This window comes from Mycobacterium sp. IDUB_21 (assembly GCF_055419425.1).
The window spans coordinates 1-113,995 of the sequence record NZ_JBVAXQ010000015.1 but is presented as its reverse complement, the minus strand read 5'-3'; the positions used below and the strand labels follow the sequence as shown (position 1 = coordinate 113,995).

107 protein-coding genes and 1 pseudogene (1 of these 108 cut by a window edge) are annotated in these 113,995 nt (G+C 67.9%); 67 read left to right on the top strand and 41 right to left on the bottom strand.

Features of this window, described 5'->3' with window-relative positions; genetic code table 11:
* The 5 genes from metH to ACZYY4_RS19900 all read left to right on the top strand — a co-directional run.
* Nucleotides 1-2,041 carry the 3' portion of a methionine synthase gene (gene metH / locus ACZYY4_RS19920; protein WP_463811791.1) on the top strand. Its footprint begins 1,637 nt before the window's first position, so 2,041 of the gene's 3,678 nt are visible here — the last part of the coding sequence; its start codon lies off the left edge, out of view; its stop codon occupies nt 2,039-2,041.
* Nucleotides 2,042-2,044: 3 nt separating this feature from the next.
* Nucleotides 2,045-2,740: an HAD family hydrolase gene (locus ACZYY4_RS19915; RefSeq protein ID WP_463811769.1), complete on the top strand. Its 696-nt coding sequence runs from the start codon at nt 2,045-2,047 to the stop codon at nt 2,738-2,740.
* On the top strand, nt 2,737-3,018 hold the full coding sequence (locus ACZYY4_RS19910) for a phosphoribosyl-ATP diphosphatase (RefSeq protein WP_085130150.1): 282 nt from the start codon (nt 2,737-2,739) through the stop codon (nt 3,016-3,018). Before ACZYY4_RS19915 ends, ACZYY4_RS19910 begins: the two co-directional genes overlap by 4 nt.
* A 2-nt stretch (nt 3,019-3,020) precedes the next feature.
* On the top strand, nt 3,021-3,881 hold the full coding sequence (gene hisG, locus ACZYY4_RS19905; RefSeq protein ID WP_463811768.1) for an ATP phosphoribosyltransferase: 861 nt from the start codon (nt 3,021-3,023) through the stop codon (nt 3,879-3,881).
* Between the two features lie 66 nt (nt 3,882-3,947).
* Nucleotides 3,948-4,427: a glycine zipper 2TM domain-containing protein gene (locus ACZYY4_RS19900; protein WP_463811767.1), complete on the top strand. Its 480-nt coding sequence runs from the start codon at nt 3,948-3,950 to the stop codon at nt 4,425-4,427.
* An 8-nt stretch (nt 4,428-4,435) separates the two neighbouring features.
* Here the strand turns inward: ACZYY4_RS19900 and ACZYY4_RS19895 are convergent, their stop codons facing one another.
* Nucleotides 4,436-5,212 carry a thioesterase family protein gene (locus ACZYY4_RS19895; RefSeq protein ID WP_463811766.1) on the bottom strand — a complete coding sequence of 259 codons (777 nt, stop codon included), beginning with the start codon at nt 5,210-5,212 and terminating at the stop codon, nt 4,436-4,438.
* Entirely contained in the window at nt 5,209-6,021 is an 813-nt protein-coding gene (locus tag ACZYY4_RS19890; RefSeq protein ID WP_463811765.1) for a RecB family exonuclease, read from the bottom strand. The genes ACZYY4_RS19895 and ACZYY4_RS19890 overlap by 4 nt, the downstream gene beginning before the upstream one ends.
* Before the next feature lie 64 nt (nt 6,022-6,085).
* Between ACZYY4_RS19890 and ACZYY4_RS19885 the strand changes: the two genes are divergently transcribed.
* Both ACZYY4_RS19885 and ACZYY4_RS19880 read left to right on the top strand, forming a co-directional pair.
* On the top strand, nt 6,086-6,919 hold the full coding sequence (locus ACZYY4_RS19885; protein WP_463811764.1) for a tRNA (adenine-N1)-methyltransferase: 834 nt from the start codon (nt 6,086-6,088) through the stop codon (nt 6,917-6,919).
* Between the two features lie 27 nt (nt 6,920-6,946).
* Nucleotides 6,947-7,279 carry a hypothetical protein gene (locus ACZYY4_RS19880; protein ID WP_463811763.1) on the top strand — a complete coding sequence of 111 codons (333 nt, stop codon included), beginning with the start codon at nt 6,947-6,949 and terminating at the stop codon, nt 7,277-7,279.
* Nucleotides 7,280-7,282: 3 nt separating this feature from the next.
* Here ACZYY4_RS19880 and ACZYY4_RS19875 read toward each other — a convergent pair whose 3' ends face one another.
* Nucleotides 7,283-7,720 carry a hypothetical protein gene (locus tag ACZYY4_RS19875; RefSeq protein WP_463811762.1) on the bottom strand — a complete coding sequence of 146 codons (438 nt, stop codon included), beginning with the start codon at nt 7,718-7,720 and terminating at the stop codon, nt 7,283-7,285.
* 75 nt (nt 7,721-7,795) lie between these two features.
* On the opposite strand from ACZYY4_RS19875, the gene ACZYY4_RS19870 reads away from it, so the two are divergent.
* A complete protein-coding gene (locus ACZYY4_RS19870) occupies nt 7,796-8,125 on the top strand; it encodes a WXG100 family type VII secretion target (RefSeq protein ID WP_463811761.1) in 330 nt (109 codons plus the stop codon).
* A 2-nt stretch (nt 8,126-8,127) separates the two neighbouring features.
* A complete protein-coding gene (locus ACZYY4_RS19865; RefSeq protein WP_463811760.1) occupies nt 8,128-8,418 on the top strand; it encodes a WXG100 family type VII secretion target in 291 nt (96 codons plus the stop codon).
* Here the strand turns inward: ACZYY4_RS19865 and ACZYY4_RS19860 are convergent, their stop codons facing one another.
* On the bottom strand, nt 8,419-9,570 hold the full coding sequence (locus ACZYY4_RS19860) for a hypothetical protein (RefSeq protein WP_463811759.1): 1,152 nt from the start codon (nt 9,568-9,570) through the stop codon (nt 8,419-8,421).
* A gap of 97 nt (nt 9,571-9,667) precedes the next feature.
* Here ACZYY4_RS19860 and ACZYY4_RS19855 point away from each other — a divergent pair, with 97 nt between their 5' ends.
* A complete protein-coding gene (locus tag ACZYY4_RS19855) occupies nt 9,668-10,981 on the top strand; it encodes a putative toxin (RefSeq protein WP_463811758.1) in 1,314 nt (437 codons plus the stop codon).
* Nucleotides 10,978-11,637, top strand: coding sequence for a HEAT repeat domain-containing protein (locus ACZYY4_RS19850; RefSeq protein ID WP_463811757.1), 660 nt, complete (start codon nt 10,978-10,980; stop codon nt 11,635-11,637). Before ACZYY4_RS19855 ends, ACZYY4_RS19850 begins: the two co-directional genes overlap by 4 nt.
* Before the next feature lie 19 nt (nt 11,638-11,656).
* Here the strand turns inward: ACZYY4_RS19850 and ACZYY4_RS19845 are convergent, their stop codons facing one another.
* From ACZYY4_RS19845 to ACZYY4_RS19835, 3 genes are read right to left on the bottom strand one after another with little or no spacing between them, the layout of a single operon-like run.
* Nucleotides 11,657-11,950, bottom strand: a complete 294-nt coding sequence (locus ACZYY4_RS19845) for a DUF503 domain-containing protein (protein ID WP_463811790.1) — start codon at nt 11,948-11,950, stop codon at nt 11,657-11,659.
* A 2-nt stretch (nt 11,951-11,952) separates the two neighbouring features.
* Complete coding sequence (lppK, locus tag ACZYY4_RS19840) at nt 11,953-12,474, bottom strand: lipoprotein LppK (protein WP_463811756.1); 522 nt, start codon at nt 12,472-12,474, stop codon at nt 11,953-11,955.
* A gap of 10 nt (nt 12,475-12,484) precedes the next feature.
* Entirely contained in the window at nt 12,485-12,973 is a 489-nt protein-coding gene (locus ACZYY4_RS19835) for an MTB12 family secreted protein (RefSeq protein WP_463811755.1), read from the bottom strand.
* A gap of 155 nt (nt 12,974-13,128) precedes the next feature.
* On the opposite strand from ACZYY4_RS19835, the gene arc reads away from it, so the two are divergent.
* Nucleotides 13,129-14,955, top strand: a complete 1,827-nt coding sequence (gene arc, locus ACZYY4_RS19830) for a proteasome ATPase (protein WP_463811789.1) — start codon at nt 13,129-13,131, stop codon at nt 14,953-14,955.
* Nucleotides 14,956-14,963: 8 nt separating this feature from the next.
* Here arc and ACZYY4_RS19825 read toward each other — a convergent pair whose 3' ends face one another.
* Nucleotides 14,964-15,377: a hypothetical protein gene (locus ACZYY4_RS19825; protein WP_463811754.1), complete on the bottom strand. Its 414-nt coding sequence runs from the start codon at nt 15,375-15,377 to the stop codon at nt 14,964-14,966.
* A gap of 144 nt (nt 15,378-15,521) precedes the next feature.
* Between ACZYY4_RS19825 and ACZYY4_RS19820 the strand changes: the two genes are divergently transcribed.
* The 7 genes from ACZYY4_RS19820 to ACZYY4_RS19790 all read left to right on the top strand — a co-directional run bounded on the left by ACZYY4_RS19820 (nt 15,522) and on the right by ACZYY4_RS19790 (nt 21,072).
* Nucleotides 15,522-16,163 carry a TetR/AcrR family transcriptional regulator gene (locus tag ACZYY4_RS19820; RefSeq protein WP_463811753.1) on the top strand — a complete coding sequence of 214 codons (642 nt, stop codon included), beginning with the start codon at nt 15,522-15,524 and terminating at the stop codon, nt 16,161-16,163.
* Nucleotides 16,164-16,186: 23 nt separating this feature from the next.
* The gene (gene dop / locus ACZYY4_RS19815) at nt 16,187-17,695 is read left to right on the top strand and encodes a depupylase/deamidase Dop (protein ID WP_463811752.1); all 1,509 of its coding nucleotides are present in this window, start codon (nt 16,187-16,189) and stop codon (nt 17,693-17,695) included.
* 100 nt (nt 17,696-17,795) lie between these two features.
* Entirely contained in the window at nt 17,796-17,990 is a 195-nt protein-coding gene (locus tag ACZYY4_RS19810; protein ID WP_013828730.1) for a ubiquitin-like protein Pup, read from the top strand.
* Nucleotides 17,987-18,871, top strand: coding sequence for a proteasome subunit beta (gene prcB, locus ACZYY4_RS19805; protein WP_463811751.1), 885 nt, complete (start codon nt 17,987-17,989; stop codon nt 18,869-18,871). Before ACZYY4_RS19810 ends, prcB begins: the two co-directional genes overlap by 4 nt.
* Complete coding sequence (gene prcA, locus ACZYY4_RS19800; protein WP_463811750.1) at nt 18,868-19,590, top strand: proteasome subunit alpha; 723 nt, start codon at nt 18,868-18,870, stop codon at nt 19,588-19,590. The genes prcB and prcA overlap by 4 nt, the downstream gene beginning before the upstream one ends.
* Before the next feature lie 7 nt (nt 19,591-19,597).
* The gene (locus ACZYY4_RS19795; RefSeq protein ID WP_463811749.1) at nt 19,598-20,269 is read left to right on the top strand and encodes a GntR family transcriptional regulator; all 672 of its coding nucleotides are present in this window, start codon (nt 19,598-19,600) and stop codon (nt 20,267-20,269) included.
* 134 nt (nt 20,270-20,403) lie between these two features.
* Nucleotides 20,404-21,072 (top strand): GntR family transcriptional regulator, encoded by a 669-nt coding sequence (locus ACZYY4_RS19790; protein WP_463811748.1) that lies wholly within the window; start codon nt 20,404-20,406, stop codon nt 21,070-21,072.
* 111 nt (nt 21,073-21,183) lie between these two features.
* Here the strand turns inward: ACZYY4_RS19790 and ACZYY4_RS19785 are convergent, their stop codons facing one another.
* Together ACZYY4_RS19785 and gjpA are read right to left on the bottom strand one after the other, a co-directional pair.
* Nucleotides 21,184-23,400 (bottom strand): PGRS repeat-containing protein, encoded by a 2,217-nt coding sequence (locus ACZYY4_RS19785; RefSeq protein WP_463811747.1) that lies wholly within the window; start codon nt 23,398-23,400, stop codon nt 21,184-21,186.
* A 45-nt stretch (nt 23,401-23,445) separates the two neighbouring features.
* Nucleotides 23,446-24,540, bottom strand: coding sequence for an outer membrane porin GjpA (gene gjpA, locus ACZYY4_RS19780; protein ID WP_463811746.1), 1,095 nt, complete (start codon nt 24,538-24,540; stop codon nt 23,446-23,448).
* Nucleotides 24,541-25,017: 477 nt separating this feature from the next.
* Between gjpA and ACZYY4_RS19775 the strand changes: the two genes are divergently transcribed.
* Nucleotides 25,018-27,366: a PEP/pyruvate-binding domain-containing protein gene (locus tag ACZYY4_RS19775; RefSeq protein WP_463811745.1), complete on the top strand. Its 2,349-nt coding sequence runs from the start codon at nt 25,018-25,020 to the stop codon at nt 27,364-27,366.
* On the opposite strand, the gene ACZYY4_RS19770 is transcribed toward ACZYY4_RS19775, so the two are convergent.
* From ACZYY4_RS19770 to ACZYY4_RS19760, 3 genes are all read right to left on the bottom strand, one after another.
* Nucleotides 27,341-27,577, bottom strand: a complete 237-nt coding sequence (locus tag ACZYY4_RS19770) for a DUF167 domain-containing protein (protein ID WP_463811744.1) — start codon at nt 27,575-27,577, stop codon at nt 27,341-27,343. The genes ACZYY4_RS19775 and ACZYY4_RS19770 overlap by 26 nt on opposite strands.
* Nucleotides 27,578-27,687: 110 nt before the next feature.
* Complete coding sequence (locus tag ACZYY4_RS19765) at nt 27,688-28,890, bottom strand: lipid-transfer protein (RefSeq protein WP_463811743.1); 1,203 nt, start codon at nt 28,888-28,890, stop codon at nt 27,688-27,690.
* Nucleotides 28,887-29,330 carry a Zn-ribbon domain-containing OB-fold protein gene (locus ACZYY4_RS19760; protein ID WP_463811742.1) on the bottom strand — a complete coding sequence of 148 codons (444 nt, stop codon included), beginning with the start codon at nt 29,328-29,330 and terminating at the stop codon, nt 28,887-28,889. Before ACZYY4_RS19760 ends, ACZYY4_RS19765 begins: the two co-directional genes overlap by 4 nt.
* Nucleotides 29,331-29,447: 117 nt before the next feature.
* Here ACZYY4_RS19760 and ACZYY4_RS19755 point away from each other — a divergent pair, with 117 nt between their 5' ends.
* Both ACZYY4_RS19755 and polA read left to right on the top strand, forming a co-directional pair.
* Nucleotides 29,448-29,630, top strand: a complete 183-nt coding sequence (locus ACZYY4_RS19755; protein ID WP_463811741.1) for a hypothetical protein — start codon at nt 29,448-29,450, stop codon at nt 29,628-29,630.
* Complete coding sequence (polA, locus tag ACZYY4_RS19750) at nt 29,630-32,398, top strand: DNA polymerase I (RefSeq protein ID WP_463811740.1); 2,769 nt, start codon at nt 29,630-29,632, stop codon at nt 32,396-32,398. Before ACZYY4_RS19755 ends, polA begins: the two co-directional genes overlap by 1 nt.
* Nucleotides 32,399-32,495: 97 nt before the next feature.
* Here polA and ACZYY4_RS19745 read toward each other — a convergent pair whose 3' ends face one another.
* A complete protein-coding gene (locus ACZYY4_RS19745) occupies nt 32,496-33,623 on the bottom strand; it encodes a PrsW family intramembrane metalloprotease (protein ID WP_463811788.1) in 1,128 nt (375 codons plus the stop codon).
* A 175-nt stretch (nt 33,624-33,798) separates the two neighbouring features.
* On the opposite strand from ACZYY4_RS19745, the gene rpsA reads away from it, so the two are divergent.
* Both rpsA and coaE read left to right on the top strand, forming a co-directional pair.
* Nucleotides 33,799-35,241 (top strand): 30S ribosomal protein S1, encoded by a 1,443-nt coding sequence (gene rpsA, locus ACZYY4_RS19740; protein WP_463811739.1) that lies wholly within the window; start codon nt 33,799-33,801, stop codon nt 35,239-35,241.
* A 24-nt stretch (nt 35,242-35,265) separates the two neighbouring features.
* Nucleotides 35,266-36,246, top strand: a pseudogene (coaE, locus tag ACZYY4_RS19735) (dephospho-CoA kinase); the annotation flags it as partial.
* A 35-nt stretch (nt 36,247-36,281) separates the two neighbouring features.
* On the opposite strand, the gene ACZYY4_RS19730 reads toward coaE, so the two are convergent.
* Nucleotides 36,282-36,707 carry a hypothetical protein gene (locus ACZYY4_RS19730; RefSeq protein ID WP_463811738.1) on the bottom strand — a complete coding sequence of 142 codons (426 nt, stop codon included), beginning with the start codon at nt 36,705-36,707 and terminating at the stop codon, nt 36,282-36,284.
* A 14-nt stretch (nt 36,708-36,721) separates the two neighbouring features.
* A complete protein-coding gene (locus ACZYY4_RS19725) occupies nt 36,722-37,258 on the bottom strand; it encodes a ribonuclease FAU-1 family protein (protein WP_463811737.1) in 537 nt (178 codons plus the stop codon).
* A 102-nt stretch (nt 37,259-37,360) separates the two neighbouring features.
* On the opposite strand from ACZYY4_RS19725, the gene uvrB reads away from it, so the two are divergent.
* Both uvrB and ACZYY4_RS19715 read left to right on the top strand, forming a co-directional pair.
* Nucleotides 37,361-39,532 (top strand): excinuclease ABC subunit UvrB, encoded by a 2,172-nt coding sequence (uvrB, locus tag ACZYY4_RS19720; protein ID WP_463811736.1) that lies wholly within the window; start codon nt 37,361-37,363, stop codon nt 39,530-39,532.
* 79 nt (nt 39,533-39,611) lie between these two features.
* On the top strand, nt 39,612-41,027 hold the full coding sequence (locus tag ACZYY4_RS19715; protein WP_463811735.1) for an MFS transporter: 1,416 nt from the start codon (nt 39,612-39,614) through the stop codon (nt 41,025-41,027).
* A 16-nt stretch (nt 41,028-41,043) separates the two neighbouring features.
* Here the strand turns inward: ACZYY4_RS19715 and ACZYY4_RS19710 are convergent, their stop codons facing one another.
* Nucleotides 41,044-42,600 (bottom strand): glycosyltransferase family 39 protein, encoded by a 1,557-nt coding sequence (locus ACZYY4_RS19710; RefSeq protein WP_463811734.1) that lies wholly within the window; start codon nt 42,598-42,600, stop codon nt 41,044-41,046.
* Between the two features lie 245 nt (nt 42,601-42,845).
* Between ACZYY4_RS19710 and ACZYY4_RS19705 the strand changes: the two genes are divergently transcribed.
* The 3 genes from ACZYY4_RS19705 to ACZYY4_RS19695 all read left to right on the top strand — a co-directional run bounded on the left by ACZYY4_RS19705 (nt 42,846) and on the right by ACZYY4_RS19695 (nt 44,495).
* Entirely contained in the window at nt 42,846-43,292 is a 447-nt protein-coding gene (locus ACZYY4_RS19705; protein WP_463811733.1) for a universal stress protein, read from the top strand.
* 151 nt (nt 43,293-43,443) lie between these two features.
* Nucleotides 43,444-43,839, top strand: a complete 396-nt coding sequence (locus tag ACZYY4_RS19700) for an XRE family transcriptional regulator (protein ID WP_463811732.1) — start codon at nt 43,444-43,446, stop codon at nt 43,837-43,839.
* Nucleotides 43,836-44,495: an RES family NAD+ phosphorylase gene (locus ACZYY4_RS19695; protein WP_463811731.1), complete on the top strand. Its 660-nt coding sequence runs from the start codon at nt 43,836-43,838 to the stop codon at nt 44,493-44,495. Before ACZYY4_RS19700 ends, ACZYY4_RS19695 begins: the two co-directional genes overlap by 4 nt.
* A 234-nt stretch (nt 44,496-44,729) precedes the next feature.
* Here the strand turns inward: ACZYY4_RS19695 and ACZYY4_RS19690 are convergent, their stop codons facing one another.
* Together ACZYY4_RS19690 and ACZYY4_RS19685 are read right to left on the bottom strand one after the other, a co-directional pair.
* On the bottom strand, nt 44,730-45,326 hold the full coding sequence (locus ACZYY4_RS19690) for a hypothetical protein (protein WP_463811730.1): 597 nt from the start codon (nt 45,324-45,326) through the stop codon (nt 44,730-44,732).
* 156 nt (nt 45,327-45,482) lie between these two features.
* Nucleotides 45,483-46,169, bottom strand: a complete 687-nt coding sequence (locus ACZYY4_RS19685; protein WP_463811729.1) for an MBL fold metallo-hydrolase — start codon at nt 46,167-46,169, stop codon at nt 45,483-45,485.
* Nucleotides 46,170-46,226: 57 nt separating this feature from the next.
* Here ACZYY4_RS19685 and uvrA point away from each other — a divergent pair, with 57 nt between their 5' ends.
* Nucleotides 46,227-49,133, top strand: coding sequence for an excinuclease ABC subunit UvrA (gene uvrA, locus ACZYY4_RS19680; RefSeq protein WP_463811728.1), 2,907 nt, complete (start codon nt 46,227-46,229; stop codon nt 49,131-49,133).
* A 16-nt stretch (nt 49,134-49,149) separates the two neighbouring features.
* On the opposite strand, the gene ACZYY4_RS19675 is transcribed toward uvrA, so the two are convergent.
* Nucleotides 49,150-49,791, bottom strand: coding sequence for a TetR/AcrR family transcriptional regulator (locus ACZYY4_RS19675; protein WP_463811727.1), 642 nt, complete (start codon nt 49,789-49,791; stop codon nt 49,150-49,152).
* Between the two features lie 131 nt (nt 49,792-49,922).
* Here ACZYY4_RS19675 and ACZYY4_RS19670 point away from each other — a divergent pair, with 131 nt between their 5' ends.
* Nucleotides 49,923-50,687: a hypothetical protein gene (locus tag ACZYY4_RS19670; RefSeq protein ID WP_463811726.1), complete on the top strand. Its 765-nt coding sequence runs from the start codon at nt 49,923-49,925 to the stop codon at nt 50,685-50,687.
* 4 nt (nt 50,688-50,691) lie between these two features.
* On the opposite strand, the gene ACZYY4_RS19665 is transcribed toward ACZYY4_RS19670, so the two are convergent.
* From ACZYY4_RS19665 to lysX, 5 genes are all read right to left on the bottom strand, one after another.
* The gene (locus ACZYY4_RS19665) at nt 50,692-51,867 is read right to left on the bottom strand and encodes a winged helix DNA-binding domain-containing protein (protein ID WP_463811725.1); all 1,176 of its coding nucleotides are present in this window, start codon (nt 51,865-51,867) and stop codon (nt 50,692-50,694) included.
* 3 nt (nt 51,868-51,870) lie between these two features.
* Nucleotides 51,871-52,110: a hypothetical protein gene (locus ACZYY4_RS19660; protein WP_463811724.1), complete on the bottom strand. Its 240-nt coding sequence runs from the start codon at nt 52,108-52,110 to the stop codon at nt 51,871-51,873.
* Nucleotides 52,111-52,120: 10 nt separating this feature from the next.
* A complete protein-coding gene (locus ACZYY4_RS19655) occupies nt 52,121-52,564 on the bottom strand; it encodes a DUF6653 family protein (protein ID WP_463811723.1) in 444 nt (147 codons plus the stop codon).
* Between the two features lie 68 nt (nt 52,565-52,632).
* Nucleotides 52,633-53,916 carry an alpha/beta hydrolase gene (locus ACZYY4_RS19650; protein WP_463811787.1) on the bottom strand — a complete coding sequence of 428 codons (1,284 nt, stop codon included), beginning with the start codon at nt 53,914-53,916 and terminating at the stop codon, nt 52,633-52,635.
* 59 nt (nt 53,917-53,975) lie between these two features.
* Nucleotides 53,976-57,305 carry a bifunctional lysylphosphatidylglycerol synthetase/lysine--tRNA ligase LysX gene (lysX, locus tag ACZYY4_RS19645; protein WP_463811722.1) on the bottom strand — a complete coding sequence of 1,110 codons (3,330 nt, stop codon included), beginning with the start codon at nt 57,303-57,305 and terminating at the stop codon, nt 53,976-53,978.
* Between the two features lie 376 nt (nt 57,306-57,681).
* On the opposite strand from lysX, the gene infC reads away from it, so the two are divergent.
* From infC to ACZYY4_RS19625, 4 genes are read left to right on the top strand one after another with little or no spacing between them, the layout of a single operon-like run.
* The gene (infC, locus tag ACZYY4_RS19640; protein WP_463811786.1) at nt 57,682-58,299 is read left to right on the top strand and encodes a translation initiation factor IF-3; all 618 of its coding nucleotides are present in this window, start codon (nt 57,682-57,684) and stop codon (nt 58,297-58,299) included.
* A 23-nt stretch (nt 58,300-58,322) separates the two neighbouring features.
* On the top strand, nt 58,323-58,517 hold the full coding sequence (rpmI, locus tag ACZYY4_RS19635; RefSeq protein ID WP_463811721.1) for a 50S ribosomal protein L35: 195 nt from the start codon (nt 58,323-58,325) through the stop codon (nt 58,515-58,517).
* A gap of 56 nt (nt 58,518-58,573) precedes the next feature.
* Entirely contained in the window at nt 58,574-58,963 is a 390-nt protein-coding gene (rplT, locus tag ACZYY4_RS19630) for a 50S ribosomal protein L20 (RefSeq protein WP_085262318.1), read from the top strand.
* Between the two features lie 11 nt (nt 58,964-58,974).
* Entirely contained in the window at nt 58,975-59,757 is a 783-nt protein-coding gene (locus tag ACZYY4_RS19625) for a TrmH family RNA methyltransferase (protein WP_463811720.1), read from the top strand.
* Here the strand turns inward: ACZYY4_RS19625 and ACZYY4_RS19620 are convergent.
* The gene (locus ACZYY4_RS19620; protein ID WP_463811719.1) at nt 59,754-60,863 is read right to left on the bottom strand and encodes an oxygenase MpaB family protein; all 1,110 of its coding nucleotides are present in this window, start codon (nt 60,861-60,863) and stop codon (nt 59,754-59,756) included. The genes ACZYY4_RS19625 and ACZYY4_RS19620 overlap by 4 nt on opposite strands.
* Before the next feature lie 157 nt (nt 60,864-61,020).
* Here ACZYY4_RS19620 and ACZYY4_RS19615 point away from each other — a divergent pair, with 157 nt between their 5' ends.
* The 13 genes from ACZYY4_RS19615 to ACZYY4_RS19555 all read left to right on the top strand — a co-directional run bounded on the left by ACZYY4_RS19615 (nt 61,021) and on the right by ACZYY4_RS19555 (nt 75,148).
* Nucleotides 61,021-61,926 (top strand): adenylate/guanylate cyclase domain-containing protein, encoded by a 906-nt coding sequence (locus ACZYY4_RS19615; RefSeq protein WP_463811718.1) that lies wholly within the window; start codon nt 61,021-61,023, stop codon nt 61,924-61,926.
* A 142-nt stretch (nt 61,927-62,068) separates the two neighbouring features.
* Nucleotides 62,069-66,094, top strand: coding sequence for a PE family protein (locus ACZYY4_RS19610; protein ID WP_463811717.1), 4,026 nt, complete (start codon nt 62,069-62,071; stop codon nt 66,092-66,094).
* A gap of 242 nt (nt 66,095-66,336) precedes the next feature.
* A complete protein-coding gene (locus ACZYY4_RS19605) occupies nt 66,337-66,672 on the top strand; it encodes a hydrogenase maturation nickel metallochaperone HypA (protein ID WP_463811716.1) in 336 nt (111 codons plus the stop codon).
* Between the two features lie 22 nt (nt 66,673-66,694).
* Complete coding sequence (gene hypB / locus ACZYY4_RS19600; RefSeq protein WP_463811715.1) at nt 66,695-67,465, top strand: hydrogenase nickel incorporation protein HypB; 771 nt, start codon at nt 66,695-66,697, stop codon at nt 67,463-67,465.
* Nucleotides 67,466-67,798: 333 nt separating this feature from the next.
* Nucleotides 67,799-68,857, top strand: coding sequence for an NADH-quinone oxidoreductase subunit B family protein (locus ACZYY4_RS19595; protein WP_463811714.1), 1,059 nt, complete (start codon nt 67,799-67,801; stop codon nt 68,855-68,857).
* A gap of 44 nt (nt 68,858-68,901) precedes the next feature.
* Complete coding sequence (locus ACZYY4_RS19590) at nt 68,902-70,698, top strand: nickel-dependent hydrogenase large subunit (RefSeq protein ID WP_463811713.1); 1,797 nt, start codon at nt 68,902-68,904, stop codon at nt 70,696-70,698.
* A 4-nt stretch (nt 70,699-70,702) separates the two neighbouring features.
* Nucleotides 70,703-71,638: a NifU family protein gene (locus ACZYY4_RS19585; RefSeq protein ID WP_463811712.1), complete on the top strand. Its 936-nt coding sequence runs from the start codon at nt 70,703-70,705 to the stop codon at nt 71,636-71,638.
* The gene (locus tag ACZYY4_RS19580; RefSeq protein ID WP_463811711.1) at nt 71,635-72,261 is read left to right on the top strand and encodes a DUF5947 family protein; all 627 of its coding nucleotides are present in this window, start codon (nt 71,635-71,637) and stop codon (nt 72,259-72,261) included. The genes ACZYY4_RS19585 and ACZYY4_RS19580 overlap by 4 nt, the downstream gene beginning before the upstream one ends.
* A complete protein-coding gene (locus ACZYY4_RS19575) occupies nt 72,258-72,920 on the top strand; it encodes a DUF6084 family protein (protein ID WP_463811710.1) in 663 nt (220 codons plus the stop codon). Before ACZYY4_RS19580 ends, ACZYY4_RS19575 begins: the two co-directional genes overlap by 4 nt.
* Nucleotides 72,917-74,254 carry a hypothetical protein gene (locus tag ACZYY4_RS19570; protein WP_463811709.1) on the top strand — a complete coding sequence of 446 codons (1,338 nt, stop codon included), beginning with the start codon at nt 72,917-72,919 and terminating at the stop codon, nt 74,252-74,254. The genes ACZYY4_RS19575 and ACZYY4_RS19570 overlap by 4 nt, the downstream gene beginning before the upstream one ends.
* Nucleotides 74,254-74,382, top strand: coding sequence for a DUF6893 family small protein (locus ACZYY4_RS19565; RefSeq protein WP_463811707.1), 129 nt, complete (start codon nt 74,254-74,256; stop codon nt 74,380-74,382). The genes ACZYY4_RS19570 and ACZYY4_RS19565 overlap by 1 nt, the downstream gene beginning before the upstream one ends.
* Before the next feature lie 16 nt (nt 74,383-74,398).
* Nucleotides 74,399-74,887 (top strand): hydrogenase maturation protease, encoded by a 489-nt coding sequence (locus ACZYY4_RS19560; RefSeq protein WP_463811706.1) that lies wholly within the window; start codon nt 74,399-74,401, stop codon nt 74,885-74,887.
* Nucleotides 74,888-74,890: 3 nt separating this feature from the next.
* Nucleotides 74,891-75,148, top strand: a complete 258-nt coding sequence (locus ACZYY4_RS19555; RefSeq protein WP_463811704.1) for a HypC/HybG/HupF family hydrogenase formation chaperone — start codon at nt 74,891-74,893, stop codon at nt 75,146-75,148.
* Between the two features lie 16 nt (nt 75,149-75,164).
* Here ACZYY4_RS19555 and ACZYY4_RS19550 read toward each other — a convergent pair whose 3' ends face one another.
* Nucleotides 75,165-75,647, bottom strand: coding sequence for a Fur family transcriptional regulator (locus tag ACZYY4_RS19550; RefSeq protein WP_463811702.1), 483 nt, complete (start codon nt 75,645-75,647; stop codon nt 75,165-75,167).
* A 155-nt stretch (nt 75,648-75,802) separates the two neighbouring features.
* On the opposite strand from ACZYY4_RS19550, the gene nicT reads away from it, so the two are divergent.
* The gene (gene nicT, locus ACZYY4_RS19545; protein WP_463811700.1) at nt 75,803-76,972 is read left to right on the top strand and encodes a Nickel transporter NicT; all 1,170 of its coding nucleotides are present in this window, start codon (nt 75,803-75,805) and stop codon (nt 76,970-76,972) included.
* 65 nt (nt 76,973-77,037) lie between these two features.
* A complete protein-coding gene (locus ACZYY4_RS19540; protein ID WP_463811698.1) occupies nt 77,038-78,315 on the top strand; it encodes an ATP-binding protein in 1,278 nt (425 codons plus the stop codon).
* A 17-nt stretch (nt 78,316-78,332) separates the two neighbouring features.
* Here ACZYY4_RS19540 and ACZYY4_RS19535 read toward each other — a convergent pair whose 3' ends face one another.
* The 7 genes from ACZYY4_RS19535 to hypF are packed head-to-tail and all read right to left on the bottom strand — an operon-like array spanning nt 78,333 to nt 85,498.
* Nucleotides 78,333-79,073, bottom strand: a complete 741-nt coding sequence (locus ACZYY4_RS19535) for a DUF6390 family protein (RefSeq protein WP_463811696.1) — start codon at nt 79,071-79,073, stop codon at nt 78,333-78,335.
* Nucleotides 79,074-79,091: 18 nt separating this feature from the next.
* On the bottom strand, nt 79,092-80,237 hold the full coding sequence (hypD, locus tag ACZYY4_RS19530; protein ID WP_463811695.1) for a hydrogenase formation protein HypD: 1,146 nt from the start codon (nt 80,235-80,237) through the stop codon (nt 79,092-79,094).
* Between the two features lie 35 nt (nt 80,238-80,272).
* Nucleotides 80,273-80,542 (bottom strand): HypC/HybG/HupF family hydrogenase formation chaperone, encoded by a 270-nt coding sequence (locus ACZYY4_RS19525; protein WP_463811693.1) that lies wholly within the window; start codon nt 80,540-80,542, stop codon nt 80,273-80,275.
* A gap of 50 nt (nt 80,543-80,592) precedes the next feature.
* Nucleotides 80,593-81,705: a hydrogenase expression/formation protein HypE gene (gene hypE, locus ACZYY4_RS19520; protein WP_463811692.1), complete on the bottom strand. Its 1,113-nt coding sequence runs from the start codon at nt 81,703-81,705 to the stop codon at nt 80,593-80,595.
* Nucleotides 81,702-82,397, bottom strand: coding sequence for a D-sedoheptulose-7-phosphate isomerase (locus ACZYY4_RS19515; RefSeq protein ID WP_463811690.1), 696 nt, complete (start codon nt 82,395-82,397; stop codon nt 81,702-81,704). The genes hypE and ACZYY4_RS19515 overlap by 4 nt, the downstream gene beginning before the upstream one ends.
* Nucleotides 82,394-83,116 (bottom strand): HypC/HybG/HupF family hydrogenase formation chaperone, encoded by a 723-nt coding sequence (locus ACZYY4_RS19510; RefSeq protein ID WP_463811689.1) that lies wholly within the window; start codon nt 83,114-83,116, stop codon nt 82,394-82,396. The genes ACZYY4_RS19515 and ACZYY4_RS19510 overlap by 4 nt, the downstream gene beginning before the upstream one ends.
* Nucleotides 83,117-85,498: a carbamoyltransferase HypF gene (hypF, locus tag ACZYY4_RS19505; RefSeq protein ID WP_463811688.1), complete on the bottom strand. Its 2,382-nt coding sequence runs from the start codon at nt 85,496-85,498 to the stop codon at nt 83,117-83,119.
* Nucleotides 85,499-85,837: 339 nt separating this feature from the next.
* On the opposite strand from hypF, the gene ACZYY4_RS19500 reads away from it, so the two are divergent.
* From ACZYY4_RS19500 to pheT, 3 genes are all read left to right on the top strand, one after another.
* On the top strand, nt 85,838-87,493 hold the full coding sequence (locus tag ACZYY4_RS19500) for a PPE domain-containing protein (RefSeq protein ID WP_463811686.1): 1,656 nt from the start codon (nt 85,838-85,840) through the stop codon (nt 87,491-87,493).
* Nucleotides 87,494-87,608: 115 nt separating this feature from the next.
* Entirely contained in the window at nt 87,609-88,661 is a 1,053-nt protein-coding gene (gene pheS, locus ACZYY4_RS19495; protein ID WP_463811685.1) for a phenylalanine--tRNA ligase subunit alpha, read from the top strand.
* On the top strand, nt 88,661-91,144 hold the full coding sequence (pheT, locus tag ACZYY4_RS19490; protein WP_463811683.1) for a phenylalanine--tRNA ligase subunit beta: 2,484 nt from the start codon (nt 88,661-88,663) through the stop codon (nt 91,142-91,144). Before pheS ends, pheT begins: the two co-directional genes overlap by 1 nt.
* A 23-nt stretch (nt 91,145-91,167) precedes the next feature.
* Here pheT and ACZYY4_RS19485 read toward each other — a convergent pair whose 3' ends face one another.
* Complete coding sequence (locus tag ACZYY4_RS19485; protein WP_463811682.1) at nt 91,168-91,485, bottom strand: type II toxin-antitoxin system PemK/MazF family toxin; 318 nt, start codon at nt 91,483-91,485, stop codon at nt 91,168-91,170.
* A complete protein-coding gene (locus ACZYY4_RS19480) occupies nt 91,475-91,705 on the bottom strand; it encodes a hypothetical protein (protein ID WP_463811681.1) in 231 nt (76 codons plus the stop codon). Before ACZYY4_RS19480 ends, ACZYY4_RS19485 begins: the two co-directional genes overlap by 11 nt.
* A gap of 183 nt (nt 91,706-91,888) precedes the next feature.
* Here ACZYY4_RS19480 and ACZYY4_RS19475 point away from each other — a divergent pair, with 183 nt between their 5' ends.
* The 10 genes from ACZYY4_RS19475 to ACZYY4_RS19430 all read left to right on the top strand — a co-directional run bounded on the left by ACZYY4_RS19475 (nt 91,889) and on the right by ACZYY4_RS19430 (nt 102,646).
* On the top strand, nt 91,889-93,346 hold the full coding sequence (locus ACZYY4_RS19475; RefSeq protein ID WP_463811679.1) for a dihydrolipoyl dehydrogenase family protein: 1,458 nt from the start codon (nt 91,889-91,891) through the stop codon (nt 93,344-93,346).
* A gap of 126 nt (nt 93,347-93,472) precedes the next feature.
* Complete coding sequence (gene argC, locus ACZYY4_RS19470) at nt 93,473-94,531, top strand: N-acetyl-gamma-glutamyl-phosphate reductase (RefSeq protein ID WP_463811677.1); 1,059 nt, start codon at nt 93,473-93,475, stop codon at nt 94,529-94,531.
* A complete protein-coding gene (argJ, locus tag ACZYY4_RS19465; RefSeq protein WP_463811676.1) occupies nt 94,528-95,724 on the top strand; it encodes a bifunctional glutamate N-acetyltransferase/amino-acid acetyltransferase ArgJ in 1,197 nt (398 codons plus the stop codon). Before argC ends, argJ begins: the two co-directional genes overlap by 4 nt.
* Nucleotides 95,721-96,596: an acetylglutamate kinase gene (argB, locus tag ACZYY4_RS19460; RefSeq protein WP_463811675.1), complete on the top strand. Its 876-nt coding sequence runs from the start codon at nt 95,721-95,723 to the stop codon at nt 96,594-96,596. The genes argJ and argB overlap by 4 nt, the downstream gene beginning before the upstream one ends.
* Nucleotides 96,593-97,774, top strand: coding sequence for an acetylornithine transaminase (locus ACZYY4_RS19455; protein ID WP_463811673.1), 1,182 nt, complete (start codon nt 96,593-96,595; stop codon nt 97,772-97,774). Before argB ends, ACZYY4_RS19455 begins: the two co-directional genes overlap by 4 nt.
* Nucleotides 97,767-98,693, top strand: a complete 927-nt coding sequence (gene argF, locus ACZYY4_RS19450) for an ornithine carbamoyltransferase (protein WP_463811671.1) — start codon at nt 97,767-97,769, stop codon at nt 98,691-98,693. The genes ACZYY4_RS19455 and argF overlap by 8 nt, the downstream gene beginning before the upstream one ends.
* A complete protein-coding gene (locus tag ACZYY4_RS19445) occupies nt 98,690-99,178 on the top strand; it encodes an arginine repressor (protein WP_463811670.1) in 489 nt (162 codons plus the stop codon). Before argF ends, ACZYY4_RS19445 begins: the two co-directional genes overlap by 4 nt.
* A gap of 39 nt (nt 99,179-99,217) precedes the next feature.
* The gene (locus ACZYY4_RS19440; RefSeq protein WP_463811668.1) at nt 99,218-100,417 is read left to right on the top strand and encodes an argininosuccinate synthase; all 1,200 of its coding nucleotides are present in this window, start codon (nt 99,218-99,220) and stop codon (nt 100,415-100,417) included.
* A gap of 88 nt (nt 100,418-100,505) precedes the next feature.
* Complete coding sequence (gene argH / locus ACZYY4_RS19435; RefSeq protein WP_463811666.1) at nt 100,506-101,918, top strand: argininosuccinate lyase; 1,413 nt, start codon at nt 100,506-100,508, stop codon at nt 101,916-101,918.
* Nucleotides 101,903-102,646: a M15 family metallopeptidase gene (locus tag ACZYY4_RS19430; RefSeq protein WP_463811665.1), complete on the top strand. Its 744-nt coding sequence runs from the start codon at nt 101,903-101,905 to the stop codon at nt 102,644-102,646. Before argH ends, ACZYY4_RS19430 begins: the two co-directional genes overlap by 16 nt.
* A gap of 168 nt (nt 102,647-102,814) precedes the next feature.
* Here the strand turns inward: ACZYY4_RS19430 and ACZYY4_RS19425 are convergent, their stop codons facing one another.
* Nucleotides 102,815-104,398: a hypothetical protein gene (locus ACZYY4_RS19425; RefSeq protein ID WP_463811663.1), complete on the bottom strand. Its 1,584-nt coding sequence runs from the start codon at nt 104,396-104,398 to the stop codon at nt 102,815-102,817.
* Nucleotides 104,399-104,489: 91 nt separating this feature from the next.
* Nucleotides 104,490-106,268 carry an ABC-F family ATP-binding cassette domain-containing protein gene (locus ACZYY4_RS19420; protein ID WP_463811661.1) on the bottom strand — a complete coding sequence of 593 codons (1,779 nt, stop codon included), beginning with the start codon at nt 106,266-106,268 and terminating at the stop codon, nt 104,490-104,492.
* 113 nt (nt 106,269-106,381) lie between these two features.
* Between ACZYY4_RS19420 and ACZYY4_RS19415 the strand changes: the two genes are divergently transcribed.
* Nucleotides 106,382-109,366, top strand: coding sequence for an acyl-CoA synthetase (locus tag ACZYY4_RS19415; RefSeq protein ID WP_463811660.1), 2,985 nt, complete (start codon nt 106,382-106,384; stop codon nt 109,364-109,366).
* Between the two features lie 8 nt (nt 109,367-109,374).
* On the top strand, nt 109,375-109,608 hold the full coding sequence (locus tag ACZYY4_RS19410; RefSeq protein ID WP_463811785.1) for a Trm112 family protein: 234 nt from the start codon (nt 109,375-109,377) through the stop codon (nt 109,606-109,608).
* Here the strand turns inward: ACZYY4_RS19410 and ACZYY4_RS19405 are convergent.
* Genes ACZYY4_RS19405 through ACZYY4_RS19395 form a run of 3 tightly spaced genes read right to left on the bottom strand, consistent with a single transcriptional unit; the run spans nt 109,574 to nt 111,722 of the window.
* The gene (locus tag ACZYY4_RS19405; protein WP_463811784.1) at nt 109,574-110,197 is read right to left on the bottom strand and encodes a TetR/AcrR family transcriptional regulator; all 624 of its coding nucleotides are present in this window, start codon (nt 110,195-110,197) and stop codon (nt 109,574-109,576) included. The genes ACZYY4_RS19410 and ACZYY4_RS19405 overlap by 35 nt on opposite strands.
* A complete protein-coding gene (locus tag ACZYY4_RS19400) occupies nt 110,194-111,024 on the bottom strand; it encodes an ABC transporter permease (protein WP_463811658.1) in 831 nt (276 codons plus the stop codon). Before ACZYY4_RS19400 ends, ACZYY4_RS19405 begins: the two co-directional genes overlap by 4 nt.
* The gene (locus ACZYY4_RS19395) at nt 110,958-111,722 is read right to left on the bottom strand and encodes an ABC transporter ATP-binding protein (protein WP_463811657.1); all 765 of its coding nucleotides are present in this window, start codon (nt 111,720-111,722) and stop codon (nt 110,958-110,960) included. Before ACZYY4_RS19395 ends, ACZYY4_RS19400 begins: the two co-directional genes overlap by 67 nt.
* A 67-nt stretch (nt 111,723-111,789) precedes the next feature.
* Here ACZYY4_RS19395 and ACZYY4_RS19390 point away from each other — a divergent pair, with 67 nt between their 5' ends.
* On the top strand, nt 111,790-112,401 hold the full coding sequence (locus tag ACZYY4_RS19390) for a DNA-3-methyladenine glycosylase (protein WP_463811656.1): 612 nt from the start codon (nt 111,790-111,792) through the stop codon (nt 112,399-112,401).
* Between the two features lie 17 nt (nt 112,402-112,418).
* Nucleotides 112,419-113,690 (top strand): tyrosine--tRNA ligase, encoded by a 1,272-nt coding sequence (gene tyrS, locus ACZYY4_RS19385; RefSeq protein ID WP_463811655.1) that lies wholly within the window; start codon nt 112,419-112,421, stop codon nt 113,688-113,690.
* Nucleotides 113,691-113,995: the final 305 nt, after the last annotated feature.

Sequence of the window (113,995 nt, the reverse complement as noted above, 5' to 3'; positions counted from 1 at the left end):
CGGCGGTATCTCGAACGTGTCGTTCTCGTTCCGGGGCAACAACCCGGTCCGCGAGGCGATCCACGCGGTGTTCCTGTTCCACGCCATCAAGGCGGGTCTGGACATGGGCATCGTCAACGCCGGTGCGTTGGTGCCCTACGACTCGATCGACCCCGAACTGCGGGACCGCATCGAGGACGTCGTGCTGAACCGTCGCGAGGATGCGGCCGAACGGCTCCTGGAGATCGCGGAACGGTTCAGCAGCACGGGCGGGGCCTCCGGAGATGCAGCCCCGGCGACGGCCGAGTGGCGCAACCTTCCGGTCCGGGAACGGATCACCCATGCCCTGGTCAAGGGTATCGACGCCTACGCCGAGCCCGACACCGAAGAGCTGCGGGCCGAGATCGCCGCTGCGGGCGGGCGGCCGATCGAGGTGATCGAGGGCCCGCTGATGGACGGCATGAACGTCGTCGGCGATCTCTTCGGTGCGGGAAAGATGTTCCTGCCCCAGGTGGTCAAGTCGGCCCGGGTGATGAAGAAGGCCGTGGCCTACCTGCTGCCGTATATCGAGGAGGAGAAGCAGCCCGGCGAGGGCGATCACACCAACGGCACGATCGTGATGGCGACCGTGAAGGGCGACGTCCACGACATCGGCAAGAACATCGTCGGGGTCGTGCTGCAGTGCAACAACTACACCGTGATCGACCTCGGTGTGATGGTGCCCGCCGACAAGATCTTGGCCGCGGTCAACGAGTACGACGCCGACATGGTCGGCCTCTCCGGCCTGATCACCCCGTCGCTGGAGGAGATGGCCGGCTTCGCCGCCGAGATGGAACGCGAAGGTCTGGAGATCCCGCTGCTGATCGGCGGCGCGACCACCTCGAGCGCCCACACGGCAGTGAAGATCGCGCCGCGGCGCAGCGGTCCGGTGATCTGGGTCAAAGATGCCTCGCGTTCCGTTCCTGTCGCTGCCGCGCTGCTCGACGACAAGCAGCGGCCGGCGCTGCTGGAGCAGACCGCAGCCGACTACGCGTCGCTTCGGGAACGGCACGCTCAGAAGAACGAGCGGCCGATGGTGCCGCTGGAGAAGGCTCGCGCGAACCGGACGCCCATCGAGTGGGACGACTACACGCCGACGGCGCCTGTCCAGGGACTCGGGGTCCGAGAATTCCTTGACTACGACCTCGCTGAGTTGCGCGAGTACATCGACTGGCAGCCGTTCTTCAACGCCTGGGAGATGAAGGGCCGTTTTCCCGACATCCTCAACAACCCGGCTTCGGGCGAGGCCGCCCGCAAGCTGTACGAGGACGCTCAGGAGATGCTCGACAACGCGATCAGCCAGAAGTGGCTGACGGCCAACGCGGTGATCGGGTTCTTCCCGGCGAACGCGGTCGGTGACGACGTCGAGGTCTACACCGACGAGTCCCGTACCGAGGTGCTGACCATGTTCCACAACCTGCGCCAGCAGGGCGCACACCGGGCCGGCATCCCCAACCGGTCGCTGGGTGACTTCATCGCCCCCAAAGAAACCGGTCTGGCCGACTACATCGGCGCCTTCGCCGTCACCGCGGGGCTCGGCAGCGGCGAGAAGATTGCGGAGTTCAAGGAAGACCTCGACGACTACAGCGCGATCCTGCTGGAGTCGGTCGCCGACCGGCTGGCGGAGGCCTTCGCCGAACGGATGCACCAGCGGGTTCGCAAGGAGTTCTGGGGATTCCAGGCGGACGAGACCCTGGACAATGAGGCGCTCATCGCCGAGAAATACCAGGGAATCCGCCCCGCCCCGGGCTACCCGGCCTGCCCGGAGCACACCGAGAAGGCGACGATCTGGAAGTTGATGGACGTCCAAGAGCGGACCCGCATCGAGTTGACCGACTCGATGGCGATGTGGCCCGGCGCCGCCGTCAGCGGCCTGTACTTCTCGCACCCGCAGTCGCAGTATTTCGTGATCGGCCGGTTGGCCCAGGACCAGGTCGCCGACTACGCGAAGCGCAAGGGTTGGACCCTGCCCGAAGCCGAGCGGTGGCTCGGCGCCAACCTCGGCTACAACCCGGAGGACTGAGCCTTGCGCGCGGTGCTGTGCGACATGGACGGCACCCTGGTCGACTCCGAGAAGCTGTGGGATGTCGCGATGGACGCGCTCTATGACCGGCTCGGCGGGGTGCTGAGGCCGGAAGTGCGGGCGGCCACCGTCGGTGGCTGCGCCGAGAACACCATGCGGATCGTCTACGACGACCTGGGCCTGGAACTCGACCCGGCAGCGATGGCGGACTCGGCGAAGTGGTTGCACGCCTACACCGGCGAGCTCTTCGACGCGGGCCTGCCCTGGTGCGACGGCGCCCGGGGGATGCTCGACGAATTGGCCGCCGCCGCGACGCCGATCGCCCTGGTGACCAACACCCCGCGGATGCTGGCCGAGCGGGCGCTGGGCAGCATCGGCCGGCACTACTTCTCGGCGGTGGTCTGCGGTGACGAGGTGGGCAGGGGCAAGCCGGCACCGGATCCCTACCTGCGTGCCGCCGAACTGCTGGAGGTGGATCCGCGCTGGTGTTTGGCCGTGGAGGACTCGCCGACCGGCGCCGCCGCGGCCGAGGCGGCCGGCTGCGCGGTGCTGGTGGTGCCGAACGCGATACCGGTGCCGGCCGGGCCGCGGCGTCGTCAGGTGGCGTCTCTGGCCGGTCTCGGGGTGGCCGACCTGCACGAGATACACCGGCAGGTGACTCGGAGCGAAACTGCCGTGACTGCTCGTGATGGCGCATGAAACAATCCCTGCTCGTGAAGACCTTCGAGGAGCTGTTCGCCGAACTCGGTGAGCGCGCCGCCACCCGACCGGCCGGCAGCGCCACCGTTGCAGCACTGGACGCCGGGGTGCACACCGTCGGCAAGAAGATTCTGGAGGAGGCCGGCGAGGTGTGGCTGGCCGCTGAGCACGAGTCCGACGACGCGCTGGCCGGTGAGATCAGTCAGCTGCTGTATTGGACGCAGGTGCTGATGATCTCGCGCGGACTGACGCTGTCCGACGTGTACCGGAAGCTGTGAACATGTTGCGTGTCGCGGTCCCCAACAAGGGGGCGCTCAGTGAGTCCGCCGCGGCGATGCTGTCGGAGGCCGGTTACCGCAGCCGCGCCGACGCCAAGGACCTGACGGTCCTCGATCCGACCAACAAGGTCGAGTTCTTCTTCCTGCGGCCCAAGGACATCGCCATCTACGTCGGGTCGGGCCAACTCGACTTGGGCATCACCGGCCGGGACCTGGCGGCCGAATCCGGGGCCCCGGTGGCCGAGCGGCTGGCGCTGGGCTTCGGGTGGTCGAAGTTCCGTTACGCCGCCCCGGTCGGCCGGGACTGGGCCGTCGCGGATCTGGCCGGCAAGCGGATCGCCACCGCCTACCCCAATCTGGTTCGGAAGGATTTGGCCACCAAGGGAATTGAGGCCACTGTCATCCGTCTCGACGGGGCGGTGGAGATCTCGATCCAACTCGGGGTGGCCGACGCGATCGCCGACGTGGTGGGGTCCGGGCGCACGCTGCGCCAGCACGACCTGGTGGCTTTCGGTGAGTCGCTGTGCGATTCAGAGGCGGTGTTGATCGAGGGCGTGCGGTCGAACGGCCGCAGTACGGAGACCTCCGCTGCCCGTGGCCAGCTGGCCGCCCGGGTGCAGGGCGTGGTGTTCGGCCAGCAGTATCTGATGCTGGACTACGACTGTCCGCGCTCGGTGCTCGACGCGGCCGCCGCGATCACCCCGGGCCTGGAGTCACCGACCATCGCTCCACTGGCCGACCCGGACTGGGTGGCGGTGCGTGCGCTCGTACCGCGGCGCGAAGTCAACACGATCATGGACGAGTTGGCCGCCATCGGGGCGAAGGCCATCCTGGCCTCGGACATCAGGTTCTGCCGATTCTGAAAGTGCAGGTAGTCGCGGTATCGCCGTGTTAATGTCTGCCGGGGTTCATTGTCGAGGAGGATCGCCGTGACGCATGTTTATGTCCTGGTGCTAGCTCTGTTGATCGGTATCGTCGCCGGATTGCGGTCCCTGACAGCTCCCGCGGTTGTGGCGTGGGCCGCCGTCCTGCACTGGATCAATCTGAATGGCACCTGGGCCGCCTGGGTGGGTCATCCGGTTACGGTGACCATCCTCACCGTCCTGGCGGTCGGCGAACTGGTCAACGACAAACTCCCCAAGACACCGAGCCGCACGGCACCGCCGTTGTTCGTCGCCCGAATTGTCATGGGCGCGTTTGCGGGGGCAGTCATCGGCACGGCGTGGGGCTACACCTGGTCGGCGCTCGGGGCGGGTGCCATCGGTGCGGTACTGGGCACCCTGGGCGGCTACCAGGCGCGTACCCGGCTGGCCTCATCCCAGGGTCGCGACTTGCCGATCGCGCTACTGGAGGACAGTGTCGCGGTGCTGGGTGGCATCGCGATCGCCGCTTTCACCGCAGTTCTGTGAGCTGACGCTCAGCGTCGCTGCACCAGCAGTGTCTGCGCTGAGCTGCCGATGAACCCGGTCCGGTCGAACAGTTCCGCGGTGGTCACGCCGACCCCGTCCGGCCCGATCGAGGCCCGGGCCCGCAGGCCGAAATCGTCTCCGGCCGGCAGGCGGTGAAGATGTACGACGGTGTCGGTGTTCATGAACAGGTATTCATCCACGTCCAACGCGGCGCCGACTCCGTTCGCCGAGTCGACCACCATCGCCAACCGCTGCAGCGCGGTGGTCTGCTCGGTGTCGACCAGATGCACGCGCGGACTCAACCAGGACACCGCTGCGCCGTCGGATGAGTCCTGCTGCATGCGCCAGACCACCGATCTGGCATATCCGCTGGCCCGGGCGAACCACACCGGCGGCGGCACCGTCGGGCCGATCGTCATGGGCGGGTACCGATCGGCGGCCACGGCAGCGGTGTCACCGGTGGCCAAGGCCCATGCGCTCAGCCGTGCCACCGGACGATCGTCGTCGCCGGTGAACATCTCGGCCTCCAGCAGGCAGATCCGCCGGCCCGGCCGCTGCACCCGGGCTGCAACCCTTACCGGCGCCACCGGTATCGCGCCCAGGATGTCGAGCCCCAGCCGGGCGATCCGCTGACCCGATCCGGCGATCAGACGCTCGATTTCCCTGGTGAGCAGCGCCAGCGGGGGCGAACCGTGCTGCAGCGGGCCCCAGTTACTGCGGGTCAGATCGCTGGAGTCGTAGACGTCCTCGGAGCCGGCGGCCCGACGGTAGTAGCTGCCGTTCACGCAGCTCCGTCCGCCGGCCAGCCGGGATAGGACGGCGGGGTCCCGCCGAACGTCGGACACACCGCGCGGTGCGCGCACCAATCGCACAACCGTGACCGGTTTGGCCGGAAATCACCTGTGGCACCGGCAGTTTGAATGGCCTGCCAGATCGCGATCAAGGTCTTCTCGAAGCGCAGCAGCTCGGCGTGGTCGGGGGAGTAGTCCAGCAGTTGACCGTCGGCCAGGTAGATCAGCCGCAGCTGCGCGGGCAGCACGTCGCGTGATCGCAGCAGTGCCAACGCATAGAACTTCATCTGGAACAGCGCCTTGGATTCGGCAGCTTCGGACCGCCGTCCAGTCGCTGATGGAGCTCTGCCGGTCTTGTAGTCGACCACCCGCAGCCTTCCGGAGGCTGCGACGTCGATGCGGTCGACGAAGCCCCGCAGCAGCGTCCCGTCGGCCAGTTCGACCTCGACGCGTTGTTCGCAGCTCTGCGGGTTGAACCGTCGCGGATCCTCCAGCCGGTAGTAGCCCGTCAGCAGCTTGCGGGCCTCTGCCAGCAGCCTTTCGGTGTCCAGCCCGTCGGCCAGGCCGGGCTCGGTGCTGATCAGGTGCTCCCAGGACGGGGTGACCAGATTCCGGGCCGCCTCCGGGCCACGCTGCGCCGCCGGCAGCGCGTAGAGCCGCTCCAGTGCGGCGTGCACCACCGAGCCGCGCAACTGCGCCGCCGACGGCGCCTCGGGCAGCCGGTCGATCGCCCGGAACCGGTACAACAGCGGGCACTGTTTGAAGTCAGCCGCCCGCGACGGGGACAAGGCCGGCCTACCCATAGCCGGAACCCTACGGGCACGCTCCGACAACCCGCATCAACCACGCTGCGTAGGGTGAACGGCTGTGTCCGAATCCGGGAACTTCCAAGCGGGCGACCGGGCCCAGTTCACCGACGCCAAGGGTCGCCGCTACACCACCGTGCTGGTCCCCGGCGGTGACTTCCACACCCATCGCGGCGCCATCCCGCACGACGAGGTGATCGGCCTGCCGGACGGCAGCGTGGTCAAGTCCGCCAACGGCGACCCGTTCCTGGTGCTGAGGCCACTGCTGGTCGACTACGTGATGTCGATGCCACGCGGAGCGCAGGTGATCTACCCCAAGGATTCCGCGCAGATCATCCACGAGGGCGACATCTTCCCCGGTGCGCGGGTGCTGGAGGCCGGCGCCGGGTCGGGGGCCCTGACCCTGTCACTGCTGCGGGCTGTCGGGCCCGGGGGACGGGTGATCTCCTACGAACTGCGCGACGACCACGCCGAGCACGCCCGCCGCAACGTCGAGACCTTCCTCGGACACCTGCCCGACAACTGGGAACTGGTGATGGGCGACGTCGCCGACTGCGACATGCCGGCCGGATCGATCGACCGGGCAGTGCTGGACATGCTGGCGCCGTGGGACGTGCTCGAAACCGTGTCGCGGGTGCTGATTCCCGGTGGGGTGCTGGTGATCTACGTCGCCACCGTCACCCAGCTCTCCCAGGTGGTCGAGGCGCTGCGCGAGCAGCAGTGCTGGACCGAGCCGCGGGCGTGGGAGACGTTGCAGCGCGGCTGGCATGTGGTCGGGCTCGCGGTACGACCTGAGCAGGCGATGCGTGGCCACACCGCGTTTTTGGTCTCGGCGCGTCGGCTGGCGCCGGGCACGGTCACCCCGACGCGGCTGGGCCGCAAACGCCCGGTGTGAGCGGCCGTGCCGGGTTAGGTTCCTACTGTGCTGCCCGATCCCGAGGTCGCCCGCGTAGTCCAGCAGTTGCGCGCCGTGCGGTTCCTGCTGGAGCGCGCCAACGAGCAGTCGGGCAGGTACCTGTTCGTCGCCACCGACACCGCGGGCACGGTTGAGGCGAGCGTCAATGCGCAGCGCCGCCTCGTCGACCTGCGTTTCCTCGATGACCGGATCATGAACCTCGGCGCCCATGACGCGGCCGATCGGATCAACGAGGCGATGTGGGCGGCAAGTGATTTCGCGGCCGCCTCGGTGCAGGAGGATATCGACGCGCTCGAACAGCAGATCGCCGCGGCCCTGACCGAACCGGATGGGTGCTGAGGGTCAGGGCCCCCAGAGGCGCGGATTCATCGCATGTGCCGACGGTGACTCCAGTTCCACGGCGCCGTCGGCGCCGATCGCATACGGGAAGATCAGTCCTATCGCCGCGCCTTCGCGGTGTTCGACGCTGATCTCGATCCCGTCGCGGCGACGCTCGGTCAACGTCACGTTCAAGGCGACGGCGGCGGCCCGCAGGCTGTCCTTGACTGCGGTCACGGCTCGCCAGTGCGCTGCCAGTTGTTGGACGACCGTCAAGTCGGCCGACGTCGGGTAGTTGGGTGCGATCACCGCGCGCTCGCCCTCGACAGACACCGCCAGTGCGAAGGGCAGGAATTCGCCGCCGGCCTTGATGCGCTCCAGGGCGAATTCGACCGCGGCGTCGGTGAGTCCGTCAAGGTCGGCCTGCGCCTGTTCGGTCACGGTGTCGCGCCAGCTCGCCATGCGCTGATCACCTCCTCGTCAGATCGGTCTCAACGGTAGCCTGTCACCACGCATCGTCAACGGCAGCGGGTAGACATGGCAGACATCATCCGGGTACAGGTCGAAGCGCTGGCTGCTCAGTCCGAGAACGCCACCGACGCTGCCGAGGAGATCGGTCAGCGGCTGGCCGGCTTGCGCAGTCGAATGGACAACGTGGCCAGTAGCTGGACCGGCGGCACGGCCGCACCGGCGTATCTGGACGTCTGGGACGAGATCAGCAATGAGTGCCTCGACATGATCGAGGATCTGAGCTGGATCGGAAAGTCGCTGTCCGCGGCCGCTTCTGCCTACACCCGCATGGAACAGACCGCGATACAGGCGTTTCATGAGGTGAACCGTTCGTCACCCGGCAGCGGCGGGCTCTGATCGTGGTGCGGCGCACGGTCAGTGAAGAGGAGCTCGTCGACACGGCCCACGCGATGCGCCAGTTCTGCGGGGTCATGAAGCACCGGCTCGACGGGGTGGCCGACGGGTTGAAGGGTTTGCAGCGGGACTGGGACGGCATCGCCTTCCAGGCATTCCTGGACCGGGTGCACGGTTGGCAGCGCTGGGCTGACGAGATGAACGAGTTGCTGAGCACCATGGAACGCAACGCCCATATCGCACACCGCAACTACACCGACAACGCGCAGATCAACACCGCCATGTGGGGTGGCTGACTACCGCTGTGGGGGCGGACGGATCGCGGCCGGGCTGTTCGTGGGCGCATTAAGAGGGCCGTACGGGGAGGGGACGGCGGTCACGCGCAGTTCCGCGGGGATCGGGTCGGGCACACCGGCGAGTTGACCGCGGTCGCTGGGTTCATCGGTGGGGGCGTAGAGGGCGCCCTCGGGGTAGTACGTGGTGTTCTCGGGCGGCAGGTACCCGCCGACCAGGGGCAGGTAGTCGTTGCCCAGCCAGGTCAGCCAGATCGGGTTCGCCGGCAGTCCCAGAATCCCGGAGGCGGTCCCCAGCAGGCCGTTGCGGTCGCTGGTCTCCACGGGAGTCACATACTTTCGGCCCACATATTTGTGGTTGCGCAACACTTCGCCGACTGCGAGCACGCTGCCGCGCCGGCGGGCGTATTCGACGAAGAACCGCCGGACGGTGTTGCGCCACCGGGGATCGTCCAGCGGTGCCGCCAGCACGCTGAAGTGGTCGGGAACGAGGCCTCCCCGCGGTTCGGAAAAGAGGCCGCCCCGGAGGCAGGGCGGGCTGGCAACGAAACTCGGTGATTCGTAGCGCCCCCGGATGTAGCCGTATTCGGCGATGAACGGTCCTTCGCCGTCGCGATCCAGCCGGTAGGGGAACGGTTCGTACCCGCCGTAGCGTCGCGGCAGTGCCTCGGGCAGAAGCCGCTTTGCCAGTTCCAGCCACACGGTGGGCGCTGGCGGCGCCGACGCGGGCGACCACCAGTCGATGTCGAGGACGCGAACCAATTCCGTGGTGGGCTGGGTGATCCGGCGAGGCTTTCTCGCGCCGAGGATGTCGTCGGTCTGTTCGTCGACCGCCACCCCGCAGGTCGCTTGGGCCAGGGCTTTGGCGAAGCGGCGTGCCGGCGCGATTTCGGTGGGGCTGCTGCCCTCGACGCTGACCTGCCAGCTGTTGGTGGGGTCCAGTACGTGCGGAACGACGTCCTCGGGGAGGTCTTCGGGTTCGATGCGGTAGGGCCCGAACACGCTGAACGAGTAGTTCTTGCGTTTGCCGCGCAGCACGGTGAGCTGATCTTCGCCGCCGTCACCGACCGACAGACCTGGGATCGAGTCGACCAGGGCGGCCAACCTGTCGTCGTCGATGCCTTCGGGCGCGTACACGGTCAGGTCATAGGACATCGGGTGCGGCCCCTCCCGTCGACGCCCACGCGATCGCGGTTCCGGTTGCTAGGCTGCCATGTCATCGAGGTGACGGAAAGTCGGGCGGGGGTGTGGCGTGAGCACCGATGTCGATCCGGAGCTGTTCTACGACACCGCGGTGGTCTACAAGCAGAACAGCGACACCGCCGCGGCGGCGCTGGGAAAGCTCACCGGTGTCGACACCGCCAATGCCGCCGGCGCCAACGGGGTCGGTCCGCAGTGGGCGGCCAGCTACGATTCCGCGGCCGACGACGTTGTCCAGGTGGCCTACCGGCTCGTCAACGTGTTTCACAACCTGGGCAACTTGTTGCGCCAGAACGGCATCAATCACGATCAGACCGAAGCGGCATCGACACTCAACCGGCACAACGAGTTCGGCGAGCCGGTCAGCCCGGCCGGTGAGACCGCGGGCACGTTCTTGAGTGCGGCCGCGGATGCGGGCTCGGTCGCCGGCGGGGACGACCCCGAGCCGCCGCATTGGGATCTGGTGCGAGGCCGGATCACCGACGGCTGGCCCAACGGCCACCCGAGCCGGCTGTGGTCGGCGTCGTCGGGGTGGACGACGTTCGGCCATGATCTGGTCGCGGTCGACGATCAGGCCAGCCCGCAGGAACAGGCGCTGATCACCGGGGTTGCGGCCGCCGAGAGCGGCGCTGTGACCGCCCGGATGAACGAGGCCCGAATCCTCAACACCGACGTGGCGGGGGCGTGCGGAGATCTGGCGCGGGCCGCCCAGGGCTACGGCGACAAGATGGAGACCACCAAGTTCGGGATGAAGCTGCTGGTGGCAGAACTCAATGCGCTCAAGCAGACGCTCGACGAGCCGTATCTGTGGCCGTTTCGCAGTTGGGTCATGAAGACCGCCACCAACATGGCGGTCAACACCATCAACAACCTCAACACCGCGCTGCGGACCACGGCCGGCACCACGATGCTGGATCTGGGCGCGGCGTCGCTGTCGATGGGGACGGCGTTGCCTGCCGCCAAGACACTGCTCGATCTGGTGCCGCGCCGAGTGAACCCGACACCGACGGAACGGATCAACGACAACCGCCGTAAGGGTTCCCGGGCCGAGCAGCGGGCCGGGATCGACCCGACGGTGAGTAAGCAGCGAATTCCGGTCAAGAACCCGAAACCGGGGCGGCCGAAATACCGGATTCCTGACGAACTCGACCGCGAGACCAAGACGTTGCGGGAGGTCAAGAACGTCAAGACCCTCACGGCCACCCAGCAACTCCGGGATATGGCCGAATGGGCCCGCGACAACGGCTACCAGATGGTGATCGTGGTGGACAAGGGCCGAACCGATATCGGCGCGGTCGAACAGACCCTGGAGCAGCAGTATCAAGGCCTGGATGTGGTGATCGACCAAGGCATCAACCTGTCATGAAGTACGGCCCCGACCCCGAAACCTGGCCGGAGTACCGCCGCGCCATGAAGCACGATCTCGACGCCGCCGGCATCCCCGGGGACACCGTGTGGGAGTTGGTGAATTCGCGGTTCGACTATCCGCAGGTGGTGCCGATCATGGTCGATTGGCTGCGGCATCTCGACGAGCGTGTTCCACCGGGCGAACCGCGGGAGGTGATGCGTGAGGGCCTGATGCGCAATCTGATCACCAAGCACGCCAAAGGCAACCGCGACGCCGTCGAAATACTGTTTCATCAGTTCGACGTCGCGCCTCCGTTGGATGACACCGAATTTCACGTCGCGATCTGGGCGCTGACCCCGCTGTTGGAGCGGCAGGACTTCCCCCGGGTTGCACAGTTGCTCCGACACCGCCCGGCGGGTACCGACGCTCGCGATCCCGGCTGGTGGCCGCCGGGGGAATTGGTGCGCTGGCTGGGCAAGATCAAGAACGACGAGGCCAAGCAGTTGGCGGTGGAGCAGCTTGGCAACGAGCGCAACAGGATTGAGGCGATGCGAGCCCTGGCTCAGCAGCGCGCCACCGGGGTGCGTGATGCGGTGGCGCGGTATCTCGACGACGAACACGAGGTGTTCCGCAAGGAAGCCGCCAAGACCCTGGCCAAACTCCCCGACGAGTGAAACCGGTTGCGCGGCATCCTCAGTCGTCGCTGCGGTTCAGCCCGCGCCGCACCGACAGCAGCTCGATCTCGGGGCGGGCGGCCACCAGCCGCTCGGCCGCATCGAGCACCTCGATCAGGTGGCTGCGCTCGCCGGAGACTGCGGATATGCCGATACCGCTGCGCCGGTGCAGATCCGTCGAATCCGTCTCGGCTGCTGACACATTGAACTTGCGCCGCAACTCCGCGACGATCGGGCGCACCACCGAACGCTTCTGCTTCAGTGAATGCACATCACCGAGCAGCAGGTCGAAATCCAGCCAGCCGATCCACATGCTCACGGGGTCGGGGCAGCACTGGTATGCGCCTTGCCGAACGCCAGCAGCGTCTTGGCGGTCTCCTGCGACAGCTGCCAGCCCCCGTCGTGCGGCTTGAACTCCATCGGGAACGAGAACGCGCCGGTATCGGGGTTGGCGGTGTTGACGGTGACATCGGCGGTCACGTTGCCCGGGTGGCGGTCCGACCAGGTCACGCCGGTGGCCTCGAGGTTCAGCGGCAACTGGCCGCCGTCGTTGAGTGCGGTGGCGAACTTGTCGATGGTCTCAGCGTCGGTGGGCTTGGCCCCCTCGATGAGGTTCACCTTCTCGGTAGCGGGCACCGCCGGGTCGGACAACCGGTACAGCACGTCGGTCAACGCCTCGGGCGCCGGCAACGGAGACGACGGAGGCTCCACAGACACCGTCGTCGTCAACGGCAGCGGCACTTCGGAGGCCGGCTCGGCCTGTTCATGGCCGCCGCATCCCGACAGCGCCAGCACCGCCGCCAGGACGGTGCTCAAGGTGATGCGCTGCCGGGACATCCAGCCGGGATCAGTTCGACGACGTCATCTGCGACAGCGTCATCAGCGAGGACCTGGACAGCTTCCAGCCGCCCTGGTCGACGAACGTCAGGTTGACCGTGCGCGGGTCCATCGCCGGACCGGAGGCGGTGACGTCCGCGGTGGCAGCGCCGGGGGCGGCCGGAGCGATGTTGGCCACGCTGATCGACAGCGGGAACTTGCCGTTCTGCACGCCCTTGGCCATCTTGCGGTCCATGACGCTGGTCTCGACCGGGCCGAGGCCGCCTTCGACGAGGAAAGACTTGCCGGCGGCGGGGATACCCGGGTCGGCCAGGGTGTTCAGCACGTCGGCCAACTGCTCCGGCGCCGGCAGGGCGGCCGCCGGGTCCAGCGGCAGGGGTGCGCCGAACACCGTCAGCTGCACCTGGGGGACGACGGTTGCAACCGAGGTCACTCCGGCTGCGGCTGCCCCAACGAGTGCGGCGGCTGCGATGCCGGTGGCTAGGTATTTCACGGTCACAAAGATCCTTTCGACGGCTTGAATCGCCACCAAGGCTAACAGCGTTTCTCGGTGTGTCGGATTGCCACTGCGCACGCGAATGCACAATGGCCGGTAGCGTTGAGGCATCCGTCGCTTCAACTTCCAGTTCGGGAAAGGAGCGCAACATGGACAACATGGGAGACTCACGGCGTTCTGAGGCCTTCGACGCGTCCGCGGCACCGGGCACGCCCGACGACGACGTGGCCGAGCTGGAGGAGCTGCGCCGAGAGGCCGCGGTGCTGCGCGAACAACTCGACAACACACCTCAGGACACCGCCCGCGTCGGTCGCGACGTGCGGCAACTCGAAGCGCACATCGACTCGCTGACCGTGCGCAACTCCAAGCTGATGGACACCCTCAAAGAGGCGCGTCAGCAATTGCTGGCCCTGCGTGAGGAAGTCGACCGGCTCGGCCAGCCGCCCAGTGGCTACGGGGTGCTGTTGGGCAGCCATGAGGACGAGACGGTCGACGTGTTCACCTCGGGACGCCGGATGCGGCTGAACATCTCGCCGAACATCGACGTCGCGACGCTGAAAAAGGGCCAGACGGTGCGGCTCAATGAGGCACTGACCGTGGTCGAGGCGAGCGCCTACGAATCGGTCGGGGAGATCTCCACCCTGCGGGAGGTACTGGCCGACGGGCACCGGGCGCTGGTGGTGGGCCACGCCGACGAGGAACGCATCGTGTGGCTGGCCGAGCCGCTGGTCGCCGAGGACCTGCCCGAGCGCCACCCGGACGCTCAGTCCGACGACGACCACCGTCCCCGCAAGCTGCGTCCCGGTGACTCGCTGCTGGTCGACACCAAGGCCGGCTACGCGTTCGAGCGCATCCCCAAGGCCGAGGTCGAAGACCTGGTGCTCGAGGAGGTGCCCGACGTCAGCTACGGCGACATCGGGGGCCTGGGCCGCCAGATCGAGCAGATCCGCGACGCCGTCGAGCTGCCGTTCCTGCACAAGGAGCTCTACCGGGAGTATTCGCTGCGCCCGCCCAAGGGTGTGCTGCTCTACGGTCCGCCCGGCTGCGGTAAGACGCTGATCGCCAAGGCGGTGGCCAACTCGCTGGCCAAGAAGATGGCCGAGGTCCGCGGCGACAACGCCCACGAGGCCAAGTCGTACTTCCTCAACATCAAGGGCCCCGAGCTGCTCAACAAGTTCGTGGGGGAGACCGAGCGTCACATCCGGCTGATCTTCCAGCGCGCCCGGGAGAAGGCGTCCGAAGGCACCCCGGTGATCGTGTTCTTCGATGAGATGGACTCGATCTTCCGCACCCGCGGCACCGGCGTCTCCTCGGATGTGGAGACCACGGTGGTCCCCCAGCTGCTCAGTGAGATCGACGGCGTGGAGGGGCTGGAAAACGTCATCGTGATCGGAGCATCCAACCGCGAGGACATGATCGACCCGGCGATCCTGCGGCCCGGCCGTCTCGACGTCAAGATCAAGATCGAGCGTCCCGATGCCGAAGCCGCCCAGGACATCTTCTCGAAGTACCTCACTGTGGGGCTGCCGGTGCACGCCGACGACCTGGCCGAGTTCGGCGGGGACCGCGCGGCCTGCATCAAGGCGATGATCGAGAAGGTCGTCGACCGGATGTACGCCGAGATCGACGACAACCGGTTCCTGGAGGTCACCTACGCCAACGGTGACAAGGAAGTCATGTACTTCAAGGACTTCAACTCCGGGGCGATGATCCAGAACGTCGTCGACCGGGCGAAGAAGAACGCCATCAAGTCGGTGCTGGAAACCGGTCAGCCCGGCCTGCGCATCCAGCACCTGCTGGACTCGATCGTCGACGAGTTCGCCGAAAACGAGGATCTGCCCAACACCACCAATCCTGATGACTGGGCACGGATCTCGGGCAAGAAGGGCGAGCGGATCGTCTACATCCGCACCCTGGTCACCGGCAAGAGTTCGTCGGCCAGCCGTGCCATCGACACCGAATCCAACTTGGGCCAGTACCTGTAGTCACCGGATCACCGGGGCTGTTCCGTCGCCACTTTGGTCGCTCCGATAGCCGCATAGCTGCCCGTGAGCATCACCATGCTCACTGCCGCGCGCAGTGGCAGATCGCGGCGGACGAGGTGGGTGGCACCGTTGGCGGTGTCGATGACGTCCACCGCCAGGGAGAGCCGCTTCCAGCGGTAGCGTTCCCTGGTGCCGCTGGTGAGGTAACCCAGGCCCATCGCGAATGCTCGCGCACCGTAGATCCTGGTCATGTAGGTGAGTTCGGGGGATGACGCAACTCCGAGAACTTTGGCGAATTGCCTGGGAGCGGCCAGTGCGGCCGCGGCGAGGATCAGCCGGCCGAATGCCATCACGTTCAGGGCGCCGGTGCGACTCTCGGTGACGTCGAAGTCATGACTGGTAGCGGTATGTGTGGCTGTCATACGAGCCTCCCTGCCTGCTGTCTGGGCGTGCCACTGACTGACCGTCAGTCATGTTACGATAACGCCGGTCTTCGGGAGCTGTCAAACCGAGGCCGGCCTGGTCGATCCGCAGCCCGCAGCGGATCTCGGGGGAAAGGAAAACCATTGCCACAGAAGGCATCCGGGAAGCGGCGCACGACACTGCCGGCGGCGGAACGGGAAAGCCAGTTGCTGGAAGTAGCCCGCGACCTGCTGTTGGCAGACGGACCTACCGAGCTGACGGTGGAAAAGGTCACCGCTGCGGCCCGGGTAGCAAAGGGAACGTTCTACCTGTATTTCGATTCCAAAGATCACCTGCTGGCCAAGTTGTGGGCCGGCTACCTCGATACGTTCCTGGACACCGTGCAGGGGCGGCTCGCGGCGGCGACACCATCGGCGCCCGACTGGCCCGCGGCGATAGATGTGCTGATCGAAGAGATGGTCAGCTACGACTTGGCCAATGCCGCCCTGCACCGCGCGGTGTTCTCCCAGGCGTCCGGCGACGGCATGCGTCAATTGCGCCGGGCCGATTCGAAGGTCATCACCCTCCTCGCCGAGTCCATTGCCTCGGCCGTGGCCGCCGGGATCACCACGGTGACCGATCCGCCGACGACCGCCGCGCTGTTGTACTACGCCGTCGACGGCCTGTTGAACGCTGCTTACCTGGCGCATTCCGAACCGGACGCGGAGACCGTCATTGCCGCGGTCAAAGAGATGGTCCACCGCACCCTGCCTACCGTCCGGGCGGCGGCGCCGTCGGGGCGGTGAGGCCCTCGCCTAGGCTGAACGTCATGCAACGGATCATCGGGACGGAAGTCGAATACGGCATTTCGTCGCCGTCGGACCCGACCGCGAACCCGATTCTCACCTCCACCCAGGCGGTACTGGCCTACGCCGCCGCCGCCGGTATCCCGCGCGCCAAGCGCACCCGCTGGGACTACGAGGTGGAATCCCCGCTGCGCGACGCCCGCGGTTTCGACCTGAGCCGCTCGTCCGGCCCGCCGCCGATCATCGACGCCGACGAGGTCGGGGCGGCCAACATGATCTTGACCAACGGGGCACGGCTCTATGTCGACCACGCCCACCCCGAGTACTCCGCGCCCGAGGTCACCGACCCGCTGGACGCGGTGATCTGGGACAAGGCCGGTGAGCGGGTGATGGAGGCCGCCGCCCGCCACGTGGCCAGCGTCCCGGGGGCCGCCAAGCTGCAGCTCTACAAGAACAACATCGACAACAAGGGCGCCTCCTACGGCACCCACGAGAACTACCTGATGAGCCGGCAGACCCCGTTCTCGGCGATCATCGCCGGGCTGACCCCGTTCCTGGTGTCGCGGCAGGTGTTCACCGGTTCCGGCCGCGTCGGCCTGGGCCCGGGCGGGGATGAACCGGGCTTCCAGCTCTCCCAGCGCTCCGACTACATCGAGGTCGAGGTGGGCCTGGAGACCACGCTGAAACGCGGCATCATCAACACCCGCGACGAGCCGCACGCCGACGCCGACAAGTACCGCCGGCTGCACGTCATCATCGGCGACGCCAACCTCGCCGAAACATCGACGTATCTGAAGGTGGGCACCACCGCGCTGGTCCTCGACCTCATCGAGGAGGGTCCCGAGCACGGGATCGACCTCACCGATCTGACGCTGGCTCGGCCGGTGCGCGCCGTGCACGTGATCAGCCGCGACCCGACACTGCGGGCCACCGTAGCGCTGGCTGACGGTCGAGAGATGACCGCCCTTGCGCTGCAACGGATCTACCTCGATCGGGTGGCCAAGCTCATCGACGCCCGGGATCCGGACCCGCGCGCCACGGACGTCGTCGAGACCTGGGCCCGGGTCCTCGACCAGCTGGAGCGCGACCCGATGGAGTGCGCCGACCTGCTGGACTGGCCGGCCAAGCTGCGCTTGCTGGAAGGCTTCCGGCAGCGGGAGAACCTGACGTGGTCAGCACCCCGGCTGCACTTGATCGATCTGCAGTACTCCGATGTCCGCCTCGACAAGGGCCTCTACAACCGGCTGGTCGCCCGCGGCTCGATGCAGCGGTTGGTCACCGAGCAGCAGGTGCTCGACGCGGTGGACAACCCGCCGACCGACACCCGCGCCTACTTCCGCGGCGAGTGCCTGCGCCGGTTCGGGGCCGACATCGCCGCGGCCAGCTGGGACTCGGTGATCTTCGACCTGGGCGGGGAGTCATTGGTCCGAATTCCCACCCTGGAGCCGCTGCGCGGCAGCAAAGCACACGTCGGTGCGTTGCTGGACTCGGTGAACAGCGCTGTTGAACTGGTAGAACAACTCACCACGTAGGCACTGCGCGTCTTAGTCCCCGTCGGCATCGGTGCCGACGGTAGGGTGGAGAAACCGGCGTGCGTGTGACGCACGGCAGATGAGGATGCAGGAGGCAGCGATGGCTCAGGAGCAGACCAAGCGTGGCGGTGGCGGTGGCGACGAGGACGACCCCACCGGTCCCGCGGCCGCCGGTCAGGAGCGTCGCGAGAAGCTGACCGGGGAGACCGACGACCTGCTCGACGAGATCGACGACGTGCTCGAGGAGAACGCGGAGGACTTCGTGCGTGCGTACGTCCAAAAGGGCGGCCAGTGAGCTGGCCGTTCCATGACCGTCTTCCTGCCAATTCCGCGCTTCCGGGGATGCCTTCCAATCCGGTAGACCTGTCGTCGTTCTCGGACTTCCTGCGCCGTCAGGCACCGGATCTGCTGCCGGTGAGCGGGGCCGGCCTGCAATCGGTGACCGGTGCTGACCTGCCGCACGGCACCACGATCGTCGCGCTGAAATACCCCGGCGGTGTGGTGATGGCCGGAGACCGGCGCTCTACGCAGGGCAACATGATCGCCGGGCGAGATGTCCAGAAGGTCTACATCACCGACGATTACACCGCCGCCGGGATCGCCGGTACCGCCGCGATCGCCGTCGAGTTCGCCCGGCTCTACGCGGTCGAGCTGGAGCACTACGAGAAGCTCGAAGGGGTGCCGCTGACGTTCGCCGGAAAGGTGAACCGGCTGGCGATCATGGTGCGCGGCAACCTGGGTGCGGCCATGCAGGGATTGCTGGCGCTGCCCCTGCTGGTGGCCTATGACATCGACGAGTCCGACGGGCAGCACGCCGGGCGCATCGTGTCCTTCGACGCGGCCGGCGGCTGGAACATCGAGGAGGAGGGCTACCAGGCGGTGGGCTCCGGATCGTTGTTCGCCAAGTCGTCGATGAAGAAGCTCTACGTGCAGGTGGCCGACGCGGATTCGGCGCTGCGGGTGGCCGTCGAGGCGCTGTATGACGCCGCCGATGACGACTCCGCCACCGGCGGACCGGATCTGGTGCGCGGCATCTACCCGACGGCGGTGGCGATCGACGCCGACGGTGCGGTCGACGTCCCCGAGGAGCGCATCGCCGAACTGGCCCGCGACGTCATCGAGAGCCGAACCCGCGGGCGGGATTCTGGGCCGAAACCCAAGCGGGGTAAGAAATGAGTTTCCCGTATTTCATCTCGCCCGAGCAGGCGATGCGTGAGCGCGGTGAGCTGGCGCGCAAGGGCATCGCCCGCGGTCGCAGTGTGGTGGCACTGGCCTACGCCGACGGTGTGTTGTTCGTCGCCGAGAATCCTTCGCGCTCACTGCAGAAGATCAGCGAACTCTACGACCGGGTCGGGTTCGCCGCCGCCGGCCGGATCAACGAGTTCGAGAACCTGCGCCGCGGGGGCATTCAGTTCGCCGACACCCGCGGCTACGCCTACGACCGCCGCGACGTGACCGCACGCCAGCTGGCCAATGTCTACGCGCAGACCCTGGGCACTATCTTCACCGAGCAGGCCAAGCCCTACGAGGTTGAGCTGTGCGTGGCCGGGGTGGCCTACCAGGGTCAGACCAAAGCCCCTGAGCTGTACCGGATCACCTACGACGGGTCGATCACCGACGAGCCGCACTTCGTGGTGATGGGCGGCACCACCGAGCCGGTTATCACCGCGCTCAAAGAGTCCTACACCGAGAACGCCGCCCTGGCCGACGCCCTGCACATCGCGGTCAACGCGCTCAAGAAGACCGACGCCGGCAACGGCGCCGAGCCGCGTGATCTGGGTCCGGGCACCTTGGAGGTGGCCATCTTGGACGCCAACCGGCCCAAGCGGGCATTCCGCCGGATCACCCGCGCCGCACTGGAAGAGCTGCTGCCGCAGGCTGAGGTTCCCGACTAGGCTCCCGATGGCGAAGACGTACGGAGTCAAAGACAAGGATCTGGTTGTCGCCCACATCGTCGACCTGATTCTGGCCGGTGAGCTGCGTACCGGTGACCGCATCAACCGCGATGCGATTGCGGCAGCTCTGAGTGTCAGTCGGCTTCCTGTTCAGCAAGCTCTGGATCAACTTGAACACCAGGGGATGCTGGCCAGCCGCTATCATCGCGGCGTGTTCGTAACCCGGTTCGACGAGGCCGTTGTGCGCGAACAACACGAGTTGCACGGGGTGTTGAACGGCATCGCATCGGCGCGGGCGGCAACCAACCCGACTCCACGGGTTCTGGCCGAACTCGACTCTGCGCTGCAGCGTATCCAAGCCGGCAAGGTGCCCAAGGCATTCCAGGAAGCCGCCTATGAATACCGTCGCATCATTCTCGATGAGTACGCAGGCCCGGCGTTGCACGCGGCGATCGTCGCGGCGCGCGTGTTCGCGCCGCGCGGATTCTGGGGGAGCTACCCCAATACCCACGCGGAGTTCGTGCCCAACCTTGAAGCCGAGAACGCGGCGATCCATCGGCGCGATCCTGAAGGCGCGCGGGCCGTGCACATGCAGCGAGCGCAGATGCGTGCGGACATCGTCATCGCCGAACTGGCCAGGCGAGGTGTGCTGAGCGACGAGGCGTCCAAGCGGGACTGACGTTGCGTTGGCCACACCTTCGGCAGCTATCCGCAGGGCGTTCGCCCGCACCCCTATGATCCGACCTGGGCCGTCACCGCTGTACGCTCCTGAGCAAATTACCCGGGTGTGGTCGCATAGGGAAAAGAGGCGCCATGTCGAAGCCGTATGGGGTCAAAGACAAGGATCTGGTCGTCAGCCACATTATCGACTTGGTGCTGACCGGTACGCTGCGCAGCGGTGATCGACTTGACCGCAATGCGATTGCTGCGGAGTTAGGGGTCAGTCGGCTGCCTGTTCACGAGGCGGTGGCACAGCTGGAGCACGATGGGTTTTTGGTCACCCGCTATAACCGTGGCGCTTTTGTTGAACGATTCGACACAGCGGTCGTGCGGGAACACCATGAGCTGTACGCAATGCTGATCGGCATCGCGTCGGCGCGGGCGGCGACCAGCCCAAGCCCCCGCATCCTCGCCGACCTTGCCTCAACGATGCAGACCATGCACACATGCCGGGGTCCGGCGATCGGGGAGATCGCAGGGGTCTACCGCAAGATCATCATCGACGAATACGCCGGCCCTCGGCTCCGGGCGGAAATAGCTGCAGCGCAACGATTCATGCCGATCCGATTCTGGACGGATTTCTGGAACTACACACCCGAGATCCTGGCCAGCTATCAAGCCGAGACAGTGGCGATTCGCAACCAGGACCCAGACGCCGCCCGAGCCGCCTGCATGGACCGGTCGGAATGGCACGTCAAGGTCGTGCTCACCGAGTTGACCATGAGAGGTGTGCTGAACGAGGAGCCAGCCGGGCTGGACTAACGCGTAACAGGCCCTCGGCGTTGACGTTTGGCGGTGGCTTTGGTGCGGCCATCCTCGGCCGGCGGGAAGGCCCGGCATGCTGGAGCATGCCGGGCCTGCGTCGCCTGTCGCCTACTCGGCCGGAGCGGGTTGGCCGCCGGTGCCGCCGGATCCGCCGGTCCCGCCGGTGGTTCCGGAGGGTGCGGTGCCGGGTTGTCCGGACCCGCCGGCCACGTCGCCGGCTTTGCCGCCGTCGCCGCCGTCGCCGCCGGTTCCGCCGTCGACGGTCCCGGCGCCGTTACCGCCGTTGCCGCCGCTTCCGCCGTCCCCGCCGGGGGTATCGGTTGCGGCGCTGCCGACGTAACCGCCGCCGTTACCGCCGGCTCCGCCGTTGCCGCCGTTTCCGGCGTGACTGGGCCCGAGGCCCAGGTCGTTGACCGGGGTTTCGACGCCGCCGCTGGCTCCGCCGTTGCCTCCGGTCGCGCCGGTGCCGGCGGTAACCCCGGCGCCACCGGCGCCGCCGTTTCCACCGTTGCCGCCGGAAGCAGTGCCCGATCCGCCCGCGCCACCGGCGCCGCCGTTGGCGCCTGCACCGCCGTCGGCGAGGATGCTGCCGGCGTTGGCACCGCCTCTGCCGCCGTTTCCGCCGTTGCCGCCGCTACTGACGACGCCCGGGCCGGTGGCACCGTTGCCGCCGTTACCGCCGGATCCGCCTTCTGCGGCAGCAGCCGCGGCGTTGCCGGCACCACCGTTTCCGCCGTTGCCGCCATTGCCGCCGACGCTGTAGGTGGTGCCGTCGTGTTCCCAGCCGCTGCTGGTGCCACCGTTGCCACCGGTGCCGCCGACGAAGCCACCGCTGGCTCCGCTGCCGCCGCTGCCGCCGTTGCCACCGGTGTAGCTGCCAGTGCCGCCGTGGCCGCCGTTGCCGCCGACACCCTGGGTGAAGCCGCTGCCGCCGCTGCCGCCGTTGCCGCCGCTGGTTTGCACGGTGGGGTCATCGGTGGCCGCGTTGCCGCCGTCACCGCCATTGCCACCACCGCCGCCACGGCCGCCGGCGCCGGAACCACCGTTGCCGCCCGTGCCGGCACTGGCGTATCCACCGTTTCCACCGTCGCCCCCGCGGCCGCCGGATGAAACCACTCTGGCCTCACCCGCCGACAGACTGGCGGTCCCGCCGGAGCCGCCGTTGCCGCCGTTGATGCCGGCACCGCCGTTGCCGCCGGTGCCACCGTCACCGCCAATGCCAGTCCCTTGGGAGTAGCCGCCGCCGTATCCGCCCTGGCCGCCGTCGCCGCCGTTGCCGAGGTAGTTGCCGTTGGCGTCCTGGTAGGCGGCCCCACCGTCGCCGCCAGTGCCCCCATCAGAAGCGTTACCGTATTCGCCGACGTGCCCGTACATCGGGCTGGTGTAGATGGTGGAGCCGCGGCCGCCGGCCGCGCCGCCATTCGCAGCGAAGAAGTTGGCCGGAACGGTCCCGCCGTTGCCGCCGTCGGGATGCTCGAGGGTTCCGGTCGCGCCATCGCCGCCGTTTCCGCTGGCCCCCGCGTTGCCGCCGTTGCCGCCGTTGCCGAACATGAAGCCGCTGCGGCCGCCGTTGCCACCGCTGCCTCCGTAGCTGCCGTCGCCGCCGTTGCCGTCGCCGCCGTTGGCGAAGGTGCCCGCCGCACCGTCGGCTCCGATTCCGCCGATACCGCCACTGCCGCCGTTGCCGAAGAACCAACCCGAGGCGTTGCCGCCATTACCGCCGTTGCCACCGAAAACACTGGCGTCGAGAGCGGCCCCGCCGTTGCCGCCGTTGCCACCGTTGCCCATCCAGAGGCCGCCGGCTCCGCCGTCACCGCCGTTGGCGCCGGTACCGCCGTCGCCGCCGTTGCCGCCGTCGCCGATCCAGCCGGCGGCGTTGCCGCCGTCACCACCGGCCACGCCGGCGGCGGTGCTGGTCCAGCCGTCGCCGCCGTCGCCGAACCACAGGCCGCCGTTGCCGCCATCGGGGTTCTCGGCGGTGCCGTCGATACCGTTGCCGATGAGGTATTGGCCGGCCATGGTGTTGATTGCGCCGTTGACCATTTCACCGAGGTCACTGGTGATCCAGGCCTCCATCGAGGTGTGGATCGGGTCGTAGAACCATTGGTCGATCATGCCGGTCCAGTCGAAGGCACCCGCGTCAGCCGGGCCGGGGTCCAGCCACGCCGAGGAATCGAAAAGATCAGCGATCCAGTCGAATTCATCGGCTTGCGCCGGCGGGGCCGTCGTCAACGGCGCCATGCCGAAGGCCAGGAACGCACCGACCGCACTGGCGGCGCCGACGACCCGGGTGTGGCGGCGCGTAGTGGTGTGATGAGAGCTCATGTGCAGGGATACCTCTCTAAAGAATTGGGGGATAAGGGTTGAGGGTCAAAGGCCGAGGAGGTCGCCCAGCCAGCCGAACGCATCGGTGGCTGCAGCGCCGCCGCCGTCATCGAGCACATCGGTGGGCACCAGCGGCAAATCGGCTCCCGCCAGCGGTGGAGTCACCACGACTGCGCCCTTGCCGTCCCAACCCGAACCGAGCAGTGCCCCAACGGTTTGGCCCCAGGCCTGCCAGGCCGCGATCGGCCCGATGGCGGCACTATTGAGATCCAGGGTGCCCAGTACGGGGACGCCGCTGAATTCGATGCCGACACTTTGGAACAGCGACCCGCCGACCGCGGGCACCGAGGCCACCACCTCACCGCCGGTACCCAGTACTTCGTAGGGGCCGACCGCGGCCGCGCCGGGGGACAACAGCCCACCGAACGCGAAGTCCAGGTGGTCCATGTTCATGCCGGCCGGGAAGAACCCGGCGTCGTTGATCATCGGCAGCAGGCCATCGAGGTTCAGGGTGGCGCCGTTGAAGAAGGCCCCGCCCATGTTGGTCAGGGTGTCACCGAAACTGTCGCCGTCGGTGATGCTGTTCATCAAGGCGATCCACGGGCTAATGCCCGGACCCAGCATGCCCATCATGATCGCGCTCTGCGGGGAACCCAGCCAGTCGATGATCGGCAAGATCGTGTTGGCGTCGACGTCGGGCGGCAGATACCCGGCGACCTGACCGAACATCAGGGCATGCGTGCCATCCATGGTGTGATTGAGGATCGTGGCGCGGGTTTCGGCGGTCATGTCCTGCATCCCGAACCCGGAGATCACCGCGTTGAGGTGCAGCTGAATCTGCTCGTTCACCGCATTGGCCGAACCGCCCGGGTCATTGGCCAGCTGATCCCAATACCCCATTTGGTTGGCCCAAAACTGCTGCATGCCGACCCCGGGCGCCAGATACCAGTTGTTGAGCAGGGCCGTGGTGTTGGCCGAGGCGGCATTGAGCACGTCATCCCACGCACTCGTGAGTTGCACCGCGCGGGACTGGACATCGAGCAGAGCGGGCAGCGGCGCGGCGACCGGCGTCACCGCGACAAGACTGGCCCCGACCAGCGCCACACCAGCAGTGACATAGGGGCGAAGTGTGGCGTGCAAGGGATCTCCTCCAGGTATGTGATGCACAGCACGGCAAGGAACGACATGAGCGTAACTGAGAGAACCATGATTTGCATACATAAAATCAGAACGTGTTTCAGTATGGCGTTCTTGGGGTTGGATGGGGTGCGACGCACCCCTGCCTGAGGCTGGTGTACTTGCAGCAAGTAGCGCCTGAAGATGCTGGTATTACAATATTTCCGATGGCTGGCGTGCGGATGTCCGATGTCGTGCATGGGGCTGTCGACAACCCTGGAGGTTCTCTTATTTATGAATGCATGTTGTAAATATGTCTGAGAATCCGTGCTGCAATGTCCAAGGAAACACGTATACGCTACGGGAGTCTCAGGTATTGGACGGGTTTCTACTAGCCCGGACCGAGGCTGAATTGATCGAGCGCGAAGCCGCTCGAGAGCACGACGAGGCGGATAGTTTGACGGTCATGGCGCCCGTGGACCGCATCGCGCAACCGGGCGCATGAGTACCGCGATCGTCAGGCCGCTCAGCGATCTCCGTGCGACCGATACCGCCTTCGGCGGCGGCAAGGGCGCCAATCTCGGCGAGCTGCTGGCCGCCGGACTACCAGTGCCCGAAGCGTTCGTGATCGGTGTGTCCGCCTATGCGAGAGCTGTCGCGGCGGGCGTCCGGGTCGAGTCGGTGCCGGCCGATGTCCGCGATGCGATCGCTGCGCATTACCGCGCCATGGGTGACGACGTCGCCGTGGCGGTCCGATCCTCGGCGGCGTCCGAGGACGCGGACGCCGCATCGCATGCGGGCATCTATGACACGCTGCTCGACGTTCGAGGTATCACGAAAGTGCTTGCAGCCATTGTCGAATGCTGGACATCGACGTGTTCTTCACGGGCCCGGCGTTACCGGAATACCCGCGGATTGGGCACAGTCGACACCGGGATGGCAGTCGTCATCCAGCGCCAGATCGCTCCGGTCTGCGGCGGCGTTGCCTTCACCGTGGACCCGCTGAACGGCAACGCGGAGCGGGTGATCATCGAGTTCGCCCGGGGCCACGTCGGCAAAGTGGTGGCCGGGTCGGTGACGCCCGGGCGCATCGTGGTGGACAAGACCAACTTGGTCGTCGTGGAGGCCAGAGCATCTTCAGCCGCTCAACCATTGTCCGACAGTCAGATTCGTACCATCGTGGACTGCGCGGTGCATATCGAGCGGCATTACGGGAGCCCGCAGGACATCGAGTGGGCCTTCGACGAGCAGGGACAGGCCTGGATTCTGCAGACCCGCCCGATCACCGCGATAGATGCCTTGCAGGCCAGAGAGCGCGCGGTGCAGTTCTACGAGCCGCCGAGGTCACCCGACAGCCGTTGGACTCGGGTGAACATCGCTGAAGCCCTACCCGGCGTGCCGGCTCCGCTCACGTGGTCGGTGTGGCGGCCGGGGCTCAGCGAGGGGCAGCGGCTATGCCAGGTTCAACTCGGCGTTGTACCCAAATACGAAGACCGGCCGCTGCCGTTCGTCACTCTCGCACGGGGCTGGCCGGTGCTGTCGGTAGATCTGATGTTGAGTCAGATCGCCCGGATTCCCGGGATGGATCCGAGTGCGTTCAGCGAGCAGATGCTCGGGGCCGCGGTCTCGGTGGACGCCGCACCGCTGAGGGCGCGTGTCGCGACGGCCATGCGGATGGCGACTCGTGCGCCGACCGCCCTGGCTGTGCAGAATCGGCGTCTTCGCGCTGTCAGCGCCTTCTCGCGCCAGGCGTGGCGGCGCGACGCCTGGCGCGTCCCGCAAGACCCGGTGGCGCTGCTGACCGAAGCCTCGGCGCGGTTCCAGCGGACCATGGTCATCCACGCATTGCAGACCTACGTGGCCCAGGGCCTTTACCAGGCTGTCGAGGAGGTCGCCGGTGGCCTGGCGATCGACCTGCTCTCCGGAGACGGTGAGCTTCCGGAGGCCTACCTGATCAGGGATCTGCAGCTGCTCGCCGACGGTGAGGTGTCCTTGGAGCAATTCCTTGCCGGACACGGCTTCCACGGACCCAACGAGGGGGAGCTGGCATCTGCGTCGTGGCGGCAGAACCCCGAACCGGTGCTGCACGCCGTGCGCATCTGGGCCGACGGCGAACCGTCCCGCGATCCGGTCGCTGCGTTGCAGGCCAGACGTGAGGAGCGACTTCGGGCAGATGCGGCATTGTGCGCATCTCTGCCGCCGCTGCGCCGCCGGGCGGTCACCCGCCTGATCGCCATGGCCCGCAGCGCCTTGGTCGGCCGGGAAGTGGGCAAGGCCGCGTTCCTGCAAGACCTCGATGTTGCGCGCCACGCGATCTCTTTCCTGGCGGAGGATGCGGTCTGGCACACGCTCGGCGAGCTCCAGGCGGACATTCGGCTGAGTCCGACCGATATCCTTGCCCGCCAACGAATCCGGTCCCAGTTCGCCGCGAACGAACCGCCGCTGTCGTTCGTCGGCGATCCGGGTGCGCGTCCACCCGGTGACGGTGCTCGCGTGCAGTCGCTCATCACCGGCATCGGTGTAAGCCCGGGCCGTGTTCGCGGACGGGCGCGCGTGGTGACCGACCCCGTCGCATCTGTCACCTTCGGCGCTGACGACGTGCTGATCGCACGGACCACCGACCCGTCATGGGTGGTGCGGTTCATGGCGGTGGCCGGCATGGCGATCGACGTGGGTGGGACGTTGTCACACGCCGCGATCATCGCCCGCGAACTCGGAGTGCCATGTGTGATCGGCACCGGCGACGGCACCCGGGTCATCCCCGACGGGGCGTTCGTGGAGATCGACGGCTCGGCCGGGACCGTGAAAATCCTCGACTCGCCGGCTAACGATCGATCCGGAACCGCTTGACCCGCGCGCCCGCGCCCGACGCCAGCTCCACGCGGCTGCGGGCCACCCCGAAATGCTCTGCCAGGACCCGGATGACGGCGGCGTTCGCCTTGCCGTCGACGGCCGGCTCACGCACATAGACCGTCAACTGGCCGTTGTCGTCGCTCTCCACCAGCGGGCCCTTGCGGCTGCCCGGCTTGACTTTGACGATGACGGTTTCGGTCTCGCCCATCGCAACAGGATCCCAGTGCCACGAGCGTGCATAGTTGCACGGCTCAACCCGGCGTGTCGCCGTACAAACACGCTCGCTCGCGGGGGAAGGGGGCTACCGCCGGGAAAAAACTACCGCGCGACGATCACCGACGAGCCGTGCCCGAACAGGCCCTGGTTGGCGGTGACACCGACCTTGGCCCCCTCGACCTGCCGGCCGGTGGCGGTCCCGCGCAGCTGCCAGGTCAGCTCACACACCTGGGCGATCGCCTGCGCCGGGATGGCTTCACCGAAGCAGGCCAGCCCGCCCGACGGGTTCACCGGAACGCGGCCGCCGATCGTCGTCGCGCCGCTGCGCAGCAGCTGCTCACCTTCGCCCTTGGGGCACAGGCCCAGGTGCTCGTACCAGTCCAGCTCCAGCGCGGTGGACAGGTCATAGACCTCGGCCAGGCTGACGTCCTCGGGGCCGATGCCGGCCTCGGCGTAGGCCGCATCCAGGATCTGGTCCTTGAACACCCGATCCGAACCCGGCACGACTGCAGTGGAATCCGTGGCGATATCCGGCAATTCGGGCAGATGCTGCGGGTACTGCGGGGTGACCGTGGACACCGCGCGCACCGACGGCACACCATCGAGTGAACCCAGGTGCTTGCGCGCGAAGTCCGCGCTGGCCACGATCAACGCGGCCGCCCCGTCGGAGGTGGCGCAGATGTCGAGCTGGCGCAGCGGGTCGGAGACCACCGGGCTGGCAAGCACGTCGGCGACCGCGGATTCCTTGCGGTAGCGGGCATTCGGGTTGGAAAGACCGTGCCGGGAGTTCTTCACCTTCACCTGGGCGAAGTCCTCGGAGGTGGCGCCGTAGAGATCCATCCGGCGGCGCGCCAGCAGCGCGAAGTACACCGGGTTCATCGCCCCGATCAAGTGGAAACGCTGCCAGTCCGGGTCGGCCTTGCGCTCACCGCCCACCGGGGCGAAGGCGCCCTTGGGGGTGGTGTCGGCGCCGATCACCAGTGCCACGTCGCAGAACCCGGCCAGGATCTGGGCCCGGGCGCTCTGCAGCGCCTGCGAACCCGACGCGCAGGCGGCGTAGCTCGAGGACACCGGAACCCCGTTCCAGCCCAGCTTCTGGGCGAACGTCGAACCGGCGATGAAGCCCGGATAGCCGTTGCGGATCGTGTCCGCGCCGGCGATGAACTGGATCTGCTGGGAGTCCAGGCCGGCCTCGGCCAGCGCGGCCCGGGCGGCGATGACCCCGTACTCGGTGAAGTCGCGGCCCCACTTGCCCCACGGATGCATGCCCGCACCCAGGATGTACAGCGGCTGGGGAGTGCTCATGCGCCCACCTTCTTCCACGCGTAGACGGTGCGCGTCACGCCGTCGTCGTCGGTGTAGAGCGGCATGGTGGTCAGCTCCATCTCCATGCCGACCGTCAGGTCCGCGGCAAGCGTGCCCTCGACCACCTTGCCCAGCACGATCAGGCCCTCATCGGCCAGTTCCACCGCGGCGATCGCGAACGGCTCGAACGGATCCGGCGCGGGGTAGGGCGCAGGCGGCGGGTAGCGGTTCTCGGTGTAGCTCCAGATCGTGCCGCGCCGTGACAACGCGGCCGGCTCCAGCACGTCGCCGTCGCAGGCCGGATTGGGGCAGTTGTTCTCCCGCGGCGGGAACACATAGGTGCCGCACTGCGGACACTTGGCGCCGATCAGGTGGGGAAGGCCGGCGTCGTCGGTGGCGAACCACCCGTCGATGGCGGGCTGCGAGGCTACATCTGGCACCTGGTCAGCGTACCCAACAACCGGGGCGAAACTGAAACGTGTTCCAGTTTTGCCGGGTCGATGAGCGCTCCGACCTAAAGGTGTCGTGGTCAGACGCGCAAATGGAGGGACTGGGGAATGGTGATCGTCGCGGGACATCTCATGGGCGATCCCGAACCGCGTCGACATCTTCGAACGTTGGGATCGCGGGCCGCGGTGGAGGCGTTCCGCGGCAGCGGACCCAGTGACGAGCGGGCTGCCGCGATCATCTCGGCCGCGGTGATCGAGTACGACGTCACCGGGGAGCGACCGCTGAGCTGATGTCCGCGGCAGTGCATAGAGTTGTCCCCGTGAGCCCAGCCCAGACCGCCCCGACCGACGCTGCGCAAGACACCCAGACCAAACCGACGCTGCTGCTTCTGGACGGAAACTCGCTGGCGTACCGGGCCTTCTACGCCCTGCCCGCGGAGAACTTCAAGACCCGCAGTGGCCTGACCACCAACGCCGTCTACGGGTTCACGGCCATGCTGATCAACCTGCTGCGCGACGAGACCCCCACCCACATCGCCGCCGCTTTCGACGTGTCACGGCAGACGTTCCGCTCCGAGCGCTTCCCGGAGTACAAGGCGACCCGCTCGGCCACTCCCGACGAGTTTCGCGGTCAGATCGACATCACCAAGGAAGTCCTGGCCGCGCTGGGCATCACCGCGCTGTCCGAGGCCGGCTATGAGGCCGACGACCTGATCGCCACGTTGGCCACCCAGGCCGACGCCGAGGGCTACCGGGTGCTGATAGTCACCGGTGATCGTGACGCGCTGCAACTGGTCAACGACAACGTGACCGTGCTCTACCCGCGCAAGGGCGTCAGCGACCTGACCCGGTTCACGCCCGAGGCCGTGGTGGAGAAATACGGCCTGACCCCACAGCAGTACCCGGACTTCGCCGCACTGCGCGGCGACCCCAGTGACAACCTGCCGGGCATCCCCGGGGTGGGGGAGAAGACCGCTTCGAAATGGATCGTCGAATACGGTTCGCTGCAGGGGCTGGTCGACAAGGTCGACACCGTCAAGGGCAAGGTCGGAGATTCGTTGCGCGCCAACCTGTCCAGCGTGATCCTCAACCGTGAACTCACCGATCTGGTGCGCGACGTGCCGCTGGCCCAGACGCCGGACACGCTGCGACTGGTGCCATGGGATCGCGAGCAGATCCACCAACTCTTCGATGACCTCGAGTTCCGGGTGCTGCGTGACCGGCTGTTCGAGACGCTGGCCGCGGTCGAGCCCGAGGCCGAGGAGGGCTTCGAGGTGCGCGGCGGCGCGCTGGAGCCGGGAGCCGTCGCGGCCTGGCTGGCCGACCATGCCGCCGACGGTCGGCGTGCCGGGCTGGCGGTCATCGGCACCCACCGCAGCTACGACAGCGACGCGACCGCGCTGGCGATCGCCACCGCCGACGGGGATGGCGGCTATGTCGACACCGCGACGTTGACCGCCGACGACGAGGCCGCACTGGGGGCCTGGCTTGCTGATACCGGCCAGCCCAAGGCGCTACACGAGGCGAAGCTGGCCACGCACGACCTGACCGGGCGCGGTTGGACGCTGGGCGGCGTCACCTCCGACACCGCTCTGGCCGCCTACCTGGTCCGGCCCGGCCAGCGCAGCTTCAGCCTCGACGATCTCTCGGTGCGGTATCTACGCCGCGAGCTGCGCGCCGAATCCAGTGAGCAGCAACAACTCTCGCTGCTCGACGACACCGACGGGGTCGACGACCAAGCGGTGCAGACCGCGATCCTGCGGGCGCGGGCCGTCGTCGACCTGGCCGACGCGCTGGACACCGAACTGGCCCGTATCGACTCCGGCACTCTGCTCGACGACATCGAGTTGCCGCTGCAGAGAGTGCTGGCCGAGATGGAGACCGCCGGGATCGGCGTCGACCTCGACCACCTGGGTCAGCTGCAGAGCCGGTTCGGCGACCAGATCCGCGACGCCGCCGAAGCCGCCTACGCGGTGATCGGCAAGCAGATCAACCTCGGCTCACCCAAGCAGTTGCAGGTGGTGCTCTTCGACGAGCTGGGCATGCCCAAGACCAAGAAGACCAAGACCGGTTACACCACCGACGCCGACGCGCTGCAGTCGCTGTTCGACAAGACGGGGCACCCGTTCCTGGAACACCTGCTGACCCACCGCGACGTCACCCGGCTGAAAGTGACCGTCGACGGATTGCTGAAATCGGTTGCCTCCGATGGCCGGATTCACACCACGCTGAATCAGACGATCGCGGCCACCGGGCGGCTGTCGTCGACCGAACCGAACCTGCAGAACATCCCGATCCGTACCGATGCCGGCCGCCAGATCCGGGATGGCTTCATTGTCGGTAGCGGAGGCGGCGTCGAGTACATCGAGTTGATGACGGTCGACTACAGCCAGATCGAGATGCGCATCATGGCTCACCTGTCGGCCGATGCGGGCCTGATCGAAGCTTTCAACACCGGCGAGGACCTGCACTCGTTCGTCGGGTCGCGGGCATTCGGCGTGCCGATCGACGAGGTGACCCCCGACATGCGCCGGCGGGTCAAGGCGATGTCCTACGGCCTGGCCTACGGGTTGAGCGCCTACGGGTTGTCTCAGCAGCTCAAGATCTCCACCGAAGAGGCCAAAGAGCAGATGGACGCCTACTTCGACCGGTTCGGCGGGGTGCGCGACTACCTGCACAACGTCGTCGAGCAGGCCCGCAAGGACGGCTACACCTCGACGGTGCTGGGCCGGCGGCGCTACCTGCCGGAGCTGGACAGCAGCAACCGCCAGCTGCGCGAGTCCGCCGAGCGCGCCGCGCTCAACGCGCCGATCCAGGGCAGCGCGGCCGACATCATCAAGGTCGCGATGATCGATGTCGATCAGGCATTGAAAGCCTCCGACCTGCGCTCGCGGATGCTGCTGCAGGTGCACGACGAGCTGCTGTTCGAGGTCGCCGACGGCGAACGCGAGCCGCTGGAGGCGCTGGTGCGCGACAAGATGGGCGGCGCCTACCAGCTCAGCGTCCCGCTGGAGGTCGCGGTCGGTTACGGGCGATCCTGGGACGCTGCCGCGCATTGACCCCATTCCTGGTTGACAGTGCACCCTGGGCGGTTTTCATCGGCGTGTCGCCGCCCTCGATGCACTGTCAACGGGAGCGGTGAACGCCCCCGGGACGCTACCTTCGCGCCGGCAGCGGTGAGCGGTAGCCGGCCATCGTGTGCAGCACCGGCGCCGCCGCCCGAGCGGCCACCAGTCCGTAGGCGTCCTCATGCTGGAGGGCGAACACCTCGGGGTCGCCGAAGCCGCGGTCGATGCGGTCGCGCACGAACGCCAACTCGACGACCTGGGCAGCGAACTTCTTCACGCTGCGGGCCGCGGGCTGACCCCCGACGCGTTTCGCTTCGCGGATCGCGTGCTTGCGGGCCCGGATAGACCCCAGCCAGGTCTCCTCGTTCGGGCTGATCAGACCGCCGACCACCATGGCAGGCAGTTTGGTGGCGACCAGGTGCTGCTCGTGCCGGCGACTCACGATGCCCAGCACCACCATCAGCAGGAACACCGGAACCATCCAGAACAGGTAGGTCGTCAGGAAGTATCGGGGGCCGCCCATCGCCAGGGACGCGTTCCACAGGGCGTGCATGCCCACCGCTGCGAGATAGCCGAGCAGGATCACGAAAGCCTTCGACCAGAAGCTGCGGCGGCGCAGCGCGAAGAACACCCCGATGCCCGTCATCGTGGTGAACAGCGGATGCGCGAACGGCCCGAAGATCAGCCGTGCGACGGCCACCGCGGCCATCTGGGACGGCGAGTCGGCGGGCGCGATGTAGACGATGTCTTCCATCCAGGCGAATCCCACCGCCGTGATGCCCGCGTAGACCATGCAGTCGGTCAGCGAATTCAGCTCGTGGCGCCGGCGGCCGGTCAGCATGATCAGCAGGAACAGGCCCTTGGCGGCCTCCTCGATGAACGGCGCCTGGATGGCCGCCATGTCGAAGGTCTTCGACACCAGCGGCCGCACCGTGGCCACCGACGACCCGAACGTCTCCAGTCCCACCGCCAGCACCACTGCGATCGACGCGCCCCACAGGAAGGCCAGCTGCAGCAGCCGGCGTGGCTCGGGCTCCCACCGGTCCAGCCACCGATAGCAGAACAGCACCACCAGCATCGCGATGCTGGCCAGGACCAGCGCGGTCAGCGTGCCGCCCGGGTTCGCCGCGGTGAACAACAGCAGCAGCAACGCGGTGAGGACACTGAGCAGGACGATGACGAACAGCGGCGCTCCAACCTTCCGGCGGTTCCGCATCTGACGCATAGCGACGCAGCGTAGACCACCGGTTTGTCCAGCGTGCAACGCGTCGAGTAGCCTCAACAGGTAGTCCTCGACTAGTCCTAGGCCAACGTCGTGGGCCACCGCATGCCCAGCGTGCGTGACAACACCCCGTCCCTACTACGCCACAGTGTCCGGAGCAACCCAACACATGCCAAGTCCCACCATCACCTCGCCGCAAGTAGCCATCAACGACATTGGCTCGGCTGAGGATTTTCTCGCTGCTATCGACAAGACGATCAAGTACTTCAACGATGGCGACATCGTGGAAGGGACGATCGTCAAGGTTGACCGGGACGAGGTCCTGCTCGACATCGGTTACAAGACCGAAGGGGTCATCCCCTCCCGCGAACTGTCCATCAAGCACGACGTCGACCCCCACGAGGTGGTGTCCGTCGGTGACGAGGTCGAGGCTCTGGTCCTGACCAAAGAGGACAAAGAGGGTCGGCTGATCCTGTCCAAGAAGCGCGCCCAGTACGAGCGCGCCTGGGGCACCATCGAAGAGCTCAAGGAGAAGGACGAGGCCGTCAAGGGCACCGTCATCGAGGTCGTCAAGGGCGGCCTGATCCTCGACATCGGGCTGCGCGGCTTCCTGCCCGCCTCACTGGTGGAGATGCGCCGGGTCCGTGACCTGCAGCCCTACATCGGTAAAGAGATCGAAGCCAAGATCATCGAGCTCGACAAGAACCGCAACAACGTGGTGCTTTCCCGTCGCGCCTGGCTGGAGCAGACCCAGTCCGAGGTGCGCAGCGAGTTCCTCAACCAGCTGCAGAAGGGCGCCGTCCGCAAGGGCGTGGTGTCCTCGATCGTCAACTTCGGCGCGTTCGTCGACCTGGGCGGGGTGGACGGCCTGGTGCACGTCTCCGAGCTGTCCTGGAAGCACATCGACCACCCGTCCGAGGTGGTTCAGGTAGGCGACGAGGTCACCGTGGAGGTGCTCGACGTCGACATGGACCGCGAGCGGGTTTCGTTGTCGCTCAAGGCCACTCAGGAAGACCCGTGGCGCCACTTCGCCCGTACCCACGCGATCGGCCAGATCGTGCCGGGCAAGGTCACCAAGCTGGTGCCGTTCGGTGCGTTCGTCCGCGTCGAGGAGGGCATCGAGGGCCTGGTGCACATCTCCGAGCTGGCTGAGCAGCACGTCGAGGTGCCCGACCAGGTGGTCGCGGTCGGCGACGACGCCATGGTCAAGGTCATCGACATCGACCTGGACCGCCGCCGGATCTCGCTGAGCCTCAAGCAGGCCAACGAGGACTACACCGAGGAGTTCGACCCCTCGAAGTACGGCATGGCCGACAGCTACGACGAGCAGGGCAACTACATCTTCCCCGAGGGCTTCGACGCCGAGACCAACGAGTGGATCGAGGGTTTCGACAAGCAGCGGACCGAGTGGGAGGCCCGCTACGCCGAGGCCGAGCGCCGGCACAAGATGCACACCGCGCAGATCGAGAAGTTCGCCGCCGCCGAGCACGCCGAGCCCTCGCGCTCCGGCGCCAACGGCTCGCACCGCGACGACGCACCGGCCGGCGGTTCGCTGGCCAGCGACGAGCAGCTCGCCGCGCTGCGGGAGAAGCTCGCCGGTAACAGCGCCTAATCGCGCCCGGCGACAGGGGCGCAGATGCTGCGTATCGGTCTGACCGGTGGTATCGGCGCGGGTAAGTCGACGGTGTCGGCCACCTTCAGCCGGTACGGCGCCATCGTCGTCGACGGCGACGTCATCGCCCGTGAAGTGGTGGAACCCGGTACCGAGGGCCTGACCGCATTGGTCGAGGCCTTCGGGCCGGGGATCCTGCTACCGGACGGGGCACTGGACCGTCCGGCGCTGGCCGCGATCGCCTTCAGCGACGACGACAAGCGGGCGACGCTGAACGGAATCGTGCACCCACTGGTGGCGCGGCGCCGCAGCGAATTGATCGCAATGGCGTCGGATGATGCCGAGAACCCAGCGATCATCGTCGAGGACATCCCACTGCTGGTCGAGTCGCAGATGGCGCCGATGTTCCCGCTGGTGATCGTGGTGCACGCCGACGTCGAAGTCCGGGTGGCCCGGCTCCTGCAATACCGGGGCATGCCCGAGGACGACGCGCGGGCACGTGTCGCCGCGCAGGCCACCGAGCCGCAGCGCCGCGCGGTCGCCGACGTCTGGCTGGACAACTCCGGGGACCCCGACGACCTGGCGGCGCAGGCGCTGCAGTTGTGGCAGCAGCGCATCCAGCCGTTCGCCGACAACCTCGCGGCCCACCGCACCGTGCCGTCGCCGACGCAGTCGGTGCCGGCCGATCCGACCTGGCCCGACCAGGCGCAGCGGATTCTGGCCCGGCTGCGGACCACGTGCGGGCACCGGGCGCTGCGCGTCGACCATGTCGGTCCCACCGCGGTGCCCGGGCGCGACGCCCCGGATGTCATCGACGTTCAGCTCACGGTGGAATCCCTCACCGTCGCAGACGAACTCGCCGAGCCTCTGCTGGCCGCGGGTTACCCCCGGGTCGCGGCGATCACCGCCGACCCGCCCGCCGGCCCCGATGACGATCCGGCGTTGTGGGAGAAACGGCTTCACGGCTCCGCAGATCCGGGGCGGCCCACCAACATCCATCTGCGGCGGGCCGACGAGACCGACTGACGGCCTTAAGGCCGTCAGGCCATGCTGCTGATCAGGGCGCCGCACAGCATCGCGCCGTTGCGCGGGTCGCTGCTGTCCTTCCAAGTGGTGATGTAGCGGTCGCTCTTCACCGCGACGGTGTCGTCCACGTGGATCTCGCAGTGCACATTCGCCGCGGCCGGCCAGCGCAGCCGGATCACCATGCCGGCCTTGCTCGGATCGGACAGCACCGCGTTGGCCTCGAACGGTGAGCCGAAGGCATCGATGTCGCCGCTGGCGGTCTGGTAGTCGTTGAGCATGAAGGTGGCCACACTGCCGCTGGTCCAGGCGTCGACCCGCGCGATATAGGTGACGTTGTGCAGCTCGTCGGCTGCCGCTGCCGGCACCGGGATCAGCTGACCGCATCCCAGCAGGGCCGCGGTCGTCGCGGTGGCGACACCGATTCGCAGGTTGGCTTTCATCTTGACGAGATTACCTAACTTTTCGGTGGCGACCCGGAAAGCCCGTCGCTGACCGGCCAGGACACCGGCATGCCCAGGCCGGTCAGCCAGCGCGAAAGGTCGTGGCCGTTGCGGGCCAGGCCGTCGACGGCGGCGACGGCGCGGGCGACCGCCTGCTCGGCGTCTTCCTGACTGAGCAGGCCCTCTCGCACGGCGACCATCAGCTCGTCGATGTCGGTGAGCTCGACGTCGCGCCCGGTGCGCACCACCAGGTCCAGATAGTGGTCCCGGGAGCGCCACAGTGCCGGCCCCGGGGTGTAGTCGCCGACGTCGAGATAGAAGTCCTGGTCACGTTCGTGGCCCGGGTTGAAGTGGAAGACAGTCGCGCGCAGCCCCAGGGTGGGCAGCAGCCACGACTCCAGGTAGTGGAACTGGGCCCGGCCCGGGGTGGGTCGGGCCAGGTAGAGGCCCCACGGCTGCACGGTATAGACGTCGACGTCTCGCACCACCCCTTTCGGGTCGGTGTTGGTGTACGCGACCAGGTCGAACGTCTCGTGTTTGGGTGGATGCACCGCTGACCGCCTCTCCCTGTCAGACACCCAGACTATTGCCCGGCTCCTCCTCATCGCGCTGGCGCGCTCTGCATCGTCGGTCGGGCGGCTTACCCTGGGTTCGTGGCTTTCGCAACGGAACACCCCGTCGTCGCGCATTCGGAGTACCGGCCGCCCGCCGACGCTGTCGAAGGCGTCGTGCGGGCCGGTGGCCGTTTCGACGTCGTCAGTGAATATCAGCCGGCCGGTGACCAGCCGACCGCCATCGCCGACCTGGAACGGCGCATCCTGGCGGGGGAGAAGGACGTGGTGCTGCTCGGCGCCACCGGCACCGGTAAGTCGGCCACCGCGGCCTGGCTGATCGAACGGCTGCAGCGGCCCACCCTGGTGATGGCCCCGAACAAGACGCTCGCTGCGCAGCTCGCCAATGAGCTCCGAGAGATGTTGCCGCACAACGCCGTCGAATACTTCGTCTCCTACTACGACTACTACCAGCCGGAGGCGTACATCGCGCAGACCGACACTTACATCGAGAAGGACAGCTCCATCAACGACGACGTGGAGCGGCTGCGTCATTCGGCGACCTCGAGCCTGCTGTCGCGGCGCGATGTGGTGGTGGTGGCGTCGGTGTCGTGCATCTACGGTCTGGGCACCCCGCAGTCCTATCTGGACCGCTCGGTCGAGCTGCAGGTCGGTGCCGAGGTGCCGCGCGACGGCCTGCTGCGGCTGCTGGTCGACGTCCAGTACAGCCGCAACGACATGTCGTTCACCCGCGGCTCGTTCCGGGTGCGCGGCGACACCGTCGAGATCATCCCGTCCTATGAGGAGCTCGCCGTCCGCATCGAGTACTTCGGCGACGAGATCGAGGCGCTGTATTACCTGCATCCGCTCACCGGGGACGTGGTGCGCAAGGTTGATTCGCTGCGGATCTTCCCGGCCACCCACTATGTGGCCGGCCCGGAGCGGATGACGCAGGCGATCTCCACCATCGAGGAGGAACTGACCGCCCGGCTCGACGAGCTGGAAGGCCACGGCAAGCTGCTGGAGGCCCAGCGACTGCGGATGCGCACCAACTACGACATCGAGATGATGCGCCAGGTGGGCTTCTGCTCGGGCATCGAGAACTATTCGCGCCACATCGACGGTCGCGGGGCCGGCACACCCCCGGCGACCCTGCTGGACTACTTCCCGGAGGACTTCCTGCTCGTCATCGACGAGTCGCACGTGACCGTGCCGCAGATCGGCGGCATGTATGAGGGCGACATGTCGCGCAAGCGCAACCTGGTCGAGTTCGGCTTCCGGCTCCCGTCAGCCTGCGACAATCGGCCCCTGACCTGGGAGGAGTTCGCCGACCGGATCGGGCAGACGGTCTACATGTCGGCCACCCCCGGGCCCTACGAGCTGGCCCAGGCGCAAGGCGAGTTCGTCGAGCAGGTGATCCGCCCGACCGGCCTGGTCGACCCGAAAGTGGTGGTCAAACCCACCAAGGGGCAGATCGACGACCTGATCGCCGAGATCCGGCAACGGGCCGAGGCCGACGAGCGGGTCCTGGTGACCACGCTGACCAAGAAGATGGCCGAAGACCTCACCGACTACCTGCTGGAGATGGGGATCCGGGTGCGCTACCTACACTCCGAGGTCGACACGCTGCGCCGGGTAGAGCTGCTGCGTCAGCTGCGGCTCGGCGACTACGACGTCCTGATCGGGATCAACCTGCTGCGGGAGGGCCTCGACCTCCCGGAGGTGTCGTTGGTGTCGATTCTCGACGCCGACAAAGAGGGCTTCCTGCGCTCAACCCGCAGCCTGATCCAGACCATCGGCCGGGCCGCCCGCAACGTCTCCGGCGAAGTGCACATGTACGCCGACAAGATCACCGACTCGATGCGGGAGGCCATCGACGAGACCGAACGACGCCGGGCCAAGCAGGTCGCCTACAACGAGGCGAAGGGTATCGACCCGCAGCCGCTGCGCAAGAAGATCGCCGACATCCTCGACCAGGTGTACCGGGAGGCGGCCGACAGTGAGACTGTCGAAATCGCCGGGTCGGGGCGCAATGCCTCCCGTGGGCGGCGCGCGCAGGGCGAGCCGGGCCGGGCGGTAAGTGCCGGGGTGTTCGAGGGCCGCGACACCGCGGCCATGCCGCGCGCCGAACTGGCCGACCTGATCAAGGACCTCACCGAGCAGATGATGAACGCGGCCCGTGACTTGCAATTCGAGCTCGCCGCGCGAATCCGCGATGAGATCGCCGACCTCAAGAAGGAATTGCGGGGTATGGACGCGGCCGGGATCAAGTGACGCGCCAGCACGGGGTGCATTTTCGCGTGTTGTGGGGATCCGTGATTGACTGCAAGTGGTGGTGGATCTGACTGAAGCGGTGACAACCGACTCCGCTGTAAACGCTGGCAGCTGGCGCGAGCTGCTCGGAAAGCGGTACCTGGGCACCTCGGCCGTGCTGGCCGGGGGCGTGGCCCTGTACGCGACCAACGAGTTCCTGACGGTCAGCCTGTTGCCCAGCACCGTCAGAGACATCGGCGGTGAGCGGTTTTACTCCTGGGTGACCACGCTGTATCTGGTCGGGTCGGTGCTCGCCGCTGCGGCAGCCAACCCGGTGCTGGTCCGGATCGGTTCCCGGTCGTCCTACCTGCTGGGACTGCTGGCGTTCGGCGCCGGCGGCGTGGTGTGCGCTATGGCTCCCCAGATGGAGGTCCTGCTGGTCGGCCGAACCCTGCAGGGCATGGGCGGTGGCCTATTGGCCGGCCTGGGCTACGCGCTGATCAACGCGGTCCTACCCAGCTGGCTGTGGACCCGGGCGTCGGGGCTGGTATCGGCCATGTGGGGTGTCGGCACCCTGGTCGGGCCGGCGGCCGGTGGTTTGTTCGCCCAGTTCGGCCTCTGGCGGTGGGCATTCGGTGTCATGGTGGTGCTGTCCGGGGTGATGGCCGCGGCGGTGACGGTGGTGATGCCGGCGAGCCGCGGCGGCCACCGGGGCGAAGCCATGAAGATTCCGGTGCGCTCGCTGCTGTTGCTGGGTGCGGCCGCACTGGCGGTCAGTGTTGCGCAGTTGCCGCGCAGCCTCTTCGGTGCGGCCGCTCTGCTGGTCGCCGGCGGGGCCCTGCTGTGGGTGTTCCTGGTCCTGGATCGGCGCTCGTCGGCGGCGGTGCTGCCGCCCAGCGCCTTCCACCCGGGTCGGGAGAAGTGGATCTACGTGACGTTGGGCCTGCTGATGGCCACTACCAAGGCCAACCTGTACATCCCACTGCTCGGGCAGCGGTTGGCCCACCTGCCGCCGGTGATGGCCGGATTCCTGGGCGCCGCGCTGTCCACCGGCTGGACGATCAGCGAGATCGCCAGTGCTTCGGTCAGCAAGGTGCGGGTGGTCATCGGGCTGGTGATCAGCACACCGCTGGTGATGTCGGCCGGTCTGGCAGTGGTTGCGTTCACCCGGATGAACCACTACAACCCCACCGCGGTCGGTGCGATCTGGGCGATAGCGTTGCTGGTCGTCGGGATCGGCGTCGGCGCCGGCTGGCCACATCTGTCGGCGTGGGCGATGAGCTGCGTCGACGATCCCGCCGAGGGTGGTACGGCCGCCGCCGCGATCAACACCGTGGCGCTGATCGGCGGGGCGTTCGGTGCGGGCTTCGCCGGCCTGGTGGTCAACACCGCCATCGAGACCGGTCTGCCGGCGGCCCGCTGGTTGTTCGCGATCTTCGCTGCCATGGCCGCCCTGGGGTGCGTGGTGGCCTATCGGGCCGCCCGCGGTGCCGATCCGCTGGTCCCCGGCGCCTGAGGGGGGTCTTGCCGGTTCACCGGGTGGACTTGATCACTTGGGAGTAGGTGAACTGCCAGCGTTCGATGACGTGGAAGCCCAGCTGGCGCAGTACCCGGCCGTCGGGCGTTCGGGCGAACCGTGTGCCCACCGGCAGCATCGCCGCAACCTGATGGGCCGGCAGGGAACGGTCGTGATCGGTGATCGTCCAGATCGCCGGGCAGCCGGTGAGCTGATCGGCCAGGGCCCACACCGCCAAGTGCCCGTCCCAGAGCCGGCCCAGACTCTGCCGGCGCGGCCCCAGGCCCGGATCCTGCAGCTTGGCGAACGTCGCGGGCCGCCCGGCCGGCAGCGCCCGGATCGGGCCGGGCATCCACCTGGTGGTGTTGTCGACCAGCAGGCAGTCCCCGGGCCGGGCGTGCGCGTCGATCACGTCGGCCACCGCGCTGTAGTCCCAGCCTTCCTTGGTGTACCGATCACGCTGATTGACAACGTAATTGGGCGCCGCTGCGATGACCAGTAACGCGACGACGCCGGCGACGGCGCGCCGCGACCCGGCGATCGTGGTGACGGCAACGGCCAACAGAATCGCCATCGCGGGTGCCGTGCAGATCAGGTATCGGGGGTAGTAGATGGGTTTCACCATCGCCGAATAGGCCACGCTGGCCACGGTGGGGATGATCAGCCAGGCGGCGCACAGGATCACCAGCTGTCGTGAGTCGTCGGCGGGCGCCGGGCGGGCCCCGGTCCGAACGGCGATGGCCGCGGCGGCGATCAGCAGCCAAGACAGGATCGCGAACGGCACGCTCTTGTCGAAGAATTGCTGCTGCGCGATTTCGATGACGGTGTGCGGGTTCAGCGGGTCGATCCACGCGACCTGCCAGATCTGTCGCTGACTGAACCACAGGAACGGGGCCAGCACCGCCAGCGCGACACCGACCGTGGCCGCAAAACGCCGCTTCGCCGAGCGTTCGCCTCCGGGCACCCACAGCATGACCGCATGCACCGCCACCATCAGCACCGTGAAGGTGTTCAGCAGCGTCGACGCCACCAGGGCCACGCCGTAACCCGCCCACCGCGCCCCGGTGTTCCGGCGCGCGGCGCTCACCCACAGCACGGTGAGCCAGACCGCGGCCATCGCCGCGAACGCATACGGGCGCGCTTCGACGCCGGCCCACGTCATCCGCGGGAGTACCGCATACAGCACGCCTGCGCACACCGACACCCGCCGGTCGGCGAACCGGCGAGACAAGACGACCACGCCGGCGGCCCCGACGCCGACTGCCAGGCAGCTGGGCAACCGCGCCCAGAATTCGGTGGCCGGAAAGACGCTGAACCAGCCGTGCATGAACAGGTAGTACAGGCCGTGCACCGCATCGATGTGGGTCAACAGGCGCCACAGCTCGGGCAGAGACCGATGCGTCGACGCCGAGATCGTGGCCGCCTCGTCGAACCACAACGACGGCCGGCTCGCCCCGATGCCGCTGATCACCGTCGCCAGCACCGCGATCACGAGCGCATCCGGCGACTTCCGCCGGCGGCGTAGCGGCTCGGCCGCCGTGCTCACCGGGGCTGGGGTCAGTACCAGGCTCAACGACGTGCGCTATCGCTCGGTGTGCAGGCCATGGCATCCCACGACATCTCACGCTACCGCTCAGCGCACGGTGTCAGCCACGTCACGACGGGCGTGAAACCCGGTTTCGGGGCCGGTCAGGGCCGATGTGTGTGCAGGGACGCAGGCGACATGTGACGCCAATCGCCCCCATCGGGGCCGCTGACGCGTTAATGTCGCCATGGCTTACTAGCGAATACGGCAACAATGCACCGGGAGGGTTACGGATGAGCGGCTACAAGACGGTGGTGGTCGGCACGGACGGCTCGGATTCTTCGCTTCGTGCCGTCGACCGGGCCGGTCACCTGGCGTCTGGTGAGGGCGCGAAGGTGGTCATCGCCACCGCCTACCTGCCGCACGCCGACGACCCGCGGGCCGTCGACGCTCTCAAGGACGAGAGCTACAAGGCGTCCGGCAGCGCGCCCATCTACGCGATCCTCAAGGAGGCCAAGGAGCGCGCTGTCGCCGCCGGGGCCAACGAGGTGGAGGAGAAGGCCATCGTCGGCGCTCCGGTCGACGCGCTGGTGGAACTGGCGGAGTCGGTCAAAGCCGACCTGCTGGTGGTCGGCAACGTCGGGTTGAGCACTATCGCCGGGCGGCTGCTCGGGTCGGTGCCGGCCAACGTGTCGCGGCGGTCCAAGATCGACGTGCTGATCGTTCACACCACCGGGTAATTCGGGGAAGACTCACCAACCCCGTTCGCGCCATTCGGCCAGATGCGGGCGCTCGACATGTGGTGTTGTTTTGGGGGGTTTCCCTGGTGGTGTTTAGCGTAGTTCTGGTGGTAGCCTTGCGGGTGGATACAGCCCATCCGGAGGTGCCAGAATGTCTGTTCTAACAGCTAGCGCCGCTGAGAAACTCGATTTCGAGGCCACAACCCGCCCGATTCGTGAAATCGCCAGCTACCTGCAGGGAGCGGTTGGGCAACGAATTGCCGCAGCCCTCGCAGGACTTGCCGATGCAAAACAAATCGGCCGATACGCGCGGGCGGGCGGCCCACAGCCACACGAGGTAACCGAACGCAGGCTGCGTGAGGGCTACAAAGTTGTCCGAATGCTTGCTGATGCGTACGACGACAAGACTGCTCGGGCCTGGTTGTTTGGCACGAACACACGTCTCGACGATCGTGCGCCCGTCGAAGTTCTCGGCGGCGCGTCCGACACGGCTGATTTCGCGGTGGTCGTGCAAGCGGCTAGACAGGTCGCTAGCTTTCAGGCGTGACCAAAGTCGACTCCGAACTGCTGTTGTGGCGAGTTGGCTACCACGCAAGTCCACTTGAATTCACGCCGCTCGAGCTATACAGCTTCAGCCATCGCTTCGATGACGTTCACCACCGCTTCCGCACTCTCTATCTGGCGGACTTGCCCGAAACGTGCCTCCGCGAAGTGCTGGCAGACCTCCGGCCAAATCTCGGTGCCAAGCTCAGACATATCGATCGATACGGGCCCGAAGCGGCTGACGACTTCGCCTCGGAGCCGGTGACCGCGAGCTGGCGCCGCCAGAACGTACTAGCTTCAGCACTGCTAAGACTTGACGGCCCGATGATTGACCTAACCGACGGGGCGGTGCGTCAAGAGATAGAAGACAGGCATGCCCCGCTTCTGGTCGAGAATGGTATGCAACATCTTGATCTGCACGAAATCACGAGTAGTCGTCGCCTGGTTACGCAAACCATTGCTGGTGACCTCTACAACGGCGGGGTGGCTGCCGTGAGGTTTTTGTCTCGGCTTGACGCTCAACCGTGTGTGGCCCTATTTGAGGGCCGCGGAGATGCGGGGGCCATAGGCGAAAGCATTCCTCTGACCGACCCCGCTCCCGGTCCGCTTCTCACTGTCACGACTGAGTGGAATCTGGACCTGGAGGCCTGTCCTGCCTAGTGAACTACCGGTTGGCAGCCTCGGATGGACTCACCAACATGCGGGTTCCCAGCAAACTTTCGGCAGACGCCAGCAAAAGAGGGGGTTGCGCGAGGTCGGGGAACGGGTGGCCAGTGCATGGTCCGACCGCCGCAGCAGTGCCCGGCGCCCCCGACTCAGGTCGGGGGGGCCAGTGCGGCGAGGGCCGCGGCGGCGATCATCAGTTTGTGCATGGGTGTTTTCCTTCGATGGTGGTTAGATTCCGTGGCAGCCGTCGGCGAGCACCAGGTCGACGACCACCTGGGCGTCGGCGTAGGTGCTGTAGATCCCTCGGTCGACGAGACTCAGAGCCAGGTCGACGGGTTGCATCTGCGGGTATTGGTTGTGCAGTGAGCAGATGATGGGTTCGGCGATGCGGGCCTGAGGGGTGGCCAGCGGGGGCACCGAGGTGGCGACGGCCGGCGGTGGCGCCGGCGCGGCCACCGCGGGTGGTGGCGGCGCGGGTGCGGCCGGTGAGGCGACGGGCTCGGGCGGGGACGACGTCGGCGCCACGGTGGGCGGGGGGACAGTTGTCGAGGCCGCCGGCGGCGGGATCGTCGACGGCTCTGGTGGTGCAGTGGTTCGGCCGAGGAAGAACGCCGCGGCGGCCACCCCGACGGCGGCCAACACCACCAGCACAGCGATCCACATGGGCTGTATCCGCGGTGCCTGATAGTCGACCACGGGAATGCTCGTGGTGTGAGCGCTGTAGGCCAGCGGGCCGTCCGCAGTGGTCGGCGCCGGGTCGAGCTCGGTGGTCGGCAGGGGCGCGTCGGCCGGTGTCTCTGGGGTCGCGTCGTCGTCGACAGCCATGACTTGTTTCCTCTCCGCGTGCAACGCCTGAACGGTAGTCGTATCGAGTGCACGCAGAATGCGAGGTCCGGCCCAGGTGCGAGGCCCGATCACCGGGTCTTTAACACCGGGCTACGCCTTCCTGTTTCGGTTAACCAGGGGCGGCCCAGATCGGCATTACCAGCCGCGCGCCCGCCATTCCTCAAGGTGCGGACGCTCGGCCCCGAGTGTCGTGTCGTCCCCGTGTCCGGGGTAGACGACGGTGTCGTCGTCGAACCGGTCGAACACCTTGTGGCTCACGTCACCCAGCAGGCGCTCGAAATCTCCGGGCTGCCAAGTCTTTCCGACGCCACCCGGAAAAAGGCAATCCCCGGTGAACAGCTGTGTCACCCCGCCGGTGGCCGCGCCGTCCAGCGCCAGCGCCACCGAGCCCTCGGTGTGGCCCTGCAGGTGGATCACGTCGAAGGACAAGTCACCCACCGTCACGGTGTCGCCGTCGGCCAGGATCCGGTCGGGTGCCACCGGCAGCGGTTCGGCGTCCAGTGCGTGCGCCGCGGTGGGCGCCCCGGTCGCCTCGACCACCGCGGTCAGCGCCTGCCAGTGGTCGAAGTGCTGGTGGCTGGTGACGATCAGGTCCACGTCCGGGGCGTAGTCGCGCACCAGCGCCACCAGGGTGTCGGCGTCGTTGGCCGCGTCGATCAGCAGCGTCTTGCCGGTGTTCGCGCAGGTCACCAGGTAGGCGTTGTTGTCCATCGGGCCCACTGACGTCTTGATGATCGAGACGCCGGGCAGGGTGCGGCGGGCCGCGGTTCCGGATTCGACGTGCCCGGTGTAGGTGTCGTCAACCGAGATCTGGGAGGTCATACCGGCCACGCTACTGGCCGTGAGCTGCGTGTCGGTAGCGCCACCTAGCATGGACGGGTGGCTGACCGGCTGATCATCAAGGGTGCGCGTGAACACAACCTGCGCAGTGTGGACCTGGACCTGCCGCGCGATGCGTTGATCGTATTCACCGGGCTGTCCGGGTCGGGAAAGTCCTCGCTGGCCTTCGACACGATCTTCGCCGAGGGCCAGCGCCGTTACGTCGAGTCGCTGTCGGCGTATGCCCGCCAGTTCCTCGGCCAGATGGACAAGCCCGACGTCGACTTCATCGAGGGCCTGTCGCCCGCGGTGTCCATCGACCAGAAGTCGACCAACCGCAACCCGCGCTCGACGGTCGGCACCATCACCGAGGTGTACGACTACCTGCGGCTGCTCTACGCCCGCGCCGGCACACCGCACTGCCCGGTCTGCGGTGAGCGGATCGCCCGCCAGTCCCCGCAGCAGATCGTCGATCAGGTGCTGGCCATGGATGAGGGTCTGCGCTTCCAGGTGCTGGCCCCGGTGGTGCGCACCCGCAAGGGTGAGTTCGCCGACCTGTTCGAGAAGCTGAACACCCAGGGCTACAGCCGGGTCCGGGTCGACGGGGTGGTGCACTCGCTCACCGACCCGCCCAAGCTCAAGAAGCAGGAGAAGCACGACATTGAGGTGGTCGTCGACCGCCTCACGGTCAAGGAGTCGGCCAAGCAGCGGCTCACCGACTCGGTGGAGACCGCGCTGGGCCTGGCCGACGGCATCGTGGTGCTGGAGTTCGTCGATCGGGACGACCACCATCCGCATCGCGAGCAGCGGTTCTCCGAGAAGCTGGCCTGCCCCAACGGTCACGCGCTGGCGGTCGACGACCTGGAGCCGCGGTCGTTCTCGTTCAACTCGCCCTACGGGGCCTGCCCCGAATGCGCCGGGCTGGGCATCCGCAAGGAGGTCGACGCCGACCTGGTGGTGCCCGACGGGGACCGGACCCTGGCCGAGGGCGCGGTGGCACCGTGGTCGATGGGCCCCACCAGTGAGTACTTCACCCGGATGATGGCCAGCCTCGGTGCGTCGATGGGCTTCGACGTCGACACCCCGTGGCGCAAGCTGCCGGCCAAGGCCCGCAAGGCGATCCTGGAGGGCTCCGACGAGCAGGTCCACGTGCGTTACCGCAACCGCTACGGCCGAACCCGCTCCTACTACACCGAGTTCGAAGGTGTGATGGCGTTCCTGCAGCGCAAGATGGAGCAGACCGAGTCCGAGCAGATGAAGGAACGCTACGCCGGTTTCATGCGTGACGTGCCGTGCCCGGAATGCGCCGGCACCCGCCTCAAGCCGGAGATCCTGGCGGTGACGTTGGCCGCCGGTGACTACGGCAGCAAATCCATTGCGCAGGTGTGTGATCTGTCGATCGCGGACTGCGCGAACTTCCTCAACGCGCTGACGCTGGGAACACGCGAGCAGGCCATCGCCGGTCAGGTGCTCAAGGAGATCCAGTCGCGGCTGAGCTTTCTGCTCGACGTCGGGTTGGAGTACCTGAGCCTGTCCCGGGCTGCCGGGACGCTGTCCGGCGGTGAGGCGCAACGTATTCGACTGGCCACCCAGATCGGCTCAGGTCTGGTCGGGGTGCTCTACGTGCTCGACGAACCGTCGATCGGCCTGCACCAGCGTGACAACCGCCGGCTGATCGAAACCCTGGTGCGGCTGCGCGACCTGGGCAACACCCTGATCGTCGTCGAACACGACCTGGACACCATCGCGCACGCCGACTGGATCGTCGACATCGGCCCGGCCGCCGGGGAGCACGGCGGCAAGATCGTGCACAGCGGGACCTACCGCGAACTGCTGACCAACACCGATTCCATCACCGGGGCCTATCTGTCCGGCGCGAAAAGCATTGCGGTGCCCGGGGTTCGCCGCACAGTGGATCACAAGCGCCAACTCGGGGTGGTCGGTGCCCGTGAGCACAACCTGGTCGGCGTCGACGTGGCGTTCCCGCTCGGGGTGCTCACCGCGGTGACCGGGGTGTCCGGCTCCGGCAAGTCGACCCTGGTGAACGACATCCTGGCGTCGGTGCTGGCCAATAAGCTCAACGGCGCCCGCCAGGTGCCCGGCCGGCACACTCGGATCACCGGCCTGGACCACCTGGACAAGCTGGTGCGGGTCGATCAGTCACCGATCGGTCGCACCCCGCGGTCCAACCCGGCCACCTACACCGGGGTGTTCGACAAGATCCGCACCCTGTTCGCCGCGACCACCGAGGCCAAGGTGCGCGGCTATCAGCCCGGGCGATTCTCGTTCAACGTCAAGGGCGGCCGCTGTGAGGCGTGCACCGGTGACGGCACCATCAAGATCGAGATGAACTTCCTGCCCGACGTGTATGTGCCCTGCGAGGTCTGCCACGGCGCCCGCTACAACCGGGAGACCCTGGAGGTGCACTACAAGGGCAAGACCATCGCCGAGGTGCTCGACATGTCGATCGAGGAGGCGGCGGAGTTCTTCGAGCCGATCACCAGCATCCACCGCTACCTGCGCACCCTGGTCGACGTCGGGCTCGGCTACGTGCGGCTGGGCCAGCCGGCGCCGACGCTGTCCGGGGGAGAGGCACAGCGGGTCAAGCTCGCCTCGGAGTTGCAGAAGCGCTCCACCGGACGGACGGTCTACATCCTCGACGAACCCACCACCGGGCTGCACTTCGAGGACATCGCCAAACTGCTGGGCGTCATCAACGGCCTTGTCGACAAAGGCAATACGGTGATCGTCATCGAGCACAACCTGGACGTGATCAAGACCGCGGACTGGATCATCGACATGGGGCCCGAAGGTGGTGCGGGCGGCGGCACGGTGGTGGCCAGCGGAACACCGGAGGATGTGCTGGCGGTGCCGGAGAGCTACACGGGCAAGTTCCTCGCCGAAATCCTCGGCGCCCCGGCCAAACCCGCCAAAGCCGTCAAACGGCGGCGCAAGGCCAGCGCCTAGGGGCGGTGCTGCTCAGCTAAGCCGGCTCAGCGCCGAGGCTGACTCGCAAGTGCCGCACGACAGCGTCGGCGACAGCCTCTATCGGCTCCGTCTTGCCCGCAGAGACCCATTCGGTGAGCCAAATCTGTAAGGCCGAGATGACCAGTGCCGCAGCGATTCGCGGAGGCAGGTGGATGATCTGACCTGCGTCCACCGCGACCTCGGCCGCTCGAGTGATCATGTCCATACCCGTTCGCCACGCTGCCCGCTGACCACCTCGGCCCAATTCGGCTGAGGCCGATGCCCAGCTCAAGCCCTCATTGATGTGCAGCTGCAGAAAGTGGGGGTGTGCTGCGAAGAATTCAACCTCGGCACGCGCCCCGACCAGGATCGCCTCAAGCGGGGAGTCGATTTCGTCTGTGCGTACGCGCACGGCGGCGACGAACTCCTGCATGCGCGCGGCGTTGAGGGCGTCCCAGATCTCGTCTTTGCCGCCGAAGTACTTGTAGACCGTCGCCAGTGAGACCCCGGCGGTCTTGGCGATGTCGCTCACCCGTGCGGCGGCGAAGCCGTTGCGGCTGAACTCGTACTCGGCTGCAGCCACGATCTGCTGGTGATACATGGCCCTGCGTGCGTCGGACATGTCGGCGATCGGCTGCGTGGATCGGTTCGTTCCCATGGCGGCCACCTGCTCTCGATCGACCGTTGGCTGAGTGTCCACGGGGTGCTACGGTGCCACAGTAATTATGATTCTGTATAACAGAACTATGATTACTAGGAATATTTGATCGAGACAGGAGAGGTGCGCTGATGGCGACCGCAGAGCTGAGCCGGGAAAACTCACCGGAGATTTCGGTGATACTTCCGCGGTCGCGCGGACTGCGCATCGTATGGATGGTGGCGTTCGGCTCGCTGGCCCTGGCGTTTCCGATGTACAGCTACTTGGCATTTCACAGCAGCGTCGACCGTCCCCTCATTGCCGATGCCATGGTCGTGCAGGCAACCGCTGCCTACTTCCTGGGCATTTTTGCGGCGTTCCTGCCGCTGCCGTCACTTCGGACGTGGACCCGATTTCAACGCCTCCAGGCGGTTGTTCTGCCGTTCGTGATCTGCTCCTACGTCACGCATCTGACCTGGGAGCTCGGCTGGCTGATCCTGCACAAGGCCATCGTCGGCGCCCGCGATGCGGCGTGGGCGTATCCCTGGTGGAACTACATCGACGGTGGTGACCTGCGCTATCTGGACGCCGAACCCAACTTCTTGATGATCGAGGTGCTGTCGGTGATCAATGCCTGCGTGGGCGTCACCGGACTCGTCCTGCTGTTCCGGTCCAAGTTCACCGACTACCGGGGAACCCTGCTGGTGATGTCGACAGCCGTCACGCACACCGTCCTGACCTGGTATTACTACGGCACCGAGATCATCGCCGGCTTCCCGTCGATCAACACCGCCAGCTTCATGGATCTGGGCGTCAAGTTCATTCTGCTGAACAGCCCGTGGTTGATCGCGCCCTGGCTGGTACTGGCCTGGGGGTACGCGATGCTCAAGAAGCAGTTCACCGCTTCGCGAGACTAGGCCCTCAGCGCTGTGCCGCCTTCACCAGCGGCGACGGGAACCGCGGGGGCACCCGCACCCCGTCCAGCCACGCGGTGAGCTCGCGCGCCCGCTTCTCCAACGCAGAACGGGCCGCCCGGCCTGGGTCATCGAGGAGCTGCAACACGACCTCGGCGGCGGCGTTCTGATACCAGCCGCCGACGATCCGCCCGTTCCACCACACCGTGGGGCCGGCGTTGCCGTTGTTGTCGAAGAGCTGAGCGCGGTGCTCGCCGAGGTACCAGTCCCGGTGATACCAGCCCATCGTGGTGACATCGAGCCCCGGCAGCAACGCACCCCACGGTTCGGGCTCGGGCTCGGGTTCCAGGTCGTCGGGCAGCGCATAGCCGGGCGCGCCGTGCAGGTCGACGTCCACCGCGCCGATGTCGTTCAACGCCTTTCGGACCGCGGTCTTGGTAGTGCCGAACCACCACTTGATGTCCTCGGCGGTGGCCGGGCCGAACGCGCGCAGCCAGGTGCCGATCAGCTGGGTCTGCGCCGGCTCGGAGGTCATCGGGGTGCCGGGCTGCCCGAGCCAGTCTGCGGCGCTAGCCCATCGGGGCCGCGACGAGGTCCAGCCTCCGTCGTTGGGTCCGCGCACGATGTCGCCTTGCGCGCCGAGCACGGTCAGCGCTCGCGGGGCCAGGTGCGTCTGTCCGCCGTAGGACTTGCCGGGTGCGGGATCGTAGGTTCCGGCCAGTTCGGGCAGGGCCGCCCGCAGCTCGGTGCTGCTGGTCGGGCCGTGTTCATCGAGGTGCGCCAGCACCGCGGCGCAGGCTCGGGTCAGCCAGTGCTCGCCGTCATCGGCCACACCAGCCTTGGCGACATCGGCGATCAGCCGGCGCCGCTCGGTGTCGGCCACCTTGTCGCTGGCTGCGGCCTGCACGGCGGGAAGATCGGACGGGTCGAACACCCACAGTGTGCGGCGCATCGCCAGATGCTTGACCAGTGAGCGTTTTTCATACAGTGCTGCGTTCAAGTCGGCGACGGTGAACGGGGCCGACCGCGCCCACAACGACAGATACGGGGTGGCGGGGTCGGTGGCGTGCAGGCCGACCAGGGTGGCCGCGATCCGGGTGATCGTCTCAGCCGCGGTGTCGGGGGCCAGGAAATGCCTGCGCGCCAAACGGTTTCGCCGTTCGGCGACGGTGAAAGTCCGCACCGGTCAGTGCTCACCCTCGTGCATCGACTTGCGGATCTGCTCCAGCTTCTCGGCGGCCGCACGCTGCCGGTCCTCGAAGTCCTTCTCGACGCTGCGGCCCTCCGGGGTCTCGGAATCCAGCTCCTGGGCGCCGATCGAGGTCTCAAAGCGGCGCTCGATCTTCTCGCGCACCGATTCGAAGGTGGGCACGCCCGCGTCGTCGAAACCGGGATCGGCCGGCGGGTCGGTCGGATGGTCACCCATCTTCGACACGTTACCGGCGGCGGTCGAAGTAGCGGACCATCAATTCCCAGTAGCCCATGGTCAGCGCCATCGCGACCGCAATCGCGCCAACTGTCGGCAGCAACCGTCGGCGGCGGGCACTCACCAGTGCGGCCGCGGCCGCGGCGGCACCGGCCAGGTTCACCAGCAGAGCGGCGTCTCGCGGTCGATCGGTGACCCACTGCTCCTCGCCGAGCATCGCGCGCGTCGACCAGGCCGCCTGATCGGCCGGCTCGGGAAAGATGACCGGGTTCAGCGCGAACCACACCGACACCCACCCCGCATCACGCCACGACCGTCGCCACACCGGAACCAGGATCAGCGGCGTCGTCGCCCACCGAGTCCAGGCGCTCAACGGGTTGGCGTGCCGGGCGAACACCGCGCGGCGGAGGCGGGCGACCGGACCTGATCGGGCTGGGACGGGGGTCGCTGTCATAGTTCGCGTCCTTTCGCAGCCGTTGTCGCTCACAGCCGGGCGCCACACCACATGGCCCAAATCCGTGATCACACGTTCGGGAACCCAACCGGCTGCACTCCCGGTGTGCTCAGCCGCCCGGCCAGCCAGGGTAGCGCAGTCGCGAACACCTTCCCGGCGAACGGCCAGTCATGTCGGCCGGGCTCGGTGACCACGGCGCAGTCGATGCCGTGGGCCTGGCCCAGCGCGCACAGCGACTTCGCGTCGGCGAACTGGCCGCCGGTATCCGCCACTGTGGCGCTGCCGTTGACCGTGAACCACCCCGAAACCCCGGAATAGCGGCCGTGTTTGGCGATCACAGTTGACGGGTCGAACGCCGCCCAGGAATCGACGTTGCCACCGAACAGTCGCTTGATGGTCTGGGCGCGGGTTCCGGCGTTGGGTCCGAGATCACCGGCGATGTCGACGAAGGCGCTGAACTTCTCGGGGTGCATCGCGGTCAGGTCGACCGCGCAGGTGCCGCCCATGGACCAGCCGACGACACCCCAGTGCGACGGCTCGGAGCTGACACCGAAGTGTGAGATCACATACGGCACCACGTCTTCGGTCAGATGGTCGGCGGCGTTACCTCGGGGGCCGTTGACGCATTCGGTGTCGTTGTTGAACGAACCACCCGAGTCGACGAACACCAGCACAGGTGCATTGCCGCCGTGTGTGGCCGCGAACTCGTCGACGCTGTTGATCGCGTCCCCGGAGCGCAGCCAGTCGGCGGGGGTGTTGAACTCACCGCCGATCATCATCACGGCCGGCAGTGCGGGCGGCGGGCGCTGGGCGAACCACGCCGGCGGCAAGTACACCAGCTCGCCGCGATGCTTGAAGTGCGAGGCGTCGGCGGGAATGGTCACCTGCAGCAGGTGGCCCCGCCGGGGCGGTATGCCGGATCCGGCCGTCGCGTTCACCGCTGTCATGTCGCTCTGGTCGGGCAGCGGTCCAGAGGTCAGGTCCGCCCAGGCACTCTGCACGGTGGGGAAGTAGCCGACCCAGCTGTTGAGCGTCAGCGCCGCGCTGATCGCACAAAGTGGCACGGCCAGCAGGGCCATTGCGCGGCGCCACCAGTCCGTACCCCGCCAGCCCAAGACCAGCAGCGCCGCGGCGGCGCCGGTCAACGCGATCCACACCCACAGCGCTGTCGGTGGCGGCAGGCCGGACAGGCCGCCATCGGCGACGAACCAATACGCGCCCGCCGCCGCCACCAGCCCCAGCCCGGCGATCAGCGGGAGCCGCAGCAGCCAGCGGCGTGGCCGGCGGCCCACGGCCACGACCAGCGCCAACACGGCCGCCGCCTGCATCGTGGCCGGGACCCAGCCGTGCATCAGCGAGGTGTGTTCGGCGCTGAGAAGAATCACCCCTCCATGATGGACCGGAATGCCGTTCAGCGCGGCTTGGCCAGCGGGAACGGCAGGGTGTCGCGGATGCTGTGGCCGGTGATGAGCATGACGACCCGGTCGACGCCCATGCCCAGTCCGCCCGTCGGGGGCATCGCGTACTCCATGGCCTGTAGGAAATCCTCGTCGAGTTCCATGGCCTCGACGTCGCCGCCGGCGGCCAGCAGCGACTGCTGGTGCAGTCGGCGGCGCTGCTCCACCGGGTCGGTGAGCTCGCTGTAGGCGGTGCCCAACTCCACCCCCCACGCGACCAGGTCCCACCGCTCGGCCACCCCGGGCTTGCTGCGGTGCGGCCGGGTCAGCGGCGACACCGACGTCGGGAAGTCGGTGTAGAACGTCGGTTGCTCGGTGCGGGCCTCGACCAGGTGCTCGTAGAGTTCGAGCACCACCGCGCCGGCATCCCACTGCCGCAGGAAATGCACGCCGGCGCCGTCGCACAGCCGGCGCAAGGTGGCCAGGTCGGTGTCGGCGTCGATCTGTTCGCCGAGGGCTTGCGACACCGCGTCGTGCACGGTGCGCACCGGCCACGGCCCGGAGATGTCCACCGCTTCCAGCCGCCCGTCGGCCCCCGGCCGCATCACCACCGGCGCGCCGTTGGCCGCCACCGCGGCATTCTGGACCAGCTCGCGCGCCCCGTCGATCCAGCCGAGGTAGTCGCCGTGGGCCTGGTAGGCCTCCAGCAGGGTGAACTCCGGGTTGTGGCTGAAGTCGACGCCCTCGTTGCGAAACGCCCGACCCAGCTCGAACACCCGCTCCACCCCGCCCACGCACAGCCGCTTGAGGTAGAGCTCCGGAGCGATCCGCAGATACAGGTCGAGGTCGTAGGCGTTGATGTGGGTGACGAACGGGCGGGCGTTCGCCCCGCCGTGCAACTGCTGCAGGATCGGGGTCTCGACCTCCAGAAATCCCTTGGCGAACAAGGTGTCCCGGATGGAGCGCAGTACGTTGCTGCGGGCGGTGATCAGCTCTCGTGCTTGCGCGTTGATCGCCAGGTCCACATAGCGGGTCCGCACCCGCGCCTCGGGGTCGGTCAGGCCCTTCCACTTGTCGGGCAGCGGGCGCAGGCACTTGCCGATAAGCCGCCAGCGCCCCACCAGCAGTGACGGCGTCCCGTTGCGGCTCTGCCCCATCCGCCCGGTCGCCTCGATCAGGTCGCCGAGATCGACGCCCGCGTTGAAGTCGCCGGCACGCGCATCGCCGATCTCGGCCAGCACCGAATTGTCCAGCAGCAGTTGCACTTCACCGGACCAGTCGTGCAACTGGGCAAACAGCACCCCGCCGTAGTCGCGCATCCGCAGCACCCGCCCGGCCACCGAGACGGTCTCGTCGGTGCCGGCCTCCAGCGCTTGGGCGACGGTGTGACTGGGCGAAGCACCGACCGGGTAGGCGTCAATTCCGCTGTCCTGCAACGACTTGAGCTTGTCCATCCGGACCCGGACCTGTTCGGGCAGCCGGGAGGGTGCTTGGGTGGGCTCGGTGAACCCGGCGATGACGGGGTCGTTATCGGGTGCGGTGCCGTCGCTGTGGAACCTCCCGGTGGCGGCCACCGCCGCCGGCACCGACGAGTGGTGTCCGGTGTGTTGCTCGTTGCGCCGGGAGAACGGCAGCACCAGAAAACCTTCGGCGATCACCGACGCGACACCCACCCGGGGGATCAGCCGGGCGTCCTCGTAGCAGGCATAGCGCGGCACCCACTCCGGCCGATACTTCATGTTCGAGCGGTACAGCGTCTCCAGTTGCCACCAGCGTGAGAAGAACATCAACAGCCGGCGCCATGCCCGCAGCACCGGCCCGGCCCCGAGTTGGGCGCCCTGTTCGAACGCCGCCCGGAACATCGCGAAATTCAGAGAGATCCGGCTGACACCGATGGTGCCGGCCTGCAGCGCCAGTTCACTGACCATCAACTCGATAGTGCCGTTGGGCGACTGCGGTGAGCGGCGCATCAGATCCAGCGACACCCCGCTGTGCCCCCACGGCACCAGCGAAAGCATCGCCACGGTGTTCTCTGCGGTGTCTTCCCCCTGCACCGCTTCGACCAGCAGACAGTCGACGTCGGCCGGGTCGCCCAGCCGGCCCAGCGCCATCGAGAAGCCGCGCTCGGACTCGGTGTCGCGCCAGGCGTCGGCGCGCTGCAGCACCTGGGCCATCTCGTCGGGGCCAAGATCGCCGTGGCGGCGCATCCGCACCGTCAGCCCGGCCCGGCGGGCCCGGGTCACCGCCTGGCGCACCCCGCGCATGTCGGGGCCGGACAGCTTGAATTCCGAGGTCCGCAGGATCGCCTCGTCGCCGAGCTCCAGGGCGCTCAAGCCGGCTTCCCGGAAGGCCTGCGCGCCAGCGAAACTGGCGCCCATGACGCCGGGCGCCCAGCCGTAGTCCTGACAGACAAGCAGCCAGGCGTTGATCGCCTGCGGCCACGCCCTCGGGTCACCGACCGGGTCACCACTGGCCAGGCAGACGCCCACCTCGACCCGGTAGGTGATGGCGGCGCGCCCGTTGGGGGCGAACACCACCGACTTGTCCCGGCGGGTGGCGAAGTAGCCCAGCGAGTCGTTCTGGCCGTAGGACTCGAGCAGCCCGCGGATCGCGGACTCGTCCTGACCGGTCAGGGCGTTGTCGGCACGCTGCGACAAGAACAGCACGATCCCGGCGATGATCAGGGCCAGCGCCCCGAGCAGTCCGCACAGCGCCTTGAGCCCGAAGTCCGGCTTCCCGGGGAAGAGGTCCGGTTCCAGCAGCGCGAAGCCGACCACCCGGTTCGCCACATACGGCAGCCGCCACGGTCGCTCGACGGTCCCGGGGAAGAGCTCGATGAGCCCCCAGCACAGCAGGATCGCGACCGTCCACGCGGCCGCCAGCGTCGCGGCGGACTTGAGCAGCGCACCGCGGCGGACCTTGGCCCAGAACTCGCCGCGGGCCAACACCAGCACCACGAGCGCAGCGGTGTGCAGCGCCAGGCCGGCGCCGCCGCTGACGACCTGCATCCGGTCGGCACTGCCCGACACCAGCCGGCTCAGATTCCAGCCGCCGGCGACCAGCAGGTTGGCGATCAGCAGCCACCAGGCGATGCGCTTGCGTGCGCTCAGCGCCGCGGCCAGCAGGCACAGCACGAACGCCCAGGCCAGGCTGGTGTCGGGGAAGTTGAACAGGTACTTGTCGACGAACTCGCGCGGCACCCGGATGACCCAGCGGATCACCGGGGACATGCTCGCCAGCAGCGACAACGTCGCGGCGATGCCGACGGCCCAGGCAGCGGCTGCGGGTACCCAGTGCCAGCGCGAGGTCGAACGGCGGCGCGAGCGCGGCACTGTCAGCGTCATAGCCCGCGACAATAAACAGATAAACCGCGAAAATGATGTGAGGCCCCACCCTCGGGCGAAACGGCCGGTCATAGCACGGCTGAACTGCTGCTAGACTGTCTTCCGCGACCGTCCCGGCGTACGCCAGGACAGCAAGTGGAGTTCCCTCCCACCACTAGCCGAGGAGCAATCCGTAGGCCCAGTGGTCCGGTCGCAGGCGGTGCGAACCGCCTGCTCTGCGCAGTGCGCAGGCGGTCCCGATGGTATCGGGCCGCGATCGGTCGGTATTTGGGCCCTGCTTCGTGCAGGGCTTTTTTGCTGGTGGGTGGTTTCAGCACCGCTGCGTCCGGACGGGCACTGCGGCGGTCGCGACCGAAAGACTACCCAGGGAGGTCCCATCAGCACTGAGATCCGCGTCAACGAGCGCATTCGCGTACCTGAGGTCCGTTTGATCGGCCCGGGAGGGGAGCAGGTAGGCATCGTGCGCATCGAAGATGCGCTTCGCGTGGCCGCGGATGCCGATCTCGATCTTGTCGAAGTAGCACCGACCGCCAAACCGCCGGTCTGCAAGATCATGGACTACGGCAAGTACAAGTACGAGGCGGCTCAAAAAGAGCGCGAGTCTCGCAAGAACCAGCAGCAGACCGTCGTCAAGGAACAGAAGCTGCGCCCCAAGATCGACGACCACGACTATGCGACGAAGCGGGGCCATGTGGTCCGCTTCCTCGAGGCCGGGGCGAAGGTCAAGGTGACGATCATGTTCCGCGGACGTGAGCAGTCCCGGCCGGAGCTGGGCTACCGCCTGCTGCAGCGACTGGGCGCCGACGTCGCCGAGTACGGATTCGTCGAGACCTCCGCCAAGCAGGACGGGCGCAACATGACGATGGTGCTGGCCCCGCACCGCGGCGCGAAAACCCGCGCCAAGGCCGCAGAAGATGCCGGCGGAGGCGCGGTTACCACCGCACCTGCACCGGAGACCGCCGCCGAGGCGGCCGAGCCCAAACCCGAAAACTGACCCCGACACAGAACTGAGGAAACATGCCCAAGGCGAAAACCCACAGTGGCGCTTCGAAGCGGTTCCGTCGCACCGGAACCGGCAAGATCGTCCGGCAGAAGGCCAATGCCCGCCACCTGCTCGAGCACAAGCCGAGCAGCCGTATGCGCCGGCTGGCCGGACGCACCGAGGTGGCTCCCAGCGACACCAAGCGCGTCAAGGCGATGCTGAACGGCTGATTGCCGTTCCACGCAACGCAATTCCCCTTACGTCCCAACGAGAGTAGGAACACCCCATGGCACGCGTGAAGCGGGCAGTCAATGCTCAGAAGAAGCGTCGCACCATCCTGAAGGCCTCGAAAGGCTACCGTGGCCAGCGGTCACGGCTTTACCGCAAGGCCAAAGAGCAGCAGCTGCACTCGCTGACTTACGCCTACCGTGACCGCCGTGCCCGCAAGGGTGACTTCCGCAAGCTGTGGATCACCCGGATCAACGCCGCGGCCCGCGCCAACGGCGTCACCTACAACCGCCTGATCCAGGGCCTCAAGGCCGCCGGTGTCGAGGTGGACCGCAAGAACCTCGCCGAGATCGCCGTCAGCGACGCGGACGCGTTCACCGCGCTGGTCGAGGTCGCCAAGGCCGCGCTGCCCGAGGATGTCAACGCGCCCTCCGGCGAGGCTGCCTGACCGCTGCGCCGATGCTGACCGAACGCTCGGCCCGCGTGGTCGCGGCGGTCAAGCTGCATCGGCACGTCGCCAGGAAGCGCGAAGGACGCTTCCTGGCGGAGGGACCCAATCTGATCGAGTCCGCGATCCGTCGCGGCCTGGTTCGCGAGGTCTTCGCCACCGAATCGGCGGTGCAGCGCCACGGCGAGCTGCTGGCGTCAGCGCCGGCGCCGGTGCACCAGATCACCGACCGGGCGGCAAAAGCGCTGTCGGACACCGTCACCCCGGCCGGACTGGTCGCGGTGTGTGCGTTGCCGGAACCGGACCTGCACGAGTTGCTGTCCGACGCACCGCAATTGGTGGTCGTGGCGGTGGGCATCGGCGAGCCGGGTAACGCCGGCACCCTGATCCGCATCGCCGACGCCACCGGTGCCGGTGTGGTGGTGTTGACCGGCAACAGCGTCGATCCCTACAACGGCAAGTGCCTGCGCGCCTCGGCAGGCAGCATCTTCAACGTCCCGGTGGTGGTGGCCGCCGACACCGATGCCGTTCTGGTGGCGCTACGGGAGGCGGGGCTGCAGGTGCTGGCGACGGCCCTGGACGGCGACCTGTGTCTCGACGACGCCGATCCGGTGCTGGTGGCGCCCACCGCCTGGCTGTTCGGCCCGGAAGCCCAGGGGTTGCCGGCCGCCGCCGCATCAGCCGCGGACCATCGGGTGCGTATCCCGATGTCCGGCGGCGCGGAGAGCCTCAATGTCGCTGCGGCAGCGGCGATCTGCTTGTATCAGAGCGCGCGAGCGCAGCGCGGGGCTTAAGCGGCTTTCGGTCGGGGACGTGGCCGCGGAGCAAGGCCGCTGCCGGCGGCCAGCGAGAAGGTGCTGTGCACCAATGCCCCGGCCCGCTCGACCAGCTTCATGCCCCGGCTCACCGGAGGGAGGTAGTGCATTCCGTTGCGGCGCCGGTCCTTTGGTGGTCCGCTGAACCACGGGGCTTGCAGCAGTGGGGTGTCCGGTGCGATCTTGCCCTGTTCGCGGCGGTAGCCGGCCAGCGCGCGCGGGTGCAGCCGGATCTCGTCGGGCACGAAGGTGAACGCCATGTGGGTGACCTTGCCGATCAGCCGGAACAACACCTCGTCACCCTCTGACCAGCGCAGACCGGCCTTCTCCCGCACCACCGGCTCGAACAACCCGGCGGCGACCCAACGCTGGGCGGCCAGCGCCGGCTTGAACATCTGGTCCCACACCCCGGTCGGCATCGGGACGAACCAGGGCTTGGGGATGCGGATGTTCAAGATGTCGATGGCGGCCTGGGTCAGCTCCAGCTCGTCTTCGCAGACCCGGTCCCAGTACTCGCAGAAGTCCTGCCACGACTTCGGCACCGGGCGCATGCTCATGCCATACATCTGGTACCACTGCACGTGCTCATCGAAGAGCTGGTGCTTTTCGGCCAGCGTGAGCCCGCCGCAGAAGTACTCGCCGAGTTTGATGATCAGCATGAAGAACGTGGCGTGCGCCCAATAGAAGGTGTCGGGATCCAGCGCGTGGTAGCGCCGGCCCTGCGAGTCGACGCCCTTGATGTCGCGGTGGTAGTCGCGGATCGCGGCGCCGGTGTGCTGGGCCAGCGCCCCGTCATAGACCACACCCATGATCGGGTACACCGATCGCGTCACCCGCTGCATCGGCTCACTTAAGACGCTGGAGTGGTCGGTGACTCCCGCGCCCAGGCCGGGGTACATGTTCTCGATGGCGCCAATCCAGATGCCCATGACCCCGGTGCGCAGGTCGCCGAAGTACTTCCAGGTCAGCGACTCGGAGTTCAACGGCTCGACGGCAGCGGCGGGCTTGGGCGCGGTCTTGGCGGGGGCACTCTGCTCCGCGGGCTGCGACACCCGCTCGGCGGACGCGGTCGGCGTAACGGTCATCACGTCTCCTGTCTGACGAACCTGACACAACCATAATTGTGACAACGCACGTTGTCTACATCCTCGACGGCGCGTCGCGCAGGACTGTCTCACCGTGGCGCGCGACACGTGCCTCGGCCGTTGCCGGTGGCTGCAACAGGCACCTACGCTGGGGCGCATGGACCTCGAGCCGGTCGGTCGGCAGGCTGGTGAGCTCGAGGAGGTGGTGGAGATTCCTGAAGAGATCCGTTCGAATCGCCGCCGTCCGTTCTCTCTCGACGAGGCCGCGGCCTGGTTGAACCGCACGACCAACGATGTGCGGGTGGTCGATTTGGTCCGGCGCGTCCGCCGGGCGCTGCCGGGGGACCCGGAGTTCGGCGATCCGCTGTCCACGGCCGGCGAGGGCGGGCCGCAGGCCGCGGCGCGGGCGGCGGACCGGTTGATGGGTGATCGGTCCGCGGCGTCGCGCGAGGTCAGCCTGGGTGCCCTGCAGATCTGGCAGGCGCTGACCGAACGGGTATCGCGTGCGCCGTCCAACTCCGAGTCGACGCTGGTCTTCACCGACCTGGTCGGTTTCTCGACGTGGTCGCTGCGCTGCGGCGACGACGCCACCCTCACTCTGTTACGGCGGGTGTCGCAGGCGGTGGAGCCGCCGCTGCTGAACCCCGGCGGTCGCATCGTCAAACGGATGGGCGACGGGATCATGGCCGTGTTCCGCGATCCGCTGGTTGCAGTCGGTGCGGTCCTGGAGGCCCAGGACGCCATCGCAACGGTCGAGGTCAACGGCTATACACCGCGGATGCGGGTCGGTATCCACACCGGTCGGCCGCAGCGGCTGGCCGATGACTGGCTGGGCGTGGACGTCAACATCGCCGCCCGGGTCATGGAGCGCGCAGTCAAGGGCGGAATCGTGGTGTCCGGGGCGACTCTGGAGCGTATCGACCCCGACGATCTCGACGAGCTGGGCGTGGTGGCCAAACGGGCCCGCCGGCAGGTTCTGGCGGCCAAGTCCAGCGGTGTTCCGGCCGATCTGATGATGTACCGGCTCAAGGCGGTTCGCCGCGAGCCCCCGGCCGCCGACTGACTGGCGGCGTTAACTTCCTTGTAGGCCGGTCGGATTCCCGCACACGAGTGGAGGAACCCCGTTCCTTGGAATAGTCTGCGTGAACAACGTATCTATTTGCTCAGTTCTACACAGGTCGCCTTCAGCGCAGAAGCGGGGAATCATGCCAAGTCGGGAGCAGCGTCGGAACAACGGCCGCAGAACCGGTAATCGGCTGGCCGGTGCCGGCAGCACCGTGGCGGCGTTCCTGGCGTTCGGCATGGCCCCGCTGGCCGCGGCGCCCACGGCGCACGCCGACCTGGACTTCGACTGGCTGACCGACCTGTTCGCGCCGGTCTCCGACTCGGCCTCCGGCTGGGACAGCAGCGCATGGGACAGCAGCGCGTGGGACATCAACTCCTGGTTCGACTCATCGGCTGACCCGGGTATCGCCGCGGACACCAGTGCGCTCGACTTCTCGTCGATATGGAACACGCTGGTCTACCAGCCGATGCACACGGCCGTGGAGGCGTGGATCGAGAATCCGGCCAACGCATCGATCATCGACATGATCAACTCGCTCGATACGAGTCGCCTGCTCATCGGTAATGGGCTTGACGGCCTGACGGAGGGCAACGACACCATCAACGGCACGGCCGGTGGCTGGTTGTTCGGTGATGGTGGCGCGGGTGCCGAAGGTGGCGTCGGTGGTAACGCCGGGATGTTCGGCGATGGTGGCGCAGGCGGCGCCGGCCTGGCGGGCGGAGACGGTGGTGCCGGTGGCACCGGCGGCACGATCATGGGCATCGGTGGTGCCGGTGGTGTCGGCGATGCGGGTGGCGACGGCGGGGCTGGTGGCGACGCCAACGGTTGGCTGTTCGGTATCGGCGGTGCGGGCGGGAACGGCGGCGCGGGCGCGGTCGGCCAGGCCGGTACGGACGGCGTTTGGAGTACCAACGGCGGCCTCGGCGGTGACGGCAAGGACGGCGGGATCGGCGGCACCGGCGGCAAAGGTGGTAGCGCAAGCTCCCTGGTCGGCGCCGGCGGCGTGGGCGGTAATGGCGGGGCCGGCGGCGTGGGTGGCCAAGGCGGTACGGGTGCTGCCGGCGATGTCGCGCACCTCAACGGCGGTACCGGCGGCAATGGCGGTGAGGGCGGCGAGGCCGGCAAGGGTGGCGCTGGCGGTACCGGCGGGTTCGGCAGCAAGGCCGCAGACGGCACTGCGAGCGACGTCAATGGCGATGGTGGCAAGGGCGGCACCGGCGGCGCCGGCGTCGATGACGACGGCGTTCACGGGCCCGGGGCGGGTGGTAACGGTGGTACCGGCGGCGGCGGTGGCCTGAACGGCAATGGTGGCACCGGCGGTACCGGTGGCGCCGGTGGCGTGAGCGGTACCAATGCCGGTGACGAGGGCGGTGTCGGTGGTGTCGGTGGCAAGGGCGGCGACAGCGGTACCGAGGCCGGCAACAGCGGCAACGGCGGTGCCGGCGGTGTCGGTGGCGCCGGGCACGACGGGATCAAGGGTAACGAAGGTGCCGCCGGGGTCGTCGGTACTAACGACGGGGCCGGCGGCGCCGGCACAGCGGGTGGGGACGGCCTCGACGGCGGTAAGGGCGGCGCTGGTGGCGTAGCCGGAGAGCTCAAAAATGACGTAGGCAAAGTGGGGAACAACGGTGCCGGCGGTAATGGCGGTGCCGGCGGTGCCGTGGGCGCGGGCGGCGACGGGGGTAAGGGTGCCGCGGGCGTCTGGGGCAACGACGGTTCCGGCGGCCAGGATGGTGCCGGCGGTGACGGCGGCCTGGCTGGCGCCAACGGAAATGTCGGCGGCAGCGGTGGCGAAGGCGGCGCGGGTGGCGGCGAAGGCGACAGCGCCGGCGCCGAAGGCGCGCCGGGTGCCGACGGAAGTGGGATTCCCTTCATCGGCAGCAATGGTGGTGCCGGCGGGGCCGGTGCCGACGCCGACGGCTCCCACAACTACGGGGGCAACGGTGGCGATGGCGCCGCCGGTGTCTACGGCGGAAATGGCGGTGCCGGTGGCACCGGTGGCACCGGAACGACCGGCGACGGCGGTAACGGCGGCAATGGCGGCGCGGGTGGTCATGGTTCCAAGAGCGACGGCGGCAATGGCGGCATCGGCGGCGCCGGGGGTGCCTCCGACTCGGGCAACGGTGGTACCGGCGGTACCGGCGGCAAGGGCGGTGCCGGCGACCATGGTGTGACCGGCGAACTGGGCGCCGGCGGCTTAGGCGGTGAAAACAGCGGCGCCGGTGGCAATGGCGGTAACGGCGGTACCGGCTTCGATGGCGGCAAGGGCGGCGCGGGCGGCGCCGGCGGCGCTTCAACGTCCGGAGGCAATGGCGCCAACGGTAACGGCGGCGACGGCGGCGCCGGCGGCAGCGGCGGCGCGGGCGGTAACGGCGGCGATGGCGCTGCAGGTGACTGGGACTCTAAGGGTCAGTACGGCTTTGGTTCGGGTGGCCAGGGCGGCAATGCCGGCAACGCCGGGGCCGTGGGCAATGGCGGTGCAGCAGGCGCGGCAGGTACTGGTGGCGCCGAGGGAACCGGTGCAGCGGGCACCGAGGGCGCCGACGGCGTGGGGGTAGGGGGCGACGACGTCCCCACGGCGCAGGGCGGCACCGGCGGTGACGGCATCGCCGGCGATGAGCTCCATCTGAACGGTGGAGCCGGCGGTGACGGCGGCAATGGCGGGACCAACGGTGACGGCGGCGACGGCGGCACGGGTGCCGACGCACAGCAGGGTGACACCGGCAACGCGACGACCGGCGGCAATGGCGGTGCCGGCGGCAACGGCGGTGCCGGCGGCACGGTGACCGGTAGCGGTGGCGACGGCGGCGACGGCGGCAAAGCTTCCCCCACGACCGACCCCGACCAAGGGACCGCGACCAAGGGTGGCAATGGCGGCGCCGGCGGCAAGGGCGGTGGTGCAGTCAAGGGCGACGGTGGTGAGGGCGGCACCGGCGGTAACGCAGGCACTGGCACCCAGTACGGCGGCACCGGTGGCGCCGGTGGTGCGGGCGGCGTAGTCACCGGTGAGGGCAAGGGCGGCATCGGTGGGGATGGTGGCAACGGAGCTGTCGCGACCGGCTGGAAGTCCGACGGCACCTGGGGTATCGACGGCTTCAGCAACAAGTTCGGGGCCGGCACCATCCTGGGCGTCTCCGGCGCCGGCGGTGCCGGTGGCGCCGGCGGTGCGTCTGTCGGCGACCACGACGGCGGCGCAGGCGGGACCGGTGGCAATGGTGGCGAAGACAACCTCCCCGCCGACACCCGGGTCATCTGGGGCGGCGCGGGCGGTAACGGCGGCGCTGGCGGCGCCGCCACCGACACCGCCAAGGACGCCGGCGACAGCGGCAACGGTGGCGCCGGCGGCAACGGCGGTGAGGCCGGCCAAGGCACTATCACCGGCGGCAGCGGCGGAAACGGCGGCGCCGGCGGCGCCAGCACCAGCGGCGAAGGTGGCAAGGGCGGCGACGGTAGCGACGGCAAACTGGGCTCCGGCTGGAACGACGCGAATGGCAGCCTGGCCGGCAAGGGTCAGATCCTGGGCTTCAGCGGCAGCGGTGGCGCTGGAGGTGCCGGGGGCAATGGCGAGACCGGCGGCGCCGGAGGTAACGGCGGCAACGGTGTGGCCGGTATTACCGGCGGTAACGTGTTCAGCGCCGGCGGTACCGGCGGCGCGGGCGGGGCCGGCGGCACCGGGACCACCGGCGACGGCGGCGTCGGTGGCAAGGGCGGAGACAGCGGCGACGCGACCTGGCTTGCCCGCAACGGCGGCGCCGGCGGCGCCGGCGGCAGCAGCACCACCGGCAACGGAGGCGATGGCGGCGCCGGCGGGCAGGGCGGCAAGCTCCTTGCTGGCGGCGGCACCGCACCGACCAACGGCCAGGCGGTCACCGTCGGCAACGGCGGCAACGGCGGCAACGGCGGCAGCAGCACCGACAAGGACAACCCCGGTGACGGTGGCAGCGGCGGCGGCGGCGGCAACGGCGGTAACGGCGTCGACAAGATCAATGGCGGCACCGGTGGGACCGGCGGCACCGGTGGCAGCTCGGGCTCCGAGGCGGGCACAGCCGGCGCAAAGCCCACCGCTCCCACCAACACCACCGGTGGCGAAGGCACCGCCGGTGGCGCCGGGGCCACGCCCACCGCTGCGCCTACTCCCGACCCGACGCCCCCGACCGGCGGCTAGCGGCAAGACGAAAGCCCCCACGTGCGGGGCTTTTCGCCGCTCCCATGCGCCGAAAGTCATTCCGCGGCAGGATTTTCGTCGCAGTCAGTAGCCGCCCCCGAACGCAAAGGACGTGGGTGAACAACCCGCGTCGGTGACGGTGTTGGCGCCGAACCGGCCTGATCCGCCCCCTTCGCGCGGGCGTGGGTGTAGAACGGTGCGCATGGGTCCGGCCATCGGTGCGCCGCGCAAGGTGACCAGCAGTGCATGAGCTGGCGCTGTGTGAGGCGATTGCCGGGGTAGTCAAACCGTATGCCGACGGCCGCCACGTCGACACGGTCCGCGTCCAGATCGGAGCGCTTCGACAGGTCGTTGCCGAATCCCTGTCCTTCTGCTGGACGTTGGTCCGCGATTACGCGGACCTACCCGACGCGGAACTCGAACTCGAGTTCGTCACCGCTGAGGTGCGGTGCCGTTCCTGCAGCCGGCATTCGAAGATCACCTCGCGATGGTCGTTGCTGTGCCCGCACTGCGAGAGTGCGGACGTCGAGGTGTTGTGCGGCAACGAGTTCCAGGTGACCTCGCTGGACGTTTCGTAGGGCCTCGGGAAAGGGCACCCTGATGGGAAGATTTCATCGACACGATGACGGCACCGTGCACACTCACGAACACGGCGATCACCAGCACGACCACGGCGATCACGGTGGCTATCACACCGGATCGCAGCGTATCGACGTGCTGGAGTCGATATTCGCCGAGAACGACATGCGGGCCGGTTATAACCGGGAGGCGTTCGCCAGCAACGGGGTTCGTGCACTGAACCTGATGAGCTCGCCGGGGTCGGGCAAGACGACGGTGCTGGCGGCCACCCTGGATCGGCTCGCGGGCGAGATCGCGGTCGGGGTCATCGAAGGCGATATCGCCACTGACCTGGATGCCGCCAAGCTCGACGGCCGCGGCGCGCAGGTGTCCTTGCTCAATACCAGCAACGGTTTCGGCGGCGAATGCCACCTCGACGCGCCGATGGTCGACCGTGCGCTGCGAGGACTGAACCTGGCCACCCTCGACCTGGTCGTCATCGAAAACGTCGGGAATCTGGTCTGTCCGGCCGAGTTCGACGTCGGCGAGCACGCCAAGGCGATGGTCTACTCGGTCACCGAGGGGGAGGACAAGCCGCTCAAGTATCCGGTGATGTTCCGCGCGGTTGACGTGGTACTGCTCAACAAGATCGATCTGGTGCCGCATCTCGACGTCGATATCGACACCTACTTTGCCCACATCCGCCAGGTCAACCCGACGGCGACCATTCTGCCGGTGAGTGCCCGCACCGGTACCGGCATGGATGCCTGGTTCGGCTGGCTGCGGCGGTTCGTCGCAGACGCAGCGTCTTGAGTTTGCTCGGCACCCGTGTCCGGGTTGTGGCCTCCGGCCAGATGCAACCGATTCGCATGACGCCCGTTTCGGTAGCCGAGTAACAGCCGGATCGTGTTTTGCCCATGCGGCAGTGGACAGCTCGTGATCCGCAGAGTGCGGTCACGCCACCGCGCCGAAGATCGGACGCAGCGGCTCCGAAACATCGCCGAACCAAACCATCGGATGTTGCTGTCGGATCGTTGACAACCGCTGACTGTGACGGTAAACACATAAACTAGTGCCGCGTAAGCGGACCGACGGACGGCCCCAGCGGTGTCAGGGTCGTCGGTGCGGTCCCGGAAAGCTGCAGCAATGCCAACGGAAGCAGCAATCAAAGCGGAAGAAACCTTGATCCACGTGCTGTGGATCAACGCCGGCTTGAGTTGCGACGGCGATTCGGTGGCGTTGACTGCCGCCACTCAGCCCAGCGTCGAGGAGATCGCGCTCGGGGCCCTGCCCGGACTGCCCAAGATCGCCATGCACTGGCCGCTGATCGACTTCGAGTGCGGCCCGGAGGGCGGCGCCGACGACTTCCTCGAGTGGTTCCATAAAGCCGACCGCGGTGAGCTCGAACCGTTTGTGCTCGTCGTCGAGGGCTCGATCCCCAACGAGAAATTGCACGACGAAGGCGGCTACTGGTCTGGATTCGGCAACAAACCGGGAACCAACCAGCCGATGACGACAAGTGAGTGGCTGGATCGGCTGGCCCCCAAGGCCACCGCGATCGTGTGCGCCGGCACCTGCTCCTGCTACGGCGGTATCCACGCGATGGCCGGCAACCCGACCGGAGCGATGGGGGTGCCCGACTACCTGGGCTGGGACTGGAAGAGCAAGGCCGGAATCCCGATCGTCTGCGTCCCCGGCTGCCCGATCCAGCCCGACAACCTGTCCGAAACGCTGACCTATTTGCTGTATATGGCCACCGGCCAGGCGCCGATGATCCCGCTCGATGAAGAACTGCGGCCGCAGTGGCTGTTCGGCGCGACCGTGCACGAAGGGTGCGACCGCGGCGGTTACTACGAACAGGGCCAGTTCGCCACCGAGTACGGCTCCCCGCTCTGCCTGGTCAAGCTGGGCTGCTGGGGCCCGGTGGTCAAATGCAATGTGCCCAAACGTGGCTGGATGAACGGCATCGGCGGCTGCCCCAACGTCGGCGGCATCTGCATCGGCTGCACCATGCCCGGGTTTCCGGACAAGTTCATGCCGTTCATGGACGAGCCGCCCGGCGGACACGTCTCGTCGACCGCGTCGGGGCTGTATGGCTCACTGATCCGCCCGCTGCGCCGCATCACCGGCAGGACCCTCGACAAGGAGCCGCGCTGGCGGCATAGCGGTAACAAGCTCACCACCGGAGCCAAACGCACCTGGTAGCTCCCGGCATACCACCCGGCCTGACAACAGAGAGCTGATCGAAGATGACCACCATTGTTCCCAAGCCGTCCCACAGCAAACGCGAACCCGGTCAACTCGTCGAGATGGCCTGGGATCCGATCACCCGGATCGTCGGCAGCCTCGGCATCTACACCAAGATCGACTTCGAGAACCGCGAGGTGGTGGAATGCAATTCCACGTCGTCGATCTTCCGCGGCTACTCGATATTCATGAAGGGTAAAGACCCCCGCGACGCGCACTTCATCACCAGCCGGATCTGCGGAATCTGCGGCGACAACCACGCGACGTGTTCCTGCTACGCACAGAACATGGCCTACGGTGTCAAGCCGCCGCATCTGGGCGAGTGGATCGTCAACCTCGGCGAAGCCGCGGAATACATGTTCGACCACTGCATCTTCCAGGAGAACCTGGTCGGGGTGGACTTCTGCGAGAAGATGGTCGCCGAAACCAATCCCGGCGTGCTGGCCAAAGCCGAGAACACTCTGGCGCCGCACTCCGAGGCTCATGGGTACCGGACCATCGCCGACATCATGCGCTCACTGAACCCGTTCAGCGGCGAGTTCTACCGAGAGGCGCTGCAGGTCAGCCGTTCCACGCGGGAGATGTTCTGCCTGATGGAGGGGCGCCACGTCCATCCGTCCACGCTGTACCCCGGCGGTGTCGGCACGGTGGCGACCATTCAGCTGATGACCGACTACATCACCCGGTTGATGCGCTACGTCGAGTTCATGAAGCGGGTCGTGCCGATGCACGACGACCTGTTCGACTTCTTCTACGAGGCGCTGCCCGGTTACGAGCAAGTCGGTCTGCGCCGCACCCTGCTGAACTGCTGGGGCTCCTTCCAGGACCCGGAGTACTGCAACTTCGCCTATAAGGACATGGAGGATTGGGGCCGGCGGATGTTCGTCACGCCCGGCGTGGTCGTCGACGGCAAACTTGTCACCAACTCGCTGGTCGATATCAACCTGGGCATCCGGATCCTTTTGGGCAGTTCGTATTACGAGGACTGGGAAGATCAGGAGATGTTCGTGCAACGCGACCCGCTGGGCAATCCGGTGGACCGGCGGCACCCGTGGAACCAGCACACCAACCCGCGCCCGCAGAAGCGGGACCTGGAGGACAAGTACAGCTGGGTGATGTCGCCACGCTGGTTTGACGGCAAGGATCACCTCGCGCTGGACACCGGCGGCGGCCCGCTGGCCCGGCTGTGGTCGACCGCGCTGTCGGGCCTGGTCGACATCGGCTACGTCAAGGCCACCGGCCACAGCGTGCAGATCAACCTCCCCAAAACCGCGCTCAAAGGTCCGGTCGAACTGGAATGGAAAATCCCGGTGCACGGCAGCAACACCATTGAGCGTGACCGGGCGCGGAGCTACTTTCAGGCCTACGCCGCGGCGTGTGCGCTGCACTTCGCCGAGAAGGCGCTGGTGGAAATCCGCGCTGGGCGGACCAAGACCTGGGAGAAGTTCGAGGTGCCCGACGAGGGCATCGGCTGCGGTTTCACCGAGGCGGTACGCGGTGTGCTCAGCCACCACATGGTGATCCGCGACGGCAAGATCGCCAACTACCACCCGTATCCGCCGACCCCATGGAACGCCAGCCCGCGGGACAGCTTCGGCACGCCGGGGCCCTACGAGGACGCCGTGCAGGGCCAACCGATCTTCGAGGAGAACGATCGAGAGCACTTCAAGGGCATCGACATCATGCGCACCGTGCGCAGCTTCGACCCGTGCCTGCCGTGCGGGGTGCACATGTATCTGGGCAAGGGCAAAACACTGGAGCGGCTGCACTCACCCACCCAATCCGCCGGCGGGGAGTAACCGCATGCCGGCTGAGCGCCCGGAGGAATCTCCGTCGGACGGGCAATGGCGCGGGACGGGCGATCGGATCCAATCGCTGCTGGACGCGACCTCGGCCGGCGGGGCGGCCATGCGGGAGCGGGCCGAAGAACTGGTCGGTGAAGTCGTCGACCTCTACGGCGCCGGTCTGGAACGGATCCTGACGTTGGTCGCCGACGCGTCAACTCCCGACATCCTCGACCGACTGGCCGCCGACGACTTGGTGGCCAGCCTGTTGCTGGTGCACGGCCTGCACCCGCACGATATCCACCGCCGGATCTCCGACGCGCTGGACAGTGTCCGGCCGTACCTGGGTTCGCACGGTGGCGATGTCGACCTCCTCGAGGTCGACGGTGACAAGGTCCGGCTGCAGTTTCTCGGCAGCTGCAGCAGCTGCCCGTCGTCGGCGGCGACGTTGGAGCTGACCATCGAGGATGCGGTCCGTGCCGCCGCGCCCGAGATTTCGTCCATCGAAGTCGTCGCCGGCGAGCGCGGCCACGCCGCCTCGGCATCGACGGTCATTCCGGCCGACTCGCTGCTGACGAAGATTCGTGGCGGCGGGGGAGTCCGGCCGGTCTGGCATCAGGTGCCCGACTTGGCCGGCCTGGTGCCGGGGGAGGTCGGCGGCTTTCTCGTCGACGGCACGACGGTGCTGGCCTGCCGGGTCGGTGATGCGCTGTACGCCTACCGCGACCACTGCCCGGTGTGCGACGGATCCCTGGCCGGCGCTGTGCTGCACCGCCCGATGACAAGCAAGGACCCGGTCCTGCGCTGTCCGCGGTGTCGTGGCCATTTCGATGTCGTGCACGCCGGCGCCGGTGTCGACCACCCGGACGCCCACCTGGATCCGGTGCCGCTGTTGGTCCGCGACGGCGTGTGGTCCATCGCGCTGCCCGCCCGATCCCTGGGAGTGTCGGCGTGACGAGCTCCTACGATGTCCTGACCCGGATCACCGGTAACCGCAGAGCATCCCAGCCCGCCGGCCACCGATGCGAAATGTGCTCCGAACCCATCGCCGAGGAGCATCAGCACGTTGCGAACATCGCGGGCCGGCAATTGCTGTGCACGTGCCGCCCCTGCTACCTGCTGTTCACCGACTCCCAGGCCGAGTTGCGGTACCGCGCGGTGCCGGACCGCTACCTGAGGTTCCCCGACTTCGCGTTGGACCGGCGCGCGTGGGAGGCATTGCAGATCCCGGTCGGGTTGGTGTTCTTCCTGCGCAACTCCACGCTGGGTCGCACCGTCGCGTTATACCCGGGACCGGCCGGCGCCACCGAGTCGGAACTCGACCTGGACGCGTGGAGCGAGATCAGCGCCGCCGACTCGCGGGTGGGTCTGGTGGCCGACGACGTCGAGGCGCTGCTGGTGCGGGTCCCCGACGAAGGAGACCCGGACTGCTATCTGGTGCCGGTGGATGCCTGCTTCGAATTCGTCGGCAAGCTGAGGACGTTGTGGCGCGGTTTCGACGGCGGCCAGCAGGCACGCGAGTTCATCGACGGCTTCTTCGCGCAACTGAGCACACGCAGCAAGGAACGGCAGCCATGACGTCGGCGGCCGGGCCGACCGCCGACCTTGCGTTCACGGTCGTGGACCTGGGGCCCGAACCCTACGCCGTCACCCCGTTGCTGACCGCCCGGATCGGTGTTTCGGCACCCGGCGACGAGCCGGTGCATGCCATCGCGTTGCGTTGCCAGGTCCGCATCGAACCATTGCGGCGCGCCTACTCCGACGAGGAAGAGGCCGGCATGGCCGACCTGTTCGGACCGCGGGAACGCTGGGCGACCACCCAGCGCACGTTTTTGTGGCAACACTGCACGGCGATGGTGCAGGGGTTCACCGGCGCCACCGAGGTGGTGCTTCCGCTGGAGTGCACCTATGACTTCGAAGTCGCCGCCGCCAAGTACCTGCATGCGCTGCGCGACGACGTCGTGCCACTGCAGTTCCTGTTCAGCGGAACGGTATTTCGGACCGGCCGACACGGGTTTTCCGTGCAGCAGGTGCCGTGGGACCGCGAAGACCGCTACCGCATGCCGGTGACGGTGTGGCGCACCCTGATGACGCAGCACTACCCGAGCAGCGGATGGGTGCGGCTGCACCATGACACCGTCGCCGCGTTGACCGCATACAAGTCCGCGCACGGACTGTTGGATGTCGATGAGGCCGTGACCACACTGCTTGCCGGGGTCCGCGAGGAGGTCCGGTGAGCGCCAACTGGGAGCGGGCCCGCACCATCGCCGACGCCGTGCTCTACGAGGGTTACCTGCTCTACCCGTATCGTGCGACATCACGCAAGAACCAGTCCCGTTGGCAATTCGGGGTTCTGGGTCCGCCCGGCGCGGCTGACGCAGCCATCGGTGAGGACGAGCGCCTGTCGGCGCAGTTCCTCGTCGACGGCGCGGATGCGATCATCCTGGTGGTGCGTTTCCTGCAACTGCAGCGTCGTGCAGCCGAACGTGACACCGGCGGTGGGAACTTCGAGCCGGTCGACGAACTGACCACGGCGTCGGGATCCCTGCTCACCTGGGATGAGGCCGTCGAAATCGAATTATCTTTCGGCCCGCTCGAATTCGCCGAAACGACGCGATCGTGGACACTGCCGGTGACGGTGGCCGGTGGCACCGATATCGAAGCGGCCGATGGTGGCCGGTTGGTACGCAGCCGCCACGACATCCGAGCGGAGTTGAGCGTCCGCGTCGAGCGCGATGACGGTCTGGACCGGATCACCGTCGCGGTGCGCAATACCGGCGCGGCCGCGGCGGACAAGGATGACGCCATCTCCCGATCGCTGATCGGCACCCACCTGATCGCCGAAGCGGTCGGTGGCGAATTCGTCTCACTGCTGGAACCACCAGAACCCGCGAGCGCCGCGGTCACCCGCTGCGAACAGCATCGCTGCTTCCCGGTGCTGGCCGGTGCACCCGGCGAGCGTGATCTGCTACTGATCTCACCGATCATCCTCTACGACCACCCCGAGATCGCAGAGCAGAGCGACGGCGCACTGTACGACTCCACCGAGATCGACGAGATCCTCACGCTGCGGGTGATGACCATGACCGACGAGGAGAAGGCGCAGGCCCGCGCCACCGATCCGCTGGCCGCGCAGATCATCGACCGCTGCGAGGCGATGTCACCGGAGGCGATGCAGCGGATGCACGGCGTGCTGCGCGATCCGCACCAGGCCGCCGGTCTGATCCCGGAGGTACCCGACGGCGTGGGGTGGTGGGAACCGGTGGCCGACAACGCGGTACGCCCGGGCGTCGACGCGGTGCTGATCAACGGCGTGCGGGTGGCCTGCGGCAGCCGCGTTCGGTTACATCCGGGGCGGCGCGCCGACGCGCAAGACCTGTTCTTCGCCGGGAAGATCGCACGGGTCACCTCGGTGCATGAGGACGTCGACGGCAACCAACACATCGGCGTCGTCATCGACGACGACGCATCGGCTGACATGTACGACTTATACGGTCGTTCACTGTATTTCGCGCCCGAGGAAGTCGAACCGCTCGAGGTACAACAAACCGGTCCGGGAAGGAGTTCTTGATGGGCATCGTAGAGGGGATAGGTTGGGTGGCCATTGTCATCGTGGGGGTGGCTGTGCTGGGCGCGGCAGCGCTGGGTCTGCGGTCGCTTCCCGACGCCAGGCGTTACCTCAAGATCCGGCGGATGTAGCTGATCGGGAGAAGGAATGGATTCCCGCATCCTGGTCGCCGGCATCGGCAATATCTTCCTCGGTGACGACGGCTTCGGCCCCGAGGTGCTGCGGCAGGTGTCGGCCCGGTTTACCGGATCCGAGCACGTGCGTGCCGTCGATTACGGTATCGGCGGCCTGCACCTGGCCTACGACCTGCTCGGAGACTGGGACGCCCTCGTCCTCGTCGATGCGGTGCCCGACCAGGGTTCGCCCGGGGCCGTGCGGGTCTTTGAGGCCGACCACGAATCACTGGGCGCCACCGCCACACTCGACGCGCACGGGATGGATCCGGCGACGGTCTTCGCCAGCCTTCGCGCGTTGGGTGGTGCTGCGCCGCGCACCATCGTGGTCGGGTGTGAAGTCGCCGACGTCGGCGACGGGATCGGCCTCAGTGACCCGGTCCGGGCGGCGGTGCCGGATGCGGTGACAGCGGTCGAGGCGGCGGTGGCGATGCTGCGGGCCGAGCCGGCAGGGAAGGTGTGACGTATGTGCCTGGGGATTCCCGGTCAGGTAGTCCGGATGCTCGACGGTTACGAGGGGCAATTGGCACTGGTCGACGTCGTCGGCGAGAACCGCAAGGTCAACATCGGCATGATGCCGGAGGAGACGTTCAACCCCGGGGACTGGATCATCATCCACATGGGTTTTGCGATCGAAAAGACGGATCGGGCCGGCGCTGACGCCGCGATGGCCGGTCTGCAGCTGCTCGGCCGAGGCGAGAGCGAACCGCCCACGACCAGATGAGCTTCGGTGGCGGCGGCTACGGGTTGGTGGTTGGGTTGGTGGCCTGGCACTGCGGGCACAGGCCGTGCAGTGTCAGGCCGGCTCGATCGGACAACGTGAATGAACTGCCCGCGCTCGCCTGTTCCAAGGCCGATGTCAGTCGCCCCGCGGGTACTTCGATGATCGACCGGCACCGGGTGCACACGGCGTGGTGGTGCGGGTCGATGGCCAGTCCGTAAGTGGTGACGCCGCTTTCGAGGGTCAATGCGTGCAGGACACCCTGATCCACCAGGGTGGTCACCGTCCGGTAGACGGTCGCCAGGTCCGCGGGGTGGTCTCCGTCAACGGCCGACTCGCGCAGCCGCTGGTGAATCTCCGCGACGGACAGATGGCTGTGCACCGGTTCGAGCACCGCCAATACCGCGATCCGCGACGCCATCCGCCGCAGCCCATGGGCGCGCAGTAGTTCACCGATCCGCTCGGCGACGGCCGGATCCCGCGGGTGGGGATTGGTGGTCACCTGTCCAGTGTCGCGCCCGGCGCATGCGATTGTCACGAGATTGCCGCACCCGGCAGAACCGTGGCGATTCCGGCGGAAGACTGGCATGCGCTCGGCGGAACAAATTACAGTCGTGACTGTTGAACCCGCTCTGCGCACAGCCGGAAGGGGCCGACATGGCCGTCGCTGCCGCCGACCGGGAGCCGTCGTTGCGGGAGCCGTCTTGGGCGTCCAAGCTGCGCGGTTTCCTGACGCCGCGCGAGTGGTTGCGGCTGGCGGCGATGTTCGCGGTGATCCTCGCACTGCATCTCATCGGCTGGATCACCCTGGCTTTCGTTGTCGAGCCGGCGCACTTGCACGTCGGCGGTGAGGCGTTCGGGATCGGCATCGGGTTCACCGCCTACCTCCTGGGTATGCGACACGCGTTCGACGCCGACCACATCGTCGCCATCGACAACACCACCCGCAAGCTGATGGGCGATGGGCAGCGCCCGCTGGGTGTCGGCTTCTTCTTCGCACTGGGGCACTCCAGCGTGGTCTTCGCGCTGGCGATGCTGCTGGCGATCGGGATCAGGGCAGTCGCCGGCCCGGTCCAAGACGATTCCTCGGCGCTGCAGCGCTACACCGGCCTGATCGGCACCGGCGTGTCCGGGGTATTCCTCTATCTGATCGCCATCCTCAACGTCGGCATCCTGGTCGGCATCCTGCGCGTCTTCGCCCGGATGCGCCGCGGCGACTTCGACGAGGCCGAACTCGAAGCACAGCTGGACAACCGCGGACTGCTCAACAGGATTTTCGGCCGCGTCACCAAATCGATCACCAAGTCGTGGCAGATGTACCCGGTCGGCATCTTGTTCGGGCTCGGATTCGACACCGCCACCGAGGTCGCCCTGCTTGTGCTGGCCGGCACCAGCGCCGCGGCCGGCCTGCCCTGGTACGCCATCCTGTGTCTGCCCATCCTGTTCGCCGCCGGCATGTGCCTGCTGGACACCATCGACGGCTCGTTCATGAACTTCGCCTACGGCTGGGCCTTCTCCAACCCGGTGCGCAAGGTCTACTACAACATCACCATCACCGGACTGTCGGTTGTGGTCGCGTTGCTCATCGGCACCATCGAACTGTTGGGCCTGCTGGCCGGTCAGCTCGGCTGGGACGGCGCCTTCTGGGACTGGCTCGGCGGTATCGACCTCAACACCATCGGATACGTCATCGTCGGCATATTCGTTGTCACCTGGGCGGTCGCCGTACTGCTCTGGCACTACGGAGGTCTCGAGGAAAAGTGGTCCGTGCAGACCGACCCCGTCGGCGCAATCACGTCGGATAGCGAACTTCTGACCAACAATTAAATCCCTCGCTTCGGGAGTCGTCATGGTGTAGAAGTAACGGTTATCGATTAAGCGAGGTGATTGGTATGCCTCCCTGGCGGATACGTGACTTCCACGACGACGACCTCGATCAGGCGATCTCTATTTGGGATGAGAGCCGAGGTCCGGGCGAGCCGCAACCGGTCTTCCCGATCTCCGAGGTGACATCGGCGGCGAGATCGGGGCAGCCGGCGGTGGTAGCGGTGGTCGGTGACGAACTCGTCGGCATGGCGGTAGCCGACTTCCACGGCGAACGCGCGTGGATTTCGATGGTCGCGTTGAGCAGTCGGTGGCGGAGCCGGGGCATCGGCAGCGCACTGATCGATGAAATCGGGCGGCGCCTGCGCACGCTCGGCGTCCGGCGGATCGGCGCCTTGCTGCCACGCGAGGCCACCGGGACGGCAGCGCTTCGCCACTCCGGCTATCAGGAGCGACCCGACGTGACGTTTTTCCAGAAGGCGGACCCTGCTGGAGCTTCGGATGCGGGTCTGCTCGCAGAACTCGGCGGGCAGGTGATACCCCGCGGGCTGTGGCACGCGATGGCGGGGATGGAGTCGGAAAAACAAGTCGTCGAGCGGCGGATGGTGCTGCCGCTGACCGAGCCCGGCGCCGCGCAGGAATACGGTGTGTCGCCGCCGAAGGCAGTGATCCTGTTCGGGCCGCCGGGCACTGGTAAAACCAGCTTCGCCAAGGCCGTTGCCGGCCGGCTCAGCTGGCCGTTCGTCGAGGTTTTTCCGTCGCGGCTGGCAGCTCCGGACGTGACGATGGCCAGCGCGCTGCGAGGAACATTCACCGCCCTGATGGACCTGGAAGCCGTCATAGTGTTCATCGACGAAGTTGAGGAGATTGCCGGGTCGCGTTCGGGTGTGCCGTCCGATCCGATGCATGGCGTCACCAACGAGCTACTCAAATTGATACCGGCGTTCCGTCAGCGTGACGAGCGGTTGCTCATCTGCGCGACGAACTCGGTGCGGTCGCTGGACTCGGCGTTCCTACGGCCGGGCCGGTTCGACTACATCATCCCGATCGGGCCCCCGGATGCGGTCGCGCGAAGGGAGATCTGGGGGCGGTATCTCGGTGGTGCCGTCGATTCGGTCGACGTCGACGCACTGGTCGGCGCCAGCGAGATGTTCACTCCGGCCGACATCGAGTTTGCCGCACGCAAGGGCGCACAGTTCGGCTTCGAGCGTGAGATCGAGTTTCGCCGGGGTGAGCCACCCCAGACACAGGATTACCTGACGGCGATCACCGAGACCCGCCCCTCGCTGACCGATGCCGCGCTTGCCGAGTTCTCCGAAGACATCGAGCTCTACACCAGGCTGTGACCCAGACGCCGCCGTGACTAGGCCTGCGCGAGCCGCTGATTGGTGACCCTCAACTGGCGGACCGTGCTGTCGGCCAACGACTGAATCTGCTCGGGATGCAGCCGCCCGCACAGCCGGCCCCAGTGCACCGCGACCTCGTCGCCCGCGGCCACGTCGGGAACGGCGCTGTAACCGTCGACGCACACCTGAAGTTGCCGCAGCGAAGGTTCGGACAGGCCGAGTTCGCGACCGCTCCAGGTCAGCGCCCGCGCCGATACCTCGATGTCATTGTGTGATCGGGAAAGCACTGTCGCCCAGGAGATTCGACAATTTTCCAGCACTCGCAACGGGTGCTCGTCGAGGCCTTTGCCCAATAATCGCGACCACGGATAGACACCGAATACGTGGAAACAGTGGTTGGGGGCCGCTTCACCGGCCAGGTCGGCGGTCAGATGCGACCAGTACCGACCCGCCCGCGGTCCGATGATGGCGAGCAACGCGTCGGCGAACTCACCGCCGTCGATCTCGGCGCCGATACCGCCGCCGAGCCAGTACGACTCGACGAGTCGGTGATCCAATGGGTCGGCGATACCGGTTTTCGCGGCCAGCACCCGCAGATAGGGCCACACCCCGGAAAACGTCGCCGCTGCCGCGCGCACGTCGTCTACCGTCCCGTCGCGCAGCGTGGCGCCCAGCGGTGGGCCGCAATAACCCAGCGCGTTCGGCGCATAGGCGTAGCGCGCGAACAGCTCGACCCCCCGGGTGTCCGGATTGTTCAATGCCGACGGCTCCAACCGTCACACCGGCGCGGGCTGCTCAGCGAGCTTGACCGCATCGCGGTGCATCCGGCCGAAGTTGTAGTAGGCCGCACACGCCCCCTCGGGTGAGACCATGCACGTCCCGATCGGGGTTTCCGGGGTGCACGCGGTGCCGAAAACCTTGCACTCCCACGGCTTGAGCACGCCCTTGAGCACTTCGCCGCACTGGCAGGACTTCGGGTCGGCAACTCGAACGCCGGGCATGTCGAAGAGCAGTTCGGCATCGAACTCCGCGAAGTTGGCGTTGATCTTCAGCGCGCTCTGCGAAATGAAGCCCAGGCCACGCCATTCGAAGTGTGGACGCAGCTCGAACACGTTGGCCATCAACGTCAATGCCGCCGGGTTGCCGCGATCGGGCACGACGCGGGAGTATTGGTTCTCCACCTCACAGCGACCTTCCCGAATCTGCCTCAGCAGCATCGCGACCGAGGCGATCAGGTCCAGCGGCTCGAATCCGGCCACCACGAGCGGAGTCTTGTACACCTCGGACACGAACCGGTAGGGCCGGATCCCGACGACCGTCGACGTGTGTCCCGGTCCGATGAAGCCGGCCAGCCTCAGGTCCGGTGATTCCAGGATGGCCTTGATCGGCGGAATGATCATCACGTGGTTGCAGAACACACTGAAATTGGACAGGCCCAACTCCCGGGCGCGGACCAACGTCACCGCGGTGGACGGCGCGGTGGTCTCGAAGCCGATGCCGAAGAACACCACATGCTTGTCCGGGTTGTCGACCGCAATCTTGAGGGCATCCAGCGGTGAGTAGACGAAGCGCACGTCGGCGCCGCGCGCCTTGGCGTCGAGCAGGCTCCCGTCGGATCCCGGGACCCGCATCATGTCGCCGAAGCAGGTGAAGATCACGTCCGGTTGGCCGGCGAGCCACATCGCGTCGTCGATACGCCCCATCGGGATCACACAGACCGGACACCCCGGCCCGTGGACCAGCTCGACGTTGTCCGGCAGCAGGTGCTCGATGCCGTGGCGGTAGATGGTGTGGGTATGCCCGCCGCAGATCTCCATGAACTTGAAGTACTGGCCGCCGTCGCCGGCAGCGGCCAACCGGTTGATCGCACCCAGCAGCTTGCGGGCCGCCGCCGGGTCACGGAAATCTTCGACGAAATCCATATCTGTGCCTTCCTGATTGGAGCCGAGTCGTCTGGCTAAACGATCGCGGTGGTGTCGAACGCCTCCATCTCGCTGTCATAGAACTCGCCGAGCTTCTGCATGGCGGCGAGCGTGAGCATCGCCTCGGTCTCGTCGATCCGCGACATCGCGAATCCGACGTGAACCAACACCCATTCGTCGACTTGCGGCATGTCTTCTAAGAGGCGCACGCTGATGGCGCGCTGCACTCCACTGACATCCACCTTGGCCAAATGGTTAGCGGCATCGGTGATTTCCACGATCCGCCCCGGAACTCCAAGACACATTCTCCGTCGTCTCCTTCTCTGAGCCAAAGCCCGGTATCGACCTGAATTCCTCAGCAGATCCTGGGCAGCGGATCGCCGACCAACATGTCGACCATCCGCGATCCGCCGAACGCGGTCCGCACCACGACGCTCTCGGCGGGCTCCGCTATCACCTGCCCGATCTCGGCGGCGTCGACACCCAGCGGATGCGACCGCAGCGCGGCCAGCCCGGCCTCGGCCTCTTCGGGTGCGACGACCGCGACGAACTTGCCCTCATTGGCGACATAGAGCGGATCGATGCCGAGCAGTTCGCAGGCGCCCTTGACCATCGGACGCACCGGCATCCGACTTTCCTCCAAGAGCACTGCCAGGCCGCAGGATTGGGCCAGCTCGTTGCAGACGGTGGCCACCCCACCGCGGGTCGGGTCGCGCAGCCATCGGGTGGACGGCGCGGCCCCCAACAGCAACTCCACCAGGGCGCTGACCGACGCGGTGTCGGAGTGGATGTCGGCTTCGATGGCGAGATCGCCGCGCGCCAGCATCACCGCCATCCCGTGATCGCCCATCGTCCCCGACATCAACACCTTGTCGCCGACGCGCACCGACTCCGCCGACAGCTGTCGGCCGACCGGAATGACACCCGCCCCGGTGGTGGTGATGAACAGACCATCGGCCGCGCCTTTGGGCACCACCTTGGTGTCCCCGGTGACGATCTGCACGCCCGTCGCCGCCGCCGCGGCAGCCATGTCGGCGACGATCTCCTTCAATTCGGCGATGGAAAAACCTTCCTCGATCACGAATGCCGCTGCGATCCATTGCGGCACCGCACCGGTCACCGCAAGATCGTTGGCGGTACCGTGCACGGCAAGCCCGCCGATCGAGCCGCCCGGAAAGCGTCTGGGCTGCACCACGAACGAGTCGGTGGACATCACCAGCCGTTCGCCGCTGGGCAGTGTCAGTACCGCCCCGTCACCCAGCGATTCCAGCAGCGGATTGCGGAACGCCTCCACGAAGACGGCGTCGAGGAGCGCGGCCGAGGCTTTTCCGCCTGCGCCGTGCGCCATCGTGATGTGTTCGTCGATCAGTCGTGGACGGCGCTTGCGATAGGACTCGATCCGCTCGATCACGTCACTCTCGGCGAACTTCGGCCCACTCGAACGGTATTCGCTGACTGAATTACTCACGACGCCATCGTCTCCTGTTCGCGCAGCTGTTCATCGACCGATAACCACAGGTAGAAGCCGAGGTTTGCCTGCGACTCCTGAATCCGGTGCACGCTTTGTGAGCGAACCGTGAAGCAGGCGTCGACGTTGGGGTCGTCGGCGAACGCACCTCCGGAGTAGCCGGAGAAGCCAACCGTGTACAGACCCCGACCATGCGCCTCCCTCAGTGCCGTGATCAGATTCGGGGAGCTGCCGCTGGTGGACAACGCGATTGCGATGTCTCCGGTCCTGGCGTGGGCGATCAACTGGCGGGAGAACACCAGCTCGTATCCGACGTCGTTGCTCAGCGCGGTCAGGACCGACGAATCGGCGGTCAATGTCCGGGCCGGCAACGGTCTGCCGATCGGCGGCCGGGCGAACAGTGTCGCCAGGGTCGTCGCGTCGGTGGAGCTTCCACCGTTGCCGAAGGTGAACATTCGTCCGCCCGCGGCAAACCGGCGAGCCAGCTCACCGGCGACGGTCGCCAGCAGTGCGGTGTTGGCCTGCAGGGTGGACTTACGCAACGCCAGGCTCTCGGCCGCCTTCTCCTGCGCCGACGCGGCAAGGTCGGCCAGCAACGGTTTGGGGTCGTGTTCTTCGGCGTCGATGAACGGATACAGGAAGTTGGTCTCTTCTACCTGTGCGTCAGCACCGCCGGACGATTCTTCGCTCACGAACGCTCCTCCTTCACTTTGCTGATCGCGGTCCCGGCATGAATCAGCAGCAGTTCGCCGACGGCTACCCGGCCGACCACCGTGGTCACGACGGTTTCCGTGCCGCGGGCGGTGCGCACCGTCGCGGTGCCCCCGCTCGGTTCGGTCAGCACCTCGCCCAGACGTCCCTCGTCACTGCAGGTGATGCAGACGTCGTCTTGACATTCGGCGTCGGGTTTCAACAGGCCGGGATGTTCGAAACAGACGTGGGTCAGCTCCCACAGCAGGTGGTAGAACAGCACGAAACCGCCCCGCGCCGGCACTCGTGGGTCCGGATCATCCAGCCACAGCACATGATCGGCAGCGCCGTCCGGCGGCCGCTGGCCGCTGCCGATCCAGACGGTGGTGACGCCCCAGGCCGGGCTGCGGCGCATCACCGACCTCACCTCGGCGTTGTCGGCTCCGCTGACCGCGATGACGATGTCGCCGGGCCGGACCGATACCCGTACCTGGTCCACCAGCTCGGATCCGGTCAGCGCCACCGCCGGTAACGCACGTTTGCCCATGATCACCGGATGCACGAACTCGACCGCGATGTGCAGGGCGTGCGGTTCCCAGGTCGGCGCCATCGACCACATGGTGGCGCCGGCCGCGAACCGCTTGGCCAGGGCGAACGAAGCGGCGGCCAAGTCGGCCGCCATGTCCGCGCCCAGACCCTGGTCGAGTGTGGTGGTAGTCATCTAGCCCTCCTGCCGAACCGAGCCGGTCTGCGAGTCCAGCGCCCGCAGCACCGAGACCGTCGCCTGCCCGAGTGCCAGCCCCCCGTCGTTGGGCGGGACGGTCCGGTGGGTCAACACCTCAAAACCGGCCTGCTGCAGTCGTTGCCGACACAGTCCCAGCAGCAGCACGTTCTGGAACACCCCGCCGGTGAGGCCCGTCAGCCGCACCGTGCCGGCGGCCCGGGTGACCACCTCGGCGACCGCGGTGGCGACCGCCTGGTGAAACCCCGCCGCCAGCACTGCCGGGCTCACCCCGCCGCGCAGCCCGGCCACCAGCGCGCGGATCATGCCCACCGGGTCGATCACGCCGTCATCGTCGACATCCAGTCGTAGCCGCCCGGCGTCGGTCACTGCGGTCACAGCCGGTTCGGCCAGCACCTCCAGTTCGATGGCGGCCTGACCCTCGTAGTCGATCCGGTGCCGCACCCCGAGCAGGGAGGCGACCGCGTCGAACAACCGGCCCATGCTCGAACACGCCACGCAGCCCACTCCGCTGTCCAATTGCGAACGCGTGACGCGCAACTCGGCGATGCCGGCGGCGGCCACGGGAGGCAGATCCGGCGTCCATTCGATGCCGGCCGTCCACAGCTGTGACAGCGCCATCCGCCACGGATTGCGCACCGCTGCGTCACCACCCGGCAGGGGTACCGGGCGCAGGTGCCCGACCCGGGTGAATCGGTGGTTGTCGGGCCCGACGGCCAGGATCTCCCCGCCCCAGATGGTGCCGTCGCTGCCGTAGCCGGTGCCGTCGAACGCAACCCCGATGATCGGTTCGCCGATCCGGTCATGTTCGGCCAGCAGTGAGACGACATGCGCATGGTGGTGCTGGACCAGATCCAGTGGACGGTCGCCGACGTGGCGTTCAGCCCAGTTTCGGGTCTGATATCCCGGATGCAGGTCGGCGGCCAATCGCACCGGCTGCCCGCGGATCTGGCTGAGCTGGCCGACGGCGTGCTCGAACGCGCACAGCGTCTGGTAACTGGCCATGTCGCCGATATGCCCGGACAGGTAGGCCAGCGGGCCGTCGGTGAGGCAGAAGGTGTTCTTCAGTTCGCCGCCGACGGCCAACACCGCCGGGCCGTCGCGGCCGAGGTCGACCGGCAGCGGTGCGTAACCGCGGGATCGGCGGATCGGCAGCTCCTGACCGTCGACGACGCGGACCACCGAGTCGTCGCACGGCACGTGGATGGGGCGGTTGTGGTCGAGTACCGCATCGCAGAGGCCAGAAGGCCCGGAGAGTCGCTGTGCCGCATCGTCTTCGGTGAAGCAGATCGGCTCGTCGGAATGGTTGGCGCTGGTCAGCACCAGCGCATCCGGCACCGGCTCGCGGCCCCCCGGGGCCGGGGCGAGGAGCAGATGATGTACCGGTGTGTAGGGCAGCATCAGTCCGATCAATGGGCTGCCCGGCGCGACGGCGTCGGCGACCGGCGCGTCTTCACGCCGGCGCAGCAGCACGATCGGGCGGGCCGCGCTCGACAGCACTGCGGCCTCGTGGTCGTCGATGCGGGCGTATCGACGTGCGACCGCTATGTCCCGCACCAGCACGGCGAACGGTTTGCCACCGCGGGCCTTGCGGGTGCGCAACGCGGTGACGGCCGCTTCGTCGTCGGCCAGGCAGGCCAGGTGATAGCCACCGATGCCCTTGATCGCGACGATGGCAGCGGTGGCCAGCGCCCGCTGGGTCGCGGCCAGGGCGGCATCGGATCCTTGCACCCGCTGGGTGCCGCACCGAAACCACAGCGACGGCCCACAGTCCGGGCAGGCGATCGGCTGGGCGTGGAACCGACGGTCGGTCGGATCGTGGTATTCGGCGGCGCACCGGTCGCACATGTCGAAGCCCGCCATCGTGGTGGCCGGCCGATCGTAGGGCAGCGCCTCGATGATGGTGAACCGCGGTCCGCAGTTGGTACAGGTCACGAACGGGTGGCGGTAGCGCCGGTCATGGTCGTCGAACAGCTCGGTGACACAGTCGTGGCACACCGCGATATCCGGCGGGATCGGCGTGGTGGCACCGGCCACCGTCTGGCTTTCCACGATCCGGAAGCCGGACCCGCCCGCGGCGTCGGCCGCGGTGTCGACCGCGGATATGGCGCTGATCCGCGCCAGCGGCGGAGCCTGTGCCGGTAACCGGCGGCCGAATTCGTCGACGGCGGCGGCCGGTCCCTGCACCTCGAGGAAGACCGCGCCGGAATCGTTACCGACGAACCCGGTCAGGCCCAGTTCGGTCGCGATCCGATGGACGAACGGACGGAAGCCGACCCCCTGAACCACACCGGTCACGGTGAACCGCCGCCGAACCTGCCCGGATTTGGGGGCGGATCGCAGCATCAGTGACGGTGTCATGCCAACCGCCACGCGACGTTGAACATCGCTGAACCGGATAGCTCGACATGCTCGCCGGTCCGATCGATACACCGTTCAACGCACGTCTCGATCACCTTCGATCACGGGGTGAAGCCAATGCCAACAGCGTAGGCGCATTCGCTGCGCGGCGATGGCGATTGCGGCGGTGTTCTGTTCACCTGCGAATCATTTGCAATGTTCTTCTTGCGAATCGCCTGCATCAGGCGACGCGCTGTTTTATCGTCGGGACAGTCTTCACGAGGATTCGACGGAGACAGGAGTAGCTGTCATTAGTTTGCCTCCGGGACACTGCGATGCGCTGATTGGCTGCGGCTGGTCATGACCGCGCCGGTCTGGATGGCCGCGCCGCCGGAAGTGCATTCGGCGTTGCTGAGCAGCGGGCCGGGACCGGGACCGTTACTCGCCGCGGCGGCCGCGTGGAGTTCGCTCGGTGCGGAATACACCGCGGCCGCCGAGGAACTCTGTGGGTTGTTGGGAGTGGTACAGGCCGGGTTGTGGCAGGGGGTCGGTGCCGAGCAGTATGTGGCTGCCCACGTCCCCTACCTGGCGTGGTTGTTGCAGGCCAGTACGGACAGCGTCGGGATGGCCGGCCTGCATGAGGCCGCGGCTGCCGCTTACGCCGCTGCGCTGGCAGCCATGCCGACATTGGCCGAACTGGCCGCCAACCACGCCACTCACACAGTGTTGCTGGCAACGAATTTCTTCGGGATCAACGCCATTCCGATCGCCGTGAACGAAGCCGATTATGTGCGGATGTGGATTCAGGCGGCCACCACGATGAGCGCATACCAGACGGTGTCGACCACGGCGGTGGCCGCAGCGCCGCAGACGACGCCTGCACCCGCGATCATGCACACCGCTGCCGCATCCGACCCGGGCAATTCGAACCATCCGCCACCACCGCCGCCGAGCCACAACGGGCAGGTCCCCGACGATCCACTGGCGCAATTGTTCAAGGATTTGATCCCGGGAAATATTTACCAAGACAATGGCGCCGATTCCTTTTGGCAGCTGATATTCCCACAAGGAGATTTCAACCCGCCGCCGGCTCCACCCGGTACCACCGTATGGGACCAAATTGAGCTGATCTTCAACAATATGGTCGTCGGATCCTCATATCTTCCGGATTACCAAGCTGCGGCAAACAATCCCGCACAATTATTGGCGGTGACGCTGCTCTTGGGCGTCCAACTCATCACCCACCGAATAGCCGATGTCATCCAGCTGGTCCAACTCCCGGCGGTGAGTTCGCTTCTGGGGGCCGCCGCCCCCGCCGCCGGCAGCGCAGCGTTGGGCGGCTTCGCCGGGCTCTCCGGGCTGGCCGGCCTGGCCCCGCCGGTACCGGCCGCCGCACCGCCGATTCCGGTCACACCCGCCCCCCAGCCGCTCGCCGCGCCCGCCCCTGCCTTGGGTGTCGCCCCGCTTCCGCCCCCCAGCGCGGCGGCGGCCCCTGCGGCCCCTCCCGCCGCCCCACCGCCGCCGTCACCACCTCCACCGCCGCCCCCGGCGCCACCGAACCCGGCGCCGGCTGCCCTGGCGTCGCCCTGGTTGGTGGGCGGTCCCGGCATCGGACCCGGATCGAGCATGAGCAGCAGTGCCGAGGCACGGAGAACGGCGCCGAAGCCCGACGCCGCCGCAGCTCCGTCGGTCGCGGCGGCCGCTCGGGCCAAGCGACCGGAGCGTCGACGCCGTCGGCCGCAGATGCGCGGATACGGCGATGAATACATGGAGATGAATGTCCAGGTCGAGCCGGACTGGGGTGCCGCGGCGGACCGGGGGCGGGCCGCCTCGGCGAGCGCATCGCATCGGGGAGCCGGAACAATCGGCTTCACAGGCACCGCGCCCACCGATGCCGCAGTGCGCGCCGCGGGGCTGGCCATCCTGGCCGGGGATTCTTTCGGGGGCGGCCCGACCGTGCCGCTGGTGCCGGGCAGCTGGGAAAATCAGGCGGACGGGCCCGACCTGCGGGCGTAACCGGGCAGGGACGGCCAAACGCTCATCAAGTCGGGCGTCCCTGATCAATTATGATCAGCACTTGCGTCACACCGGTGCCGTGTACCGCCTGAGCCAGCAAGGAGAACCTCGCCGCGTGGCTGATCAACCCGTCGATCCGTCGGTGGCATCGGACGAAACCCTGACCGCGGCGGCCGACGCCGCGCAGCGCGCCTTTGACGCCGCCGCCGATCTGGACGCGCTGGCCCACGCCAAAACCGAGCACCTGGGGGACCGGGCGCCGCTGGCCCTGGCCCGCCAGGCGCTGGCCAAACTGGACAAGGCCGACCGCGCCGATGCCGGCCGCCGTGTCAACGCCGCCCGCACCGACGCCCAGCGCGCCTATGACGAGCGGCTGGCGGCCCTGCGCGCCGCACGCGACGCCGCGGTGCTGGCCGCCGAGAGCATCGACGTCACGCTGCCGTCGGCGCGCCGGCCCGCCGGTGCCCGGCACCCCATCACCATGCTGGCCGAACACGTCGCCGATACCTTCGTGGCGATGGGCTGGGAGCTGGTCGAAGGCCCCGAGGTCGAAGCCGAGCACTTCAACTTCGACGCGCTGAACTTCCCCGTCGATCACCCGGCGCGCAGCGATCAGGACACCTTCCACATCGCCCCGCCCGGCTCGCGACAACTGCTGCGCACCCACACCTCCCCGGTGCAGATCCGCGCCCTGCTGGCCCGCGACCTGCCGGTCTACGTCGTCTCGATCGGCCGCACCTTCCGCACCGACGAACTCGACGCCACCCACACCCCGGTGTTCCACCAGGTCGAGGGCCTGGCGGTGGATCGCGGGCTGACCATGGCGCACCTGCGCGGCACGCTGGATGCGTTCGCACAAGCCGAGTTCGGGCCGGCCGCGAAGACCCGCATCCGGCCGCACTTCTTCCCGTTCACCGAACCGTCCGCCGAGGTCGACATCTGGTTCGAAGGAAAGAAGGGCGGGCCCGGCTGGGTCGAATGGGGCGGCTGCGGAATGGTGCACCCCAACGTGCTGCGCGCCGTGGGCATCGACCCGGGCGAGTACTCCGGCTTCGCATTCGGCATGGGATTGGAGCGAACTCTGCAGTTCCGCAACGGCATTCCCGACATGCGCGACATGGTCGAGGGTGACGTCCGGTTCTCCCTGCCGTTCGGGGTGGGTGCCTGATGCGCATTCCCTACAGCTGGCTGCGCGAGGCCCTGGCCGCGGGCGCGCCCGGGTTTGACATCACCGCTGACGAACTGGAACAGGCGCTGCTGCGGGTCGGCCACGAGGTCGAGGACGTGCACACCCTGGGGCCGGTCACCGGGCCGTTCAAGGTCGGCCGGGTTGCCGAGATCGAGGAACTCACCGAATTCAAGAAACCGATCCGGGCCTGCCGTGTCGACGTCGGCGAGCCCGAGCCGCGTGAGATCGTTTGCGGCGCCACCAATTTCGTGGTCGGTGACCTGGTGGCCGTGGCGCTTCCCGGCGCGGTGCTGCCCGGCGACTTCGCCATCGCCACCCGCAAGACCTACGGCCGCACCTCCGACGGGATGATCTGCTCGCTGGCCGAAATACGGATGAGCACAGACCATTCCGGCATCCTGGTGCTGCCGGCGGGCACCGCCGAACCCGGTGCCGACGCCGCGGCGGTGCTGGGGCTGGACGACGTGGTGTACGAGCTGGCCATCACCCCCGACCGCGGCTACTGCATGTCGGTGCGCGGGCTGGCACGCGATCTGGCGTGTGCGCTGGACCTGGACTACACCGATCCCGCAGCCGTACCGGCGCTGCCCGCCGAGGGCGAGGCGTGGCCGCTGAGCGTGCAACCGGGCACCGGGGTGCGCCGCTTCGCGCTGCGCGGCGTCGCCGGGATCGACCCGGCGGCGGTGTCGCCCTGGTGGCTGCAGCGTCGCCTGCTGCTGTGCGGCATCCGGGCGATCTCCCCGGCCGTCGACGCCACCAACTACGTGATGGTCGAACTCGGCCACCCGATGCACGCCCACGACCGGGCCCGGATCACCGGCGGGTTCGACGTGCGCTTCGCCGAGCCCGGCGAGACCGTCACCACCCTCGATGACATCGAACGCACACTGGACCCGGCCGATGTACTGATCGTCGACGACGTCGCCACCGCCGCCATCGGCGGCGTGATGGGCTCGGGCAGCACCGAAATGCGCGCCGACTCAACCGATGTACTGCTGGAGGCCGCGATCTGGGATCCCGCGGCGGTGTCACGCACGGCGCGGCGCCTGCACCTGCCCAGCGAGGCGGCGCGACGCTACGAACGCTCCGTCGACCCGGCCATCTCGGTGGCTGTGCTGGATCGCTGCGCCACCCTACTGGCCGAGATCGCCGGGGGAGTCGTCGAACCGGGCCTGACCGACTGGCGCGGTGAGCCGCCCGTCGCGGACTGGAACCCTCAGCCGATCGAGATCGCCGCCGACCTGCCGGATCGCACCGCCGGGGTGAGCTACCCCGAGGGCACCACCGCCCGGCGACTGACCCAGATCGGCTGCACGGTGGCCCCCGGTTCGATCTTGACCGTCACCCCGCCGAGCTGGCGCCCGGACCTGCGCCAGCCCGCCGACCTGGTCGAGGAGGTGCTGCGGCTGGAAGGACTGGAGTCCATCCCGTCGGTGCTGCCCGCGGCACCGGCCGGGCGCGGCCTCACCGACACCCAGCGACGCCGCCGCGCGATCGGCAAGTCGCTGGCGCTGGCCGGCTACGTCGAGGTGCTGCCCACCCCGTTCCTGCCCGCCGACGTATTCGACGACTGGGGGCTTCCCGACGACGACCCGCGCCGCGCCACCGTCTCGGTGCTCAACCCGCTGGAAGCCGACCGGCCGCAGCTGGCCAGCACACTGCTGCCCGCGCTGCTGGAAGCGTTGGGGCGCAACGTGTCCCGTGGCATCAACGATGTCGCCCTGTTCACCATCGCCCAGGTGGTGCAATCAAGCGGACCGGCCCGCAGCACCGACGTCGTCGCGGTGGATCGTCGGCCCACCGACGCCCAGATCGCCGGTATCGACGCCGCCCTGCCGCGTCAGCCGCAGCACATCGCGGTGGCGCTGACCGGCCTGGCCGAACCCCGCGGCCCGTGGGGTCCCGGCCGGCCCGTCGAGGCCGCCGACGCCATCGAGGCCGCGCGGGTGATCGCGCGCGCCGGCGGCGCCGAGGTCACCCTGCGGGCCGGGGCGTACCTGCCGTGGCATCCGGGCCGCTGCGCCGAGGTGCTGATCGGTGAGACCGTGATCGGCCACGCCGGGCAGCTGCATCCGGCCGTCATCGAACGCGCCGGGCTGCCCAAGGGCACCTGCGCGGTCGAGTTGAACCTGGACGCCATCCCGCTGGCGTCGACGCTGCCCGCGCCACGGGTGTCGCCGTTCCCGGCGGTGTTCCAGGACGTCGCGCTGGTGGTCGATGCCAAGGTGACCGCCCAGTCGGTGGCCGACGCGGTGCGCGACGGTGCCGGCGAACTGCTGGAGCACATCGCCCTGTTCGACGTCTACACCGGCCCGCAGGTCGGCGACGGCCGCAAGTCGCTGGCGTTCGCGTTGCGCTTCCGTGCCGCGGATCGCACCCTGACCGAGGACGAGGCCAGCGCGGCTCGGGATGCGGCGGTGGCCTGCGCCGGCGAGCGCGTCGGCGCGACGCTGCGCGCTTAACCTTCGGCCAACGGTCGGCTTCCTCAGTCCAGTGCCAGTACCGAGCGCAGGGCGATGTCGACGTCCTGTAACTCGCTGGTGCTCAACCGGCCGACGAACTCGCCGAGGCGTTGCTGCGGATCGACCACGGTGAGTTGTTCGACCAGGACACGGGTTGTGCCGCCGCTGATCTCGATCTCTGGGCGGAACGAGGCCGCGCGCCGGCCGGTCGAGGTCAGCGCGACGATCCAGGTCGACAGCGGAAGATCGTCGGACTGCAGCACGACCGCGTAACGCGACCCGGACTGTTCGTGGCCGCGCGAATCCTTGGGTGCCCGCAGGCGGTACACGTCACCACGCACGGAGGGCGTCTATCTCGGCCGCCAGTTCGCGCGAGGCGGCGACATCGTCGGGGTCGTTGCGCAGTTCCTCGGCTTCGGCACGCATACGTTCCCGTCGGCGGGCGCGTTCGGCATCCAGGATCGCCGCGCGAGCGGCTTCCGATCGCGACCGACCCTCGCTGGTCAGCGCGACCAACGCCCGTTCCACCTCGCTATCAGTGCGGATCGTTAAGGTTCCCATGGTTCATATCATAGTCGATTACGCAAGTGAATACCGCTTACATTCTGTATCTTGGCTGGTCAGGTGGGTGGCATCCACGCGCGTGCGGGGACGAAGGCGCCCGCTCACTGTGGCGCACCCCGGCCGACCGTGCTGGGATGGATCCACCTTTCTCGCCAAACAGCTTCGAGAGGATTCGCCCTGATGACCGAAATCTATGACGGTGTCCTACATGATGTCGTCGTGCTCGGAGCCGGCCCGGTCGGGGAGAACGTCGCCGACCGCGCCCGCGCCGCCGGGCTAAGCGTGGCGATCGTCGAACGCGAACTCATCGGCGGCGAATGTTCCTACTGGGCTTGCGTTCCCAGCAAGGCCCTGCTGCGGCCGGTGCTCGCAATCGACGATGTCCGCCGCATTGCCGGGGCACGCCAGGCGCTCAACGGCACGATCGACGCCGGCGAGGTGTTCCGCCGCCGTGACGGGTTCGTGGGCGATTGGGACGACACCGGGCAGGCGGACTGGGTCGCCGGGATCGGCGCGACGCTGGTGCGCGGCCACGGCCGGTTGGACGGGCCGCGCCGGGTGAGCGTCAGCGCATCCGGCGGCGAGACGGTGACACTGACCGCCCGGCATGCCGTGGTGATCTGTACCGGTACCCGCGCGTCGCTGCCGGATCTTCCCGGCATTGCCGAGGCCCGGCCGTGGACCAATCGCGAAGCCACCGGATCCAGCTCGGTACCCAACCGGCTCGCGGTCGTCGGCGCCGGCGGAGTGGGCGTCGAAATGGCCACCGCCTGGCAGGGTTTGGGCGCCTCGGTGACCATGCTGGTTCGCGGTTCGGGACTGTTGCCGAAAATGGAGTCCTTCGTCGGGGAATATGTCGCCCGCGGCCTGGCCGACGCGGGTGTCGACGTGCGCACCGGTGTCTCGGTCGCCGCGCTGCACCGCGCCGACGCGCACAGCCCGGTGCGGCTGGAATTGACCGATGGCGGCGAGCTCGAAGTCGACGAGATCCTGTTCGCGACGGGCCGCGCGCCGCTCACCGACGACATCGGTTTGGACACCGTGGGCCTGACTCCCGGGCACTGGCTGGACGTCGACGACACCTGCCGGGTGAGCGCAGTCGGCGACGGCTGGCTGTATGCGTGCGGCGACGCCAATCACCGGGCGCTGCTGACCCACCAAGGCAAATACCAGGCCCGCATCGCCGGTGACGCCATCGGCGCCCGGGCGACCGGGACACCATTGGACACCGCGCCCTGGGGAACGCATGCCGCCACCGCCGACCACCACGCGGTGCCGCAGGTTTTCTTCACCGACCCCGAAGCCGCCGCGGTCGGGCTCTCCGCCGAGCAGGCGCAGCAGGCCGGTCACCGGGTGCGGGTGGTCGACGTGGAGATCGGCGATGCCGTGACCGGGGCCAAGCTGCACGCCGACGGCTACGCCGGACGGGCGCGCATGGTGGTCGACGCCGACCAGGAGCACCTGCTCGGCGTCACGTTCGTCGGCCCCGGCGTCGCCGAATTGCTGCACTCGGCCACCGTCGCCGTCGCCGGCCAGGTGCCCATCAGCCGGCTCTGGCATGCCGTGCCGTGCTTCCCGACGATCAGCGAGGTATGGCTGCGTCTTTTGGAGGCCTACCGCGATTCCGGGTCGACTTGAGCGTCGGATACGGTCAGATGCCCTCGGCGAGCGTGCACGGTTGTACGCGACACGCCGCAGGATGACGGACAAACACGCAGCCTCGCGGGAGAGACCCGTAATTAATTTGCGTTGATACGCATAATCATGCAGAATCGCGCAGTGACCAAAGCGATCAAGGTGGCGGTGGCCGGGGCCAGCGGGTACGCCGGTGGTGAGATCCTGCGGCTGCTGCTGGGACACCCCGCCTATGCCGACGGCCGGCTGAGCATCGGGGCGCTGACCGCCGCCGGCAACGCCGGCAGCACCATCGGCGAGCAGCACCCCAACCTGATGCCGCTGGCTGACCGGGTGCTCCAACCGACCGAGGTCGACATCCTGGCCGGCCACGACGTGGTGTTTCTCGGCCTGCCGCACGGACATTCGGCGGTGCTGGCCGAACAGCTCAGCGACGACACCCTGGTGGTGGACTGCGGCGCGGACTTCCGGCTGGGCGACCCCACCGACTGGGAACGCTTCTACGGCTCGGCGCATGCCGGCACCTGGCCCTACGGGCTGCCGGAGCTGCCCGGGGTGCGCGACCAGCTCAAGGACGCCCGGCGGATCGCGGTACCGGGCTGCTACCCGACCGCGGCACTGCTGGCCCTGTTCCCGGCGGTCGCGGCCGGCCTGATCGAACCGGACGTCACGGTGGTCGCGGTCAGCGGTACCTCCGGGGCCGGCAAGGCCGCCAAGGTCGACCTGCTCGGCTCGGAGGTGATCGGATCGGCGCGGGCCTACAACATCGGCGGCACCCACCGGCACACCCCGGAGATCGGTCAGGGCCTGCGGGCGGTCACCCACCGCGACGTCAGCGTCGCCTTCATCCCGGTGCTGATCCCGGCGTCGCGGGGCATCCTGGCCACCTGTACCGCCAAAACCACCACGCCGCTGCCCAAACTGCGCGCCGCCTACGAAACGGCCTACCAGGCCGAGCCGTTCGTGCATCTGCTGCCGCAGGGCCGGCTGCCCAAGACCGGATCGGTGATCGGCAGCAACGCCGCGCACCTGGCGGTCGCCGTGGACGAGGACGCCTCGACGTTCATCGCGATCGTCGCGATCGACAACCTGGTCAAGGGCACCGGCGGCGCCGCGGTGCAGGCGATGAACCTGGCCCTGGGTTGGCCGGAGTCCGAAGGACTCTCGGTGGTCGGAGTGGCGCCGTGAGCCGGCTGCTGCGCGAGCAGGGTGTCACCGCGCCGGGAGGCTTCCGGGCGGCCGGAATCGCCGCCGGTATCAAGGCCTCTGGGGCGCCGGACCTGGCGTTGGTGTTCAACGAGGGTCCGGACTACACCGCCGCCGGGGTGTTCACCAGCAACCAGGTCAAAGCGGCGCCGGTGCTGTGGAGCCAACAGGTGCTCAAAAGCGCCCGGCTGCGGGCGGTCATCCTCAATTCCGGTGGCGCCAACGCCTGCACCGGTCCGGGCGGCTTCGCCGACACCCACGCCACCGCCGAAGCCCTCGCTGCCGCGTTGTCGCATTGGGGCACCGAAACCGGGGCCGGCGAAGTGGCGGTCTGCTCCACCGGGCTGATCGGTGACCGGCTGCCGATGGACAAACTGCTGGCCGGGGTCACCGAGGTGGTGCAGGAGATGGCCGGCGGGCTGGTCGGCGGCGACGAAGCCGCCCGCGCCATCATGACGACCGACACGGTGGCCAAACAGGTTGCGGTGCACCACAACGACAACTGGACGCTGGGCGGAATGGCCAAAGGCGCCGGGATGCTGGCACCGTCGCTGGCCACCATGCTGGTGGTGCTGACCACCGACGCCAAGGCCGACTCGGCCGCACTGGACCGGGCGCTGCGCCGCGCCGCCGCATTGACCTTCGACCGCCTCGACATCGACGGCAGCTGCTCCACCAACGACACGGTGCTGCTGCTGTCCTCGGGCGCCAGCGGGGTCACCCCCGGCCAGGATGATCTCGACGCCGCGGTGCTGGCCGCCTGCGACGACCTGTGCGCCCAGCTGCAGGCCGACGCCGAAGGCGTCACCAAGCGGGTCACCATCACCGTCACCGGCGCCGGCGGCGACGACGACGCGCTGCTGGCCGCCCGGTGCATCGCCCGCGACAGTCTGGTCAAGACCGCGCTGTTCGGTTCCGACCCGAACTGGGGCCGGGTGCTGGCAGCGGTGGGGATGGTGCCGTTCGTGATCGATCCGGATCGGATCACGGTGTCCTTCAATGGCTTCCCGGTGTTCAGTGCCGGCATGCCGATGCCGGGCGCCCGCGAAGTCGACCTGTCCGGGCCCGACGTCCACGTCACCGTGGAGCTGAACCAGGGCAACGGGTGCGCCACGGTGCGCACCACCGACCTGTCCCACGCCTACGTCGAAGAGAACTCCGCGTATAGCTCATGACCGAACTCACCACGCAAGACAAAGCCCGGGTGCTGGCCGAAGCCCTGCCGTGGCTCAAGCAGCTGCACGGCAAGATCGTCGTCGTCAAATACGGCGGCAACGCCATGACCGACGACACCCTCAAGCACGCGTTCGCTGCCGACATGGCGTTCCTGCGCAACTGCGGCATCCAGCCGGTGGTGGTGCACGGCGGCGGCCCTCAGATCAGCGCCATGCTCAAACGGCTCGGCATCGAAGGTGACTTCAAAGGCGGATTCCGGGTCACCACACCGGAAGTGCTCGACGTCGCGCGCATGGTGCTGTTCGGCCAGGTGGGCCGCGAACTGGTCGGGCTGATCAACGCCCACGGGCCCTATGCCGTCGGGATCACCGGGGAGGACGCCGCGCTGTTCACCGCGGTGCGGCGCAGCGTCACCGTCGACGGGGTCGCCACCGATATCGGGCTGGTCGGCGACGTCGACCTGGTCAACACCGACGCGGTGCGGGATCTGATTGCCGCAGGGCGGATTCCGGTGGTGTCCACGCTGGCGCCCGACATCGACGGTGTGGTGCACAACATCAACGCCGACACCGCCGCGGCGGCACTCGCCGAAGCGTTGCAGGCCGAGAAGCTGCTGATGCTCACCGACGTCGACGGCCTCTACACCGACTGGCCCGACACCGATTCGCTGGTCACCGAGATCGACACCGCGACGTTGGAGCAACTGCTGCCGAAACTGGAATCCGGGATGATCCCCAAAGTCGAGGCCTGCCTGCGCGCCGTGCGCGGCGGGGTGCCCAGCGCCCACATCATCGACGGGCGGGTCGAACACTGCGTGCTGGTCGAGTTGTTCACCCACGCCGGCACCGGAACCAAGGTGGTAGACGCATGACAACCCTGCAGGACCGCTGGTCGGCGGTGATGATGAACAACTACGGCACACCGCCGCTGGCCCTGGTCAGCGGCGATGGCGCGGTGGTGACCGACGAATCCGGTAGGAGCTACGTCGATCTGCTGGGCGGCATCGCGGTCAACGTGCTCGGCCACCGGCACCCGGCGGTGATCGAGGCCGTCACCACCCAGCTGAACACGTTGGGGCACACCTCGAATCTGTACGCCACCGAACCGGGAATCGCGTTGGCCGAAGGCCTCGTCGACCACCTGGGGGCACCGGCGCGGGTCTTCTTCTGCAACTCCGGAGCCGAGGCCAACGAGGTGGCCTTCAAGATGAGTCGGCTCACCGGCAAGACGAAGATCGTTGCGGCCCAAGGGGCTTTTCACGGCCGGACGATGGGTTCGCTGGCGTTGACCGGCCAGCCCGACAAGCGGGCGCCGTTCGAGCCACTGCCCGGCGATGTCACCCATGTGCCCTACGGGGACACCACAGCGCTTGCCGACGCGGTCGATTCGACCACCGCGGCGGTCTTCCTGGAACCGATCATGGGGGAGGGCGGCGTCGTCGTCCCGCCCGCGGGTTATCTGGCCGAGGCCCGGGGGATCACCGCCGCGCACGGCGCACTGCTGGTGTTCGACGAGGTGCAGACCGGGGTCGGGCGCACCGGGGCGTTCTACGCCCATCAGCACGACGGCATCACCCCGGACATCGTCACGCTGGCCAAGGGGCTCGGCGGCGGCCTGCCGATCGGCGCCTGCCTGGCCGTCGGGGCGGCCGGTGACCTGTTGACTCCGGGCAGCCACGGCAGCACCTTCGGCGGCAACCCGGTCTGCACCGCGGCCGCGGTGGCGGTGCTGCGGGCGCTGGCCGAGGGCGATCTGATCGCCCGGGCCGGGATGCTCGGCAAGTCACTGAGCCACGGCATCGAGGAACTGCACCACCCGCTGGTCGATCACGTGCGCGGCAAGGGCCTGCTACAGGGTGTGGTGCTGACCGCGCCGTCGGCCAAAGCCGTCGAGTTGGCCGCGCGTGACGCCGGCTTCCTGGTCAACGCGGCCGCACCGGACGTGGTCCGGCTGGCCCCGCCGCTGATCATCACCGAAGAGCAGATCGACGGATTCCTCGCCGCCCTGCCCGGCGTGCTGGACACCGCGCGGGAGGCCGCAGATGCCTAGGCACTTTCTGCGCGATGACGACGTCACCCCGGCCGAGCAGGCCGAAATCCTGTCGCTGGCAGCCGAACTCAAAGCCGCGCCGTTCAGCCGACGGCCGCTGGAGGGCCCGCGCGGCGTCGCGGTGATCTTCGACAAGAACTCCACCCGCACCCGGTTCTCCTTCGAGATCGGCATCGCCCAACTCGGCGGGCACGCCGTCGTCGTCGACGGCCGGTCCACCCAGCTGGGCCGCGACGAGACCCTGGAGGACACCGGGCGGGTGCTGTCGCGCTACGTCGACGCCGTGGTGTGGCGCACCTTCGCCCAGGACCGGCTGACCGCGATGGCCACCACCGCCACGGTGCCGATCGTCAATGCGCTCTCCGATGACTTCCACCCCTGTCAGGTGCTGGCCGACCTGCAGACCATCGCCGAACGCAAGGGCGCGCTCAAGGGCCTGAAGCTGACCTACCTCGGTGACGGCGCCAACAACATGGCGCATTCGCTGATGCTGGGTGGCGTCACCGCCGGTGTGCACGTCACCGTTGCCGCCCCGGACGGTTTCACCCCAGACCCCGCCGTGGTCGCGGCCGCGCAGCGGCGGGCCACCGACACCGGCGCCTCGGTCACCGTCACCACCGACGCGGCCAAGGCAGCCGCCGGTGCCGACGTGCTGGTCACCGACACCTGGACCTCGATGGGCCAGGAGGATGACGGGCTGGACCGGGTCGCACCGTTTCGGCCCTACCAGATCAACGATGAGCTCGTCGCCCTCGCCGACCCGGAAGTCACGGTGCTGCACTGCCTTCCGGCGCACCGCGGCGATGAGATCACCGACTCGGTGATCGACGGGCCGCGCAGCGCGGTGTGGGACGAGGCCGAGAACCGGCTGCATGCACAGAAAGCGCTGTTGGTGTGGTTGTTGGAACGGTCGCGATGAGCCGACCGGAGAGCCCCGTCACCCGGGTGAGCCGCCAAGCCCGCATCGTGGAGGTGCTGTCCGCGGAGTCGGTACGCAGCCAGACCGAGCTGGCTGCGCTGCTGGCCGCCGACGGCATCGAGGTCACCCAGGCCACCCTGTCGCGGGACCTGGAGGAGCTCGGTGCGGTCAAGTTGCGTGGGGTCGACGGGGGAGCCGGGGTCTATGTGGTGCCCGAGGACGGCAGCCCGGTGCGCGGTGTGTCGGGCGGCACCGACCGGCTGTGCCGGCTGCTGGGGGAGCTGCTGGTGTCCACCGACGCCACCGGAAACCTCGCCGTGTTGCGCACCCCGCCGGGTGCGGCGGACTACCTGGCCAGTGCCATCGACCGGGCCGCGCTACCGTACGTCGTCGGCACCATCGCCGGGGATGACACCATCTTCGTGGCGGCGCGCGAGCCGATGACCGGCGCCGAGCTCGCCGCCACCCTCAAAGACCTGCAGTAAGCCCAGTAGCACTCACAAAGACACAGCAAGGAGAACTCGATGTCCGAACGCGTCATCCTGGCGTATTCCGGTGGCCTGGACACCTCGGTGGCGATCAGTTGGATCGGCAAGGAGACCGGGCGCGAAGTCGTCGCCGTGGCCATCGACCTCGGCCAGGGCGGCGAGGACATGGAGTTGGTGCGCCAGCGGGCCCTGGACTGCGGGGCCGTGGAAGCCGTCGTGGTCGACGCCCGCGACGAGTTCGCCGAGGGCTACTGCCTGCCCACCATCCAGTCCAATGCGCTCTACATGGACCGCTACCCGCTGGTGTCGGCGATCAGCCGGCCGCTGATCGTCAAGCACCTGGTGGCCGCCGCCCGTGAGTTCGGTGGCGGCACCGTCGCGCACGGCTGCACCGGCAAGGGCAACGACCAGGTCCGCTTCGAAGTCGGATTCGCTTCGCTGGCACCGGATCTCAAGGTGCTGGCCCCGGTCCGCGACTACGCCTGGACCCGGGAGAAGGCCATCGCGTTCGCCGAGCAGAACGACATCCCGATCAACGTCACCAAACGCTCGCCGTTCTCGATCGACCAGAACGTGTGGGGCCGGGCGGTGGAGACCGGGTTCCTGGAGCACCTGTGGAACGCACCGACCAAGGACGTCTACGACTACACCGAGGACCCGACGGTCAACTGGAACACACCCGATGAGGTGATCATCGGCTTCGAGCGCGGGGTTCCGGTGTCGGTCGACGGCAAGCCCGTCAGCGTGCTGGAGGCCATCGTCGAGCTCAACCGGCGTGCCGGCGCCCAGGGCGTAGGACGGCTCGACGTGGTCGAGGACCGGTTGGTGGGCATCAAGAGCCGGGAGATCTACGAGGCGCCCGGTGCGATGGTGCTGATCAGCGCCCACACCGAACTCGAGCACGTCACCCTGGAGCGCGAGCTGGGCCGGTTCAAGCGGCACACCGACCAGAAGTGGGCCGAGCTGGTCTACGACGGGCTGTGGTACTCGCCGCTGAAGTCCGCGCTGGAGTCCTTCGTCGCCCACACCCAGGAGCACGTGACCGGTGAGGTGCGGCTGGTGCTGCACGGCGGCCACATCGCGGTCAACGGCCGCCGCAGTGCGGAGTCGCTGTACGACTTCAACCTGGCCACCTATGACGAGGGCGACACCTTCGACCAGACCGCCGCCCGCGGCTTCGTCGAGATCCACGGGTTGAGCTCGAAGATCTCCGCCCGCCGGGACCTGGGCTCGTGACCGCTTTCCCGCGAGCGTGCGTGTCCCCGGCCAACATGCCGAGGAAATTCCCGGTTTTGCGCACGCTCGCGCCGGACGTGACCACCCTATGAGCACCAACGAGGGGTCGCTGTGGGGCGGGCGGTTCGCCGAAGGCCCGTCCGAGGCGCTGGCCGCGCTGAGCAAATCCACCCACTTCGACTGGGTGCTGGCGCCCTACGACGTCGCCGCGTCCAAGGCGCACGCCAAGGTGCTGCACGGCGCCGGGCTGCTCACCGACGACCAGCGCGACGGGCTGCTGGCCGGCCTGGACAGCCTCGGCGAAGACGTCGCCGACGGCAGCTTCGGGCCGCTGGTCACCGACGAAGATGTCCACGGAGCTCTCGAACGCGGCCTGATCGACCGGGTCGGCGCCGATCTGGGTGGCCGGCTGCGTGCCGGACGATCACGAAATGACCAGGTGGCCACGCTGTTTCGGATGTGGCTGCGCGACGCGGTCCGTCGTGTCGCCGCCGGGGTGCTCGACGTGGTCGACGCACTGGCCCACCAGGCCGCCGCCCACCCGGGCGCCATCATGCCCGGCAAGACGCACCTGCAGTCCGCGCAGCCGGTGCTGCTGGCACACCACCTGCTGGCCCACGCCCACCCGCTGCTGCGCGACGTGGACCGTATCGTCGACTTCGACGCCCGGGCCGCGGTGTCGCCGTACGGGTCGGGAGCGCTGGCCGGATCGTCACTGGGCCTGAACCCCGACGCCATCGCCGCCGAACTCGGCTTCGCCGCCGCCGCGGACAACTCGATCGACGCCACCGCCTCCCGCGATTTCGCGGCCGAGGCCGCGTTCGTGTTCGCGATGATCGGCGTCGACCTGTCCCGGTTGGCCGAAGACATCATCCTGTGGAGCTCAACGGAATTCGGCTACGCCGTGCTGCACGACTCCTGGTCGACCGGCAGCTCGATCATGCCGCAGAAGAAGAATCCCGACATCGCCGAGTTGGCCCGCGGCAAGTCCGGCCGGCTGATCGGCAACCTGACCGGCCTGCTGGCGACGCTGAAAGCCCAGCCGCTGGCCTACAACCGGGACCTGCAGGAGGACAAGGAGCCGGTGTTCGACTCCGCGGCCCAGCTGGAACTGCTGCTGCCGGCGACGGCCGGACTGGTCGGCACCCTGGGCTTCGACACCGAGCGGATGGCCGCGCTGGCGCCCGCGGGCTACACGCTGGCCACCGACATCGCCGAATGGCTGGTACGGCAAGGCGTCCCGTTCCGGGTCGCGCACGAGGCGGCAGGCGCCGCGGTGAAGGCCGCCGAGCAGCGCGGCGTGGGCCTGGACGAACTCACCGATGCCGAACTGGCCGGCATCAGTCCTGACCTGACCCCGCAGGTGCGCGAGGTGCTCACCGTCGAAGGCTCGGTGGCATCCCGCGACGCCCGCGGTGGCACTGCGCCGGCCCGCGTCGCCGATCAGCTGGCCGGACTGCGCGAACGGGCCGCGCGGCAGCGGCGATGGGTCAACGGCTAACCGATCTCGCGCTGCGCTACCGTGGGCGGATCAACAGCCGCCGAACCAACCCGAGGCCGTGGCGCCTCGTGACGGCGATCGCGGTGTGCGGGCTGTTGCCGCAATGCACGGGGGCGCCCCAGGCGACCGAGCCAACCGCGCCGCCGCCTTCCACCGAGGCCCGACCTGCTCCCGCCCCCGCCGCCGTCGCCGCCGTCACGGCGGCCGAGCTCGGCGCGACCTGGCGCCCCGGCTGCCCGGTCACCCCGGCGCAACTGCGGCGCGTCACCGTGACCCACCTCGGATTCGACGCCGAACCCCACCGCGGCGAGCTGATCGTGCATCAGGAGCTGGTTCCGCAGGTCATCGCGATATTCGAGCAGCTGTACCGGCTGGGTTACCCGATCGAGAAGATGCGATCGGTCGAGAACTACCGGGGCGGCAACGACGAGCTGTCGATGGAGGACAACAACACCTCGGCGTTCAACTGCCGGCGGATTCCCGGTTCCGGCACGTGGGCGCGGCACGCCTACGGCCGGGCCGTCGACGTCAACCCGCTGCTGAACCCGTCGGTGGATCACGGCAGATTCGAGCCCAAGAACGCCAAGGTCTATCTGGACCGCCACCGGATCGAGCCCGGGCTGCTGCATCCCGGTGACCCGGCGGTACGTGTCTTCACCGACGCCGGCTGGCGCTGGGGTGGAGATTGGAAATCGCCGGTCGACTACCAGCATTTCGAGCGGCGCTGAAGTCACAGGGCCGGCGATAGCGTCAGCGCTATCCGATCCGGCAACACCCACATGTGTCGAGATGTAATAAAAAACCACAAGCCCGCCCTGATTCTTTGACGCGGCAACTCGTCAGCCAAACAGCTAACTCGAGTCGATGCGCTTGTGGGCGGTGTCGGCTTTAGCGGATCAGCGGGTGACCTCGATAAGTTCACCTTTGATGGCCCAGCGAGAATCGAGTGCAGGGGCGGCAATCACTTCTCCGGCGAAGCACCAGTGATCTGCGGGATCCCACTTGACGTTCTCACGGTAGGGATAAACCAGCCGCGGCGTGGTGCCGAGGACGGCGTGCCGTTGATCGAGCAGGTGTTTCTGTATCCCTTCAGGGTCTACCGAGAGTGATTTGGCCAGTCGCACTATGACTTCGGGCAGGACCGCCCTGTCAGTGTGCGCCTGGAACGCGGAGATGACGCCGTCGACCAAACTCTTCGTCAATCGGCCCAGTATCCACGGATGTCCGTGCGGCGGACGAACCTGGACTCGGATGCCGAAGGGTATCTCGACCGCGCTTGCGGGTCCTGTCGACTTCGTCTGGAGGCGGGCACGAGACAGCGCCAGCCAGACTCGCGCCAGTGTCGGAACGTCGGTGGATGCTCCCAGTTCGATCCAGTCGAACGAGGCGAGCGTTCGCTTTCGATTCCAGTGGTCGAAGGTTCCCGACCGCGGTGCCAGGGCGTACCGATATCCGAAGCGATAGTCGACACGATGGGGCGACGCCGGGACCGTGGCGCTGTGTTCGAAGCGAATTCCGTTGCGGCCAGCAAGTTTGAATGATTCGTCGATGTTGTAAAGCGCGAGGTTCTCGATGTCGGCGTTGGCCGGCTTGCGGCCGAAGAACGTGGCGTGCAGCACCTGATCAGGAGCTGGCTTGAGTTGTTGGCATCGATTGCGGATCTCGTATCGAAGGTCGTCTAGCCGAGCGGTTCGGTGGCCGTAGGGAACATAGTCGTCGGCCCACGCCTCGACCACCGCGGTGTCTTCGGACGGTCCGCGGACCTCAGGCGGGCGCTGCGGCGTCGGAGCCGACACCGCCCGATCAGGCGACCCTACGGAGATTGCTTCTGCGACGGGAGCCCTACCCCGCCACCTTTGCCTCAGCTCCGGCGAGAGCCGGTCCAGCGCATGCTGCAGTTCGGGGTGGTAGGAGAATTTCGCACTCAAATTGAGGAGGGCGTTCACGACCCGAGCGGCACAGGCCAGCTTCCAGCTTTCGTCCCCGGGGCCGTTGAACCCACTCCAATACATCTCGATCGAGTCGGCCCGTGAGGCCATGGGACGCCCTAGCAGAAGATGCTTCCGCCAGGCCTGCCACCGGGCCCATCCGGTTGCGTGGTAGTCCGCCCAGTCCACCAGCGAGTCCCAGTCCGAACAGGACTGGTCGGCATTGCCGTCCCACATGCATCGATTCGGATGCGGGTCGTCATGAAACGCCGCGGATTCAGGCTGGCAGCGGCGGCAAGGACGGATCGACTGGCCTACCTTCTCGATCGCCCATTGCTCGAGATGGGCCAGATGCGTTGCGCACTCCTTCACGTACGGTCCGGTCCACGCACCGCCCGGGGAGCCACTGATCGTCGGACAGTCGGCATGGTGGATGCGCGCATCAGACGGGTTGCAACTACGCGCGATGTTGATCACGTAGCCCTGGGGATGGGCGACAAGCCAGGCTAGGTAGCCAGCGTCGTCATCCCGAAACTCAGTAACCAATGTCATGGCACACCATTTTGCCCCCGGGGACCGACATCACTACTCCCTATGGCGTGATGCCTCCGGCGCCTTATCCCCGGGGCGCATGGACGACGCACTACTCGACGATCTCCGACAGCTCCAGCCAGCGGCCCTCCTGCTGGCTCACCTCGTCCTCCAGCGCACGCAGCTCCCTGGTGAGCTTCGCCAGTCCCACGTGATCGGCCTGGTCATACCCGGCCAGTTCGTGATGCTTGGCATCGATTTGTTCGGCCAGCCGCGCCAGCCGGCGCTCGACGGCGGTCAGATCCTTCTGTGCGGCACGCAATTCCGCTCCCGACAACGAACCGGCCGGCCCGGAACCGGTAGCGGGCCGCGACACCGGCGCCCGGCGCGCGTCAGCGGCCAGGCGCAGATACTCATCGACACCGCCCGGCAGATGCCGCAGCCGGCCGTCCAGAATCGCGTACTGCTGATCGGTGACCCGCTCCAGCAGATACCGGTCGTGGGAGACGACGATCAGCGTGCCCGGCCAGGAGTCCAACAGGTCCTCGGTGGCGGTCAGCATGTCGGTGTCGACATCGTTGGTCGGCTCGTCGAGTACCAGCACATTCGGCTCGGCCAGCAGGGTGAGCATCAACTGCAGCCGCCGCTTCTGCCCGCCGGAGAGCTCACCCACCCGAGCCGACAGTTGCGCGCTGCCGAACCCGAGCCGCTCCAGCAGTTGCGCCGGCGTCATCTCCTTGCCGTCGACCTGGTAGTCGTTGCGCAATCGGCCCAGGACGTCGGCCACCCGATCCTCGGCGAGTGTCGCCAGCTCCCCGGACTGCTGATCGAGCATGCCCAGCCGGACGGTCTTGCCGCGCTTGACCCGCCCGGAGTCGGGCGTCACCGTGCCGGCGATCAGCCCGAGCAGAGTGGACTTCCCGGCGCCGTTGGCCCCGACGATCCCGGTGCGCTCACCGGGGCCGATCCGCCACTCGATGTCACGCAGCACCGGCCGGCCATCGAACGAGACCGAAACGTCGAGCAGGTCGATGACGTCCTTGCCCAGCCGAGCCGTGGCCAGCTTCACCAGCTCGACCTCGTTGCGCAGCGGCGGCACATCGGCGATCAGCGCGTTGGCCGCCTCGATGCGGAACTTCGGCTTGGAGGTGCGGGCCGGCGCGCCGCGACGCAGCCAGGCCAGCTCCTTGCGTAACACGTTCTGCCGCCTGGCCTCACTGGCCGCGGCCATCCGGTCGCGCTCCACCCGCTGCAGGACATAGGCCGCGTAGCCGCCCTGGAACGGCTCCACGATCCGGTCGTGCACCTCCCAGGTGGTGGTGGCCACCTCGTCGAGGAACCAGCGGTCGTGGGTGACCACCAGCAGGGCGCCGGAGTTGCGGGCCCAGCGCTGCTGAAGGTGACCCGCCAGCCAGGTGATCCCTTCCACGTCGAGGTGGTTGGTGGGCTCGTCGAGGCCGATCACGTCCCATTCGCCGATCAACAACGCGGCCAGCTGTACCCGTCGGCGCTGCCCGCCGGACAGCTCGGAGATGGGCGCATCCCAGGCGATATCGGAGACCAGTCCGTCGACCACATCACGAATCCGTGGGTCGGACGCCCACTCGTGGTCGGCCGCCTCGCCCACCAAGGTCGCACCGAGGGTGCGGGCGGGGTCGAGAGTGTCGGCCTGGTCGAGCAACCCGAACCGGAGACCGCTACGGCGGGTGACCCGGCCGGAATCCGGTGTCATGGCACCGGCGAGTAGCCGCAGCAGCGAAGATTTGCCGTCGCCGTTGCGGCCCACGATGCCGATGCGCGCGCCGTCGTTCACCCCGAGGGTGACCGAGTCGAGCACCACACCGGTGGCGTACCGCAGGTGAAGAGCCTCGGCTCCGAGCAGGTGTGCCACTGCCAGAACGCTACTGCCTGCCCGTCGGCGCTTGCTGAACGAGCCGGACGGACGGCGCTGATGTGCCAGAATGTGCACGTCATTGACGATCAGGCGCGACGTAGGGGAGCAGCGTGGATCTGAACTTGTCGGCCATCACCCGGCCGGTCGAGTGGCTCATGGCCACCGCGCAGAACGGCCTGGAGGTGCTGCGCTGGGGCGGCCTGGAGACCGGAACCGTGCCCTCGCCGTTCCAGATCGTCGAGAGCACCCCGATGTACAAGCTGCGACGCTACTTCCCGCCCGACAACCGGCCCGGCCAGCCGCAGCCCGGGCCGCCGGTGCTGCTGGTGCACCCGATGATGATGTCGGCGAACATGTGGGACGTCACCCGCGAGGACGGTGCGGTCGGCATTCTGCACCGGGCCGGCCTCGACCCCTGGGTGATCGACTTCGGCTCACCCGACGAGGTCGAGGGCGGGATGCGCCGCAATCTGGCCGACCACATCGTCGGGCTCAGCCAGTCGATCGACACCATCGCGGAGACGACCGGGCGCGATGTGCACCTGGCCGGCTACTCCCAGGGCGGCATGTTCGCCTATCAGGCGGGGGCCTACCGGCATTCGAAGAGCATCGCCAGCATCATCACGTTCGGTTCCCCGGTGGACACCCTGGCCGCGCTGCCGATGGGCCTGCCGGCAAACCTCGCCTCCGGTGTCGCGGGCTTCATGGCCGACCACGTCTTCAACCGGCTGGACATCTCGGGTTGGCAGGCGCGCGTGGGCTTCCAGATGATGGACCCGCTCAAGACCGCGAAGGCACGGATGGACTTCCTGCGCCAGTTGCACGACCGGGAGGCCCTGCTGCCGCGTGAGGCGCAGCGGCGGTTCCTGGAGTCGGAGGGCTGGATCGCCTGGTCGGGTCCGGCGATCTCCGAGCTGCTCAAGCAGTTCATCGCGCACAACCGGATGATGACCGGCGGTTTCGCGATCAACGGCCAGTTGGTCACGCTGACCGACATCACCTGTCCGGTACTGGCGTTCGTCGGCGAGGTCGACGACATCGGGCAGCCGGTGGCGGTCCGCGGTATCCGCCGTGCCGCGCCTGACGCCAAGGTCTTCGAGTACCTGTTGCGGGCCGGACACTTCGGTCTGGTGGTCGGGTCCAAAGCCGCCGAGCTGACCTGGCCGACTGTCGCCGACTGGGTGTTGTGGCAGACCGGTCGGGGCGCACAGCCGGCCGGGGTGGCGCTGATGGCCGATCAGGCAGCCGAGCAAGCCAAGGGCGGCGTCGCGATGACGTCGCGGATCGCGCACGGGCTGGGGGAGGCCTCCGGCGTCGCGCTGACCCTGGCCCGTGGTGCCGCCGATGCGGTGGCGGCGGCACAGAAATCGGTGCGCACCCTGGCGGTCGAGACCGCGCGCACCCTGCCCCGGCTGGCCCGGCTGGGGCAGATCAACGACCACACCCGAATTTCGCTGGGCCGCATCATCGATGAGCAGGCCGCCGATTCGCCCGACGGTGAGTTCCTGCTGTTCGACGGGCGGGTGCACACCTACGAGGCGGTCAACAGGCGTATCGACAACGTCGTCCGCGGGCTGATCGACGTCGGGGTGCGCCAAGGCGTCCACGTCGGAGTGCTGATGGCCACCCGGCCCAGCGCCATGGTCGCGATCGCGGCGCTGTCGCGACTGGGGGCGGTCGCGGTGCTGATGCCGCCGGATGGGGATCTGGTCGCGGCCGCGCGCCTGGGCGGCATCTCCGAGATCATCACCGGCCCGGTCAATCTCGACAACGCATTGGCAGCCGCCCGCGAACTGGGCTGCCAGGTGCTGGTGCTCGGCGGTGGCGAGACGCGCGACCTGGACCTGCCCGCCGACGTCGACGTCGTCGACATGGAGCAGATCGACCCGGACGCTGTTGAGCTGCCCGGCTGGTACCGGCCCAACTCGGGATTCGCCCGTGACCTGGCGTTCGTCGCCTTCGGCACGGTGGCCGGTGAGTTGGTGGCCAAACAGATCACCAACTACCGCTGGGCACTCTCGGCGTTCGGCACCGCCTCGACGGCCGCCCTGGGCCCCAACGACACGCTGTACTGCCTGACGCCGCTGCACCACGAGTCCGGGCTGCTGGTCAGCCTGGGCGGCGCCGTGGTCGGCGGGGCCCGCATCGCACTGTCCCGCGAACTGCACCCGGACCGGTTCGTCGCCGAAGTGCGTCAGTACGGGGTCAGCGTGGTGTCCTACACCTGGGCGATGCTGCGCGAGGTCATCGACGACCCGAGCTTCGTGCTGCAGGGTAATCATCCGGTGCGGCTGTTCATCGGTTCAGGCATGCCCACCGGCCTGTGGCACCGCGTCACCGATGCGTTCGCGCCGGCCCACGTCGTCGAGTTCTTCGCCACCACCGACGGCCAGGCGGTGCTGGCGAACGTCTCCGGAGTCAAGGTCGGCAGCAAGGGCCGCCCGCTGCCCGGCGCGGTGGAGGTGGAACTGGCCGCCTACGACCCCGACCACGACCTGATCCTCGAAGACGAACGCGGATTCGTGCAGATCGCCGAGAACAACGAGGTGGGGGTGCTGCTGGCCAAACCGCGTGGGCCGATCGACCCGTCGGCGTCGGTCAAGCGTGGCGTGTTCGCGCCGGCAGACACCTGGATCTCCACCGAATACCTGTTCCGGCGCGACGCCGACGGCGACTACTGGCTGGCCGGCGGGCGCGGTTCGAACGTCCGCACCGACCGCGGAATGGCCTATCCGGTGCTGATCACCGACGCGCTCGGCACGGTCACCGGTGTGGACCTGGCGGTGACGTATCGGGTGTCGTTGGGTCGCGCGGAAGTGGTCGTGTCGGCGGTGACGGTGCGGCCGGGTGCCACGATCACCGCCGCGGATCTCAGCGAGGCGGTGGCCGAGATGCCCGTCGGCGCCGGACCCGACCTCGTCCACGTCGTGCCGGAGCTGCCGCTGAGCGGCGTCTACCGCCCGACGCTGGGTGCGCTGCGCGACGCCGGGCTGCCCAAGGCCGGACGCAACACCTGGTACTTCGACGCCGCCAGCGGGCAGTTCAAGCGGCTGACCGCAGCGGTGCGTACCGAATTGGCCGGGGGCCACCAGTGATTGGCCCGATCATCGACGAAGATCTGCTGGCCATCCTGGTCTGCCCTGCCGACCGCGGTCCGCTGCTGCTGGTGGAGCGCTCGGGCGACACCGCCGACCGGGTGCTCTACAACCCGCGCCTGCGCCGCGCCTACCGCATCGAGGACGGCATTCCGGTGCTGCTGGTCGACGAGGCCACCGACGTCGGCGACGACGAGCATGCCCGGCTCATCGCCCAAGCGGGCCCGGCAGATCCCCGGTGAGATAGCGCTGCAGGGTCGGGGCGATCATCGCCACGACCTGCTCGGCCGGCAGTGAGGCCAGTGGTTCGAGCCTGATGACGTAGCGGGCGACCACGATGCCCATCAGCTGGCTCGCGGTGAACTCGGCGCGTAGCACGCCGGTTCCGGCCGGGTTGTCGATGCGCTGCGCCAATTCGGCGACCACGATGTCGCGGAAGAACGAACGAGCCAGTGGCACTTCGGTTCCGGTGAGCATAGAGCGCATCGCCGCGATCAATCCGGTACCGGCCTGCGAGTCCCACAGTGGTAGCAGCAGCTCCGGCAAGGTGCGGCCGAGCTGTTCGACGGGGGCTTCCCGCAACGGCCCCAGAACCACCATCGGGTCGATCGGCAGCTCGGTCGCGGCGGCGAACAGCTGCTGTTTGGTGCCGTAGTAGTGGTGCACCAGCGCGGCGTCGACGCCCGCATCGGCGGCCACCGACCGAATCGAGGTGTTCTGAAACCCATTGCGGGCAAACAGCTCCCGAGCAGATGCCAGAATCCGGTCCCGGGTGTCGGAGGCGCCGGAGGGCCGGCCCGGCCGCCGGTTGGCCATCTCGGCGGACATCAGGCCGTCCGGCGTCGCAGGGTCGCGGCGGCCAGGGCCAGCGCGGCAACCGCGAACGCCAGCACGATGATGATGTCGCGCACCGCGACTCCGGTCAGGCCCGGATGCGTGCCTACCTGCTGAAGTGCTTCCAGGGCGTAGCTGGCCGGCAACGCGTTGCTGATCCACTGCAGCCATTCGGGCATCGCCGCGCGCGGCACGATGATCCCGGCCAGCAGCAGCTGCGGCACCATCACCACCGGAATGAACTGCACGGCCTGAAATTCGGTGCGGGCGAAGGCACTGCACAGCAGACCCAATCCGACGCCGAGCACCGCGTTGACGATCGCGATCATGAACACCCAGCCGGGGCTGCCCGTGGTCTCGAAGCCCAGCAGCCAGAACGCGACCACGCACGCCAGGCTGGCCTGGGCGGCCGCCGCGGTCGAGAACGCCGTTCCGTAGGCGGCGAGCAGATCGAGCCGGCCCAGCGGGGTGGTCAAGATGCGCTCCAGCGTTCCCGACGCGCGTTCGCGCTGCATTGTGATCGCGGTGATGACGAACATCAGGAACAACGGGAACAGGCCCAGCAGGATCAGGCATGCGGCGTTGAACGGTGACGGCATGCCGGGCGGGTGCGGGGCGCCCGAGAACATGAAGTACATCAGCGTGATGACCAGGCTGGGCACCAGCAGGATCATCGCGACGCTGCGGCGGTCACCGGCCAGTTGCCGCAGGATCCGCTGCGTGGTGGCCAGGAACGGCCGCAGCCGCCGCGGCCCGGTCAGCCGGCTCGCGGCGCGGTGGTGCGCCGGATGACGGACAGGAACGCTTCCTCCATCGAGGTACATCCGGTCTCCTCTCGCAGTCGTCTGGGTGAGGTGCGCGCCAGCAGCCTGCCCTGGCGCATCAGCAGCAGATCGCCGCAGTGTTCGGCCTCGTCCATCACGTGGCTGGACACCAGCAGCGTGGTGCCGCGCCGGGCCAGCACCGCAAACTGCTGCCAGAGTTCAGCGCGCAGCACCGGATCCAGGCCGATCGTCGGCTCGTCGAGCACCAGCAGGTCCGGCCGTCCGACCAGCGCGCAGGCCAGCGAAACCCGGGCGCGCTGCCCGCCGGAGAGGTTCGCGCAGTAGTCGCCACGGTGGCGCTGCAGATCCACCGATTCGACCGCGTCGTCTGCGGCGTGGGCGTCGACGCCGGCCAGCGCCGCGAAGTAGCGGACGTTGTCGATCACCCGCAGGTCGTCGTAGATCGTGGGCTGCTGGGGCATGTAGCCGACCCGGTGGCGCAGCGCGGCGGAGCCGGCCGGGCTGCCCAGTACGGTGACCTGCCCGCCGGTGATGAGCTGGGTGCCCACGATGCAGCGCATCAGCGTGGTCTTGCCGCAGCCCGACGGCCCGAGCAGACCGGTGATCGTGCCGGGGGCGATCCGCACCGATAAGTCGTGCAGGACCGGGCGCTTGCCGCGGACCACCCGCAGGTGTTCGACCGCGACGGCCGGGGCGGGAGGTGAGCCCGAGAATTCATCAGGCGATGAAATCATCATGTGATGAATATTCGGCCGGTCGCGGCGCGTTGTCAAGCCTTGTCGGGGCTGCGGCAGAATCTGGGCGGTGAGTGCCGCCCAGCTTGCCGTGGATCCGCTCGCGGCCGCCCGCCTGTTGCTCGGCGCCACCCTCGACGTCCGCGGGGTGCGCGCGACGATCGTCGAGGTGGAGGCCTACGGCGGAGTGCCCGACGGGCCGTGGCCGGACCGGGCGGCGCATTCCTATCGGGGGCCGACCGGGCGCAACACGGTGATGTTCGGCCCACCCGGACGGCTGTACACCTACCGCAGCTACGGCATGCACGTCTGCGCCAACGTGGCCTGCGGCCCGGACGGGACGGCCGCCGCCGTGCTGCTGCGGGCAGCGGTGATCGACGAGGGGTCCGCGGTGGCCCGCAGCAGACGAGGCGAAGCGGTGCCCAGTTCCGGCTTGGCCCGCGGCCCGGGGAATCTTTGCTCAGCGCTGGGAATCACCATGGAGGACAACGGGATCAACCTGTTCGACGCGCGAAGCCCGGTGCGGTTGCGGCTCGGTGCGCGGCTCGCCTCGCAGGCGGGACCGCGGGTGGGCGTCAGCCAGGCCGCCGACCGGCCATGGCGATTCTGGGTTCCCGGAAAGCCCGAAGTTTCGGCCTACCGACGCAGCCCGCGGGCACCGGCGCCCGGCGCCAGCGACTGATCCGGGAAAATCAACCCATGCCGACGACGATTCTCGACGAGCTGGCCTGGCGCGGACTGATCGCCCAATCCACCGACCTGGACGCCCTGACCGCCGAAGTGACACGCGGGCCGATCACCGTCTACGCCGGATTCGACCCGACCGCCCCCAGCCTGCACGCCGGAAACCTGGTGCCGCTGCTGGCGCTGCGGCGCTTCCAGCGGGGCGGGCACCGGCCCATCGTGCTGGCCGGCGGCGCCACCGGCCTGATCGGCGATCCGCGCGAAACCGGCGAACGCACCCTCAACACCGCCGACACCGTCGCCGAGTGGTCCGAGCGGATCCGCGGGCAGCTGGAACGTTTCGTCGATTTCGACGACGGCCCAACCGGTGCGGTGGTGGTCAACAACCTGGACTGGACCGCGCCGCTGTCGGCGGTGGAGTTCTTGCGTGACGTCGGCAAGCACTTCTCGGTCAATGTGATGCTCGACCGCGACACCATCCGGCGTCGCCTCGAGGAGGGCATCTCCTACACCGAGTTCAGCTACATGCTGCTGCAGGCCAACGACTACGTGCAGCTGCACCAGCGGCACGGCTGCAGTCTGCAGATCGGCGGCTCCGACCAGTGGGGCAACATCATCGCCGGCGTCCGGCTGGTCCGCCAAAAGCTGGGCGCGACGGTGCACGCGCTGACCGTCCCGCTGGTGACCGCCGCCGACGGCACCAAGTTCGGCAAGTCGACCGGCGGCGGCAGCCTGTGGCTGGACCCGGAGATGACCAGCCCGTACGCCTGGTACCAGTACTTCTTCAACACTGCCGACGCCGACGTGATCCGCTACCTGCGCTGGTTCACCTTCCTGTCCGCCGACGAGCTGGGGGAGCTGGAGCAGGCGACGGCCGAACGCCCGCACGAGCGGGGCGCTCAGCGCCGGCTGGCCCGGGAGTTCACCACCCTGGTGCACGGCGAGGCGGCCACCGAGGCCGTCGAGCTGGCCAGCCAGGCCCTGTTCGGCCGGGGTGAGCTGGCCCGGCTGGACGAGTCGACGCTGACCGCGGCGCTGCAGGAGACCTCGGTGGCCCAGTTGGCGCCGGGCGGCCCGGACGGCATCGTCGACCTACTGGTCGCCACCGGGCTGTCGGCGAGTAGGGGCGCGGCCCGTCGCACCATCGGCGAGGGCGGCGTCTCGGTGAACAACGTCCGCGTCGACAGCGAGGAATGGACGCCGCAGCCCGAAGACTTCCTGCACGGCCGGTGGCTGGTGCTACGCCGCGGCAAGCGCAACGTGGGGGGGATCGAACGGGTCAAGTGAGGGTCCGGCGTTGATCTTGAACGCGGCGAAAAACCTCTGCTAGCAGCGGATTTGACTCCCAGTTTCACCTCGCGTAACTTAATCCAAGTCGCAGCGACCAGGCCAGACCGGGTCAGCGCGACAAGCCCGCGGGATCCAAGGAGATCGCAAAGCGATTCCGGGGGCGTTTCATCTGTCCGCACTGACAATGCGCGGCTTTTAGCCGCGGGTTGACTGCGCGTCCAGATGGGGCGTGTTGTTTGAGAACTCAATAGTGTGTTTGGTGGTTTTTGTTTGTTGTTGTTTTTGCCATGCCTTCGGCGCCC

Excerpts from the sequence above, each read along its gene's own strand:
- ACZYY4_RS19655 (WP_463811723.1), bottom strand. The coding sequence starts at position 52,564 with ATGACAGCGACCCCCGTCCCAGCCCGATCAGGTCCGGTCGCCCGCCTC.
- ACZYY4_RS19555 (WP_463811704.1), top strand. The coding sequence starts at position 74,891 with ATGTGCCTGGGGATTCCCGGTCAGGTAGTCCGGATGCTCGACGGTTAC.
- ACZYY4_RS19785 (WP_463811747.1), bottom strand. The coding sequence starts at position 23,400 with ATGAGCTCTCATCACACCACTACGCGCCGCCACACCCGGGTCGTCGGC.
- nicT (WP_463811700.1), top strand. The coding sequence starts at position 75,803 with ATGGCCGTCGCTGCCGCCGACCGGGAGCCGTCGTTGCGGGAGCCGTCT.
- ACZYY4_RS19565 (WP_463811707.1), top strand. The coding sequence starts at position 74,254 with ATGGGCATCGTAGAGGGGATAGGTTGGGTGGCCATTGTCATCGTGGGG.
- hypD (WP_463811695.1), bottom strand. The coding sequence starts at position 80,237 with ATGGATTTCGTCGAAGATTTCCGTGACCCGGCGGCGGCCCGCAAGCTG.
- ACZYY4_RS19770 (WP_463811744.1), bottom strand. The coding sequence starts at position 27,577 with ATGGGCGAGACCGAAACCGTCATCGTCAAAGTCAAGCCGGGCAGCCGC.
- ACZYY4_RS19765 (WP_463811743.1), bottom strand. The coding sequence starts at position 28,890 with ATGAGCACTCCCCAGCCGCTGTACATCCTGGGTGCGGGCATGCATCCG.
- lysX (WP_463811722.1), bottom strand. The coding sequence starts at position 57,305 with ATGACGCTGACAGTGCCGCGCTCGCGCCGCCGTTCGACCTCGCGCTGG.
- ACZYY4_RS19425 (WP_463811663.1), bottom strand. The coding sequence starts at position 104,398 with ATGACATTGGTTACTGAGTTTCGGGATGACGACGCTGGCTACCTAGCC.
- dop (WP_463811752.1), top strand. The coding sequence starts at position 16,187 with ATGCAACGGATCATCGGGACGGAAGTCGAATACGGCATTTCGTCGCCG.
- argB (WP_463811675.1), top strand. The coding sequence starts at position 95,721 with ATGACCGAACTCACCACGCAAGACAAAGCCCGGGTGCTGGCCGAAGCC.
- pheT (WP_463811683.1), top strand. The coding sequence starts at position 88,661 with ATGCGCATTCCCTACAGCTGGCTGCGCGAGGCCCTGGCCGCGGGCGCG.
- rpsA (WP_463811739.1), top strand. The coding sequence starts at position 33,799 with ATGCCAAGTCCCACCATCACCTCGCCGCAAGTAGCCATCAACGACATT.
- ACZYY4_RS19795 (WP_463811749.1), top strand. The coding sequence starts at position 19,598 with ATGGCGAAGACGTACGGAGTCAAAGACAAGGATCTGGTTGTCGCCCAC.
- ACZYY4_RS19585 (WP_463811712.1), top strand. The coding sequence starts at position 70,703 with ATGCCGGCTGAGCGCCCGGAGGAATCTCCGTCGGACGGGCAATGGCGC.
- ACZYY4_RS19845 (WP_463811790.1), bottom strand. The coding sequence starts at position 11,950 with ATGTGGATCGGCTGGCTGGATTTCGACCTGCTGCTCGGTGATGTGCAT.
- hypB (WP_463811715.1), top strand. The coding sequence starts at position 66,695 with ATGGGAAGATTTCATCGACACGATGACGGCACCGTGCACACTCACGAA.
- ACZYY4_RS19675 (WP_463811727.1), bottom strand. The coding sequence starts at position 49,791 with ATGGGAACGAACCGATCCACGCAGCCGATCGCCGACATGTCCGACGCA.
- ACZYY4_RS19755 (WP_463811741.1), top strand. The coding sequence starts at position 29,448 with ATGGTGATCGTCGCGGGACATCTCATGGGCGATCCCGAACCGCGTCGA.
- argF (WP_463811671.1), top strand. The coding sequence starts at position 97,767 with ATGCCTAGGCACTTTCTGCGCGATGACGACGTCACCCCGGCCGAGCAG.
- ACZYY4_RS19825 (WP_463811754.1), bottom strand. The coding sequence starts at position 15,377 with ATGACAGCCACACATACCGCTACCAGTCATGACTTCGACGTCACCGAG.
- ACZYY4_RS19730 (WP_463811738.1), bottom strand. The coding sequence starts at position 36,707 with ATGAAAGCCAACCTGCGAATCGGTGTCGCCACCGCGACGACCGCGGCC.
- polA (WP_463811740.1), top strand. The coding sequence starts at position 29,630 with ATGTCCGCGGCAGTGCATAGAGTTGTCCCCGTGAGCCCAGCCCAGACC.
- ACZYY4_RS19870 (WP_463811761.1), top strand. The coding sequence starts at position 7,796 with ATGGCAGACATCATCCGGGTACAGGTCGAAGCGCTGGCTGCTCAGTCC.
- ACZYY4_RS19475 (WP_463811679.1), top strand. The coding sequence starts at position 91,889 with ATGACCGAAATCTATGACGGTGTCCTACATGATGTCGTCGTGCTCGGA.
- argH (WP_463811666.1), top strand. The coding sequence starts at position 100,506 with ATGAGCACCAACGAGGGGTCGCTGTGGGGCGGGCGGTTCGCCGAAGGC.
- ACZYY4_RS19705 (WP_463811733.1), top strand. The coding sequence starts at position 42,846 with ATGAGCGGCTACAAGACGGTGGTGGTCGGCACGGACGGCTCGGATTCT.
- ACZYY4_RS19790 (WP_463811748.1), top strand. The coding sequence starts at position 20,404 with ATGTCGAAGCCGTATGGGGTCAAAGACAAGGATCTGGTCGTCAGCCAC.
- ACZYY4_RS19685 (WP_463811729.1), bottom strand. The coding sequence starts at position 46,169 with ATGACCTCCCAGATCTCGGTTGACGACACCTACACCGGGCACGTCGAA.
- argC (WP_463811677.1), top strand. The coding sequence starts at position 93,473 with ATGCAGAATCGCGCAGTGACCAAAGCGATCAAGGTGGCGGTGGCCGGG.
- ACZYY4_RS19690 (WP_463811730.1), bottom strand. The coding sequence starts at position 45,326 with ATGGCTGTCGACGACGACGCGACCCCAGAGACACCGGCCGACGCGCCC.
- ACZYY4_RS19875 (WP_463811762.1), bottom strand. The coding sequence starts at position 7,720 with ATGGCGAGCTGGCGCGACACCGTGACCGAACAGGCGCAGGCCGACCTT.
- ACZYY4_RS19700 (WP_463811732.1), top strand. The coding sequence starts at position 43,444 with ATGTCTGTTCTAACAGCTAGCGCCGCTGAGAAACTCGATTTCGAGGCC.
- ACZYY4_RS19540 (WP_463811698.1), top strand. The coding sequence starts at position 77,038 with ATGCCTCCCTGGCGGATACGTGACTTCCACGACGACGACCTCGATCAG.
- ACZYY4_RS19455 (WP_463811673.1), top strand. The coding sequence starts at position 96,593 with ATGACAACCCTGCAGGACCGCTGGTCGGCGGTGATGATGAACAACTAC.
- ACZYY4_RS19745 (WP_463811788.1), bottom strand. The coding sequence starts at position 33,623 with ATGCGGAACCGCCGGAAGGTTGGAGCGCCGCTGTTCGTCATCGTCCTG.
- ACZYY4_RS19480 (WP_463811681.1), bottom strand. The coding sequence starts at position 91,705 with ATGGGAACCTTAACGATCCGCACTGATAGCGAGGTGGAACGGGCGTTG.
- ACZYY4_RS19660 (WP_463811724.1), bottom strand. The coding sequence starts at position 52,110 with ATGGGTGACCATCCGACCGACCCGCCGGCCGATCCCGGTTTCGACGAC.
- ACZYY4_RS19590 (WP_463811713.1), top strand. The coding sequence starts at position 68,902 with ATGACCACCATTGTTCCCAAGCCGTCCCACAGCAAACGCGAACCCGGT.
- ACZYY4_RS19650 (WP_463811787.1), bottom strand. The coding sequence starts at position 53,916 with ATGCACGGCTGGGTCCCGGCCACGATGCAGGCGGCGGCCGTGTTGGCG.
- ACZYY4_RS19430 (WP_463811665.1), top strand. The coding sequence starts at position 101,903 with ATGGGTCAACGGCTAACCGATCTCGCGCTGCGCTACCGTGGGCGGATC.
- ACZYY4_RS19500 (WP_463811686.1), top strand. The coding sequence starts at position 85,838 with ATGACCGCGCCGGTCTGGATGGCCGCGCCGCCGGAAGTGCATTCGGCG.
- ACZYY4_RS19860 (WP_463811759.1), bottom strand. The coding sequence starts at position 9,570 with ATGTCCTATGACCTGACCGTGTACGCGCCCGAAGGCATCGACGACGAC.
- ACZYY4_RS19510 (WP_463811689.1), bottom strand. The coding sequence starts at position 83,116 with ATGACTACCACCACACTCGACCAGGGTCTGGGCGCGGACATGGCGGCC.
- arc (WP_463811789.1), top strand. The coding sequence starts at position 13,129 with ATGGGAGACTCACGGCGTTCTGAGGCCTTCGACGCGTCCGCGGCACCG.
- ACZYY4_RS19625 (WP_463811720.1), top strand. The coding sequence starts at position 58,975 with ATGCTGACCGAACGCTCGGCCCGCGTGGTCGCGGCGGTCAAGCTGCAT.
- tyrS (WP_463811655.1), top strand. The coding sequence starts at position 112,419 with ATGCCGACGACGATTCTCGACGAGCTGGCCTGGCGCGGACTGATCGCC.
- ACZYY4_RS19400 (WP_463811658.1), bottom strand. The coding sequence starts at position 111,024 with ATGTACCTCGATGGAGGAAGCGTTCCTGTCCGTCATCCGGCGCACCAC.
- ACZYY4_RS19595 (WP_463811714.1), top strand. The coding sequence starts at position 67,799 with ATGCCAACGGAAGCAGCAATCAAAGCGGAAGAAACCTTGATCCACGTG.
- ACZYY4_RS19445 (WP_463811670.1), top strand. The coding sequence starts at position 98,690 with ATGAGCCGACCGGAGAGCCCCGTCACCCGGGTGAGCCGCCAAGCCCGC.
- ACZYY4_RS19810 (WP_013828730.1), top strand. The coding sequence starts at position 17,796 with ATGGCTCAGGAGCAGACCAAGCGTGGCGGTGGCGGTGGCGACGAGGAC.
- ACZYY4_RS19525 (WP_463811693.1), bottom strand. The coding sequence starts at position 80,542 with ATGTGTCTTGGAGTTCCGGGGCGGATCGTGGAAATCACCGATGCCGCT.
- rpmI (WP_463811721.1), top strand. The coding sequence starts at position 58,323 with ATGCCCAAGGCGAAAACCCACAGTGGCGCTTCGAAGCGGTTCCGTCGC.
- prcA (WP_463811750.1), top strand. The coding sequence starts at position 18,868 with ATGAGTTTCCCGTATTTCATCTCGCCCGAGCAGGCGATGCGTGAGCGC.
- ACZYY4_RS19670 (WP_463811726.1), top strand. The coding sequence starts at position 49,923 with ATGGCGACCGCAGAGCTGAGCCGGGAAAACTCACCGGAGATTTCGGTG.
- ACZYY4_RS19890 (WP_463811765.1), bottom strand. The coding sequence starts at position 6,021 with ATGGGTAGGCCGGCCTTGTCCCCGTCGCGGGCGGCTGACTTCAAACAG.
- hypF (WP_463811688.1), bottom strand. The coding sequence starts at position 85,498 with ATGACACCGTCACTGATGCTGCGATCCGCCCCCAAATCCGGGCAGGTT.
- ACZYY4_RS19910 (WP_085130150.1), top strand. The coding sequence starts at position 2,737 with ATGAAACAATCCCTGCTCGTGAAGACCTTCGAGGAGCTGTTCGCCGAA.
- ACZYY4_RS19775 (WP_463811745.1), top strand. The coding sequence starts at position 25,018 with ATGAGTACCGCGATCGTCAGGCCGCTCAGCGATCTCCGTGCGACCGAT.
- ACZYY4_RS19395 (WP_463811657.1), bottom strand. The coding sequence starts at position 111,722 with ATGATGATTTCATCGCCTGATGAATTCTCGGGCTCACCTCCCGCCCCG.
- ACZYY4_RS19560 (WP_463811706.1), top strand. The coding sequence starts at position 74,399 with ATGGATTCCCGCATCCTGGTCGCCGGCATCGGCAATATCTTCCTCGGT.
- lppK (WP_463811756.1), bottom strand. The coding sequence starts at position 12,474 with ATGTCCCGGCAGCGCATCACCTTGAGCACCGTCCTGGCGGCGGTGCTG.
- ACZYY4_RS19440 (WP_463811668.1), top strand. The coding sequence starts at position 99,218 with ATGTCCGAACGCGTCATCCTGGCGTATTCCGGTGGCCTGGACACCTCG.
- hisG (WP_463811768.1), top strand. The coding sequence starts at position 3,021 with ATGTTGCGTGTCGCGGTCCCCAACAAGGGGGCGCTCAGTGAGTCCGCC.
- ACZYY4_RS19850 (WP_463811757.1), top strand. The coding sequence starts at position 10,978 with ATGAAGTACGGCCCCGACCCCGAAACCTGGCCGGAGTACCGCCGCGCC.
- rplT (WP_085262318.1), top strand. The coding sequence starts at position 58,574 with ATGGCACGCGTGAAGCGGGCAGTCAATGCTCAGAAGAAGCGTCGCACC.
- ACZYY4_RS19575 (WP_463811710.1), top strand. The coding sequence starts at position 72,258 with ATGACGTCGGCGGCCGGGCCGACCGCCGACCTTGCGTTCACGGTCGTG.
- ACZYY4_RS19610 (WP_463811717.1), top strand. The coding sequence starts at position 62,069 with ATGCCAAGTCGGGAGCAGCGTCGGAACAACGGCCGCAGAACCGGTAAT.
- ACZYY4_RS19615 (WP_463811718.1), top strand. The coding sequence starts at position 61,021 with ATGGACCTCGAGCCGGTCGGTCGGCAGGCTGGTGAGCTCGAGGAGGTG.
- ACZYY4_RS19620 (WP_463811719.1), bottom strand. The coding sequence starts at position 60,863 with ATGACCGTTACGCCGACCGCGTCCGCCGAGCGGGTGTCGCAGCCCGCG.